We start from the raw sequence: 115343 nt of genomic DNA, 5'->3' as shown, positions 1-115343 counted from the left end.
AAGATGATGATACTGTAAAGTCATATACTAAAATTTCTGATGCTGTAAGAAGGATAGTCTCTGACATGCGAGAACACTTTGTTGAAGGAAAAAACCATGTATTAGTGACTCACTTTGCTGTTAGTAAAAAAGGTGAAGAATCAGATGATGAGTTAAAACAATTAATGCTTTCAGAGACAACTTCAACAGTTGGAGGCCTTGCCACTTTGACACATGATATTTTCAAAGACTTCGATTATGTTGCATTAGGTCATATTCACACTCATAAGGCTAGTCCATCTGAAAGAGTAGTTTATAGTGGAAGCCCTGTTATTTTCAACAGTAAGGAAGCCAAACTATCAACACAAAAAGGAATTTATATTGTTGATGATTTTGATGGAAAAATTAATACGAAGTTCATTAATTTGAAAGTTAAAAAGCCATTTTATGTTCTTAATGAAGATTTTGAAACCTTAACTTCAAAAGATTTTTATAAGAAATACTCTGGACAAATTGCATGGTACAGTATTCAATTGAAGGATTATGACCGAAAAGCCATGGAAGGCATAAATATCAGAGCAAGACTGGAAGATATTTATGGTACGGATATTGTAGAATTAAGTTTTGAAGAAAGCTCACAAGATAATAAGAATCAAAGTCAAAATAAGTCTACCTATGTAGGACAAAATGCACCGGAAGTTACTATCAATAATTTTTATGAGGAAATGACTGGACAGAAACCATCTGACTTTCAGGAGAAGGTGATTGAAGACATTCTCATTGATATTAGAAAGGAGCGTTAAATAATGAAGCCAGTACAATTAGAATTAACGAATTTTGGCCCTTATCGTAAGGAAATAATAAACTTTGAAGACTTGGACCAAGCTCCCGTATTTCTTATCAGTGGAGATACAGGTGCAGGAAAGAGTACTATTTTTGATGCGATGACTATGGCACTCTTTAACGTAACAACAGGAGAACGCAAACCTGAAGAAACAAGGTCAACATTCGCAACACTCGAAGATGAACTGACAAAAATTGTCTTTTATTTCAGGCACGGTAGCCAACTATATAAGATAGAGCGAGTACCAGGTCAAGAGCGTAAGGCTGCGCGTGGCAAAGGGTCAACATCACAAAAAGCCGAAGCTCATTTTGCTATTGTTGATCAAATCGGTGGAGTTGAACTCGAGGTTTTAGCTTCTAAGCCAGTTGATGTAGCAACTGAAGTAAATTCGCTCTTACAGTTGAATGCTGAACAATTTAAACAGATAATTCTTTTACCTCAAAATGAATTTAGGAAATTTTTGATTTCTAATACAGCTGATAAATTACCGATTTTGAAAAATATTTTTGGAACTCGCCTATTTGAAGACTTTGCAAACAGGGTTGAAGATAAATATAGACAATCAAGAGTAGAAAATGAAAAATACTCTAATCAATTATCTGGTCATTATGACAGTCAAATATGGTCAGAAGAAGAAAGACTAGAGTTTGGGCAGACAGATGAGAGCTATAAAATAGAGCTTGCAGGAAAATTTGTATCAAACTATAAAGAGAAAGCTGATATTAGTGATAAGTCAAGGATACAAGCCAAGGATGATTTGAAATCAGCACAAATGGAATTAGATAAAGCAAAACAATTATCTGAGAACTTTCAAGAGTTGAATACTGTAAATATAAACTTTGAAAATGAAATTATTAATCAAAAAGATAAATATAAATACTATATAGATAAAAAGAATCAGCAGGACTTTTTAGATGACATTAGAGATACAATTAGGGATCTAGACCATAGTCAAAATGAAATTGATAAATATGGAAAATTACTTGAATCTAATAAAGACAAGTTGAGCGAAACAGAGAAAAATACTCATCTTTTAGAGATTGAACTTAAGGAACATTTATCGCATGAATCAGAAATTAAACTTTTTGAAGAAAATCTTGATGAGTGGAAAGAACTTAGAAACACTGCAAATCAAGTCATAGCTTATGAGAGTGAGATTATATCTTATTCAGATGAATTAAAAAAATATGAAGTTCAAAAAAATTCTAAATCAGAGCTATTAGAAACAAAGATAAAAGATAAAAAGAAACTTGAAATAGGAGCTATTTCACAAGAAGAGGTTACAAAAAATGTAGCTGCTTATGATAAAGCTAAATTTATAATTGATAAAAATATAGCTCCGCTTTTAAAAGAAGTTTCTACCTTAGAAAAAAGAATTATATCTTTATGTGGCGAACAAGCTGAATCTAAAAAAAAGCTTGAATCAGATAGATATAGATATAAGGATTATTTAAGTGAACTTGAAAGTGTTAAAGAAAATCGTCGTGAGTTGATGGTGGCACAACTTAGGGAAGAGTTGGTTGACGGACAAGAATGTCTTGTCTGTGGCTCACTTGAACATCCTGTTACTCATAATCATGATGGAATTCAGGCAAATGAGTCAGAACTTAAAGATTCAATGGAAAAAGTCGAAGCCTTGCAACAGCAGGTTGGAAGTTTGGAACAAGATTTAAAAAATCAGGAAGAATCTCTATCTCAAAATGAGACAAGAAAAAATGAAATTCAATTAGAAATTGATAATAAAAAAACTGATATTAATAATAATTATGATGAAATAAAAAATCTTTTTGATGGGTTTCCAAGTATTTATGATGAAAGTCTGGTTAATCAATCTTTAATTGAATTTAAAAATTCAATAGATGAGTTAAAATCGATTTTTGAAAAACAAAGTCTAGCTTTGGCTGAATTAACTGATGAAATAACGAATGAAGAGCATATTCTTTTAAATTTACAAAATGAGATAGATACAAAGGTGGCATTGAAAGATTCAGCAGTAGGAAAGTTATCTATCATCAATACCGAATACCCAGAATTAAAGGATGTATCTTACTATACGGATAAAATTGAGATTACAAGCAAGAAAATTAGGGATTATTCAAGTAAGAAGGAAGAGTTACAAGGGAAATTTGCTAATTTACAGAGTGAGGTTAGATCTTTAAAAGTTATTGTTGAATCTAATGAATCACATCTAAAGGAAAATCAAGATATAAATGATTTGGCTTCTGCTAAGGTTAAGGGAAAATTAACTGCTCCTAGTGCTCTAACTAGTGATGAAAATATTTTGAGAGAATGGATTTCTGAGACAGAGGTCTATGGGCAAGCTATTGCCTTTATAAACACTTACAAGGAGCGTGAACGTACTTTAACTGAGAGGAGAGAGAAGCTTTTAGAATCTCTATCTGATAAGGAAATTCCCGATTTAGATTCCTTTGTTGAAAAATATGAACGGAGCCAAGCTAAGTACGATAATGCTAGCCAAGAATTCACTAAGGCTGAAACTAATTACAATAATGCTAAGGCAACACTTGAAGAAATTAAGAAAATTTCTGAAAAACAAGGTATCCATTTAAAAACTTTCCAGGAGTTGAGTGACTTAAATAGTGTGGTTAAAGGTAAGACTGGTGATAAACTCAAGCTTGAGACATATGTAGTTCAAGAATATTTAAATCAGGTTCTGGACCAAGCCAACAAGCGTTATATTGGAAAGCTGACTAATGGTCGTTATCAATTTGTTCTTAGCAATGCTCAACGTGACGGTAAGCGCTCAGATTCGGGACTTGATATAGATGTATTTGATTTTACAACCGGAACTACTCGCTCAACTAAAACCTTATCTGGTGGTGAAACCTTTATAGCAGCTCTTTCAATTGCCTTATCTCTATCAGAAATAGTTCAAAATACAACTAATGGAATTGTCATTGATGCCTTGTTTGTTGACGAAGGTTTTGGTTCGCTTGATAAAGAGACGCTTGAAAAGGCAATGACGGCTCTCGAACAAATTGGTGAAAATCGGATGGTTGGAGTAATCAGTCATGTTGAAGACATGAAAGAACGGATAGCACAACAACTTATCATTTCCAAAAGCGGAGATGGTAGTAGTACAATTTCGATGATTGATAGGAATTAGGAGCCATTATGACAAAATTTGTTCTAGCACCAGATTCCTTCAAAGAATCAATGACAGCACGTGTTGCTTGTCAAAGTATGACTGAAGGGATCAGAAAAATTTATCCTGAAGCTGAGATTGTTCAAATTCCTATGGCAGATGGTGGAGAAGGGACTCTTGATTGCCTAATGAATTCCCAAAATGACCAGAAAATAGATGAGCAAGTTATGGGTCCATTGTCAAAAACATTAATAAATTGTCACTATGGACTAATTGAACAAGGTAAAACGGCAGTAATTGAGATGGCGCTGGCAAATGGTCTTGAGTTACTTCCTATTGAAAAAAGAAATCCACTAATAACAAGTACATATGGAACTGGTCAGTTAATTAAGTCTGCCCTTGATAAGGGAGTAGAAAAAATCATTATTTGTATTGGAGGGAGTGCTACTAATGATGGTGGTGCAGGTATGGCGCAAGCTCTTGGATATAGATTATTAGATAAAAATGGAAATGAAATTCCTTTTGGTGGTGGGAATCTTAATCTACTAGAAAGAATTGATTGTGAGAACTCACATCCAAGATTAAGAGAAGTCGAGATTGTTGTTGCATCAGATGTGACAAATCCACTAACCGGTTTAAATGGTGCGAGTAATGTTTTTGGTCGACAAAAAGGTGCGACTGAAGAAATGGTGGTTGAATTAGATTCTAACCTTCATCATTTTGCAAAAGTTATTGCGCGTGATTTAAAGGTTAATATTGAAAATACGCCAGGTTCAGGAGCAGCAGGCGGACTAGGTGCAGGCTTATTAGCATTTACAAAAGCAAAAATTATTTCAGGCTTTCAGATAGTTAGTGAGCAAAATGAACTTGAAAAACATATTGCACAAGCAGACTATGTTTTCACAGGTGAAGGAGGAATTGATTCTCAAACAGCATTTGGCAAAGTTCCTTCAGGTGTGGCAAAAATTGCAAAAAAATATAATAAACCGGTCATCGCTTTTGCTGGTTATATTGGGGAAGATTTAGAAGTTCTTTATCAAGAAGGAATAACTGCAATCTTTGGTATTCTACCCAAAGTAGAATCACTTGAAAATGCTCTTTTAAAGGGAAAAGAAGATTTAAGAAGAGAAAGTGAGAACGTAAGTAGATTAATTAAAAATACTAGTCATAAATAAGATAAGGTTACTAGGTTAATAATCTGGTAACTTTTTTTAAAACACTATTGTAATTCGCATTAATCCGTACTATAATAATTTTAGTTTTGAAAGCGTTTTTTTATAAAATTAATATGGGAGATTTTATGATTACAGTAAGTCATTTAGAGAAGGATTTTAAGAAAGTAAAAAAAGGAGATGGTCTTTCAGGTTCATTTAAGGCACTATTTAAACCTGAGTATGAAACTTTTGAAGCTGTTAAGGATTTATCTTTTGAGATTCCTGAAGGGGAAATTTTTGGTTTTATTGGTGCAAATGGAGCTGGTAAGTCAACTACTATAAAAATGTTGACGGGAATACTAACACCGACATCGGGCTTTATTGAAATTAATGGTAAAAATCCACAAAAAGATAGGCAGTCCTATGTAAAGGATATTGGTGTTGTATTTGGTCAAAGAACTCAACTATGGTGGGACCTACCTCTTGAGGATACCTATAAGGTTTTGAAGGAAATTTATGAGGTGCCTGAAGAAGATTTTGTTAAGAGAATGAATTTTTTGAATGATGTTCTGGACTTAAATGAATTTATTAAGGATCCTGTGCGTACACTGTCTCTCGGCCAACGAATGAGAGCAGATATTGCAGCCAGTCTTCTGCATAATCCTAAAGTTTTATTTCTTGATGAACCAACCATTGGTTTGGACGTGGATGTAAAAGATAGGATTCGTAATGCTATCAAAAAAATTAATCAAGAAGAGAAGACAACCATAATTTTAACTACCCACGATTTAAACGATATCGAGCAATTATGTAGTAGAATATTTATGATTGATAAGGGAAAAGAAATTTTTGATGGAAGTGCTGAAGAGTTAAAAGAAAAATTTGGGAATATCCATGAAATTACCTTCAAGATTAATCAATTAGAAGATTTAGAAAAGCTTCGGTATGAGGAAGATTTTTCTGACGTCTTACTTGAACAAGAGGATAAAAATATAAAAGTTCGCTTTGATGCTTCAAAGAACTCAGCTTCTGAAATTTTACAATATACCTTAAATAATGTTTCAGTATCAGATGTATCAATAAAAGAGGCTGATATTGAAGATATAATCCGTCGTTTTTATAGGAAGGAGCTGAAAGATGACTAATATTCTAGAAAATTTTTCTAAATATCGTCTTTTTATAAATGCTGGTATTCAAAGAAGTGTTGCTTATCGGATGAATTTTCTTATCTATAGGATGGCTGATATCTGTGGGGCATTAGTTTCTTATTACTTGTGGCAGGCAATATATCGTTCTTCTACTGAAACAAAATTAGGTAATTTCTCTGTTCAAGAGATGAGTCTCTATGTCTTCTTAAGTGCATTTGCAAGTGTATTTATCAGTACCTATGTTAGTAGTAATATAGGTGAAGAAATAAAAGAAGGGTCAATTGCTGTTAGACTTCTTAAGCCCATTTCATTTATTGGTACTTACTTATTTGATGAAATAGGTTCTAAACTCATTCAAGTTTCAGTTTCTGCCCTTCCAATTCTAGGAGGACTTTGTCTTTTTCAAATTATAGATCCAAATACATTGCCTTTTAACTTTATGAATTTAATTCTCTTTCTAGTGAGTTTGCTTTTATCATACTTGTTGAATTTTTTCTTCAATGTATGTTTTGGATACACAGCATTTGTTCTTCAAAGTTTATGGGGAGCAAATTTATTAAAATCTTCAATAATCAATTTCATGTCAGGGGTCTTAATACCTTTATCATTTTTCCCAATAGCTATAAGAAATTTATTTACAATACTTCCCTTCTCATCATTAATCTATACTCCAGTAATGATTTATCTTGGTAAATACAATACGGAACAATTAATTAAAGCTTTTTCAGTCCAGGTTGCTTGGATTATTTTCTTTTATATTTTGTCTAAAATCATATGGAAATTTGTTATCAACCGTTTGGTTGTACAAGGAGGATAGGATGAAGAGAATATTAAGATTAGAAAAAATATTTATTAAGCAATATCTCAAACAACTGATGGAATATCGTGTTGACTTTATAGTAGGTGTTCTAGGAGTAGTTTTAACTCAAGCTTTAAATATTTTATTTTTAAAAGTTATTTTCAGCAAAATTCCAACTCTAGAAGGTTGGACTTTACAACAAATTGTTTTCATATATGGATTCTCCCTGATACCCAAAGGTCTTGACCATTTATTTTCTGATAATTTATGGGCAGTAGGTCAAAGACTAGTATGGAAAGGTGATTTTGATAAATATATGACGAGACCAATCAATCCACTCATCCATGTAATTATCGAGACCTTTCAAATAGATGCCTTGGGCGAATTGATAGTCGGTATAGGTCTCCTCGCAAGTACAGTCGGTACTATAACATGGACACCAACAAAAGTTATTCTCTTTGTTATAGCCATTCCATTTGCAACAATGATTTATACCAGCCTAAAAATAATTGCTTCAAGTATGGCATTTTGGAGCAAACAGGCAGGCAGCATCATGTATTTCTTTTATCTTTTCAATGATTTTGCAAAATACCCAGTTAGTATTTATAACACCTTTATTCGTACGATAATTAGCTTTATAATACCTTTTGCATTCACTGCCTTTTATCCGGCGAGTTTCTTTCTTACAGGGCAAAATGTCATGTTTAATATTGGAGGCTTGATTATTGTTTCCATAATTTTATTTATCATTTCACTTTTAATATGGAATAAGGGACTTTCAATTTATGAAAGTGCAGGTTCATAGTTAAATATACTTTAAATTACTAGGTTAATTCTTAGTAATTTTTTACTAGTTTTTTATGGGAAATAATATTATAATATCAATATAGTAAACGCTTTCAAAAAAGGAGAGAAATGAAAAAAAGTATTATATTACTTTCGCACAGTAGAAAAATTACAGATGGGCTGAAAGAGATGATAGATGACATGCAACAAAATGAAGATGTAGAAGTTGTATCTCTTGGAGGAACATCAGATGGTGGACTAGGTTCCGAACCATTATTGGTTGTCGATCATGTTAATCAGTCAGCTGAAGATGTGGAATTCTTTGTATTTTCAGATATAGGAAGTGCAGTATTAAGCGCAGATATGGCAATGGATTTTTTAGATGAAAGTCAACAATTAAGATATCATAATATTGATGCACCATTGATAGAGGGAGCTTTTGTAGGAGCGATTACTGCTGGAGTAACTGATGATATTAATCAAATTATTGATGAAGCAAGAAAGGCGAAATAGAGAATGAAAAAAATTATTAATGATCCATCAAATGTTGTTGAAGAAATGCTTTCAGGGATTGTCAGGAGTTATGGAAATCTTGTTGAAAGAGTTGATGATTCTAGAGTTATAAAAGAAAATAAACTGTTCAATCAAGTGTCATTAGTTTCAGGAGGAGGCAGTGGTCATGAGCCAGCACATGCTGGATTTGTCGGTGACGGCATGCTTTCGGCAGCAGTTTTAGGTGATGTCTTTACATCTCCAACACCAGATCAAATTTTAACTGCGATTCAAAGTACAAATAATGGTCAAGGAGTATTATTAATAGTCAAAAATTATACTGGAGATATTTTAAATTTTGAGATGGCTAAAGATATGGCAGAGATGGAAGATATCAGAGCTGAAATTTTGGTTGTTGATGACGATATTGCTGTTGAAAATAGTTTGTATACAGCAGGTAAACGTGGTGTTGCTGGTACGATTTTAGTTCATAAGATTTTAGGTGACTATGCTCGACAAGGAAAAAATCTTGATCAATTATTAGAAATCGGAAATGATGTGGTATCATCACTAAGAAGTATAGGTATAGCTTTACGAGGAGCTACCGTTCCTGAAGTTGGCAAAGAAGGGTTTGACCTTGCTGATGATGAAATTGAATATGGTGTAGGTATTCATGGAGAACCTGGGTATCGTAAAGAAAAACTTCAACCATCGAAAGTTCTTGCCTCAGAGTTAGTTGATAAAATTCTTGCTAGTTATGGATCAGAAACAAAAGAGGTTGGAGTTCTTGTAAATGGAATGGGTGGAACACCATTAATGGAACAGTTTATCTTCATGAATGATGTTTTAGATTTACTTGATCAAAAGGGAATTAAGGTCATTTTTACAAAAGTAGGGAATTTGATGACTTCTATAGAAATGCAAGGATTAAGTCTTACAACTATTGATTTAACAGATAAATCTGAATGGCTTGAAAACCTAGAGAGTCAAGTTACTACTATTTCTTGGTAGATTGGAGAAAAATGAATATTACTGTATTAGAAGTCCAGGCATGGCTTGATGACTTTGCAAAAAAAATTGAAGAAAATAAAGATTACTTAAGTCTACTTGATACCCCGATTGGTGATGGTGACCATGGAAATAATATGTCTCGAGGAATGGCTGAGTATAAAAAATCTTTAGAGGATAAGCAACCTAATACAATTAGTGATACTTTTAAAATTTTGGCAATGGCTTTAATTTCAAAAGTAGGTGGAGCAAGTGGTCCTTTATATGGAACAGCATTTATGAATATGACTAAAGCGACTGTTGGAATTGACGTTATTTCAAGCTATGAAGAATTATCAAAAGTTATCGAACAAGGACAGATAGGCATATCTACTAGAGGAAAAGCAGACTTTGGTGATAAGACAATGCTTGACGTATGGATTCCAGTTGTATCATCAATTAAAGATGAAAATTTTAATGATGAAATTATTGAAAATGCAAAAAATGCTACTAAAGATTTAGTTGCAAAAAAAGGACGTGCATCATATGTTGGTGAAAGAGCTATTGGACATATTGATCCAGGAGCGACCTCAAGTTCATATTTATTTGAGACTTTGTTAAATTACATCTAATTTAAACATATAACAATTCACAAACTAAATCATTAGGATTAATATCTTAATGGTTTTTTTAGTTATTATTTTTATATTTCAAGGCTCATACTCATAATTTAGACATGAAAGTAAAAAATGTTTTACATTTATATTGTCAAACACTTTTTACAATGTTATACTAAATTTGTCTTCAAGTGATAAAAAAATTCACAAGCTTATAAATATGTTACTTAATAGCTTATGAATGTTTTATTTATGAAGGAATATTTCTTGGATTCAAGAACATATGGAAGACAAATCAACGATTTTAAAAGGAGTCGAAGTGAGAAAATATCTACCACTTATGACCTTGCTATTAGTAAGTCTACTGTCACTCTTTATCGGAGTACATAATATTACAATTGATGGTATTTTGCATGGAGATTCACAACAATTAATGATGTTAAATAAGGTTAGACTTCCTAGAACTATTAGTTTAATTTTAGCTGGTGGTATGGTGAGTATATCAGGAAAAGTCATGCAGCATATGATGCAAAATAAGTTTGTATCAGCAGGTACTATCGGAATGATGGATAGTGCAAGACTTGGAATACTTGTTGCCATGTTGTTTTTTCCTGCTTCAACAATTCTTTTGAAATCGACATTTGCATTTATCTTTGCTTTCATTTCTTCGCTAACTTTTCTGGCTTTAAGTCGACTATTGCCTAAAGGAGATGAAATGATTCTACCCTTAGCCGGTATAATGTATGGAAATATTATCGGTTCAGTGGCGATTTTTTTTGCCTATCAGTTTCAAATAATCCAAAATCTTTCTTCTTGGCTTCAAGGAAATTTCTCTACAATCATGAAAGGACAATATGAGCTAATCTACTTAACAGTTCCTGTTTTCATAGCACTTTACTTAATGGCCTATAAGATAACAGTGCTTGGATTAGGTGATGAAGTAGCTGCGAGTCTTGGTATGAACTACAAATTAATCCAATTAATTGTTTTAGTTCTTGTTTCCCTTGGTAGTAGCTCTGTATTGATAATGGTTGGAAGTATTCCATTTCTTGGAATAATCATTCCAAATCTTGTATCAATATTGTATGGAGATCACTTGAAAAACACTCTTAATCTAATATGGATATTTGGTAGTATCTTCTTAGTTGTTTGTGATATTTTATCAAGAACTCTCATAGCCCCTTATGAGATTCCAGTTAGTGTTATTGTTGGAAGTTTAGGAGGAGCAATGTTTATCTTCTTCCTATTAAGGAGGATGAGAAAATGATTAAGGACAAAAAAATATGGATTAAGGCAAGCTCATTATTTTTTGTAGCAGTATTGATGGTGATTGTTTATCTTACCTACAATACTTATGGAAATTTAGATTTTGCCCTATCTCTTAGAGGCAAAAAAGTTATTGGTTTTGTTCTTGTTGCAATTGCAAGCTCAGTCGCAACGATTTCTTTTCAGACCTTGACCAATAATAGATTGTTAAGTCCTGGTATTCTTGGCTTAGATAATTTGTATGTACTGATTCAAACATCACTTTTCTTCTTTATAGGAGGAGTAAGGATGTTATCACAAGAATCAATTTACTTGTTTCTTGGAACAATCTTGATAATGACAATTTTATCTACTCTAATAATTGTCATGTTTGCAAGGAAAGAAAAAAATGACCTCTATGAAGTCCTAATGATAGGGATAGTATCGGGAACCTTTTTTTCAAGTATAAGTACTTTCTTACAAGTGATAATGAATCCAAACGAGTATGATATGCTTCAAGGTAAGCTGTTTGCGTCATTTAATAATGTGAATACTAACCATATGATTGCAGCAATAATTATCATCTTGGTTGCCTGCATTTACTTTTTATCTATATCAAGTCAGTTGGACGTATTAACCTTGGGGCGAGATGCGGCAGTTAATCTAGGAATAAATGTGCATCGAATTCAAATTTTGAGTCTAGTATTTATTTCTATGCTGACGGCGACATCTACGGCTCTTGTTGGGCCGACAGTCTTTCTGGGCTTCATTATTTCAACTATTAGCTACATTTTCTTTGGGTCATTTAACCATCGAAACTTGTTTATCTGCAGCTCTTTGTTGGGTATAATCCTACTTGTCGGAGGACAATTTATTGTAGAGCAAGTCTTCGGATTTTCAACAACTATTAGCGTAATAATCCAGTTTCTTGGTGGAGTAATCTTCATAGGAAAAATATTAAGGGAGAGAAAAGTATGATTAACATTAATAATCTAGCAAAATCAATTGGAAAAAAAGAGATTCTATCAAATATTGATTTAGAAATCCCTGCTGGAAAATTTATTGCCTTTATTGGACCTAATGGTGCTGGTAAATCAACTTTACTTTCATTGATAAGTAGATTGCAAACATTTAATGCTGGTGAAATATACATTGATGAAAATGAGCTTAAATCCTGGTCGTCAAAGGAGCTTGCTAAGAAATTGTCAATTCTTAAACAAACAAATGCTTATAACTTAAAAATAAGTGTTAGAGATTTGGTATCTTTCGGTCGCTATCCATATAGTAAAGGAAGACTGACTAGTGATGATAATGCAATAATAGATAAGGTTTTGAGTCAAATGAATTTAAATCATTTGTCGCAAAATAACATTAATGAGTTATCTGGTGGGCAGCTACAACGGGTGTATATTGCCATGATTTTAGCTCAAGATAGTGATTATATCTTATTGGATGAACCCCTAAACAATTTAGATATGAATCATGCACAACAGATAATGACACTTCTGAAAGAATTAGTAGCAGAAGAAAAGAAAACAATTTTTATCGTCCTACATGATATAAACTTTGCTTCAGCATATGCTGATTACATTGTTGCCATGAAAAATGGTCAAATTTTTCAAGTAGGGCAAACAGAAAAAATAATTCAAGAAAGTGTACTAAGTGATTTGTATGATATGCAAATCAAAGTTCACCAGATTGAAGGTAAGGCATTTTGTCAATATTTTAATTAATTATTTTATGGAGGATAACGTATAATGAAAAAATTTTTATCAACTTTTTTGCTTGCTGTCAGTGTGATTACACTAGCTGCCTGTGGGAACTCAAAGGAATCATCAAGTAAAGAAAGTTCAACATCAACTAGTCAAGTATCAAGTTCAAGTTCAAGTTCAAGTGAAACTAGTAAAGCAGAAGATAAAAAAGTTGTAGAAATCAAGGATAAAAATGGAAAGAAAACTGTTCCTTACAATCCAAAGAAAGTTGTAGTGTTTAATTACAGTTCTCTTGATACTCTAGATTCACTAGGATTAAAGGATAGAGTTGTTGGGCTTCCAAAAGATGTTCTTCCTACATATTTAAAACAATATGGTAACGTTGAATCTGTTGGTGGTGTTCTAGAGCCAGATTTAGAGAAGGTTAATAAAATTAAACCTGATTTAATTATCATTTCTGGACGTCAAAAAAATTATCAAGAGAAGCTTGAAAAAATTGCTCCTACAGTATTCTTTTCAGTAGAAGAGTCAGCACCTTGGAAATCAACACAAGAAGGAATCCAAGAGTTAGCTAAGATTTTTGGGAAAGAAGAAGAAGCTGATAAAAAACTTGCTTCAATTCAATCTTCAATGGATAAATTAAAAGAAGAAAATTCTAAATCAGATAAGAAATCTTTGATTATCATGGCAAGTGAAGGAAGTCTATCAACATTTGGTAAAGAGTCTCGTTTTGGAATCATCTTTGATGCTTATGGTTTTAAACCTGCAGATGATAATATCAAATCTGAAGGTCATGGACAAAGCGTTTCTTATGAATATATTGCAGAAAAGAATCCTGATATCATCTTTACGATTGACCGTACAAAAGCAATTGGAGGAGATGATTCAAAAAATAATTTAGCTGACAATGATTTGGTTAAAGAAACAAACGCAGGAAAAAATGGTAAAGTAATTTCATTAGATCCTCAAGTTTGGTATCTAGCAGGATCAGGAATTGAGTCTTTAGAAATAATGACAAGTGATCTTCAAAAAGCCGAGTAATAAATAAAAAGTATTGAAAGTTAACTTTCAATACTTTTTTCAAATTATATTCTGAACCAACCATTGCCAGCTTTTTTTACTGGTGGGAGTCTATCACCACGGTCAATAGAAATGATGTGCTCTTTTTCAAGTTTTTCACCATTTGGTCCAACTTCAATATATTTACCAGCAGGTAAATTATCTGTTCCAGATTTGTGTGGAGTCATATGAAGCCACCCATCACCAGCTTTTTTTGTTGGTGGAAGTCTATCACCCTCATCGATAGTAACAATGCGTTCATTAGGAATTCTACCGCCACGAGGCCCAACTTCTCTGTACTTGCCAGGAGGCACATTATCAGTTCCTGGTTTTAAAGGTTTTACCATAAAATTCTCCTTTTTATATATATAATTTTTAATACTCAACAAAAAATGAAAACGTTTTCTATGATTATTATACTCAAGTAAATATAAAAAAGCAAGATAAAAGTTTGATAATTCTTGACAATTCATTTTTTAATTATATAACCCAACCCTAAAAATTATCAATAACATTATGTATCCTTGATTGGAAAATCAATAAATGTTACTCTTGTAATAGAAAACACTTACGAGGTATATGATGAAAGAAAAAATAGACATATTAGTTACAATAGATGAAAACTATCTTAATCCACTTCAAGTAATGCTAACATCAATATATCTTAATAACCAAAACGATATATTTAAAATTTGGCTAATACATCAAAGTATTCCGCAAGAAAAATTAGATTCATTAAATAAACAGGCTACTAGATTTAATTGGGAATTTGAAGCAGTAGTGGTTGATGAAAGCTTATTTGATAACGCGAAAACTGTTGATAGATATCCAAAAGAAATGTATTTTAGATTACTAGCAGGTCAAATATTACCCGAAAAGCTTAAAAAAGTTCTTTATTTAGATCCAGACATACTTATTATTAATCCACTAAGGCCATTATGGGAAGTGGATTTAAAAGGAAACATGCTAACTGCCTCAACGCATGCTGGTGTAACAAGTCTTATTAATGGTGTTAATAATATACGTTTAGGGACAGATCATGATTACTATAATTCAGGAATAATGATTATGGATCTTGATATGCTGAGAGCAGTCGTAAAAATTGAAGATATTAATGATGTAATTGAAAATTATAATGCTGTTTTGATTTTGCCAGATCAAGATATTCTTAATTTCTTATATGGAAATTTTATTTTGAGTGTACCAGAAGAAATTTGGAATTATGATGCACGTAAATATACAAGTTATCTAACAAGAAGTCTTGGAAAAGAAGACATTCATTGGGTTGCAAAAAATACAGCGATTTTACATTTTTGCGGTCAACCAAAACCTTGGGATGAAAAAAATGACACGAAGTTTACTGCACTTTATGAAAATTATCGTATGTTGACGAATAATTATATTTAAAATAAGCTCATATGTGCTTATTTTTTTATTTGGAATGAATTTCCGTACATTAAAAAGAATTTTAATAAATAATAGTACTTTAAAGTAAAATAATTACGACATTTATGGTAAAATAATAGATGGTTAAGCGTTATCTTTCATTTCTTTAGCTTTGAATGTTGGCACATTTTTGGCACAAAATACTTTGGGCAGAAGTATTCCAGATGAAGAATTAAGTTATAGGTACGTTTACCAAGTCTTCAGGGCGGGGGTTGTTTCCCCACTGGTGGTATAGTCCATGAACCGTTAATTCGGCCGAACTGGTGAAATTCCAGTACCAACTGTCAAAGTCAGGATGAAGAGAAGACAGAGATTTTTAAATTTTTTAATAATTTCAAGTCTTCTAAATAAAAATTTAGGAGGTGCCCCATGAAAGATACTAAACGAATGGCACATATTGCCATATTAAGTGCTATTTCATTTGTTTTAATGCTCTTTCCGCAATTTCCACTTATTCCGGGTGCGGATTTCTTAAAGGTTGAGTTCTCAATTCTTCCTATTCTTGTAGGTTATTTAATGTTTGATTTAAAGGCCGCCTACATGATTCTATTTATCAGGTCTTTACTGAAATTCTTTCTAAATAATGAGGGTGTGAATACATGGATTGGACTACCGATGAATATTTTAGCAATCGGTATGTTTGTAACAATATTTGCTTTCATAAGTAAAAGAGATTTCACTAGGCAAAGGTATATTGTAGCCAGTATATGTGCAACAGTTGCCATGACCTTAACAATGCTTGCAATGAATTATTTCTATGCGATTCCATTGTATGCTAAGTTTGCTGGTTTTGATATTAAACAATTCATTGGAGTTGGAAAATATTTGCTAGCGATGGTAACTCCATTTAACTTACTACAAGGAGCATTATATTCTGTTAGTTTCTATATACTTGTAACAGCAAGTAAACATCTGCCTATGTTAGAAAAAAATCATAAATAATAATTATATAGCTCAATTTCTCATTTGGAGAAGTTGAGTTTTTATTACTTTGATATTAAACATTCGGAAATTAGTTACATGAATAACAATATTAGGCATTAAAAAGTAAAAAAATTCACTTTTTAAGCATTTTTTTTTGAAAAGTTATACAGAATTACAAAAGTTAGTGCTATAATTAATAGTGAAATAATTATTAAATTTTTAAAAAAGTAGATAGAAAAGCGGAGGAAATTCCATGCTAGAAGTTATCGATATCAATAAGACATTCGATAATGGATTTGAAGCCTTAAAAGCAATTAATTTTACGATTGAAAAAGGCGATTTAGTTTGTTTACTTGGCCCAAGTGGATGTGGTAAATCAACTATTTTGAATATTATTGCTGGCTTATTAAGTCCCACAAAAGGTGATATCAAATTTGATGGTCGCTCAGTTGTTGAAGTAGAACCAAAGGATCGAAATATCGGTTTTGTATTCCAAAATTATGCACTTTATCCTCATATGACTGTCTTGGAAAACATCATGTTCCCATTAACAGTGGGTCCTAAGAAAAAAGATAAGGCAGAAGCTCAAAAAATTGCTGAGGAATATATGAAACTCACAAATATTGAGGAACTAGCAGATAAGAAACCTGGAACATTATCAGGTGGTCAGCAACAACGTGTTGCAATTACACGTGCTTTGGTACAAAATCCAGAAGTTCTTTTATTGGATGAACCACTAAGTAACTTAGATGCTCGTCTTCGACTAAAAATCCGTGAAGAAATTCGTCGCCTAGTTAAAGAAGTTGGAATCACTACAGTCTTTGTAACCCACGACCAAGAAGAAGCTCTATCAATTTCTGATAAAATTATTCTTCTTAATGAAGGAGTTGTTCAACAAGATGATGATCCACAAAACCTTTATTTAGAACCTAATAATCTTTTTGTAGCAAAATTTATTGGTAATCCAATAATCAATACTTTTGAAGCAGAAGTAAAAGGTGATAAATTATACTTTGATGATTACTCTGTACCTCTATCAAACTTCAAAGAAGATAGATTCAAGGAAAAATTGATTGATGGAAAATATATCTTAGGCATTAGACCAGAAGATGTTCATCCTACAACCGATGGAATCTTTAAAGCTGTCATTAGCCAAGTTGAGTTGATTGGTCGTGAACGTATTCTTAATTTTTATTTGAATGAAGATAGATTCAAATCAATTGTAAGCGTGGAAGAACAAATCGATGCTGGTATGGAGCTTGCTTTTGATTTTGCTTATAATAAAGCCTTTATCTTCAAAGAAAGTGGGGAGAGGGTTTACTAATGTTTAAAAAATATAACCCAGAAAATCAGCCAAAGGCTTGGTTATTTCTATTACCCTCTCTGGCTGTTATCTTAGTATTTAACATTTATTCACTTTTCCGCTCATTTACTTTAAGCTTTCAAAAGGGAACTTTATTAAATCATAGTTTTGCTGGTACTGAAAATTATACTAGGGTTATAAAAGACCCAGTATTTCATAAAGCACTTAAGAACACAGCAATTTATGCCTTTTCTACAGTGCCAATTGGATTGATTCTATCGCTTATTATTGCATGGATAATATTTGAAAAGGTTAAATTTAAAAACTTTTTTGAGACAATCTTCTTTATGCCTTATGTGACTTCAACAATTGCTATTGGTATTGTATTTAGATATTTTTTCAATGAAAACTATGGAATTATTAACTATTTTCTAAGTTTCTTTGGAATCAAACCTATTAACTGGCTAAACAGTGTTAATATGAGTATTCCAACATTGATTATTTTTGGTATATGGTCAAGTCTTGCCTTCAATATAATTATCCTTCTTGCCGGTCTTCGGAATATTGATGAAGAGCATTACAAGATTGCAAAGCTTTTTGGGGCAGACGATTGGGAAATTTTTACAAGAATTACCTTCCCTCAACTTATTCCAACTCTTACTTTCTTACTGACTGTAAATCTGATAAGTGCCTTCAAAGTATATACGCAGGTATTTGCATTATTTAATGGTCAAGCAGGAGTAGCAAACAGTGCAACAACAGCTGTTTACTACATTTATGATAAATTCCATATTGCTAATCGTCCTGGTATTGCAATGGCTGCAACTGTGATTCTCTTTGGAATTATCTTAATTGTTACCTTCCTTCAAAATAAATTATTAGAAAAGGTGAATGATTAAAATGAAAAAAGTTTCTACAGTATTGTCATATATCTTCATTATAGTATTAGCGATTATTACAGTTTTTCCATTCATCTATATGATCCTTGCGGGACTGATGACTTATAGTGAAGCGACTAGTATGCCACCAACATTTTTACCGAAAAACTTCCAGTTTAACAACTATATACAAGTTTTTCAAAAAGCACCGTTCATTCGTTACTTCTTTAATACAGTATTTGTTTCCCTTGCAGTGACAATTGCTACATTGATTACATCAGTTTTAGCATCATTTGCACTAACAAGTCTACAATTCAAAGGTAAAAAAATTGTACTATTTGTAATGGTTGCCCTTTTAATGGTTCCTTATGAATCAATCATCTTCACAAATTACAACACAATTGCCAGAATGGGACTTCTAAACACTTATACTGCATTGATTATCCCATTCATTACAAGTATATTCTACATTTACTACCTAAATGGATACTTAAAGGGAATTCCAGCAACCTTTTATAAGGCAGCGAAAATTGATGGAGCTAGTGACCTTGAATATATCAGACGAATTCTTATTCCTCTGACAAAACCAGCCTTAGTAACAGTCGGAATTTTGACCTTTATCTCAAGCTGGAACTCATTCTTGTGGCCATTACTTGTAACCAACGACAAAAAATATCGCCTCTTGAACAACGGTCTATCGGCCTTCACAACAGAGAGTGGTAACGACGTTCACCTACAAATGGCAGCCGCAACACTTACAGTTATACCGATTCTAATCATTTACTTCATCTTTAGAAAACAAATCATCAGAGGGGTTGCTAAAAATGGAATTAAAGGATAAAAATAAAACAATTGTAACCTTCCATAGTGGAATCATGACTATTGGGGGAACAGTGATTGAAGTTTCATATAACGACTCACATATCTTTTTTGATTTCGGTACAGAATTCCGTCCGGAGTTGAATTTAAAAGACGAGAGCTTGGAAACACTTATAAATAACAGATTAATACCAGCAATCCCAGCGGTTTATGATAAAAATCTTTCAACTGATTTGGAACTTCCAACCATCGGAGAATTTAATCATACAGCAGTATTTCTGTCACATGTACATTTAGACCATTCTAAAATGGTTAATTATTTAGATGAAGATATCCCTTTATATGCTTTTGGAAAGACAGAACAATTACTAAAATCTTTAAATAGGGCAGGAACTTTCTTGATTCCTTCACCTGATAAAGAGCTATCATATGTTCGTCCTATTACAAAGGTTGAACAGGGTGAAATAGTTACTGTTGGCGAGATTACAGTTGAGATGATGCCAGTTGATCATGATGCCTATGGAGCTACTGGATTTCTAATCAGGACACCTGACAAGTTTCTAGTCTACACTGGGGATCTTAGATTGCATGGTTATGATGCACAAGATACAATTGATTTTTGTAATAATGCTCAAGATTGTGACATGCTTATGATGGAAGGAGTAAGTGTCAGTTTCTCTGATAATCCAAGAGAACTTGAGATTGATACCTTTACTGAAGAAGATTTAGTCGAAAGTCTTGTTGAATTAGAGCTTGAAAGTCCTGATCGTCAGATAACATTTAATGGCTATCCAGCAAATCTTAAACGATTTGCTAAAATAGTTGAACGTTCTCCAAGAACAGTTGTGTTAGAAGCTCAAATGGCAGCATTGCTTGCCGAGATATTTAATATAGAAGTTGCTTACTATTATTCATCTAAGAATCCTGAAAAAGTGGAATTCCTTGATGAGAGTTTAGAAATACCTTATGAAAATTTACTTACTGACAAAGGAGAATATCTTTGGCAAGTAGTTGATAATTTTGAAAATCTACAAGATGGTTCACTTTATATTCATAGTGATGCTGAGCCACTCGGAGATTTTGATCCAGCTTATGCTAAATTCCTTAAAATGCTTGCAAGTAAGAATATTGAATTTACTCGTTTATCATGCTCAGGTCATGCAAGGCCAAGAGATTTAGATAAAATTATTGCAATGATTCACCCTAAATTATTGGTTCCAATCCATACTTTGAAGCCGGAAAATCTGGAAAATCCGTATGGCGAAAGAATATTGCCTCGAAGAGGACAAAAAATTATTTTACAAGGAGAGTAGAATGAAACTCAAAAAATTGGCAACAATCGCAATGACTGTTGTAAGTGTAACTGCACTTGCTGCTTGTGGTAGTAAAAGTGATTCTAAGAAAGAGGATACAAAAAAAGATACAAATATTGTAACCGAAATCAAAGATGATACTACAATCACATTCTGGCATGCAATGAACGGTGCGCAAGAAAAAGCTTTAACTAAGATTACTGAGGATTTCCAAAAAGCAAATCCAAAGATTAAAGTTACATTGCAAAACCAACAAGATTACGGTTCACTACAAGCTAAAGTTAATTCAACTTTACAATCACCAAAAGATTTGCCAACGATTTCTCAAGCTTACCCAGGTTGGTTATATGATGCTTCTGAAAACAAACAACTTGTTGACTTAACTCCATACATGGAAGATAAAACAATTGGTTGGGGAGATCAAGAGAAGATTAAAGAATCATTATTAGATGGTGCAAAAATCAATGATGTCCAATATGGTATTCCATTTAATAAATCTACAGAGGCTTTATTCTACAACGAAACTATTCTTAATCAATATGGAGTAAAAGTTCCAACTACAATGGAGGAACTTAAAGAAGCTTCAAAAACTATATATGAAAAATCAGAAGGAAAAGTTGTCGGTGCTGGATTTGATGCCCTTTCTAACTACTACCTACTTGGTATGAAAAATGAAGGTGTTGATGTAACTAAAGACACTAAATTTGATAGCAAAGAATCAAAAGATGTAGTCAACTTCTATGCTGATGGAGTTGAGGCTGGTTACTTCCGCACTCCAGGTTCAGATAAATATATGTCAGTACCATTTGCAAGTCAAAAAGTTGCAATGTTTGTTGGATCAATTGCTGGTGAAACATATGTAGCAAAAGATGCTAAAAGTGCTGGATTTGAATATGGAGTAGCAGTTCGTCCTGCTAAATACAATATTCAACAAGGTACAGACGTTTATATGTTCTCAAGTGCAACTGAAGAACAAAAAACAGCAGCTTACCTATTCATGAAATATCTAGCAACTCCAGACGTTCAATTATACTGGGCACAAAACACTGGATATATGCCAATTCTTGATTCTGTAATTAAAGGTAAAGAATATCAATCTTCTCCAAATACTAAGATTCCTTCAATCTTAGAAAAAGATACAGAAAACTTGATTTCATTCCCAGTATCACAAAACTCTAATGCAGCTCTTAACAACACTGTACGTACAATCATGGAAAACATCTTAGCTAACCCTAAAGGTGACAGAGATAAAATGTATAAAGAAGGAACTAAACAATTAGAAGACGCTTGGAATCAATAAAACCATTGAAGTTGCGATTAAAACTCGCAGCTTTTTTGTTGTGTTAGTTTTATCGACATCGAAGCGTAAGCGGAGTAGCAAGGAATAATTCGTAAGAATTATGAACGCTTGCCACTGAAACTCAGAACTATAGTTCTGTAAGCTTTCATGGACAACGGAATGAAATGAAGTACGAAAAAAAGGTTCTTCGACGCCCTGCCACTAGAACTAACGACTTTAGTCGTTTAAGTTCTATGGACAACGTAATCCAGTGGAGTAGGTGATTTTACGACTGATTAAGGAGTAAAGAGCCAAAGAAAGTCGAAACCATTGAACTTGCGATTAAAACTCGTAATCTTATTTTACAAGAGATTAAATTCTCTTGTTTTTTCTTACAGAAAATTTCTTAGATGCTAATATATATATTATTGATATCTTGCCTTTCCAATTAAAATCAGTATAAAAAGAAGCTCAGTTATGAACTTCTTTTTTACAACCAATTTTTTATTAATGTTTCAAATACATCTTTTTGCTCAATTTGAAGATTATGGCCTGCTTTGTTTAATAGAATGAAAGAAGCTTGCGGAAAGAGTGGTACTAGACCCTCAAATAAGTCAACATATCCAACAGCAGTATCTTGCTTACCAGCAAATATTAAAATAGGTTTGTCAAATTTCAATTCTGCTAGTCTCGCATATAAATCAAAGGAAAAGCTGTAATTCTTTCTAAGCATATAGATGAAATTTTTATCAAAACACTTAATCCCAGGAATGATATCACTAGCATATCTATCGTATGTCTCTTTATTTGCAATGACAGCAAAATTTGAAAAGTATTTTCTATTCTGCTCTGAAAGAGTAGCCATAAATTCCTCATCAAAATCTGTAAAGTTTTTTGATGTTTTTCGACGTTCATCGTGATTTTCTACAACCATTGGACATATTTCAATTGCCTTAATCACGCGCTCTGGCATGATAGAAATAATTCCATTAACCAGATAACCACCATACGATTCTCCAGCAAGAATAAAGTCACCTTTAATATTATCCTCAATAAAAGCAAGAAGTGCTTCAAGAATTTTATCGCAAGAGGCAAAGCTTAAAGGAGCATTTGATAATCCCATACCTGGTAGATCAATGTATATCCGTTGAAATCCATCGATATCCTTAAAAATTGGTTTCATGCAGCCCACCAACAGACGCATATCGCATGATAATCCATGAATCATTAGAATTGGTGTACCGTGACCATATATTTTGTAGTGCATTTCAAGTTCTTGGTATCTGTAAAACATAATATTCTCCTAACATCTTTCAATTATAGTTGATTAAAATAGAAGTAAGACGAGACGACGAATTGATGATAGAACTGGAGTTCATCGAGATAAGTCAACGATGTATTAGTCTATTTTTAAGTGACTATATTATAACATATCATGGTATAATCAATTAAACACAGGAGGTACTTATGGCGCGGGCAGAAAAAGCAATTTTGACAAATATGTGTATGATTGAAGATGATGACTTTATCTTGGTTCAGGACAGGATGAATCCAGATTGGCCAGGACTAACATTTCCAGGAGGACATATTGAGCATGAAGAATCTTTCCATAATGCAGTAATAAGGGAGGTGTGGGAAGAAACAGGACTCACTATTCAAAATCCCTATCTATGTGGATACAAGCAATTTCAGACTAATGATGATGAAAGATATGTGGTATTTTTCTATAAAACTGATGAGTTTTCTGGTGAATTGAAATCATCAGATGAAGGAAAAGTATTTTGGATTAAAAAAGAAGAACTTGCAAATTATGAATTGGCAAATGATTTTCTTGAAATGTATAAAATATTTGTAGACGATAAACTCAGTGAATTTTATTATCGTCAAAATGGTGATGATTGGCAGATAGAGATATATTAATGACAAAGGAGTTATAATTTATGAGAAGAAATAGAAAAACATTTTTATATTTTCTTTTACTTTGTCTTATCTCTGTAAATTTGTCAGCATGCAAGAAAAATAATAAGGAAGAAAGTGTTAATAATTCTATGGAAATAACAGATAGCTCTTCAAAAAATAAAGATTTTAAAGTTAACAACAATGAAGAAAAAAATATTTCAAGAAGTGTTAAGGCTATCCTAGACTGTATTTATGGTGGAAATGAGAATGATGTAAATAGATACTTTACTCAATCATATTTGAAGATGAAAAATGATTTTTTAAGTTCGATTGTTAATAAAGAAAAACATATGATTAGTATGAAGGGAGACTTTCAAACATTAAAATTAGTTTCAGGTCGTGATACATATAGTGCAGAGGATATAGTGAATGAGTACGCTAAAACATATTTAGAAAATGTATCTAAGATTCATGACTACAGTATCGATAATTTAGACCAAGATGGAGAATATGCTCTTGTTTCTATAAAAATCAGACCAATAGCAGGTGCTTCTGAAATTAAAGATAGTCAAGGTGCTAGAATACAAGTTTTTGGTGATGAAGGGGATGATACCATAATTAGAGAATCAGATAATACAAGTCCTCAAGAAACAAATTCACTACTTGAGTTGAAGCTGTTTTCTACTTATTATGGGCAAATGAATCAAGTTCCATCTTTTTCAGATCAAGAAAAAACAATCAATTTTAAGCTTAAAAAAAATGATAATGAATATAAATTAGACCCAGTTGAATACAAAAAATTGATTGAGCAAGCTAGAGATGATACATATTCTAAAGACAAAAAGGAAAGTGGAGACTCAAATCCAGAGTCGAAAGAATATGAAATAGCAAGTAAAGAATCTGGTCAAAAAAGTGAGAGATAGTAGGTTATTAATCCTGTTTTTAATTTTTCACATATGATTAGTACAGATGAAAAATCTCGATTTCTTATAATATTTATAACCTATGATATAATTTTGTTATGAGTTATTTTTATTAAGGAATGAGAATTTTATTTATGGAAAAAAACAGAATCGAAGAAATAGAGAACCTAAGTCTTGCTTTTCAGCCTATTGTCGACCTTTCTTCAGAAACAGAATACTTGGAATTTGAAATATTACTTAGAAATAAGGAAGATAATTCATTTCCGGCAGCATTATTTAATGATTTAATAAAGGATGAATATGTATATAGTGAATTTATAAAGTGGTTTAAAAGTGAATTGATAAAACAAATCAATAATCATCCGAATTATAGATTTTCAATTAATTTTTTCCCTGTGCAATTAAATTTTGAAAGTACATGGTCTTTCCTTAAAGATATGAGTTCCTATTCTAGCAATATTATTATTGAGATTACTGAGCATCCAGAACCTTTTAGAGATCATTTTGATATAGAAGATAATCAAGCTGAATTCGTGATAAATATTGAAAAAATCGCAGGATTTGGCTATGACATTTCACTGGATGATATTTCATGCGGTCAATATAGTCTAGAATTCGTTCTAAAAAATATTAAAAATATTAGAAATTTAAAATTTACTTTACTACCATTTAGAAACCATGAATTTGATGACATTGCTATTTTCATTGTGGCTTGGTATAATCTTGCTCAGAGACATAATAAGAGATTTATTATTGAAGGAATTGAAGATAAGGAATTAAGTCAAAGCATGTTGGATATAGGATTAACCTATCAACAAGGTTATAATTGGCCAATGTTTAGGGACTTAAAACAGGTAGAATTATGTGGCAACTCTCAGTAATCTTTTGCTTAATGCCAACAGTTATAACTAGTCTGCTCATATCATATGATGCAATCATTAAAAACTTTAGAATATCAAATGTTAGAATGTTTCAAAGGTATTTTATATTGTTGATTATCTATGCAATATATTTATACTTCACTCTATCATTCACCACAGTATCTTTGGGGTTCTATTGTTATGAATATACGCTCGCCATATTTATAAGTCATTATATTTCTAAGCAAAAAGGTAAGTTACTTTTTATTGCAACACCTTCATTAGTCTTTGCATATTTTTTAATCAATAATGATGTAGTAATAAAGCTTGATATAAAACTGTATATAATAGGAGTTGTATTATTATTTGCTTCAACTTTCATAGAAAATTCAAAAATTCCAAACAGAGATGTAAAAATACTTCTAATCCTTACTGTCGAGATGATTATTACGATCATATGTGATTTCTTTGTATATAATTTAGATGATTTTAAAACAGCATTTAATGTTGAAATTCTTGTATTCCTTGGCTCTATAATAATTATTTACTTTTTCGAAAGATTTTTTAGATTACAAGAAAGACAAAGAGATGAAATCAATACAGCTTTAAAGAATGGTCAAATTGATAAGTTAACTGGAACATATAATTTTACAGCGTTTGAAGAATATAGTGAGTTTGTGTCTAAAGAGTATGATGACTATTCAGTTTCAATCCTCGACTTAGATAACTTTAAAAAGTTTAACGATAGCTACGGACATCTAGAGGGAAATAGGGTATTAGCAACTTTTTCACAAATAATGCAAGATACAATGAAAATGTTTATGCAGGAATCAGAATATAAAATATTTAGATTCGGTGGTGAAGAATTTGTAATTGTCTTTTTAAATAAAAGATCACAAGAAGTTAAAAACTTTCTTATAGCATTAGAGGTTGATTTAAAGACATATTACGAGGAAGAAGAGACACCTGATTATAAGGTGACTTTTTCTGCAGGAATAAAGAGAATAAGAGAAAAAACATTTAACGGTGTTAATTTAGCAGTTGAACTTGCCGATAAGACACTTTATAAAGCAAAAGAAGATGGACGAGATAGAATATATACATATGAGGAAGTCTTCGGCACGCTTAATCAATTTGAATTTTGAAACAAAGTAAAATCTTAAGATAATTCTTAGGATTTTTTTGTTAAAAAAATGATATACTTATAATAAATTTATAATATAAATATATTATAAGTATATAAATATATAAATTAAATATATAGAGTAAATGATACTTAATAGAATATTTTTCACTACGATGTTTCATTCATATGTATCATAAGGAGTAGGAAAATTTATGAATCATATTTTAGAAAAACAGTTTTTAACTGACTTTGGTATTGATAAAGTAGATAACAAGAATATATTTATCTGTAAAGAAAAACAACAGGGTGGAAGATTCTTTACTCAAGATGTTGGTAATATTGTTGTCCATTCTGGGAAATTAATTTGTAGAGCTGATAATCAAAATTAATGACTTCAAAGAATGTTTTTGCTTTGATGAAGAATATCCTGAATTACTAGGAGCAGCGATTCTATCAAACAATGAAATAGTAGCTATGGCAGGTATAAATCAAAGTGGAAAATATACCCTTGAAATTGGAATAAGTGTCTTACCAGAGTATCAAGGAAAAGGATATGCAACTAAATTAGTGAAATCAATTACAGCTAGAGCTCATCTTGAGTTTCCTGAAATGATTGTTACTTATGACTCTCAATTCACTCACAATCAATCTATTAATGTTGCAATAAGAAGTGGATTTGAACAAGCTTGGTCTGAAATATTTTTTAGTAAAAATAAATAATATTTGATTTAAGAATATGCATTTATAGGTAAATATTTATCAACCATAATTATAAAGGAGTAAATAAATATATGGAAATTAGAAGTTATTCAGATACAGATGAAAAAGAATGGGTCTACACAAAGGCGTTAAGCTATCTCTTTTCTCCGTTTTTTGATGATATGGAAACTAGTAAAACAAGGTTTAATCCAGAAATATATAAAGATAGTATTGAGCTTGTGGCAATCATGGAAGGTCAAATTGTGGGTATTCTAGATATTGGAATTTATAATGAGGATGCAAGTAGAAATTATATGTATTATCAAGGAGACTCCGTGGCATATTTTACCAATTTAGCAGTACATCCAGATTTTCAAAAAAAAGGTGTTGCTAAAAAATTATTTGAAGTCGCCCGAAATAAATTGATTGAAAAAAATGTCGAAGCACTATCAATTTTTACAAGAAAATCTGACGCAACTCTTGAATTATATAAAAAATGGGGTGCCAAGTTAATTTGCAAGGACTATTTAGTTGTTGGAAGACCAAAAAATCAATCATCAGTGAGATTTCAATTTGATAAAGAAAATAAGAAATTAAATTTATTTAATATTCAAGGCGAGCAAAAAGCATCACTTTTAAATGAGGGACATTATCTTGTTACTGATGAAGAAGAACTTGAAAATTTTGATATAGATGAACTAATTGAAGAATATACTTATTTATTAGTTATTTAGTCTGATTAATTAATAAATAAAATTTTTTAATATTAAGATAACTTCTCATATGTTTTGATATATAATTAATCTTAGAGTATTATATAATTGAAATAAAATTTAAGGAGAAAAAACATGGGTAAGTATCAAACTTTAGTTGATGAACAACGGAAATTCTTTCTTTCAAATCAAACTAAGTCTTATAATTATAGAGTTGAACAACTTAATAAACTAGAAAAAGCAATAAAAAAATTTAGTTCTTTGATTGATGATGCGATGATGAAAGATTTAAATAAACCAAAGTCAGAGGTTGAAATTTTTGAAACTGGATTTGCATTAAACTATTTATCTTATGTTCGTGAAAATCTGAAAGATTGGATGACTGTAAACGTTATGGATAGTAGTAATATTTTTCCTAATTCAACTAGTACCATATATTCTGATCCATACGGTGTGATGCTTATAATTGCACCTTATAACTATCCTATAATGCTAACCATGCTTCCTTTAATTGATGCAATAATGACTGGAAACACTGCAATTGTAAAGCCTTCAGAATTAGCTCCAGAGACTTCTAAAGTTATTGATAATTTGATTTCTGAAACTTTCGAAAAAAAATATATTGCTCTTGTTGAAGGTGGGCAAGAGGAAACTACTGAATTATTAAGTGAAAGATTAGATTATATCTTCTTCACAGGTAGTCCTAGAGTGGCAAAAATTATCATGGGTGAAGCAAGTAAAAATTTAACGCCAATCACTTTAGAACTAGGAGGTAAAAGTCCTGCAATAGTAATTAAAGATACAAATATAAATGAAGCAGCAAAAAAAATATTATGGTCAAAACTTATTAATTCAGGACAGACATGTGTTGCAACTGACTATATTTTGGTTGATACTGAAATAAAAAAAGAGCTTATCAAAGAGTTGGAAAAAGAAATAATTAATTTCTACGGAAAAGATCCGATAACTTCAACAGATTATTGTAAGACAGTTAATAAAAAGTCTTTTGATAGACTTAAAGACTTATTAGATAAGTCTAACGGTAATGTTATTTTCGGTGGTGAATTTAATGAAAAAGAATTAAAAATATCTCCAACAATAGTTGAAAATGTTGATTGGAGCGATTCGCTAATGTCACAAGAATTATTTGGTCCAATAATTCCTATTATTGACTTTAATGGTAATATGCTTGATGAGCAGGTAATTAAACCTTTGAATGATAATGAAAATCCATTAGCCTTATATTTATATACTAATGATGAAGAAGTTCAAAAAAAAGTAATATCTCAAGTATCTTTTGGTGGAGGAGTAATCAATGGAGCGATTGCACACGCCTTAAATTTAGAGATGCCGTTTGCAGGTGTTGGAAATTCTGGATTAGGTCAATATCATGGTAAGTTTAGTTTTGATGAGTTTACTCATAAGAAATCAGTCTTGAATCTACCATCTGATACATCTTTTGAACCATTTTATCCTCCTTATAAATAAAAATAATTATGTAAAAATCCTTACAAAACTTCGAAGTTCTGTAAGGATTTTTTGATTATTTTTTATTACCTTGTGCTTTATGTTCACGTTCTTCTTTTGAAGATAAATCAAATTTAGATTGTTTTTCTAAACGTTCTTCTTTACGTTTTTTTGTTTCAACTTCGCGAGCATTTGGAGCTTCGAATTCATGTTTCTTTTCCATGTTAATCACCTCATTTATATTTATTAATTAGTATATAAATAATTTTATTCTTATATGTGACCATAGTCAAATATTAAGGATGTTCTTTTATAGTGCTATATATAAAGAAAGAAAAAAATTTATTTTATTTTTCACATTCAATTTAAAATATTTATAAGAGTACCAGATATTTGACAAAATTAGTGAATGAGAATAGTATATTTAGGTGAGTTTTTTACAATTAACAAATATTAACTGTTATTTTATTTTGAAAAGGAGTATCCGAAATGACTTTTGCTCTTGAGATAAGAGATTTAAAAAAGACCTATTCAACTGGTAAAGTTGCCTTAAAGGGACTTGATTTGACTGTTGATGAGGGTGATTTTTACGCTTTATTAGGACCGAATGGTGCTGGTAAATCAACAACTATTGGTATTGTAACATCATTAGTGAATAAGTCGTCTGGGACTGTTAAGGTTTTTGGCTATGATATTGACAAAGACTTGGTTAAAGCGAAACAGCAGATTGGACTTGTTCCACAAGAATTTAACTTCAATCCTTTTGAAACTGTTCAGCAGATTGTAGTTAACCAAGCTGGCTACTACGGTGTTCCTCGTAAGGAAGCCGTTAAACGTAGTGAGAAGTATTTGAAACAGTCAAACCTTTGGGATAAACGAAATGAGAAGGCTGGTATGCTTTCTGGTGGTATGAAGAGAAGGCTAATGATTGCGCGTGCTTTGATGCATGAGCCACGTTTATTAATTCTTGACGAACCAACTGCTGGAGTTGATATCGAGCTTAGACGTGAGATGTGGGACTTCCTGAGAGAGTTGAATGCTAACGGTACAACAATCATTCTCACAACTCACTATCTAGAAGAAGCAGAGATGCTGTGCCGTAATATTGGTATAATTCAAAATGGTCAGCTGATTGAAAATACAAGCATGAAATCATTGCTTTCAAAACTTCAGTTTGAAACATTTATTTTAGACCTAGCAATTGGCTCTCCTAAGGCTGAAATCAAAGGCTATAATGTATCTTTTGAAGATGACTTAACACTTGAAGTAGAGGTTGAGCGAAATCAAGGTCTAAATAATGTATTTGAGCAACTAAATCAACAAGGAATTGAAGTAGTGTCAATGCGTAATAAATCAAATCGTTTAGAAGAACTCTTCCTTAAAATTACTGAAGAAAATGAAGAAATGGAGGAAGAAAATGTTTAATCTATATTTCACTGCCTTAAAAAGTTTAGCAATTAAAGAAACTAATCGTTATATGCGAATCTGGGTACAAACACTTGTACCATCAGTAATTACAACATCTCTTTACTTCATCATTTTCGGTAAGATGATTGGCGGACGTATCGGCGACATGGGTGGCTTCTCATATATGGAGTTCATAGTACCTGGTCTTATCATGATGTCCGCAATAACTAGTTCATATGCCAATGTATCATCATCATTCTTTTCGCAAAAATTCCAAAAGAATATTGAAGAATTGCTAGTTGCACCAGTGCCAACAAACGTAATTATTTTAGGATTCATAGCAGGTGGAGTAGGACGTGGAATCATTGTTGGATCTCTTGTAACAATCGTTTCACTGTTATTCGTTCCATTACACGTCCATTCATGGTTTATCGTTGTTATCACAATCCTGATGACAACAGTCCTCTTCTCCCTTGCAGGGCTGTTAAACGGAGTATTCGCCAAATCATACGACGATGTGTCAATCGTTCCGACGTTTGTCTTACAACCTCTAACATACCTTGGTGGAGTCTTCTATGCCATTTCAATGCTTCCTCCATTTTGGCAAGCAGTATCAAAAATCAATCCAATTGTCTATATGATTTCAGGTTTTAGATATGGGTTCTTAGGAAAAACAGATGTTCCAATACTCATGTCAATGTCAATACTAGTGGTATTTATTATCGTCCTATATTCAATTGTCTGGTATTTAATCAACAAAGGCAAAGGATTGAGAAGTTAAGAGAAACTGTGCCAATATTACCTTATAATTAACAATTTCTTAAAAAAATAGTAGAATAATGCTATTAAGCAAAGGAGTACAGATATATGGGACAAACTGGAAAATTAGTAAGAGATAATTTACAAGAAAAAATTAAATCAAGCAATCCTGAAGCTGAGTTTGATCAACTGCAAGGAGTTGATTTACAATTTGCTCTTAGGGAAAAAGTAATTGAAGAGTTCTCAGAATTTATGAGTGCTGAAACACCTGCTGCTAAAACAGAAGAAGCAGCTGACTTAATTGAAGTATTAGAAAGTCTTTTGAAAACATATAATGTTTCAAAAGAAGAACTATATGATGTAAAAGATGCAAAAAGAATACTAAAAGGTTCATTTGAAGATGGAATATTCTGGAAAACTGAAAAAAATATAATTAAAAAAGTCGAAGATATTGTAGATCAATTAAAAGAAAAAAATATTTTTGAAAGCATTGAGACATATACAAGTCGTGATGAACTTATAAACGCCCTAGGAAAAATTGATCCTGAAAATACTACTAAAATATTTGAAAGAAACAAGGGTATTTATGTATTCGCCGTATTAAATTCAAAAGAATCTCGCTCACTTGTTATGACTGAAGATGATATATATACGCTATTAGGATACTTATCAGGTGAGATAGAGGTAGAAGAATAAATAAATTTTCAATTTAGCTCTAACATATTATGTGTTGGAGTTTTTTTGCTATTTTAAATGATTTATTAATTTGTTAGAATATACATAGTTCATTTTAAAAGGAGAAAAAATGTTATCTTTAATAATTGCATCTAAAAAAGTTATCGATTCCTTTATCGTTATTTGGAAAAAAGAAGAAACACGAGCACTGCTTTTTATGATCTCAATAACCTTACTCAGTGGTACAATTTTCTATTCAACTGTTGAAAAATTCTCAGTAATTGATTCATTGTATTTTTCATTCATGACACTGACTACGATCGGCTATGGCAACTATGCACCAGCAACAACCCTTGGTAAAATATTTACAATGGTTTATGTAATGGTAGGTCTTGGACTTATGTCGATGTTCATTACAACAGTCGCAAAATCATACATATATAATAAAAAGCATCATAACCATCATCACCACAAAAAACATGATGATGAAGAAAATGATGTAGCTAACGTAGAAGCAGATGATAAAAGAAATCAAATAAACGTTACTCAATAATTTAGTTTTTTATAAATAAGTAAATATTAGAATAAAAAATTTTACTGTGCTACAATTGGATAAAATGATAGTATTCAAGAAAGGAGTATATATGTCAACGATTATTACAGGTATTTTATCATTCATTGCCACAAATTTGGATGATTTATTTCTAGTTATGATTTTATTTTCAGTAGGGAAATCATTGAAAAAAAGAGATATTGTAATTGGCCAGTATGTTGGGTTAATATCATTACTCCTAGTGAGTTTATTAATCGCTAATGGTTTAAAATCTTTTCCTGAAAAATACATCGGTATCCTAGGTCTTGTTCCTATATTCCTAGGCGTGAGATCGATATGGGATAGCTATAAAGAAGACGAAGAGAAGAAAGAAAATAAAGGAAACAGTAAGAGTAATAAAAGTAAGAATTCACTTTCAAAAATGGGAAAATTTCCAATAATATCAATCGCTTTGATTACCATTGCAAGTGGAGCAGACAATATTGGGGTGTATGTTCCCATATTTAGCCAAGAATCATCAAGTCAGATTATCTTAAGCATAATCGTATTTGTCATTATGATAGGTATCTGGTGCTTCTTAGGTGATAAATTTGCTAATATTCCGGCCGTTAAAAATGTCTTAAACAAATATGGACATATCTTTATACCATTAACATTAATCGGACTTGGAATTTATATTATTGTAAGTAGTGGATTATTATAGAAATTCAAAAAGTCGTTCAACTTAGGACGACTTTTTTTGATATAATATAATTATAATAAAAAATAATGGTGATAATATGAAAAAGTTAATTTTTATAGGTGGACCAATGGGCATAGGCAAGACCACAGTTTCCACAGAATTAATGAAAAAACTAGACAAATCCGTCTTTCTAGATGGTGATTGGTGTTGGATGATGAATCCAGCAAACTATAATAAAGCTAATAAGAAAATGGTTGTAAAAAATATCCAATTTCTATTGAATTCCTTCCTTGAAAATCCTCAGTTTGAATATGTAATCTTTTCTTGGGTCATGGATAGACAGGAAATTATAAACGATGTACTATCTGAACTCCACATCTCAAAAACTCAATTCTATTCATTTTCTTTAATATCTGATGAAAATAAATTAAGAGAAAATATCTTAAAGGATGTATCCCTTGGCTTAAGAGAAGAAAATTCAATTGAAGAATCAATAGATCGTATAAAAAACTATAATCGAGTTTCATCAGAAAAAATTGATGTAACAGATAATTCAGTAAATCAAGTAATGGAAAAAATATTAACCAAGATTATTTAATTAAAATTTAAAATACAGTAAGGAGGTTTATCATGGTAAGACCCCAAAAGAAAATACGCAAGAAGATGAAGCAATTCAAGAAGGGTATTATTGGATATGCTGATGGACCAACAAATATGTATGTTATAGTACCTCTAAAGAAAATTGGGAAAAAAGAGAAAAGAAGAATGAAGTTCAAGAAATTAAGAGAATCTAGATTGAGTGAAAATCATGCTGAAAGAAATGATACAAGCATTGAATAGAAAGGTATAAGATAATTTAATGAAATTTCTTTTATTAGATATTGACGACACCATTTCACCATGGCTCTATAAGAGAAATGATGCCATTTTTATTGATAGTATGGGCATAGAATTAGGAATACCAAATTACATTGCTGACTGGCTCAGAAATTCTTCAAAGAATGATATCAAAATTGTCTGGTGTACAAGTCGACCACCAGTAGTTTGTGGTCTAATTGAAAAAGTAATAGGTTTTAAAGCTGAAGGAAGACTATCTTTTATAAATCCTAAAGCATATGAATGGAATAAGCTCTATGCAATAATTAAATTTTGCAATGAAAATGTTGACTATATCGTAATACTTGCTGATAATGATATCAAAGAAGGTATAAAAGGAATAAATAAATTACCTACTAATTTAAAATTGATAGATCCTTCAGATAGTGTACGAGGTTGCCTATCAATAGAAGATTTAAGAATTATTGATAGTCTTTAGGTAGTTATAGTAGACAAAAAAAGATTCAAAAACTGATATAAAAAATTATCTTTTTGAAAACAAAAGAAATAATGCAAATAAAATACAAAAAATTATTAACAAAATAGCTAAATTCATTATATACCTCCATGGATTTTTTGTAATTTATAATATATTGTTATTATAAATTATTATATATTAATTATCAAATTATATATAAATAGTATCTAAAGATAAATAATAGAATTAGGAAAATCATGCTTACATTAAATGAAATTACAGAAGAAAATTTTAAAGATGTTATAAACTTAGAAGTAGAAGATAGTCAGAAACTATTTGTCGCTCCAAACGTACGAAGTATAGCTGAGTGTTATTTATATCGTAATGATGGTGATGTATTTCCATATGCAATTTGTTTTAACGGAAAACCAGTTGGCTTTTTGCTAGTTTATACAGATGATGAAGAAAACTCAATGACCATCTGGAGAATTATGATTGATAAAAATCAACAAAAGAAAGGTTATGGAAAGCAGGCAATGATACTAGCAGAAGACTTAGTCCAAAGTTATGGAAAATATGAAAAACTCTATACAAGCTATTGCCTTGATAATATAAACGCAAAAAAATTATATCTGAGTTTAGGGTATATTGAAGACCGAATAAATGAAAACTGTGAAAATGAAATGATTGTGGTTAAAGAGATAGATAAGTAGAGAGCATAGTAAACTTGAATAATCTAAAGAATCTATAATTGGTGTTGAAATAAAAATTAATATATTAAATAAGTTTTATTATTTATATAAAGTAAGGGATAGGTATGAAGAAAGAAATATTAATAGAATTTATAGAAGATTTGCTATCATATTATGATAAAGGATATTTAGGTGGATTTATTATGCCTGAGGACAATAATCCAAAATTACAAAAGAATGATACAAAGAATACTTTATATTTTACATTGCCTATGGCTTTAAATTATCAAAGAAATTCTTTTAAACTTTGGGAGGCAGCCAACAAAACATATCACGACCCTGAAACAATTGATGTATTTTCACCGGAAGAAGTAATATCAATGTCTATAGATGATTTAAGATCTAAACTAACTAAGTACAAGGTAGCACTACAACCCAATAAACAAATAGATATTTGGAAAAGACTATGTGAAACTATACAAGAAGAATTTGATGGTAAAATAGAAAATATGTTTAGTGATAATGATTATAATATCTTACTTATAAAGGAACATATTAATCAAAATAAAAAAAAGTACCCATATTTATCAGGTCCAAAAATAATGAATTACTGGCTCTTTGTTTTATCTAAATATACAGATTTAAGATTTAAAAAATTGGAAAATATTTCTATTATACCTGATACACATATAATACAATCTAGTATAAAATTAGGAATTATTGAAGACTCTGAGTTAAATAAAAATCATATTAGATATATAGTAGCTGAAAGATGGGAACAATTATTGAATGGTACACAGCATATTCCATCTGATCTTCATACACCACTATGGTTATGGAGTAGAGCAAATTTTATTGATATAAAAAATAAGGAAGGAATTACATACGAATTTTGATTAGACAAAATTTTGACATTTAAAAACACCTGAAGCTAAAAGTTCAGGTGTTTTTAAGTATCATTTTTTCTTTTATTGCTACTCTATTCATTAAAGCTAAAAAGTAAGCGAGTATTGGCATAAATCCGTATCATAATTTTATGGTCACACTTAGGATTGGATTAGCAACTATATCTAACTTGTATCTCGGCTCAAGATTTTTTCTTTTGTTTGCTTGAAACGGGTAGTTGAGAATTTACAAACAAAAGCTCGGTTATATTGTGGTTTACTTAATTTTTAGTCTTCTAAATCATGTTTATAACGTTCTTTTTGAATTGTTTTTTCTTTCAGATCAAGAGTTACAATATAAGGTTCTTTGTTGATATAATCCCATCTTTGAATTTTTAACGGTTCAAGCTCAATTACACGATTTGATTTCATATGTGAGTAGTTATCAAAAGAACTTTTATGTTTGTTTTTGAATAAATCTATAAAAGTTTTTTCTTTCAAGGGGTGATCTTTAATAGTTGCAATACATTGAATTGAAATATTATCCACTGAAAGTGCGACAAGAGGATTCTTTTTTATTTGTTGGTACTTTAAAAGTTTGGTACTTGTTTGAAATGCAATCTTTCCATCATATAATACAACACTAACGGTACGAATGCTAATATCATCCTTGTATGAAGTAGCAATAACAGCTATTCCTTTTTTGGAAATCCTTAAAAAAGTTTTTTCAAGTTCATCAGAATAATTCATAAATATAATCTCCCTTTTTTTAGTATTATATAAGAACGTATGTTCTTATACAAGGAGATTATTAAGAAAACAATTAAATAAAAATAAAAAAGCAATATTACTTGAAATAAGTAACTATTGCTTTTTTTATAAAATTTTATTCCCACTCTGTTTTAAACGTATGGGATATAACTAAAAATACAGTAAAATAAAGGGATTTGAAAGACTATTAAGTCTTATAAACTATATCAAATAAAATAAAAAGTGCAATCACAGTGCAATTTGCACCTAATCAGTAATCTTGTTATTTACTTGATTCTTGATTCCAATTTCAATATTCAAAATAGAAATCAAACTAAATATTATTGCATTAAGACGTTCTTATCTGAACGTCTTTTATTATACCAAAAATTAAATCGAAAGGAAACGTTATGAAAATTAAATCGAAAAATCTATTAAGAAAAATGACAACATATATCATGGTCTTAGTAACCATCTGTGGTACATTTTTAACCAACTCTACTTCTGTATCAGCTAGTGAGTTAGTTCTGAATGAACCTACAGGATATTACTATACTGGTGTTCCAGTTCATTTAGGGTATCCCTTAACACAAAATATTTACGTCTTAAAATAGATGGTAAAAAGGTCTTCTGTGTTGAATCGGGAGTCTCTGCCAATAGTGGTGAGGAATATACGCCAGAAAATTTTATTAATGCCAAAAAAGATTTGCTATCTAAAATTGCTTACTATGGCTATACGAAAACAAGTCAAAGCCACTATGACTATGCAGTTACCCAGCTTATGATTTGGGAAGAACTTGGAGATGTTTACCACTCCTCAACTGTTCCCAATTATCAACAACGAAAAGCTGAAATCATGGCAATGGTAAACCACCATGACACTTTACCCTCATGGCATAATCAAGAAGTAAAAGTGACTGTTGGAGAAAGTATTACTTTAACTGATTCAAACGGTGTCCTTAGTGGAATGAGTTTAGAATCAAACAACACTAACGCTACATTAAAACAGGATGGAAATAACATCACAATCACACCGAACGCCAACTCTAATGATGGTTCTATCACTTATCGCAAAGTACCACAAAATGAGGTTGGAACTTCTATTGTATATAGAAAGCCTAACGAACAATCTATGGTAGAGTTTAATTTAGAAAGCGCAAAGCAAGCAACAGTGAAAGTTGATGTTATCAAGTTAGGGAATGTTCAAATTACTAAAGTTGATGAACAAACTGGCAGACCTTTACCAGACACTACAATGAAGTTTGAATATAATGGCACTTCTACAGAGTTAGTGACGGATTCAAACGGTATGGCTCTAATTAAAGATATTCCAGAGGGAACCAAAATTACTATTACAGAAGTGAAAGCTCCGAATGGTTATGTCAATAAAGGAGTGTCGCAAGTTGTAACAATTGAACCAAACAAAACAATCGAGCTTACTTTTGACAACAAAGAACAGCTAGGAGTTGCTACCCTTACTAAAGCTGGAGAAGAAGCCAAAGAAGTAGAAGTTACAGAATCCGAATATGGAAATGTTCATACATTCAAGTACAACGAAAATGTAGTAGCTGGCGTTACCTATCGTATTGAAGCAACACAGGATATCCATTCAGTTGACGGAACATTAAAGGCTAAAAAAGGCGATACTGTTGCTACCTTAACAACCGATGAAAAAGGACAATGGAAATCACCAGAGTTATATATGGGAGAATATCAAACAGTTGAGGTATCAGCATCAGCAGGATATATTTTAGACCCTACACCTATTTCATTCTCTTTAACATATGCAGGTCAAGAAGTTGAATTGGCTTCTACAGCAATCAGAGCGACAAACGAGTTTCAAACATTAGATTTACGACTATTTAAAGATGAAGAATCTATTCTTTCATGGAATAATAATCAACCAGAAATTGAAGTTATTCAAGGACAAGAAAAAGTATTCGGTGTGTTCACTCGTGAAGCACAATTTTTATCAGATGAAGTACAAGTACCAGCAAACGCACTGCTAGGGTATCAAACTGTAAGTGATGGTGTCGCTTCTTTTGAATTGAAATTACCACAGGGAAAATATTATCTAAAAGAACTAGAAGCAGGTACTTCTCACGTTTTAAACGATACTGAATACGACTTTGAGTTTACAGCAGAAAACAACAAAGCCACCTACCCTATCTATATCTTTCAAGATACAGTAGCTGTTGGCAACGAAACCATGCTAAAAATTGCACGTACTCCTATTCTAAATAAATTGCATTTTAATGAGTTTACTATCAAGAAATTGAATGAACAGGCTATCTTCGATAAAGAATCTGGTGTTGAGTTTGATTATGATGGACTTGGTACAGGTGCTATTTTCACATTAGAAAATGAAGATAACGAAGTCATTCAAGAGGTAACGATTGATAAAGACGGACAAGGTAGTTTCAAATATATTCCAGTTGGAACATTCTATTTAAAAGAAAAGTCCGCTTCTTCTACTCACTATCTTATGTCCAAAAAAGTCATTCGTATTGAATCTACAAAAGATGGAATCAAAGCCTTCGATGAAGAGAATAAACTGCTAGGAGAAACCAGTTCTACAGAGGAAGAACCTACAATTCTATTAGAAATAAAAAATGACCTAAAGAAAGGTACAGCAGAATTAACAAAGAAAGATATATCTACAGGCGAATTGTTGCCAAACACAGGCATTAGAATCTTAAATGAAGAAAAAAATACTATTGCTGAGGGACGCACAGATGACAAAGGTATCTATACTTTTGAAAAGCTACCAGCAGGAACATACTATTTTCAAGAATATGATGCTCCAACTGGCTACCAGCTTGATGATACCCCTATGCAATTTGAAATTACTGAAAACGGAGAGGTTGTGAAATGCGAAATGACAAACAAAAAGATTAACAAAAATGAATCAATGCCACAAACTGGAGATACCACAAATAATGCTATCTTTGCATTAGGTCTTGTGTTATCGGTAAGTGCATTAGGAGTTCTGTACTTCCGTCGTAAAAAAGCTAAAGCTGAATAATAGAAAGCTAGACGCAAGGATCACGACAAGACATTGACGTACCTTGCGTTTTTCTATGGAAAGGAGTAGCTCATGCACTCGATACGTTTCCAAATATAAACAGCTTTAACAACAAAACTGATTACATTTAATTTTAAACAAACATTTTTCACAATTCAAAATTGTTATATAAAAGTTGATTTACTTTTTCATATCCATCTCGATATTCTTTACGGTTGAATAATTTTCTATAAAACGTGATACAATATAATTGTTCAAGTGCTTAAACAAACCGGTACTTAAACAGATTGGAGAAGCAAAATGAAACATAAATGTGAAGGAATTGATGAATTAAGCGATGGATTCAAGAAAACTCAAAAAACATTAATCGCTATTGGACATGAAACAAGACAATATTTATTAATGATGATGTTAGAAGGCCCGTGTGATGGAAGCAGAGTTTCCGATATTGCAGAAAAAACTCATCTTTCTAGACCTGCAATATCACATCATATGCAAATTTTAAAAAATGCTAACATTGTGAAAGCTAGAAAAGAGGGAACCATGATTTATTATTATGTTGACCCAGACACAAAAGGCATACAAGATATTATCACGTTATTCACAAATATCAAAAATTTGATGGAAAATTTACCAGATAGAAATGGTGAAGATTGGTAACTATGAAAAGGAGAATTTAAATGAAAATTTTTATAACAGGTGGAACTGGATTTTTAGGAAAGTATGTTATCGAACGTCTTTTAAAGGATAATCATGAGCTATATGTATTAGCAAGAAAACCAGAAAAAATTACACAACAAACAGATAATGTGCATGTAATCAAGGGAGCACTTGAAGATATGCATACATGGACTGACAACTTGAAAGGAATGGATGTTGTTATTCATATGGCAGCACCTGTTGTTTTTTGGGGCGAATGGAAAATGTATGAAGATTCTATTGTAAATGCAAGTGTCGATTTATTAAGGGAAGCTGAAAAAAATAACGTTAAACGATTTATTTATATTAGTTCGGAATCCGTACTGCAAGATAAGAAGCCTTTGATTAATGTTGATGAAACAACACCCTATCCTAAAAAGCCAAATTCATACTATGGTTTATCAAAAATGATGAGTGAAAAAAAGGTGTTAGAACCTGACTATAAAATAGAAAGGATTATACTACGCCCTACATTTTTATGGGGTAAAGGAATGCCACAGATAAGTATGTTGGTTGATAAAGTTAACAAAGGACAATTTATGTGGATAGATAAAGGAAACCACCCAATTGAAATGGTTCATGCGAAAAATGTTGCAGAGGCGATTGCATTAGCTTGTAATAAAGGAAAAGATAAAGATATTTTTTATGTTACAGATGATGAGCCAAAATTAGCGAAGAAGTTCTTTTATGACCTTTTGTTAACACAAGGTGTTACGATTCCAGACAAAAGTATGCCTGGAGTGATACTACGTCCAATTGCTTCTTTTGTTGAATTTATATGGAGAACTTTTAAGATAAAGAGTTATCCTCCATTAGATAGATTTGACCTTTCTTTTCTTGCAATGCCAAGGTCTTATAGGATTGATAAAATTAAAAAAGTATTGGGATATAAACCAATTATATCGTTTGAAGATGGTTTGAAAGAAATGAAAGAAAAATCCTAAATTCTCTTATATAAGTTAACACTTAAAACAGAAAATAGAATGGTAGCATTTTTATTGCTATTGTCTTATTTTCTGTTTTCATTTTATATGTGATTTAAAAAACTTTTTTTATTACAACGCAATTTCATAGCTACTTATACAATACTTCTATCTTTAAACTTAGGGTAGTTTTACACATTCGTAGCAAGAAAATTAAATCAGAAAATAAAGGAATCGCACGGATCGCATCGAACAATGATGTGCCTTGCGATTTTTTATTGGAAAGGAAATTTATGAACTCCATTCGCTCCCCCACTATTTAGCCATATTTATCAAATTACAATTCAATTAAAATCATTTTGAAAGAAAGAGGAAAATAAAACATGGAATTAAAACACATAATACCCAACACGGAAAAAACATTTGGACAATTAGAATTTGCTGGAGAGGGTAAAGTTGAACAACGAAGAATCAATGGTAAACCTACCATTCTCTCTCGTAGCTATAACCTTTATTCAAATATTCAAAGAGCAGATGATATTGTTGCCATTCTCCCTGCCGAAGCTGGAGAAAAGCACTTTGAAATCGAGCAAAAAGTAAAATTAGTAAACCCACGTATCACAGCAGAGGGCTACAAGATTGGTACTCGTGGATTTACAAATTATATTATGTATGCGGACGATATCGTCAAAGCATAAGAAAGGATAGGTAAAAATATATGAGATTAGCCGAAGGAATTGTAATTGAAAAAGAAAAAACATTTGGAGTGTTGAAGTTCTCTGCTCTGCGTAGAGAGGTCAAGATTGTTGATGATGAGGGTAATGTAACCGAACAGGTCAGAGAACGTACCTTTGACCTAAAATGTAAAGAACAAGGACGCATGATACAAGTTAGTATCCCTGCTTCTGCTGGAGTAAAAAACTTTGACTACAACGCCGAAGTTGAAATCATCAATCCTATTGCTGATACAGTGGCTACAGCTACTTACATGGGAGCTGATGTAGATTGGTATATCAAGGAAGAAGATATCGTCTTGAAAAGACCAGAACAAAACCAGCCAACTGAACAAAAGCAAAACCACAGTAAAAAATAATTCATCTAGATTCTCTTGTTATGGCTTAATTATATAAAGTATAATTAAGTTAACTACAGGAGGTGGAAATGAATGCAGGAAACTGATTATATTAACTGGTGGGAAGCTACAAAAGAAACAGGATTAGAAGAAGTAAAAGAAACTTTTGTTGACCTATTTTCAAAAGCTGATTTTATACCATCAATTTATCATCCCATTTTATATAAATATCTTAGAAATTCTCAAATGAAACATTGGGATAAAGAACTTTTCTCTTTCTCACAAGAGAAAATACAGGAAATAGAAAACTCAATTGGCACAGAAAAGATGACCATAACATTGCTATCAAATTTCCATTTATTATCTAACGCTTATCAAAATTTATTAGATTTAGAAGAAAGAATCATGTTGATGAATAGATTCAAAGGGAGTGAAGAGCTCAAAGCAAAGATTTTTAGTATTAATATCTATAATGATTTATTAAATACTGTATTTGGTGAGTTGTTGAAATTATTTATAGAGTTTGAAAGTGAAAAAGATGGGAAAAATCTATTTCAAAAAACTTTAACACCTCAAATTGATTTCTTATCTTCCCCAAAAAGAGGATATCAAAAAATAACTGATTTAGCTGATTCAAATATTCGTAATGCGATATCTCATGGTGGGGTTAAGGCTAGCGGTTCAAAAATGTCATTCTCATACAGAAAAGGAAGTCAGCATTTACAACATGAATCAACAGTATTTGATTTTAAAGATTCCCTGCTACAACTATTTGATGGAGTAAGCGCAATTATACTTTCTTGGTTTGGCTATTTGTGCGAGGAAAATATATCTTACAATGAAGTGTATGGAAATGATTCAGTCCATGATGATACGTCTCATTTTTTTGAAAAATTGTCTATGTCTACTCTTTTTACTACTTGCGATAAAGTCTATCAATTGGATATAGATAATGAAACTGGGAAAAGACAACACATAAATGTTGAATTTATTGGTACAGATTTAGATATTAATTCTAGAATATTTTTAGGTATATATACAGCAGAAAGAGTTTTTCAATTACGACAACTAGCCTTAGAAGATACTATAATGGTTTCTTTTAAATCGCCAAAAGTTGCTAACTCTTTCTTTACAGTTGACTGTTCTGTAATTAACGATTTATCCAATGGAAAAATTGATACTGAAGAAGCAAGTCAAATTATCTGGAAGAGTAAAAATATTTTAATGTTTCCTATCAATGATGAAGATAGAAATGAGTTTGAAGATAATTTTAGATACTATCCAGATATAGAAAATGATGATTTCTATATTACTGAAATTGAAGATATTAGTTTTGATGACCAAAAAAGATTTAAAGCTGTTGCATATCTTAAAAGAGCAAAGAGACCTAATCACGTTAAAAATGCTGTTAGTGAGATTATTAATCTGATTAAACCCTTAGAAAATTATGGATTTTCTTCAAATAAAGTTAAACATGGAAAGATGGATGCGGATATAATCTATCTAGTGCTCTATAAAAAAGAAGTACGTAGAGGTAAAGATAGAGCATTGCTTCCAAATAATGATAACTTTATTGCACAAATTCAGTATGATATTGATATGAAGTTTCCCATCAATAATAGTTTTGTAGACAAATACTTGAAAAAACGTCATGAGAAAACAATACAATATAATTGGAATCCCAATTTCTAAAAATTAAGTAGAAATAAAATATTAAAGGAGGAATTGATATATCCAAATACAAAGGAAAACGAATCAAAGCAAGTGATAAACAATTAGTCTATCACTTCTTTACTGTTTCAATGGTTACCCTATTCTCCTGTGCCATGATATCTTTTCATTTAAGGTCTATCATGGCGGTGGAGTGGGAAACGGTCACACTTGATGATGTTATCAGCCAACTAAAAACACCGTACTTCTTGGGTAGTGTAATCACTGCCCTTTTTATATGCCTTATTGTTGGTTTTCTCTATTACTACTACAAGATAGATAACATCAAACAGCTAGAACACAGACAAAAATTGGCGAAGATGGTACTACAAAATGGCTGGTATGAAGCCGAACAGGTACAATCAGAGGGATTCTTTAAAGACCTACCCGGCTCAAAGACAAAAGAGCGAATCAGTCACTTTCCTAAGATGTACTATTATCTCAAAGATGGTCTAATACACATCAATGTTGAAATCACTATGGGAAAGTATCAAGACCAGCTCCTACAGCTCGAAAACAAGCTTGAAACAGGTTTGTATTGTGAGCTTGTGGATAAGGAATTAAAGGATTCCTATATTGAGTACACTATGCTTTATGATACTATCGCTAGTCGTATCCAGATTGATGAAGCAACAGCTCATGATGGACGCCTAAAACTTATGGATTCCGTCTATTGGGAATATGACAAGCTCCCTCATATGTTGATTGCTGGTGGTACTGGTGGCGGTAAGAGTTATTTCATTCTTACCATTATTGAAGCTCTACTTCACACGAATGCAAACCTCTATATTCTTGACCCTAAGAACTCGGATTTAGCCGATTTAGATACGGTCATGAATAATGTCTACTATCGTAAAGATGATATGCTTCACTGTATCAACCAGTTTTATGAGGATATGATTACAAGAAGCGAAGCTATGAAGCAACACCCAAACTACAAAACTGGAGAAAACTACGCCTATCTTGGCTTACCTGCAAACTTCCTTATCTTTGATGAATATGTGGCATTTATGGATATGTTAAGTCGTGATAGTACCGAAGTCATAAGCAAGCTGAAACAGATTGTTATGCTAGGTCGTCAAGCTGGATTCTTTTTAATCTTAGCTTGCCAGCGTCCAGATGCAAAATATCTTGGAGACGGAATCCGTGACCAATTTAATTTCCGTGTGGCTCTAGGTCGCATGAGTGAATTAGGTTATGGCATGATGTTTGGAAGTGATACGCAAAAGCAGTTTTTCTTAAAGCCCATCAAAGGGCGTGGCTATGTAGATACTGGTACAAGTGTCATTAGTGAATTTTACACTCCACTTGTTCCCAATGGATATGACTTCCTAAAACAAATAGGTAAACTTGCCAATAAAACGCTGGCTGATCCAGTGGCGGACGAAGTGAAAGCCACAGGTTCAGACTAGCGTATTGGTGTGGCGTCAGCCACGCCAAACGACTAGCCCCCTATACCTAACAGGGGGGCACAAAAACACTAGGAAACAACAAAAAAGAATAAGAGACTGCCGTAACTGTGCGGTGTTTCGCAATTTTAAGCAGATGTAAACTCGACCTTAAAAGTTGACAACATCTGCTTTTTTGATTGGAGGAATGTGATTGAACAATAAAACCTCTTGGATTGATGAACTAAAAGAAAAGCGTATGGCATATGGACTTTCACAAAATAAGCTTGCAGTTGCTTCCGGCATTACCAGACAGTACCTATCAGACATTGAGAATGAAAAAGCCATTCCAACAGAGCAAGTCAAAACGGCTTTGCTTGATTCACTTGAACGCTTCAATCCAGACAATCCGCTGGAAATGCTATTTGACTATGTGCGGATTCGATTTCCAGCGGATAACGTAGAAATAATCATAGAGGAAATATTGCACCTCAATATAGACTATATGATTCATGAAGATTTTGGCTACTATTCTTATCCAGAGCATTACCGTTTTGGCGACATTATGATAATGGCTTCTTATGACATGACAAAGGGTGTCTTGCTGGAGCTGAAAGGTAAAGGTTGTCGGCAATATGAAAACTTCTTACTGGCTCAACACCGAAGTTGGTATGACTTCTTTACGGACTGTTTGGAAGTCAACGGCGTATTCAAACGCTTGGATTTAGCTATCAACGATAAGGTCGGTATTTTAGATATTCCAGAGCTGGCTCGTAAGTCTGAGCAGGAAGAATGTATTTCTGTCTTTCGTACCTTTAAGAACTATCGAAGTGGCGAACTCGTCCATAGAGATGAAAAATCTGATATGGGAAATACCCTATATATCGGTTCTTTAAAAAGCGAAGTGTACTTCTGTGTTTATGAAAAGGATTACGAGCAATTCATAAAGAATGATATTCCCTTAGAAGACGCAGAGGTCAAGAATCGCTTTGAAATTCGCTTAAAAAATGACCGAGCTACTCACGCCATTCAAGACTTGTTGGCTCATAGGAATGCTGAAAAGACTGCCTTTGAAATCATTAACCGCTATATTCGTTTTGCAGATAAGGATATTACAAAACGGCGTAGCCAATGGCAAACAAGTGAATGCTGGGAATGGTTTATTGGTAAGAATCGTGGCGAACTACGATTGACGACCAAACCAGAACCATACAGTTATGAGCGAACACTCAACTGGTTACGCCATCAAGTAGCCCCTACCTTAAAGGTAGCCAGTATCTTAGATGTACTAAACGAAACAGACATCATACCATCTATGATACGTGACGCAAACCTTACAGAGAAACACGAAAAGCTGATTGAACAACAGAATCTAGCTGTTGAAAATGTGATTGTATGAGTGGCTTAACTGCTGAACTTTATGAGCTTGGTTTCAACTGTGGCATTGAATTAGAAATCTACATTCAAGATACAGGCACCTACACCTCTTTAATTATTGAGGGGTTTCGGAAAGGAGTTGATGAACCCTACACATACGACTTTTACAAGCAAACATTTTATCCCCATTATCCTAACAAGATAACGATTTATGGGGAACAACTTTACCCTCTCAACTGATAGAACGTGTTGAGAGGTATTTTATTAACCGCAAGAAATACATGAGTGAAAGGAGAAACAACACATGAATTTTGGACAAAATTTATACACTCTGTTTTTGAGTAATTCACAGTCACTTGTACTGGTAGCAATTGTAGTCATTGGACTATATCTGGGGTTCAAGCGAGAGTTTTCAAAACTAATCGGATTCTTGATTATCGCGATTATCGCAGTAGGATTGGTGTTCAATGCAGGGGGCGTGAAAGACGTTCTCTTACGTCTGTTCAACCAGATTATCGGTGCTTAGGAGGTAACTGTATGGAAGAAATGAGAATCTATGTTGCCAACCTCGGAAAGTACAACGAGGGTGAACTTGTCGGTGCATGGTTTACCCCGCCTATCGACTATGAAGAAATGGAAGAAAAAATCGGTTTGAATGATGAATATGAAGAATATGCTATCCACGATTATGAACTTCCATTCGATATTGACGAATATACACCGATTAGTGAGATTAATCGTCTATGTGAAATGATTATGGAGCTGGACGGTTCGCCCATCTATGATGAACTAAAAGAAATACAAAATATGTGGTTCAGTAGTTTAGAAGAACTACTAGAATATAAAGATGATATTATATGCCACACAGATTGTAGTTCTATGGAAGATATCGCTTATTATTGTGTAGAAGAAGGCTTGATGGGAGAAATTCCAGAACGGCTACAGACGTATCTTGATTATCAGTCCATTGGTAGAGATTTAGAAATTGATGGTAATTTTCTTGTAACCTCACATGGCGTATTTGAATACTTGAATTAATATAAAGCAGAATCTATACAGGTTCTGCTTTTTTCATAAAGAAAGGAAGTGAAAGTATGAAAAAAATAAAAAGCTACACCAGTATATGGAATGTAGAAAAAGTAATCTATGCAATCAATGATTTACAATTACCTTTTCCTGTTACCTTTACACAAATGACGTGGTTTGTTGCATCTTTAATGGTTATTATCTTATTCAGAAGTATACCGCCTTTATCACTTATTGATGGGGCGTTATTAAAATATGTAGGAATACCAGTTGGTTTGACTTGGTTCATGAGCCAAAAGACCTTTGATGGTAAGAAACCTTATGGATTTTTGAAGTCTATCCTCATGTATTTTATACGGTCAAAAATTACCTATGCAGGAAAAGCCGTGAAACTTCAAAAGCAACAAGTCAATGAAGCAATAACAACTGTAAGGAGTGAACTGTATTATGGCATATCCAATTAAATATATTGAAAATAATCTGGTCTTTAATCATGACGGCGAATGTTTCGCTTACTATGAGCTGATACCTTATAACTACAGCTTTCTAATTCCAGATGAAAAATATCAAGTGCATGATAACTTTCGTCAACTTGTAGCACAAAATCGTGACGGAAAGATTCATGCATTACGTCATTCTCATGCTTCTTTATTAATTAGTATGGGTGAAAATCCTCTAATTATTAAAGAACGTCTAGGACATGAAGATATCGAAACTACACTTGGCACTTATGGACACTTGTATCCAAATAGTAATTTTGAAGTTGCTAGTAAATTGAATGGAATTATTTCCTTTCAACCAGCAGAACAAAATCTTGATTCGTCACCAAAAAATCAGTTCACAGTGAACTATCGACAAAACAAGCAACCAAATAGTGCAATAAAAGTGCAATGAAAATCAAAAAAGAGCTGAAAACCCTTATTACTAAAGGCTTTCTAGCTCTCCGTTTACTATTCCCACTCAACAGTTGCTGGTGGTTTACTTGTAATATCGTAGACTATGCGGTTAACGTGGTCAACTTCATTTACGATACGTACTGAGATTTTTTGTAGTATATCCCAAGGAATTTGTGCAAAGTCAGCTGTCATTCCATCGATAGAAGTGATAGCACGGATTGCTACTGTGTAGTCGTATGTACGGCCATCTCCCATAACACCAACTGATTTAACACCTGTGTTAACTGTGAAATATTGCCAGATATCACGATCAAGACCTGCTTTTACGATTTCTTCACGTAAGATAGCATCTGATTCGCGTACGATTTCAAGTTTGTCTTCAGTGATTGCTCCCATAACACGGATAGCAAGACCTGGTCCTGGGAATGGTTGACGCCAAACGATTTCTTCTGGCATACCAAGTTGGATTCCAAGCTCACGCACTTCATCTTTAAATAAAGTATTAAGTGGTTCAATTAATTGGAATTGCATATCCTCAGGAAGTCCACCTACGTTATGGTGACTCTTGATTGTTTGTGCTGTTTCAGTTCCTGATTCGATTACGTCAGTGTAAAGAGTACCTTGTGCAAGGAAGTCAACACCTTTAAGCTTAGTAGCTTCATCATCGAATACATAAACGAATTCATTACCAATGATTTTACGTTTTTTCTCAGGATCATCAACACCGTCAAGTTTGCTCATGAAACGTTCTTTAGCATCAACTTTAATAATGTTAAGTCCGAATTTGCCACCAAGTGTTTCCATAACTTGCTCAGCTTCACCTTTACGAAGTAAACCGTGGTCTACAAAGATTGAAGTAAGTTGGTCACCGATAGCACGTTGAAGAAGTACACCAACAACTGATGAATCTACACCACCTGAAAGACCAAGTAATACTTTTTTATCTCCAACTTGTTCACGAATTTTAGCAACTTCCATATCAATGAAGTTATCCATTGACCAGTCACCACGCGCGTGACATACTTCTAATGCGAAATGCTTAAGAAGGTCGTTACCGTAAATTGAGTTAGTAACTTCTGGGTGGAATTGGACTCCGTAGAAGTTAGTATCAAGATTTTGGATAGCAGCGATAGGGCAATCATCACTAGTTCCCACAACTTCAAAACCTTCAGGAGCTTGTGTAACCAAGTCACCATGGCTCATCCATACTTGTTGTTCAGTAGGAGTTCCAGCGAAAAGAACAGCATCATCAGTGTGAGTAAGAATAGCCTTACCGTATTCACTGTTATCTGCAGATTCAACTTTACCACCTAAAAGATGAGTAATTAGTTGCATACCATAACAAATTCCAAGAACTGGAATTCCAAGTTTAAATATTTCTTCATCAATTCCGAAAGCACCATCATCGTATACAGAGTTTGGTCCACCAGAAAGAATGATTCCGATTGGATTTATTTCACGAATTTCATCAGCTGATACTTTATGACTCATTAATTCAGAGAAAACTCCAAATTCACGAATACGTCTAGTAATCAATTGATTGTACTGGCTACCGTAGTCTAGTACGATAATCTTTTGCATGCTTTGAGCGTCGTCAAAGGTTGTAGTCAAGGTTGTTCCTCCTAAATATCTATTAACTCTTTATATATTAACACAAATGATTCGATTTTTCAGTAGCATTCAAAAGAAATATTGGTACAATTTTGTTATTATAGAGATGATTTATTTCACAAAAACATATTAAGGAAAAAAATATAATGAAGAAGTTCTTAAACTTTGTGTTGCTAGTGCTTTTTGCAGTTGGATCAGCTTTTATCTTTTATAACCGAAAAGGTAATCCAAATCATTATAAAAAGGATACGACCCCTACATTTTACTTTCATGGATGGAGTGGTACAGCTAATTCAACTAACAATATGATTGCCTACGCAGAGAAGCATTCAGGTGCCAAAAAAGTTTTCAAGGCAACAGTAGACCCAAGCGGAAATGTTAAACTTGATGGTTCTTGGGATGGAGAGATTGACAAACCAATCATACAAGTTGTACTTGAAGATAATAAAAATGGAGATTTTGAGACTTTAGGTGCATGGTACGCAAATGTAATACAAGAAGTAAATAAAGTACATCCTTTCAAAGAATACAACACAGTTAGTCACTCGATGTCCAATTCGGTCCTTCAATATATGCTTTTAGATAATACAGGAGAATCTAATTTTCCTAAAATGAAAAAAGAAGTATTTATCGCTGCCCCTATAAATGGAGTTATAGGTATGAATGACGAACCAAATCAAAACAAATTAGATGAAAGTGGTAAACCTGAAATAATTACTCCAAATTATCAATATTTCATGGATAATGTTAATAGATTCCCTAAGAACCAAATTGAAATTTTAAACATCTATGGAGATCTTGAAGATGGAAGCAATTCTGATGGAAGTGTAACTGTTGAGGCGCCAAAATCCCTTAGATACTTAGCAGATCAATATGCTCTTTCATATAAGGAAGAGGAGTTTAAAGGTGGTATGGCGCAGCATAGCTTACTTCACCATAATTCAAAGGTGGATAAAGTGGTAAATAGCTTTTTATGGCAAAATAGTGAGAACGGAGCACAATAATGAGAAAATTTTTTACAAGTATAATTAGCTTAATTGCTATCTTTCTTTTGGTAGCTTGTACAGGCAAAAAGGAAACTTCAACTAAGATTAACGAGGAAGATGTGATACCTACTTTTTATTTTCACGGCTGGAGTGGTACTGCGAATTCAACAAACGGTATGATTGATTACGCAGAAAAAAATTCTGCTGCCAAGAAAGTAATCACAGCTAAAGTTACTCCTGATGGTACGGTTAAGCTATCAGGGAAATGGAAAGATGGCGTAGAAAAACCAATCATCCAAGTTGTAATCGAAGATAACCGTAATGCTGATTTTTCATTGGTGGCAAAATGGTATAGCTCTGTTATTGAAGCAGTAAGAAAAGAACATGATTTTGCTAAATTTAATTCAGTTGCACATTCAATGGGAAATAATGTACTTTCTTATTATTTGATTGAAGATGCAAATGAATCAAGCCCTACTTTAGTAAAAGAAGTTGCAATCGCAGCGCCATTAAATGGAAGTAAGGGATACGATTATGATAACGAAGGTAGAGGAGTTACTGCCGATGGAAAGCCTATCTTCAAAGAAAATGAATCATATCAATATATGTTTGAAAATAGAAAAAAATTAGTCAATCCTGAACTTAAAATTTTGAATATATATGGTGATTTAGATGATGGAAGTAAGTCAGATGGTAGTGTTGATATAGATTCTTCCCAGTCCTTTAAATACCTTGTAAGCGGAAATGTTAAATCTTATCAAGAAAAAGAATTTAAGGGTGAGAATGCTCAACATAGTAAGTTACATGAAAATAAAGATGTAGATAAAATTGTCACAGAATTTTTATGGTAAAAAATTAAGCCTCTAGAAAAATCTAGAAGCTTTTTATTTTCCGATTAATAGCACATTGGGGTAACTTATATCAAAATCTTTAAAGGAATATGATTTCTCTTTCATATCTTTACCACTTACTTCAAGAATTGAGTCCGACATCAAGAAGTAGTAGAACCCATCTTTTTGAGTAAAGAAAGGCGCTGAAAGTTCTTCGTCTGCTAATCTATATTTACCAAGTTCAATTTGATGTTGACTACCATCTTTTAATGAATATACAGTCCATACATCTTCAGGTACATAAAGTTCATAATGTTGGATTATCAAATTATCGTTTACTTCATCAGCATATATTTGCATGGGGTATGGATAATCTAGCTCAATTATATTTTCTTCCTTAGTTTCTATATCATAAACTATAATTGTATTTGATTCCTCATATTGTCCATTAGAACTTTTTCCTTTAAGATTCTGAGATATATATAGTTTGCCTTTTGAATATGCCATATTTGTATATGATGCAGCTTTATCAAAAGAAGAGGGATGTATTTCTTCAATAAAGTCTAAAGCTTTTGAATACTTATATATTATATGGTTATCAAGGATGTATAAAGAATCGTTTGAAGCGACCATTTGATTTGAATAAAGATTATTTTTATAATCACTACTTTTAATTTCCTTTAGATTATCATCAAGTTTTACAATTTTGTCATGAGTAGTATAGTAAAAATATTTATTATCACTTGTATATGTATTAATACTGAAATCTTTTGGTTTAGTAATATTTACTGCAAGTGAATTTTCAACTTTTGCAAGTTCAGCGCCTTCCTTTGCTCTATCAGAAGTTTTTGTGTAATAAGAATCTTTTATTTTAAGGAATGGATTTTTTTGTAAGGTATAATTTTTACTAAAAGGTTTAGTTTCTTTATCTTTTTCTAATTTATCACCAGAAATTTTGAATGAAATGCGTTTATCATAAGCAATAATACCAAAATCATATTCAGTATTTTTCAGCCCCATATCCTTGCTCTTTGGTAAAATTAATACAAGAATACTGAGAAAAATAATTATGATCAGAAAAGGTAGGAAACATTTTTTTATAATTTTCATTGTTTATTCTCCTATTTTTGTTAATTATATTATATGTTAAAAAATAGGCTATGTATATAAAAATAAAAACAAAAAAATCCTTGAATTAAGAAAGGATTTTTAATTTACCTGATATATGATTTTACTTTTTTACCTAATGGGCTCATAGCTATAAGAGCACCAATTATATATCCTAAGACATTTGTGATTATATCTCCAGTATCAAATATACCTAGGCTAAATACGTATTGGCAAATCTCAACAGCAGTTATAGAAAGTGTTACCAACAATAGATTCTTCCAGTTAAGTTTTACTATAAATCCAAGAGGAACGAGCATAAAGATATTAAGAATTGATACGATTTCTCCATACTCTATGTAAGTTAAAGTGTTAAATGGATCTAAATCAAAACCACGTACACCTATATTTTTCAAAAATAATGCGTAGAAGAGAAACATAAAATAGAAGATATAGAGAATTACAACAGTCCATTTTGGTATGTATTTTAGCAGGATGATTTGGATTATTGTATATAAAAGAAAGGCAAAGGCAATGATTATTAAAAGGTTTATCCATAAATCATTATCGGTTACAAATCTTGGTATTATGCGCATACTTAACTCGTAAATGTAGATGCGAAAAGCAACTAGACTAACTATTATACAAGCTAAAAAAATCAGTATATTTTTTAAAACTTTATTCATTTATTTTCCCATAATTATTTAATATTTTTGCCCATTATAACTTAATAATTAAAATTTATAAAAAAAGAACTCGAAGGGAGTCCTAATTTTTATAGTCTTTACGCATAATTCTTAGTGTATTCATGACAGCTAAGAAAGTAACACCAACGTCAGCAAAGACCGCTTGCCACATGCTTGCAATTCCAAAAGTTGAAAGAATCATAAATAATGTTTTTACACTCAGTGCAAAAATAATGTTTTGCATGATGATTTTTCTTGTATATCTTGAAATTTCAATCGAAGTAGGTATTTTTGAAGGTTGGTCTTGCATTATTACTATATCAGACGCTTCCACAGCTGCATCTGATCCAAGTCCACCCATTGATATACCGATATCAGCAAGTGTTAGTGCTGGAGTATCATTTATACCATCACCAGTAAAGGCAATTTTTTTCTTCTTAGAATGAGATTCAGCTTTTAGTTTTTCAAGAATTGCTACCTTATCTTCTGGAAGAAGATTTGCATATACTTGTGTAATTCCCAATTCCTTAGCGACTATGTCGGCAACAGCCTTATTATCCCCAGTAAGCATTACAAGATTTTGAATTCCCAAATCCTGAAGTCTTTGAATGGCTTTTTTAGCATCGGGTTTAATCTTATCAGATACTGTGATCATTCCTTGATATGTACCATCAATAGCTACATAAACTAAAGTTCCACTTGACGCTTTTTCATCAATCTCAAGACCTAAAGCCTTCATAGCTTTCATGTTCCCAACAGTTACATCACGACCGTCGACTTTAGCTTTTAGACCATGTCCTGCGACTTCCTCTACTGAAGAAAGAGTAAATTCAGTCAGGTCAGCTCTATTATATGAAAGTATTGATTTGGCAATTGGATGATTCGAATTTTGTTCAACAGCAGCAACTAGTGCTATGAAATCATCATCTGACATTTGAGATTGATTATCGATATTTGTTACTTCAAAAACCCCTTCTGTCAAAGTACCAGTCTTATCAAAAACAACTGTATCTAAGTCATTTAGTGCTTCAAGAAAATTACTTCCTTTGATAAGTACACCATTTTTAGATGCTGAACCAATTCCTGCAAAGAATCCAAGAGGTACTGATATAACTAATGCACATGGACAAGAGATAACAAGGAATGTTAATGCTCTACCAATCCATACTGAGCAAGATTGTCCAAAGAATAATGGAGGAATTACTGCAAGTAGAAGAGCTGCAAGAACTACAACTGGAGTATAGTAGTTAGCAAATTTACTAATGAATTTTTCAGTTGGTGCTTTAGAGTCGCTTGCATTTTGAACTAATTCAAGAATTTTTGCGACTGCAGAATCTTCGAAAACTTTTGTTGCTTTAACTTCAATAACACCTTCTTGGTTAACTGAACCACCAAGAACTTGATCACCATTCGTAACAGTTACAGGAACTGACTCGCCAGTAAGAGCAGCAGTATTAACGCTTGATGAACCAGAAATAACCACGCCATCTAGTGGGATTTTTTCCCCAGGTTTAACCATGATAATGTCATCAATTTTTACAACGCTAGGATCAACTGTTTGCCAATCATTGTTAACTTTTAAATGTGCAAACTCAGGTTTGGCTTCTAAAAGATTTGATATTGAGCGTTTTGAACGGTCAACAGCCATATCTTCAATAATATCTCCGATTTCATAAAGAACCATTACAGCAATCGCCTCAGGATATTCACCGATTAATAGTGCACCAATAGTAGCAATTGACATAAGAATATTTTCACTGAAGAAATTACCAGATTTAATGTTTTTCCAAGCCTTACGAAGCACTCTTTGAGCAGATACAAGATAGGCAATTAGGAAAATGATTGTACTAATTAGCGGTTGACTTCCTCTGAGGAACATGGCAATAATAGTTAATACCACACTGATAACGATTAAAGTGATTTTCTCCCTTGCTTCCTGGTCGAAATGTAAGTTAATTTTTTTCATTTATATATTCTCCATACATGATATTTATTTCATATGTAAATAATATCATATGTGTCATTTTTGTCAAGACAAAACTTATTCTTTTTAAGAAAAATAACATTCTTTAAGTTCTGTTCAACAAAATATTTTTCTTCTAACCCATAATTATGGTAGAATATATGGAAAACAAAAATTAATAATAGTCTAGATTAAGTTAAATTTAGCTAAAATAATAGACAAGGTGGTAGAACATGTCTGAAATAAAAAAAATCAATCAAGATGTTCTTGATGATGCTAATAAAATTTTTAAATTATTAGGTAATCCTGTAAGACTTCAAATTCTTTATATCCTTTCGCAGGAAAAATTAAATGTAGGAAATATTGCTGAAATTTTAGAACTTGAACAATCAGCAACCTCACATCAACTTTCGCTTTTGAAAGAAGCGCAATTAGTTACATCAGAGCGTGATGGAAAATCAATCTATTATCAATTAGATGATAACCATGTATCTCACATTATTGAAGATACCCTTAAACACGTGGAACATAGTCAAAAACATAAAGAATAAGACAGCCATGAGGTTGTCTTTTAATATTTCTTCAAATATATTTTATCAATGAAATGATTGTCACCTTTATGAATGATTACATCAGCACGATTTCTTGTTGGTTTTATATATTCCTCAAGGTTAACTAAATTAACATCACGCCAAGTATTTTTAGCAAGTGCAATCACATCTTCAAACTTCCACTTAGTAAATTGATAGTAGTAGTTTGACGGATCATCTTTTGCAAGAGCAAGTAAACTGTCAAAACGTTCAAGATACCATTTTTCAATATTTTCTTCGTCCGCATCTACGTAGATAGAAAAATCAAAGTAGTCACCAATATATAGCTGGTCGTTTTGAGGACTTTGGAAGACATTGATACCTTCAACGATTAAAATATCAGTATTATCAATAACAATTTTTTCGTCAGGAACAATATCATAAGATTCATGTGAATAAACAGGAGCTTCAGCAGTCTTTCCGCTTTTCACTTCATATAAAAAGTTTGTAAGTTTCTCCATATCATAAGATTCTGGAAACCCTTTGCGATGCATAATACCTTTTTCTTTCAATACATCATTAGGATATAAGAATCCATCAGTCGTAATAAGGTCTACCTTAGTATGCTTAAAAACACGACTAAGTAATGTTTGCATCAGTCGTGCAGTAGTGCTTTTCCCAACGGCCACGCTACCTGCAATACCAATGATGAGAGTTGGAGCTTTAGAAATTTTTTGCAGAAAAAGTCCCTTAGAAAAGCGCATGTCTTCAATATTCTTCTTATAGATACGAAAGAAATGAACAAGAGGCAGATAAACATCTGTTACATCTTGCATATTAATTTGGTCATTTAAAGAACGAATATTTTCAAGCTCTTCCTCAGTAAGGGGCGGAATGTTATTTCTATATAATTCTTGCCATTTTTCACGGCTAATTTCATCAAAATTTATTAGTTCATTCATAATACAAATATAATAACATAAAAAAGCGTTTGCAATCAAAAAATTGTGTTAGAATGTAATAGAATGCGTGTTTTATTTTTGTTTTTTGGAGGCAAGATGAAGAAGATATCAATATTTGGAGATTCAATTTCGACAGAACCTATCCTTAAGGCACTGGTGGAAAAGAAACTCAGTGATAGAAGTATAGATGCAAAAGTAGATATTTTCGCAGTTCCTGGTGAATCAAGTAAAGACGGTCTGGAAAGATTATACCAAGTTGTTCAAGGTGCTTATGATCTTAATATTGTATTCTTTGGAGCAAATGACGCAGCTCTCCATTATAATGTGAGCCCATCTGAATTTGTCGAAAATCTGCAAAGAATTGCTTCAACTCTAGGACAAGATAAAACATCGATAATTACTGTACCTTACTTAAATGAAAAACTAACAAGCAAGTACAGAAGTAATGAACAAGTCGCTAAATATGTAGAGGCAGAAATCAATGCCTTTAAGGATAGCCCAGTTAATATTATTAATTTAAATAAGGCTATGTGGGAAACAATAAATCCTGATAAATTTATAATTGATGATGGTCTACATTTCACTGAAGCAGGCTATCAATTATTAAGCGACTTAATTACTGAAAATATAAGAAAGAAGGTTGAGTAATTGGCTAAAATGTACTATGATGAAAATCCTGATGCGAAGCATGATATTCATCAACTTAATATCAAATTATTAGATATTCCTATGACATTTCTAACGGATAGTGGAGTATTCTCAAAAAAACAAATTGACTTTGGAAGCCGAGTTTTACTTGAAAACATTGAAATCGAAGCAGGACAAAGTATTTTGGATGTAGGTTGTGGATATGGACCAATCGGTCTTACTTTAGCTAAGAAATTTTCTGCTATTCCTACATTGATAGATGTTAATAATCGTGCTCTGGAACTTGCTCAAAAGAATGCCCTTCAAAACCAAGTCGATGCTAAGATTTATCAGTCAGATGTATATGACGGTTTACAAGATGATAAATTTGACCACGTGATTAGTAACCCACCGATTCGTGCAGGAAAATCTGTGGTTCACTCTATTATCACTGGAGCCTATGACCATCTTAATGATGGAGGTGACCTTACTATTGTTATCCAGAAGAAGCAGGGTGCACCGAGTGCTAAATCACGCATGGAAGAAACTTTCGGAAATGTTGAGATTGTGACTAAGGATAAGGGATATTATATTTTAAGGAGTGTAAAAGATGACTTATAGAATGGTTGACCTAATTCAAAAAAAACGTGATGGGTTAGAGTTAGATAAAGAGGAAATTTACTGGATTGTGAATGGCTACGCAGCTGGAACAGTTCCAGATTATCAAATGTCAGCTTTTGCTATGGCTTTGTATTTCCAAGGAATGACTACTGATGAAACAACAAACTTAACAATGGCTATGGTTGGCACTGGTAAGCAAGTTGATTTATCTTCTATTAAAGGTATCAAGGTAGATAAACATTCAACAGGCGGTGTAGGAGACAAGGTTTCTATTATTTTGGCACCTTTAGTTGCATCATTTGATGTACCAGTTGCAAAAATGAGTGGTCGTGGTTTAGGACACACAGGTGGTACAATTGATAAGCTTGAGTCTGTCACAAACTTCAATACTGAACTGACCGAAGAAAAGTTTATCCAACAAGTACAAGATCTTGATTTAGCAATAATCTCTCAAACTGATGACCTTGTTAAAGCAGATAAACTTCTTTATGCCTTACGCGATGTGACGGCAACCGTTGATATTATCCCTCTAATTGCAAGTTCAATTATGAGCAAGAAAATAGCTGCGGGGGCTGATGCGATTCTTTTAGATGTTACAGTTGGCGAAGGTGCGTTTATGAAGACGATTGAAGATGCGCGTGTGTTAGCATCTACTATGGTTGAGCTTGGAAAAGCTGTTGGGCGTGATACAATAGCAGTATTGACCGACATGCAACAACCACTAGGTATGACAATCGGAAATAAACTCGAAATCATTGAATCAATTCAAGTTATGCAGGGTAAAGGTTCGGAAGAATTAACTGAATTTATCTGCCATTTAGCTAAAATTATGCTAAGCCTAGCTGGTCTTGAAAAAACTGAGGCAGAAATTCGAGAAAATCTTGTATCAGGAGCTGCGCTTAAAAAGTTTGAAGAGCTAGTGGCTGCGCAAGGTGGTGTTGTTGAAAATATTTATGAAATAAATCCAACTAAACACTCATACGAATTTAAGGCTGATTTATCTGGCTATATTGAAACATTACCAGCAGATAAGTTGGGAATCCTTGCAATGAAAGCAGGAGCAGGTCGAGCTACAAAATCAGACAAGATTGATTTTGATGCAGGTATTGTTCTTAATAAAAAAATTGGTGACCAAGTAGAAGAAGGAGAAACAATCTTCACTATCTACTATAATAACGATCTTGCGGCTTCTGAAATTGAAGAATTGAAAAATCATATAAATATAGGAAATCAAAAGAAAGAAATAAAAGAAATTTTGGAGATAATTAAATAAAATGACTAAATTAAATAAATATATCGATCATACAATCCTTAAAGCTGATGCTACTAAAGAAAAAGTTGACCAAATCATTGATGAAGCAAAAAAATATGATTTTATGAGTGTATGTATCAATCCAACTTGGGTTGAGTATGCTGCACAAGAATTAAAAGATTCTGATGTAAAAGTTTGTACAGTTATCGGTTTTCCTTTAGGTGCAAATACTCCTGAATTAAAAGGATTTGAAGTGAAAGATGCAGTAGCAAACGGTGCTGACGAAGTAGATATGGTTATTAACATTGGTGCCTTAAAATCTGGTAATTTAGATTTAGTTGAGCGTGATATTAAAGCTGTTGTGGATGCAAGTGGGGAAGCCTTAACAAAAGTAATCATTGAAACTTGTCTATTAACTGATGAAGAAAAAGTTACAGTATGCGAAATCGCTAAAAAAGTTGGAGCAGATTTTGTAAAAACATCAACTGGATTCTCAACAGGTGGAGCTACAGTAGAAGATATAGCTTTAATGCGTAAAACTGTTGGTCCAGATATGGGAGTAAAAGCAAGTGGTGGAATATATTCAGAAGCTGATGCACAAGCAATGATTGAAGCGGGTGCAACTCGTATCGGAACAAGTGCTGGAGTAGCGATAATGGAAGGTGAAAAAGCTAAAGATGGATATTAAAAAGCTTCAAGATGCTGCTGTTAATGCAAGTAAAACAGCATATGTTCCTTATTCAGATTTTCAAGTGGGAGCAGCATTACTTACAATTGATGGAAAAATATTTGAAGGTTGTAATATTGAAAATGCATCTTTTGGATTGACAAATTGTGCTGAAAGAACAGCAATCTTTAAGGCAATTAGTGATGGCGAAGAAAAAGGTGATTTTGTTGCTCTTGCAGTATACGGTGAAAAAGCCGTAAAACCTATTTCACCATGCGGAGCATGTCGACAAGTCATGGCAGAATTCTTTGATAAGGATTTACCGGTTTACTTGATTTCTAAACATTTAGAAGTAAAGAAAACAACTGTCGAGGAACTTCTTCCTTATCAATTTGATGAACTGAATTGATATTTTTCACTCCGTAATTGTTTAAAATGTAAAAAAATTCCAATAAAAAATTCTACCTGGCAGCTTACTTGGTAGGATTTTTTATATTTTAAATAATCTTTTAAATATTAATTGTAATTTCCCTACTAGCTGCAACAATTGTATTTTAATGTGGTACAATTAATAATAGAAGATAATTGTAGAGGAGTTTTTTTATGGGAAGTGAAAGATATTCTAGAGATTTAAAACCTAATAAATATGCTATTGAAAGAACTTACCAGGACTTTCCAGACTTAGAAAAATTACTTAATGATTCAGAAAAAAAAGAAGGTGGATATTATATATTAAACAAAGGTAAATGGTTTGAAGGTATCAAGTTACCATCTTTTCTTAATGATTCAGAAAAAAAAGAAGGTAGATATTATATATTAAACGAAGGTAAATGGTTTGAAGTTACCAAGTTACCATCTTTTCTTAATAATTCAGAAAAAAAAGAAGGTGGATATTATATATTAAACGAAGGTAAATGGTTTGAAGTTACCAAATTACCATCTTTTTTTGATTTTGAAATAGAAAATGATTCAAATAACAGTCTATATTTAAAAAGAAACAAAGTTTTAAAGCAAATAAATGTTAAATTACAAAAAAGCATATTTAGAATAAAAATTAAAAGAGACGCGGATAACATAGTGATAGATGATAAAAGTAATATAAATTGGAGAAAAAATCCTAAGTCTGTTTATGGTCTTAATAATATTCCGAACGATGAAAAAAATTTTTTTCATAAAGGACACATCATCGGCGACTTGCTTATTAGCTATACTGACAATTTTGATTATTATAAATGGGAAAACTATGTAATGATAACAGAATGGTGTAATTGCGCTGAAACATTTAATGAAAATAAAAAAGCTTGTGGAATGAAATTTTTTGAAAAAATAATAAAAGATTCTTTAGATGATGGAGCTAGAATAGACTATAGAGTAACACCAGTATTCAATAAAAAGGGTAGTGGATATGAGGTACTTCCAAGGGGCATTATTTTAGAAGCCAAAATTATCAATAACAAAACTTTCTTTGCTCCTGTAGAAAGCGAGTTAAATAATAAAAAGACATTTAACGTTTTTATTCCAAATGCTCAATCTAATTTGAAAATCAACTACTCTAATGGAATAATTTATCAATCAATTAATTAAATTATGAACTTTCGTATAAATAATGGAATGAAATTAACAATTTTCATCAAATACTCTTATTTGTTATTGTCATTTAACAACATCTATAATATAATGGACGATTGTAAGCATAATTATGCGTATAGAATCAAATAAAGGTGGTTTATTATTAAATGAACAAAAAAGTTTTAGGTTTCGGACTTTCAGCAGTTGCTGTATTATCACTTGCAGCTTGTGGTTCTCGCGACAGGTCTTCTAATGAGAAAAAAGGTGATACAGATCTTAAAGTAGCAATGGTTTCAGATACTGGCGGTATTGATGACCGTTCATTCAACCAATCTGCATGGGAAGGCTTACAAGCTTGGGGTAAAGAACATGGATTATCGAAAGATAATGGTTATACTTACTTCCAATCAAATACTGAGTCTGAGTTTGCTAATAATTTTGAGCAAGCAGTTTCAAGTGGCTATAATTTAGTTTTTGGTATTGGATATAAACTTACAGATGCTTTAACTGAAGCAGCTAATAATAATAAAGATACAAAATTTGTTATTATTGATAATGTGGTTGATGGAAAAGATAATGTTGCAAGTGCAACTTTTGCTGACCAAGAAGGAGCATATCTTGCGGGTGTTGCTGCAGCAATATCTACTAAAACAAATAAAATCGGATTTATAGGTGGAGTTGAGAACGTTGTAATTAAACGTTTTGAGGCTGGATATGTAGCCGGAGCTAAATCAGTAAATAAAGATATTGAAGTGAAAGTTGACTATGCTGCAAGCTTCTCTGATGCTGCCAAAGGGAAAACAATTGCAAGTGCACAGTATGCAACAGGGACAGACGTAATCTTCCAAGCCGCAGGTGGTGTAGGTAACGGTGTTTTCTCTGCTGCCAAAGCTGAAAATGAAAACAAAAATGAAGCTGATAAAGTTTGGGTTATCGGTGTAGACCGCGACCAAAAAGACGAAGGAAATTACAAGTCTAAAGATGGAAAAGATTCTAACTTTGTACTTGGTTCTACAATTAAAAAAGTTGGACAAGTTCTTCAAATTGTAAGTGATGAAACTGTAGATGGTAAATTCCCAGGTGGTAAACATACTGCTTATGGAATTAAAGATGGTTCAGTTGATTTTGCTGAAACTAGCCTAAGCGATGATGCTAAAGCTGCAGTAGCTGATGCACGCACTCAAATAAAAGATGAAAAAATAACAGTTCCAGAAAAATAAGATTATAAATAAACCCTTGATGTTACAGTATTTAAGGGTTTTATTGTACAAAAAAATCAAATTAATAAATTTTTAATGTTCGGTTTTTGGAGATATGCAAGCACTTACAGTGTTTTTAAGTTTAAGATTATATTGAAAATATGACCTAAATATATTATAATTTGTATGAAAAGTGATTACATAAGTAATTATCTCAACCAAAAAATAGAAAAAATGGAGGCTTCATTTTATTATGAACAAACGTGTTTTAAGTACTGGACTTGCAACAGTTGCTGTATTGTCACTTGCGGCTTGTGGTTCTCGTGATACTAAAGATTCAGGTAGCAAATCTGAAGGGAAAACTGATCTTAAAGTTGCAATGGTAACTGATACTGGTGGTGTAGATGACCGTTCATTTAACCAATCAGCTTGGGAAGGTATGCAAGCTTGGGGTAAAGAACATGATTTGAGCAAAGACAAAGGCTATACTTACTTCCAATCAACAACAGAAGCGGATTTCTCAAATAACTTTAATGAAGCTGTTTCAAATGGATATGGTTTAATCTTTGGTGTTGGATACAAGCTTACTAAAGCTGTTTCAGATGCTGCAGATGATAATAAAGACACTAAATTTGTATTAATTGATGATGTTATCGAAGGTAAGGATAATGTTACAAGTGCGACTTTTGCAGATAATGAAGGTGCATATCTAGCAGGTGTTGCTGCTGCTAAGACAACAAAAACTAATAAAGTTGGATTTATTGGTGGTGTTGAAGGAACTGTAATCACACGTTTTGAAAAAGGTTTCGTAGCCGGCGTTAAATCAGTAAATAAAGATATAGATATTAAAATTGATTATGCTGCAAGCTTCTCAGATGCAGCTAAAGGTAAAACAATTGCAGCTGCTCAATACGCAAGTGGAATCGATGTAATTTATCAAGCTGCTGGTGGTGTAGGTAACGGAGTATTCTCTGCAGCAAAAGCTGAAAATGAAAGCAAAAATGAAGCAGATAAAGTTTGGGTTATTGGTGTAGACCGTGACCAAAAGGATGAAGGAAACTACAAATCAAAAGACGGCAAAGACTCTAACTTTGTACTTGGTTCAACAATTAAAGGTGTTGGTACTGTAGTTAAAAACATAAGTGATGAAACTCTTAAAGGTAACTTCCCTGGTGGAAAACACGAAGTATTTGGTATCAAAGATGGTTCAGTTGATTTTGCTGAAACTAACTTAAATGATGATGCTAAAAAAGCTGTTGATTCTGCTCGTACAGAAATCAAAGATGGAAAAGTAGAAGTACCTGAAAAATAATTATATTAATTAAAATGAATTCAAAAACGAGAGCTCTTCTCTCGTTTTTTTAAATTTATAGTGATTACAAACATAAGGATTTTTGATATAATCAATGGTATATATGTTATTCAATATGAACTTATTTTATTTATTTAGGAAAAATTATGAGGACAAAAATTAATGACTGAAAATGTTATTGAAATGCGAAATGTCACTAAGGTATTTGGCAACTTTGTTGCAAATGATAATATCAATTTGACACTTCGTAAAGGAGAAATTCATGCCCTTCTAGGTGAAAATGGTGCTGGTAAATCAACATTAATGAATATATTAGCTGGACTTTTGGAACCTACAAGTGGTGAAATATTAATAAATGGTAAAGTCGAGAAGATTGACTCTCCTTCAAAGGCTACGAAACTTGGAATTGGTATGGTTCACCAACATTTTATGTTAATCGATGCTTTCACGGTTACTGAAAATATCATACTTGGTGATGAGATTACTAAAGGATTAGTTTTAGACACAAAAGATGCTGCAAAAGAAATAGAAGCGCTTTCTAAACGCTACGGTTTACAAGTGACTCCTAGTGCCTATATTAAAGATATAGGAGTTGGACAACAACAGAGAGTTGAAATTATCAAAACTTTGTATCGTAAAGCTGATATAATCATCTTTGATGAACCAACTGCTGTACTTACTCCTGCAGAAATCTCTGAATTAATGCAAATTATGAAAGAGCTTGCTAAAGAAGGCAAATCAATTATTTTAATTACTCATAAGCTTGATGAAATTCGTGAAGTTGCTGATCGTGTAACTGTAATTCGTCGTGGTAAAGTGATTGATACTGTTAGCGTTGAAGGTAGAAGTAATAAAGAACTCGCTGAAATGATGGTAGGGCACAGTGTTTCATTCAAAACTGAGAAAAAACCTGCTAATCCTAAAGAAGTTGTTCTTGAAATTGACTCATTGGTTGTTAATGAAAGTCGTGGTGTACCAGCAGTCAATGATTTAAGCTTACAAGTAAGAGATGGTGAAATTGTTGGTATAGCAGGTATTGATGGTAATGGTCAAAGTGAACTGATTCAAGCAATTACTGGATTACGTAAGGTTGAAAGTGGAGTTGTTAAAATTAAAGGTCAAGATGCAACAAATCTTAGTCCACGAAAAATTACTGAAATGGCAGTTGGTCACGTTCCAGAAGATAGACATCGTGATGGACTAGTACTAGACATGACATTGGCCGAAAATATAGCCCTTCAAACTTATTATAAAGAACCACTTAGTAAAAATGGTATTTTAAATTATAGTAATATAAATTCACATGCAAGAAAACTTATTGAAGAATTTGATGTCCGTACTGCAAGTGAAGTTGTACCAGCTAAAGCATTATCTGGTGGTAATCAGCAAAAAGCAATCATTGCACGTGAAATAGATTTAAATCCAGATTTATTAATTGTAAGTCAACCAACACGTGGACTCGATGTTGGAGCAATTGAATATATCCATAAGCGTTTAATTCAAGCTCGTGACGAAGGAAAAGCAGTACTTGTCGTTAGCTACGAACTGGATGAAATACTAAATGTTTCTGATAGAATTGCTGTAATTCATAGTGGTAAAATTCAAGGAATTGTAACCCCAGAGGATACTGATAAACAAGAACTTGGTATTCTAATGGTAGGTGGGAAAGGAGGAGAGGCTAAGTAATATCTCTTCCGAGATTTAGCCTAAATAATTATGAAATCATTAGATTTAAAGAAAATCTTAGTACCTGTTTTAGCTGTATTGTTTGGTTTTGCATTTGGAGCAATCATCATGCTAATATTTGGATACAATCCTATATGGGGATATGAAGATTTATTAAACTCAGCATTTGGATCAACACGAAGTATAGGTGAAGTGTTTAGAACCATGGGGCCTTTAATTTTGACTGCACTTAGTTTTGCAGTAGCAAGTCAAGCAGGACTCTTTAATATTGGTATGAGTGGACAAGCTTTATGTGGATGGGTAGCAAGTATTTGGTTCGCTCTATCATTCCCTGATATTCCAAGACTCTTTATGATTCCTTTACTAGTAATAGTTGGTATGATTGCTGGAGCCCTTTCAGCAGCTATTCCAGGTATTCTTAAAGCTTACTTAGGAACAAGTGAAGTTATCGTAACCATCATGCTAAACTATGTTTATCTATTTATTTCAACATACCTTATTCATTATATTTTTAAACCAAAAATACTTGCTGAAAAAGATTCAACTATTCAAGTTAGTAAAAATGCAACATTTAGAACTAGTTGGTTATCATCTTTAACAAATAACTCTCGTTTAAATATAGGTATCTTTATTGCAATTATTGCTATAATAGTTATTTACATTTTAATTACTAAGACAACACTTGGGTTTGAGATTCGTTCAGTTGGTTTGAACCCATATGCAAGTGAATATGCTGGTATGTCAAGCAAACGAATCGTAGTTAGTTCTATGCTTATTGCAGGGGCACTATCTGGTTTAGGTGGAGCTGTTGAAGGTTTAGGAACTTTCCAAAACTTCTTCGTCCAACCAACTAGCCTATCAATTGGTTTTGATGGAATGGCTGTAGCCCTCTTGGGTCAAAATAGTCCACTTGGGATCCTCTTCTCTTCATTCTTATTCTCAATACTTAAGGTAGGAGCACCAGGAATGAACAAGACAGGTATTCCTCCTGAAATCGTAAGTGTAGTAATTGCAAGTATCATCTTTTTCGTTGGAATTAAGTATGTTATTGAAAAAATTGTACCAGACTTCAAGAAAAAAGGAGGTAAAGCATAATGAATTTAATTACAATGTTACAATTATTAGCATCTTCAATGCTCATATATGCAACTCCTTTAATTTTTACAAGTTTAGGCGGTACATTTTCTGAACGTGGTGGTGTAGTAAACGTTGGGCTTGAAGGAATAATGGTAATGGGAGCTTTTTCTTCAATTGTTTTCAATTTGACTTATGCATCTCAATTTGGTAAAGCTACACCTTGGATAGCATGTATTGTAGGTGGAGTAGTAGGTCTGCTATTTTCATTAATACATGCTGTAGCGTGTATTTCACTTCGTGCTAATCAAATCATTTCTGGAACAGTAATCAATTTAATGGCTCCAGCACTATCTGTTTTCCTTACAAAAATACTTTATGGAAAAGGACAGACAGATAATATTACTCAAAGTTTTGGATATTTTGATTTTCCAATATTATCTAAAATTCCTGTTATTGGTCCAATATTTTTCCAAAAAACATCTTTAATAGGTTATGTATCAATCTTAGTTTCATTTATAGCATGGTTTATACTATTCAAAACCCGCTTTGGGCTACGTTTACGTAGTGTAGGTGAAAATCCACAAGCGGCTGATACGTTAGGAATTAATGTTTATAAAATGCGATATGCTGGCGTTTTAATATCAGGTCTTCTTGGTGGAATAGGTGGAGCAGTATTTGCCCAATCAATATCTGTAAACTTTAGTGGTACAACTATTGCTGGACAAGGATTCATAGCTATGGCGGCAATGATCTTCGGTAAGTGGAATCCAATAGGAGCTATGCTTGCAAGTCTATTCTTCGGATTATCTCAAAGTTTATCAGTAATCGGAAGTCAACTTCCATTGTTCTCAAATATTCCAATTGTTTACTTACAAATCGCACCTTATGTACTAACGATAGTAGTGTTAGCATTATTCTTAGGTCGTTCTACGGGGCCAAAAGCAAATGGTATCAATTATATTAAATCAAAATAAAAAAGTTTTTGATAAATATGTTAGCAGTGCAAAATTGCACTGCTTTTTTCTATCTAAATGTTATAATGATAAAAAAAACTAAGGGAAATTATATGAATTTAGATATAAATACTAACAATTTACTAGAAAATATCGTTATTTCATCGAAAAAAATATTAAAAGAAAATCTTCTTGGTATATATTTACATGGTTCTACAGTACTTGGTTCTTTCAATCCGTTAATCAGTGATCTTGATTATATAATTGTAGTTAATAAAAAATTATCAATTTCTGATAAAGAGAAAATAATGCAAGATGTAATTGAAAAGCTTTTGCCTCTTGCACCTAAAAAAGGTCTGGAATTTCATATTTTACTTGCTGAAGATTGTAGAAAAATAATTGAAGAAGGGATGGAATTTGACTTTCATTTTTCTGATTACCATTTAGAGAATTATTTAAATAATCCTTTGAAATATATTGAAGAAATGCATGGAGTGGATGAGGATTTACCTGTTCATATTGCAGTAATTAATCAAAGTGGAAAAGCATTATATGGTCCGAATCCCAAAGAAATTTTTTCAATAGTGTCTAAAGACATTTACTGGAATTCAGTTTTGAATGATATATCTGATGCTACGGTTTCGATTATTTCTACACCAACATATACAATTTTAAACCTTTGTCGGAGTCTGGCATTTAGGAAAACTGGCACAATATTATCTAAAGTAGATGGCGGTAACTGGGTTTTAAAGAATATTACTAGCATCAATTACGAGTTTAAATCATTAATTTTATCAGCTATCAATGAATATGAAGGTCAAGAAATAGACTATAGTGACGAAAGGCTTGTGCTATTTGCGAGTTATATGCAAGATCAATTAAATTTACAATAAAAAAACTTCCCCAATGGAGAAGTTTTTATTTTAAAAAATTAGTTTTTAACTGCAGAAGCAAATTCTTCTTTGCTAAATGCTTCATCAATAATTGCTTGAAGTTGTTTAGCAGAAGCTTCCATTTTTTGTCTTTCGCTATCGTTAAGTGGGATATTAACTGGACGAACTACACCATGAGCACCAACTACAGCTGGTTGGCCAAGATAAATTCCTTCAACACCGTATTGACCATCTTGGAATACAGAAAGTGGAAGTACAGAATTTTGGTCCTCAAGGATTGCTTGAGTAATACGAGCTAGGGCAACAGCGATACCGTAGAAAGTAGCACCTTTCTTTTCGATGATTGAATAAGCTGCATCACGAACTGAGATGAATAAATCAACTAAACCTTGTTCGTCGATTCCTTTGTTATCTTGTAACCATTGTTCTAATTTAACACCAGCAACGTTTGCATGAGACCAAACTGCAAATTCTGAATCTCCGTGTTCACCCATGATGTATGCGTGTACGCTACGTGCATCAACACCAACTTTTTCAGCAAGTGCTTGACGGAAACGTGCTGAGTCAAGTGAAGTACCTGAACCGATAACTTTTTCTTTAGGGAATCCTGAGAATTTCCAAGTAGAGTAAGTTAAGATATCAACTGGATTAGCAGCTACTAAGAAAATACCATCGAATCCACTTTCAACGATTTTTGTAACAACATCTTTGTTGATACGTAGATTTTTTTCAACTAGGTCAAGACGAGTTTCACCTGGTTTTTGAGGAGCACCAGCAGTAAGAACTACTAAGTCAGCATCATGTGCATCAGAATAATCAGCTGAGTAGATTTTTTTAGGTGAAGTGAAAGCTAATGCGTGGCTTAAGTCTTCAGCATCTCCTTCAGTTCTTTCTTTGAAAATATCAACAATACCAAGTTCTTGAGCAATTCCTTGATTTACAAGAGCAAATGCGTATGATGAACCTACAGCTCCATCACCAACAAGAATTACTTTTTTGTGTTGTTTACCATCAGTCATTTTATAATCTCCTCTATAAATTAATATGTATGGTCAAATGACCATCAAACATGTTAATTATAACACTTCCGACTTTTTTTGTCATTTAAAATTTGGCATATTCTGTGAATATTTTCAGTAACTTTCAGTGAAAGTTTCACTATTTGTGCTTTTCTGTACTAATCAAATTTAGAAGTATTGCAACAAAAAATCCGGTAGTAATTACCAGATCTTTTGATATATTTTTTTACAAATTAATCGTTTTATTTTGAAGCTTTCATTTCTTTAATCTTATCCCCATCAGGAGTTACACGTATAGTTTTTTGTCCGGTATAAGTAACAAACCCAGGCGGAGTCCCAGTAGGTTTATTTAGTTTTTTTGTTTCAATCATATCAACTTGGACTAAATTAGACATTCGTGCTTTCGAAAAATAAGCTGCAAGCATTGCCGCTTCGGTTACAACTTCATCACTTGGATTATGATTATCCTTTAAGACAACATGGCTACCAGGAATATCTTTTGCATGAAACCATAGGTCATCCTTACGAGCAATTTTAAAGGTCAACTGTTCATTTTGTAGATTATTTTTCCCAACTAAAATAACACTGCCATCACTTGCAATATATTTTTCAGGTTCTTTTAATTTTTGACGTTTATTATCACGGCGTTTAATTTTAATATAACCAGTTTGGATTAATTCTTCTTTGATCTCTGCTATTTCAGATAAATCTGCTTGTGCAAGAGAATTTTCAACTGATTCTAAATATTGAATAGTTTGCTTAGTCTGTTCAATCAATCCATTTAAATGTTTGACAGCTTGTTTTAATTTTTGGTAGCGATGAAAGTAGCGTTGAGCATTTTGATTCGGTGTCAAAGCCTTATTAAGAGGAATGGTTATTTTTTCGTTTGTATAATAATTATCAAGTTCCACACTATCTTGATTATTAGGAACATCATGTAAAAATGTAGTTAACAATTCACCTTTTTGCCTAAAGTCCTCAGCATTGTCAGTAGCAGCTAATTCCTTCTCTTGTTTTTTAAGTTTTTGACGGTTTTTTTTAAGCTCATTATCTACTTTTCGAATTACTTCACTTGCAACTTGTCTAACACGATCACGCTCGGCTTTATCGAAATAATAACTATCCAAAAGTTCCGAAAGACTATTAAATTCAATATAGTCGTCAGCTAATTTAACAGCAGAGAAAGTATCAATTTCTGTATATAACGATGGAATTTCAGTACCTAAAAAATTTCTGAAGGATTTAATTTTATTGTTTGGTTCAATATTTTCCTCTAAAGCTTTAGAGGTATCTCTAGACAATCCTTGAAAAACTTTTTGTAGATTACTCTCAGTATGAAGAATATCAAATAATTTTTCATCACTTACAGTGAATGGATTAATTTTATTGTCACTTGGTGGTGCAATATAAGTACTACCAGGTAAAATTGTGCGATAAGCATTTTGAGAAAAACCGACATGCTTTATTGATTCTAAAATCTTATTTGAAGTTCTATCTACTAATAAAATATTAGAATGTTTCCCCATAACTTCACAAATCAATGCAATCTGCATAGCATCCCCAATTTCATTTTTACTAGCAATTTCAAAAATAACTTGTCGATCATTTTCAACTTGCTTAATATCATTAATTAATGCACCACTAAGATATTTACGCAGAATCATTACAAATGTTGTTGGAGTCTGAGGATTTTCAAATATAGTATTTGTTAACTGAACACGTCCAAAAGTTGGATGTGCTGAAAGTAAAAGTTTGTGAGATTTCCCGTTATTTCTAACAGATAGTACAAGTTCCTTATCAAAGGGTTGATTTATTTTTTGAATTCGTCCACCAACAAGATTATCTACAAGTTCAGTAGTCATGTAGTGAAGAAATACTCCATCAAAAGCCATTTTATTTATTCCTAAAATCTTTTATTTCAAAACTAAGATCAATATTCTCATAATCAGATTTGAGAACAGCCTTACCATTTTCGAGTGATAGTTTCATTTTATCAGAAAGATAGGTTCTTGAGTAGTCTTTGAAGGGTAAGTGACCAATATTACTGTCCATGATTCCATTATATATGTCAGATTCAAAACCTGGATCAACAATTAGAAGTCTAAAATGTGTACCTAAGCTACAAGTCCCTTCAATGGAAAATGGACCAGCACCATCATCCGTATCAAAGATTATCTTTCCGTCTTTGTTACCTTTTAAATTATTTATTTTATTTTGTACATTTTCATCAATTTCTAAATACATAATCTGCCTCCATTACTATATATTTTAACACTTTCTGACCAATTCTTCTTGTGAAAGAGCTTATTTTTAGGTATAATTAAGAAATCAAAATACTTTCTGAAAATTTTTACAGCTAGGAGAAAAGGAATTTGGATTTTGTAGAAAAAATTAAGGAAATTTCCAGAGAAACATGGATTGCTCTGGTAGCATTGGTTATTATTTTCGCATCTGTTGCGCCTATTATTCATAGAAATGTTCGAGCTGAACAGACAGAATTAGTTAAATATGTTGCAACAAATGATAAAATTAAAGATATTTCTGATAAGGATGTAGGTAAATATCTGTCGGATAATTTAGCAACGACAATTATTTTTATTGATCCAAGAAATAGTGACCTAAATAAGGATTTATTTAAATACATATTAGAAAGTAATGGCAATACAAAGTTAAATCGTGAAATTTTCATTTATGAAGAGATATATCCGACTAAATTTCTAAATAATTTAAAACTGGATATGAATGATAAAATACCAGTTGTCTTCTTTGAAGGAAATAAGAAAACAAAAGTAGTTAATCTTGATAAGAAAACAAATCTAAAAAAAGATTTTGCTAATATCATTAACAAAATTTCAATGGGAGAATAATTTATGAAAAATAAAAAATTACTTATTACCCTCGTCGCACTTGTAATTATTGTAGTAGGTGCGATAGTTGTGCCTAAGCTTTCTAGTGACAAAAAAGATAAGTCAGTTGATTCTAAAAACTTACAAGTTGGTGTTCTTCAGTTTGTAACTCATCCAGCACTTGATGAAATTTATAAAGGTGTGCAAGACGGTCTTTCTGATGAGGGCTTTAAAGATGTTAAAATTAACTTTTTAAATGGTGAAGCGGATCAAAGTAAACTTCAAACTATGAGTAAAGAACTAGTTTCTCAAAAAAATGATGTCTTAGTTGGTATTGCTACACCATCTGCACAAAGTTTAGCAAATGCGACTGATACAATTCCAATTGTTATGGGAGCTGTAAGTGATCCTGTTGGAGCAAAATTAGTTTCTAATCTTAAAAAACCTGATAAAAACGTTACTGGTGTATCCGATAAGTTTCCAATTGATAAACAATTAGATTTAATGCGCCAAATTTTACCAGAGCTTAAAACTGTAGGTGTTCTTTACTCAAGTAGTGAAGATAATTCCAAATCGCAAGTTGCTGAATTCAAAAAAGCAGCAGAGGCGACTGGAATTCAAGTTGTCGAATACGCTGTACCTTCAACTAATGAAATCTCATCGACAGTTGAAGTAGCAGTTGGTAAAGTTGATGCAATATATACACCGATGGACAACACAATTGCAAGTGCATTTCCTACTGTAATCAGTGTTGCCAACAAAGCTAAAAAACCTGTTTTTCCAAGTGTTGATACAATGGTTGAACAAGGTGGACTTGCTGCTGTTGCAATTAATCAACACGACTTAGGAGTTGCTACTGGGAAAATGGCAGCGAAGATTCTCAATGGTGAGAAAGTTGCTGATATTCCAGTTGAAGAGTTCAGTAAAGTAAAACCAATCATCAATGAAAATGCAGCGAAAGAATTAGGAATCAATATTCCTGATAGCGTTGCTAAGGATGCTGACAAGGTTAAATAATAAACTTACGACTCGTGACTTTAAATCACGAGTTTTTCAAAACAATAATTTATATAAAGGAAAATATTTTTATGATTCTATCTACTATCAATCAGGGACTCTTATGGGCTATATTAGGTCTAGGTGTCTATCTGACCTTCCGAGTACTTAACTTTCCTGATATGACGACTGAAGGCTCGTTTCCACTTGGTGGAGCAGTAGCTGTAACTTTAATTACTCACGGTTTTAGTCCTATACTTGCAACTATAGCTGCATTTGGTGCTGGTTGCCTTGCTGGATTAGTTACAGGACTTCTATATACCAAAGGTAAAATTCCTACTTTACTTGCTGGTATCCTTGTCATGACAAGTTGTAATTCTATTATGTTAATGATAATGGGGCGAGCAAATATGGGACTTCTTAATAATAAACGACTACAAGATTATTTTTCTTTTTTACCAAGTGATATTGCTCCAATTGCATTAGGTGTCCTCGCAGTTGCCATTGTAATTGCAGCAATGATGTACTTTCTCAATACAAACTTAGGACAAGCATTTGTGGCTACTGGTGATAATGACGATATGGCACGCTCATTTGGGATTAATACAGATAATATGGAGCTTCTAGGGCTTATTATTTCAAATGGAATTATTGGACTTGCTGGCGGACTGATTAGTCAGAGTGATGGCTATGCTGATGTTAATAAAGGTGTAGGAGTGATAGTAATTGGTTTGGCAAGTATTATCATCGGCGAAGTTTTCTTTGCTAATGTAACTTTCTTAGAGCGTTTAATTGCAATAGTCATTGGTAGTATTTTTTATCAAGGATTAATCATGTTAATCATCCGTCTTGGATTTAATACTAATTATTTAAAACTTTTCAGTGCAATTATTTTAGCAATCTGCTTAATGATCCCAACACTGAAAGAGAAGTTCTTCAAGGGGGTGAAATTAAATGCAAGCAATCGTTGAATTAAAAGATGCAGTTAAAATCGTTGATAATGGTAGTGATGAACAAAAAATTATTCTAAATAATGTAAGTCTTGATATATATAAAGGTGATTTTGTCACAGTTCTTGGAGGAAATGGAGCTGGAAAATCAACATTGTTTAATGCAATTGCTGGCAACCTAGTCCTAACAAGTGGACAGGTCTTCATAATGGGTGAAAATGTTACAAAGAAAACTCCAGAAGAAAGAGCTAAATATATCTCTCGCGTTTTTCAAGATCCAAAAATGGGAACGGCGCCTAGAATGACAGTGGCCGAAAATTTAGCAGTTGCTAGACTTCGTGGAGAAAAACGTGGCTTACAACTTAGAAATCTTTCTAGATATAAAGATGAATTTTTAAAATTGACTTCACGAATAGGTAATGGTCTTGAAAATCATCTTGATACACCAACAGGGAATCTTTCAGGTGGTCAAAGACAAGCTTTAAGCTTATTGATGGCAACAATTAAACGTCCCGATTTACTCCTCTTAGATGAGCATACTGCAGCTTTAGATCCAAAGACTAGTAACTCTTTAATGCAACTGACAGATGAAATAATCATTAATGATAAATTAACGTCCTTAATGATTACACATCATATGGATGATGCCCTAAAATATGGAAACAGACTTCTAGTAATGAAAGATGGTCAAATAATACAAGATTTGGACAGTAATCAAAAATCGAAATTGAATATTCAAGATTTTTATGAGATATTCGAGTGATTTTTTTAAAATTATATTTATGTTAAAAATAATTTAAAAAAAATCATATCTAAGTTTATACTTTACATAAAAAAAGTTATGTAAACCATAAGTGAAGTGAAGGACTTATGTTAAGATACTTCAAAAAAATTAAAAAAACTACAATAGAAAGCTTTATCTTTTATGCTATTTATTCTTTAACACTTTCTCTATTTCCATTAGTTTATCAAAAATTTTTGGATAACTATAATAAAGGTTATTCATATCTAATAAATTTATTTTTTCTAATAATTGTATTGCTCAATCTTATTTCCGAGTATTTCAATAGAGTGTGGGAATGGAAATTAGCAAAAGAAATACAGTTAATTATTAAAGGTAAGCTTTTTGACTCCTTTATTTCACAAGATAAAAAAACTTTGATGATCAGAAATCTATTGATTATGTCTCAATTATTAATAATAATGTAGCGGTAGCAATTATTGGTAGTAGTGGATCAGGAAAGACAACTTTTATTGAAATTATTTCTGGAAATCTAAATATAGAAAATGGTGATTTTTTCAATTCTAGTAAATTATTAAATAGTGAAGATTTAAAAAAATTAACATTTACTTTGCACCAAAGAGAGCATTTATTTGATACAGATTTTATTAATAATGCGACTATCTTTAATCAATTTCCTATGACTCAAATATCTCTTAATTTAATGGAATTATTGCCTAAAGAGATGACAAACAGACTATTAAATTATCAAAAGGTTGATGATCTAAGCGGTGGTGAAAAGCAAGTCGTCAGCATAATAAGGCTATTAAATATGGACTTTCCAATATTACTGATGGACGAACCCTTTGCTAGTATCGATAAAAACACTAAAGAAATTATACTTGATTATATATTATCAACTAATAACAAAATCATTTTTGAAGTTACTCATGATCAAAGAAAAGAAACTCTAAATAAATATGACAAGATATTAAAAATTGAAAATGGGAATATACAAAATATAAAATAAGTCACAGAATTGTGGCTTTTTATAATTCAGAAGACAAGCACGTTGTCATAAATTTTGGTATAATTGTAAAGCTTAGTATATTTGAATACAGTAATTAATTAAAATATTTATAGGAGGACAATAATATGGCAACAATTCAATGGTTCCCGGGTCATATGTCTAAGGCTAGACGTCAGGTACAAGAAAATTTAAAATATGTTGATATTGTTTTTGAACTTGTTGATGCAAGGTTACCCATTTCATCAAGAAATCCAATGTTAGGTAAGATAATCGGCGACAAACCACGTTTAATGATATTAAATAAGAAAGATTTAGCTGATGAAAAACTATCAATTGAATGGCAAAATTATTTCCGTCAAGAAGGACTTAATAGTCTTTTGATCGATTCTAAAGAACAAGCCACTGTTAAGAAAGTTACCGCGGCAGCCAAAAATGTTCTAGCTGATAAAATTGCTCGCGATAAAGAACGTGGTATTCAGGAAAGAGCTATTCGAGTTATGGTTATCGGAATTCCAAACGTTGGAAAATCTACCCTTTTAAACCGTTTGGCAGGGAAAAAGGCAGCGCAAGTTGGAAACCGACCAGGTGTAACAAAAGGACAACAATGGATCAGATCAAACAAGGATCTTGAAATCTTAGATACACCCGGTATTCTTTGGCCAAAATTTGAAGATCAATTAGTTGGTCTTAAGCTTGCACTTACAGGTGCGATAAAAGATGATTTGATTCCAAAAGATGAAATTACAATCTATGGTTTGGAATATTTTATGACGAATTATCCTAATGAAGTTATTAAACGATATAAATTGACAGATGCTGATATGGAACTTAGTGCTGTTGACTTAATCATCTACCTAACTAAAAAACTTGGCTTTAAGGATGATTATGACCGTTTCTATGATCTCTTTATTAAGGATGTAAGAGACGGAAAACTTGGAAAGTTCACTTTAGATCGCGTTATTGATTTTGAAAGTGAAGATGAAGAAGTAGAGTAAATGACTAAGAAGAAAACAATTAAGGAAATTAGTCAAGAATTAGCTTTAATCGATACATTAGATGATTTATCATTTGATCAATATACCTTAGATGAACGCGCTGGTGTAAAGAAAGCTATTTTAAAGCGAAAAAAAGAAATTCAAGCAGTGATTGATGAAGATACACGCCTTGAAAAAATGCTTGAATTTGAAAAAAATCTTTATAATCAAGGAATTCAACTAGTTGCAGGTATTGATGAGGTAGGACGTGGCCCGCTTGCTGGACCAGTAGTTGCAGCAGCAGTAGTATTGCCAAGTGGTGTAAAGATTACAGGCCTTAACGATAGTAAGCAAATACCTAAATCAAAGCATGAGCAAGTCTATCAAAATGTTCAAGATGTGGCTCTAGCTATCGGAGTTGGAGTAGTAGATAACAACATGATAGACAAGGTAAACATCTACGAAGCAACAAAGATTGCCATGCTAGAAGCAATTAAAAATTTGAATATGATACCTGAACATCTACTAATTGATGCAATGAAGCTAGATATTCCTATCAAACAGACAAGTATTATCAAAGGTGATACCCGTTCAATGTCGATAGCAGCAGCAAGTATTATTGCAAAGGTAACTCGCGACAAAATGATGAAGGAATACGACTTAGAATATCCTGGATATGATTTCGGACACAATGCTGGGTATGGTACAAAAAATCATTTAAATGGTCTTGACAATATTGGTATCACTCCAATTCACAGAAAATCCTTTGAACCAATCAAAAGTATGATAGAAAATAATTGAGCTTTTAGCTTGCCATAGGTGGCTAGTGTGCTAAAATACTAATTAGGTTAAACCTCCTGACGAGAAACACCGTACCAGGTTATGCACGACGGTGAAAATTGAAAAGAGGTTTTTTATTATGTTTATTCAAATTTTTGGTTCTATGTTAGTACTTGTAAGTTTCCTTTTAGTACAAGCTAAAAAACTTACACCTGATTCTCAAATTTATCTTTTATTAAATTCTATCGGTTCAGGACTGCTTGCCTTTGACGCTTTAAGAGATGCGCAGTGGGGCTTTCTACTATTAGAAGGCTGTTGGGCTGTTGTATCCATAATAGGTCTAATAAGAAGCTTGAAAAAATCTTAATCAAAAAATAGAAGCAATGATCTCTGATTAAATCAGGGATTTTTTTCGTATATAAAATAAAAGGGGAAAATATGCGTATTTCCAATGGTTTTGATATATATAAATTAAAAAGAGCTGGCATGACAAATTTATCTATTTTAAGGGTTCTTGAAAATAATGAAAATCAGTCATTAAGTCAAATTGCTCAATTAGGAAGAATTAAAAACAAAGAAATTTTTATTGAGAAATATAAATCTTTAGATGTAAAGAAGGAAAAGAAAAATTATAGGCAATTTTCTTCTATTTCGATACTTGATTCTGAATACCCAACACGTTTAAAAGAAATTTATAATCCACCTGTACTTTTATTTTACTCAGGAAATATTGATTTACTTCAAAAACCCACCTTATCATTTGTTGGGAGTAGGAATGCTAGCAAAATTGGTATTAAAACAGTACATAAATTAATTACTGAATTAGGTAATAAATTTGTCATCGCCTCTGGTCTTGCGACTGGTATAGATACAGCGAGCCATATTTCTACCATGAAAAATAAAGGAAAAACAATCGCAGTTATCGGAACAGGACTTGATAGATATTATCCAAAGGAAAATAGAGAAATTCAGAATTTTATAGGTAGAAATCATCTCCTTTTAACTGAATATTTGCCTGGAGAAAGTCCGAAACGATTTCACTTCCCAGAAAGAAATAGAATTCTAGCTGGTATTGCTATAGGTGTTGTGGTTATAGAGGCTAGGATTAAGAGTGGTAGTTTGATTACATGTCAAAGAGCTTTAGATGAAGGGAGAGATATTTTTGCAGTTCCAGGTAATATAATAGAAGGAAATTCTTCCGGTTGTAACTTTTTGATTCAAGACGGTGCAAAGCTTATAAATAGTGGTTTAGACATCATACTTGAGTATGATTTTTAATCAAGTTTTCCTATAAGAAAACGATTATTGTTGACAAGCACTAAAAAAGCTATTATTATTAGTTGAGTTTTTAGAAAATATATTTTTACTAAAGAAAGAAGCATAATGGTTACAAAAACAACTGATAATACAAAAAAGAAAACAACTAGAAAAAGAAGTAAAGTTAAAAAAAATCTTGTAATCGTGGAATCACCTGCCAAGGCTAAGACAATTGAAAAATATCTTGGTAGAAACTATAAAGTAGTGGCTAGTGTCGGACATATTAGAGATTTAAAAAAATCATCAATGTCTGTAGATATCGAGAATGACTATACTCCTGAATATATTAATATTCGTGGAAAAGGTCCTCTAATTAAAGATCTTAAAAAAGAAGCAAAAAACGCTAAAAAAGTTTATCTCGCAAGTGACCCGGATAGAGAGGGAGAAGCTATAGCTTGGCATTTAGCACATATTCTTGATTTAGATCTTAATGATGAGAATCGAGTAGTCTTTAATGAGATTACTAAGGATGCTGTCAAAGATGCCTTTAATCAACCACGAAAAATAAATATCGATTTAGTAGATGCACAGCAAGCTCGTAGAATTTTAGATAGACTTGTTGGTTACTCAATCAGTCCTATCCTTTGGAAAAAGGTTAAAAAGGGATTATCTGCTGGACGTGTGCAATCAATAGCATTAAAATTGATTATTGATCGCGAAAATGAAATTAATGCCTTTGTACCTGAAGAATATTGGACGATTGATGGTAACTTCAAAAAAGGTGCCAAAAAATTCCAAGCTGCTTTCTATGGTATAGATGGTAAAAAGAAAAAGTTAGACAACAATGAAGATGTTATGGAAGTTATGGCACGCATAAAAGATAAAGACTTCAATGTTGATAAAGTAGAGAAAAAAGAGCGTAGAAGAAATGCTCCTCTCCCATATACAACTAGTAGTCTGCAACAAGATGCAGCTAATAAAATCAATTTCCGTACACGTAAGACAATGATGGTTGCTCAACAACTTTATGAAGGTATTACATTAGGTACACAAGGTCAACAAGGTTTAATTACCTATATGCGTACTGACTCAACTCGTATAAGTCCGGTCGCTCAGGCTGCTGCTGATAAATATATCACTGATACTTTTGGTAAAGAGTATAGCAAGCATGGAAGCAAGGTAAAAAATGCATCTGGTGCTCAGGATGCCCATGAAGCAATACGTCCATCAAGTGTATTCAATACACCTGAATCAATTGCTAAATATCTTAATAAAGATCAACTGAAGCTTTATACTTTGATTTGGAATAGATTTGTTGCTAGCCAAATGTCAGCAGCAATATTTGATACTGTTAAAGTTAATATTTCGCAGAATGGTGTAATGTTCACCGCCAATGGTAGCCAAGTTAAATTCAATGGCTATATGGCAGTATATAACGATTCAGATAAAAACAAGATGTTACCTGATATGACTGAAGGCGATACTGTTGTTAAAGATACATTGAAACCTGAACAACATTTTACACAACCACCTGCAAGATATAGTGAAGCAACACTTATTAAAACATTGGAAGAAAATGGAATTGGGCGTCCATCAACCTACGCACCAACACTCGAAACAATTCAGAGACGTTACTACGTAAAATTAAATGCCAAACGTTTTGAACCAACTGAATTAGGTGAAATAGTTAATACTTTAATTGTTGAATTTTTCCCTAACATTGTGAATACGAAATTCACAGCTGAAATGGAAAATCAATTAGACCAAGTGGAAGCTGGAAGACGTGAATGGGTTCATGTGGTTGATCAATTTTATAAACCATTCTCTCTAGAGCTTGATAATGCTGAAGAAAAAATGGAAAAAATCCAAATTAAAGATGAACCTGCTGGTTTTGACTGTGATGTCTGTGGTCATCCAATGGTTATTAAACTTGGTAAATTTGGTAAATTTTATGCATGTAGTAATTTCCCAGATTGTCATAATACCAAAGCAATTGTAAAAGAAATCGGAGTTACGTGTCCTATATGTAAAGAAGGACATGTAATTGAGAGAAAAACGAAGAAAAATCGTATTTTCTATGGGTGTGATCGTTATCCAGAATGTGAATTCACTAGTTGGGATAAACCAGTAGGACGTGACTGTCCTAAATGTGGTAAATATCTAGTAGAGAAAAAAGTTCGTGGTGGAGGCAAACAAGTAGTTTGTAGTGAAGGCGATTACCAAGAAAATGTGGTAAAATAGACTTTAGTTAAAAACATGATTATTCATGTTTTTTCTATGAAAAAATATATAGAAAAGGAATTAAATTTATATTTACATATATTAAATTATGTAAATATTTATATAAATAACAAATGAAAGATTATATTAATGTTATCGGTGCGGGACTTGCCGGATCAGAGGCAGCCTATCAAATCGCAAAAAGAGGAATACCTGTAAAATTATATGAAATGCGTGGTGTAAAACCAACACCTCAACATAAAACGGATAATTTTGCCGAATTAGTATGTTCCAACTCACTACGAGGTGATGCTATTACAAATGCTGTTGGTTTACTTAAAGAAGAAATGCGTCAAATGGATAGTATTATTATTAATTCAGCTGAAGAAACTCGTGTACCAGCTGGTGGAGCTCTCGCAGTTGATCGTGAAGGCTTTTCTCAATTAGTAACTGATAAAATTTATAATAATCCACTTATAGAAGTTATAAGAGAAGAAATTACTGAAATACCTGATGATGTAATAACTATTATCGCAACTGGTCCCTTAACTAGTGATACATTAGCTGACAAAATTCATGAACTTAATGATGGCGATGGATTCTATTTTTACGATGCTGCTGCACCTATTGTAGACATATCCACAGTTGATATGGATAAAGTTTATCTTAAAAGTCGTTACGATAAAGGTGAGGCAGCATACCTTAATTGTCCAATGACAAAGGAAGAATTTACTAATTTCCAGCAAGCTTTAATAGATGCTGAAGTTGCTAAGCTTAGTGAATTTGAAAAAGAAAAATATTTTGAAGCATGTATGCCGATCGAAGTTATGGCAGCACGTGGTTATAAAACAATGCTTTATGGTCCTATGAAACCTGTTGGTCTAGAATATCCTGATGATTATATTGGTCCACGTGATGGTGAATTTAAAACACCATATGCAGTCGTTCAACTTAGACAGGATGATGCTGCAGCAAGCTTATACAATATTGTTGGTTTCCAAACTCATCTTAAGTGGGGCGAGCAAAAACGCGTATTCCAAATGATTCCAGGACTTGAAAATGCTGAATTTGTTAGATATGGTGTAATGCACAGAAACTCATACATGGACTCTCCAAATCTTCTTACTCAAACATACCGTTCAAAGAAAAAGGATAATATATTCTTTGCTGGACAAATGACTGGAGTTGAAGGTTATGTCGAGTCAGCAGCAAGTGGACTAGTAGCTGGTATTAATGCAGTAAAACTATTCAATTCAGAAGAAGAAGTAGTATTCCCAAGGACTACTGCCCTAGGAGCACTTCCTTACTACATTACCCATGCTAACTCTAAAAACTTCCAACCAATGAATGTTAACTTTGGTATTATAGAAGAATGGCCTGAAAGAATTCGTGATAAAAAAGAACGTTATACAAATGTTGCAAATAGAGCATTAGAAGACTTAAAAGAATATACAAATATTTAAAATAAAAAAATAGAACCTCGAATTGAGGTTCTATTTCTATATATATCCTATTTACATAAATATATTTATGTAAACTATAATTTATCTAATGCATTCTTTTGTTCTTCATCGACTATATGAGTATATAAGTCAGTAACTTGGGTACTTGAATGTCCTAGTTGGTGACTTACTAATACCTGTGAGTTTGTTTCAGCATACAATCTTGTTGCAAGTGTATGTCTTAGTTTATGGGGAGTAACGCGTACTTTAAATGCTTCAGAATATTTAGCAACCATTTTTTCAATAGAAGAAGCATCCATACGATTTGCTACACCTTTATAAAGAGTAAGGAAGAAGGCAATATCCTTTTTCTCAGCCTTATATCTCTTATCCCTTATAGTTAGATATTCCTCAATGTAAGGTCGTGCGAAGCTTGCAATATTTACTGAATCACGTTTACCACCTTTTCGAGTGACTTCAACAATCATCGTTTTTAGATTCAAGTCACGTAAGTCTATATTTACAACTTCAGATAAACGGATACCACTTGCTAGTATAAGGGCGATTATTGCAATATCTCGTTCCATATTTTTCTTGAAAGACGCAAGTGCCCTTGGACTTAACAATGCTTCGTAATCATTATTGATAAAATCAATGAAATCTTGACTTTCATCGCCCAAAAATAACTTACTTTTGATATTTTCAGCACGTGCAGCGAGTGTTTCTCTTTTCTTCTTAGTAGCTACTTTCTTCATAACATTCCGGTAGAAGTAGGGCTCACCATCAGCATTCTCAACTTCTTCAGTAAGATATTTATATAAAGAAGATAAAGCTGATAGCGTACGGTTAATGGTCGTCTGAGAAACACCATTTTGCTTAGAATATGTATTTAGTCGAGGACGTTCACGTAAATAGTTAATATAGGCTTCCAAATCTTTTTTTGCCAAATGTTCCAAGTCATTAAGCGAAATTTCCGAAAGTTTATTAGCATTTGAAATTCCAGCATCAATTAACCAGTTAAAAAATCGATTATATTCTTTAAGATATTCATATAAAGTCGTTAAAGAATAAGGCACAGTAAGTTTTGATTGATAATATTCTAGGACGAAAGGAGGCATTTCCTTTTTTAATTGTTCAATATTTTTTATAAGACGTTCACGTTTCATGTATTTTTTCCTTTGCAATTAGAGACTTATCTATGATAGTAGTCTATCACACACCTAGACTTTTTTCAAGAAAATTATAGTTTTTCGGAAAGATGTTATAGGAGAAAATGATAATCCTTTTAAATACCCTCATTTAACTAATTAAAGACTTTTTACACTTTCTAATAATTATAGAAAGTTTTTTTTCTTACAGCCACTGGACATCGAATTTCATCTGCAACTTCCCATCCTTTCTATTAAACCTTTAACAATAATAAACCATTCAAATCTTTTTCTGATTACGTTGATTAACTTAATTCAAAATACGTCTTAATCTTTCTTGCCCAATTTTACATAAATTTAACTAACTTTATCTTATTCATTTTTCTTTATCTTAATCAACTCTCATTTATCCTATTTTATCCATTTTCACTACAAATATTGTACTTTTATATTTTAAGTACTTTTTATTGACTATTAGTTATATTAGCACTACTATTAAAGTCATAAATAAAGAAATGGAGAAAAACATGGCTACATATGATGAAAATAACTTTCTAATAAGTGCTGAGGGGACTCCAATTGGTGATAATCAGCATTCATTAACAGCAGGTGAAAATGGTCCAGTATTACTGCAAGACTACCATCTGTTGGAAAAACTAGCTCATTTTTCTCGTGAAAGGATTCCTGAGAGGGTTGTACATGCTAAAGGTGCAGGTGCCTAAGGTAAAGAAACTGAGATCTTTGCTCGCTTCTCAACTGTTGCTGGGGAATCAGGTTCATAAGATACAGCTCGTGATCCACGAGGATTTGCCTTGAAATTTTATACTAATGAAGGTAATTACGATATTGTTGGTTTAAGCTTCCCAGTATTCTTTATCAGAGATGCTAAAAAATTTCCAGACTTCATTCACACACAAAAACGAAATCCTCAAACACATCTTCATTCAGACAGAGCAAAATGGGATTTTTGGTCACTATCACCCGAATCTCTTCATATGATTACTATGCTTTTTGGAGACCGTGGAATACCTGCAACATACCGCAATATGAACGGTTTTGGGACACATACCTTCATGTGGGTTAACGCTGAGGGCAAACGTTCATGGAAAAGTATCACTTTAAACCTAAAGATGGCGTTAAAAGCTTGATGTCAGACCTTGCTCAAAAATTAGATGGTGAAAATCCTGATTCAGCGACACAAGATTTGTTTAATTCAATCGAATCTGGTAATTATCCTGAATGGACAATGTATGTTCAAATAATTCCTTTTGAGGAAGGTTGGAACTACAAACAAAATATCTTTGATGTAACCCGTACAGTTTCGCATAAAGATTATCCTCTTATTGAGGTTGGTAAGTTCACTTTGAATCAAAATCCGAGAAATTATTTTGCTGACGTTGAGGAAGCAACTTTTTCTCCAGCAAATCTAGTGCCAGGAATTGAGGCTTCACCCGATAAAATGCTACAAGGACGATTATTCTCATATGCTGATGCACATAGATACCGTGTAGGAGCAAACTCAGCTCATATTCCAGTCAATGCACCTAAAACACCAGTTCATAACTACCAAGTAGATGGTGTGATGGGAGTTAATGAACATCAAAGTCAGATAAACTATGAACCAAATAGTTTTGATGGTCAAAAAGAAAATCCCGCAGCAAAGGAAAGAGGATACGAAGTTGAAGGAGAAATTGGCCATTACGTAACTTATGACAATGACTTCTACTCTCAACCAAGAGCTTTGTATAATTTGATTTCAGATGATGAAAGAGAAAGATTGATTCAAAACATTGCTGACAGTCTTGGGAATGTTGAAGAAGATGAAATAAAACGTAGACAAGTAATAAATTTCTATAAAGTTGACCCAGATTACGGACAACGAGTAGCAAATTCTATAGGACTAGAAATTGATTTTGATAAGATTTAATAGTTGGACAAATAAAAAGACAGATATCTTTCTGTCTTTTTATTTGGTCTATAAAGATTTATCTTTAAAATTATTTTCCAAAAACCGTTAAGATACTCAGATAAAAATGATACAACTATAAATAATGCTGCTAAACACATGTAAATTTCATTTTTTATTTAATATATCTATCTGCATAATCCTTATAGCTTGGATAATCGTTCTTGTTCATGGCAAATATTAATGTGCCATATAAATAATTATCACTCGATTCAGGTTTCATCATATAAGCGATATTTTTATCTTTCTCTGGAAAGACAATTACATATTGGATATCATCAACCATTATTCCTTTATATTTTAATCCATTCTTATTTCCAACTGCATTTTGTTTATACTCAAGCTTATTACCATCAACAGTTATATCTGTATCGCTTATTTGAATCGTAACATTCTTTCCATCATTATTTTGTGCTTTCCAATTTCCTTGGATATCTTTTGATCCTTTACATCCTGTTAGGATGATAACAAAAATAATCAATAATAAACATTGGGTGCTTTTTTTTATAATTTTCATATGTTTCTCACTTTCTTTAATTGAACTTATTTGCGCTTTTTTCTTGTAATATCTTCCTATTTGACTTATATAGCTTTAAAGATTAATTTTATACACATCATTTATTTCACGACTGTTCATATCCCTCTTCATCAATATTTTCTTCGTTAAAATTTCGAATTTAATTTCAATCATAACTTTTCTATTAATAAGATTCATATTTAGTGTTAACATGAAAAATGAATTTTTTGAATGGTATTACCACTCAAATCCCCATCCTTTTTTTCGAGGAATAGAATTGTTAAATTCTTCAACATTTCCTTTTTCAATTTTTTTGTTTTTATTATTTTTCCAATTTGTAAATAATTCAATAAGGCGTTTCCCGTCGTCATCTAGGTAGCCATCAAAAATAACCTCATCAATGTCTTCATTATTAAAATAATATACTTGCTCTGGATTAACTCCTTCTGGATATATACAACCTGTATAATCAAAATAGTATTCTTTACCATCTTTTTCTACAACTGGTCCAACATTTATAATCATGATTTTTTGATTTCCGTCTGCTAAGTAAACAATACTTCCGATTGATTTCATTTTTATTTCTCCTTTTTTTCTATGTGATATTTAGTATTATTTATATCTACAAAATTTAAAAATCTTGAAAAAGGTATAGGGAAAACTGGAATTATTCCAAAAAATAATAACTGACTATAGCTGGAACTTCCTATGCCTATAAACAATAATAATATTAAAAAAATTATCATTACTATATATAACAACAAACGTTTAAATTTAGATAATTTTTTAGGTATATTTGTAGATGGAACAAGTAAATATTCTTTATTCCCTTCCAAATCTATGTATGTTTTTTTAAAGTATAAGTAGACAATTATAAATAATGAGCCAATACCCATTAACAATATTATTGTTTTCCAACTTTCTACTATTCTTGGATCATATGTTAAAATGGCTAAATTCAACTTAGCGGGAAAAACAACTATATTTACAAGATATGTGACTGCTATAAGATAGATTAATTTTTCATTTCCAGATTTTTCATACCACTTTAATGGTTTTGCATTGTATTCCTTCTCATGACCTGTAACATCATAAATTGTCGTATAATCTTGTAACTCTTGAAACATTCCAGCGATGTATTGTCTTAAATCCTTAGGATTAGAATAATCAGCTATATAGTATCTTCCGTGCAATTCAAATAGATAATATCGAATATTTATTCGTTTCACACTTTGAATTACAAATTTATCTACTTCATTTCCCACTACTTATGATTTCCTTTCAAATATAAATTTCCATTTATTTATTATTTAATTTATTTTTTATACTTTTAATAACCCAGATTACAAACATAACCAACCATGATATTAAAATTGCTAACATAGTTAAGATAATTAATAAATTGAGTTGTTTACTAACATTATTAATGTAATCACTAAGTATTATAAAGATAATTAGTGACAATGATAGATAAATTATTTTTATCCAGTGTATCTTTCTAGATTTTTTTTCCTCTGGACTGATATGTTCTTTATAATCAAAATCATAATCTTCCCAATACTTTTTACTCTGGAATCGTAGATAAGCTATATAGCTGGCTTCAATTGTAAGTCTAGAAAAAACTATTGTTAAGAATATACTCATAGAGAGCATAATAATTTTTTCAAAGTCACCAGTAATAAATGAACCAATAGCTATACTCGCAAATGAAATTCCCCCAATTATGGAAAGTGACTTAGAAGAATATACACTAGATTTTGCCAAATAGTTTCCTAGTGTTCTACTTTCAGAAAAACCTTCTTTCAATTGATTTTTTAACCAATAATAATTGTATACTAGTGATAAAATATATACTATCGGAATACATATTAGAAATAACCAAGATAACATATTTGTAGGGTATAAGCTATCTATGGTATTATCGCTTCCCTTCAATATAAGAATATAAAAAGTTAGCAGTACAGAAATTAGCAATATCATAGTAAAAACTGCATACATTATAGCAGAGAATCTCTGGTATTTATACAAAATATTAGGGAAATAAGAAATCACCACACATAAGAACATAAATATAAAAATAATTAGTATGGAAATTAAGCATGCATCTGTAAATGGATTTTTATTTTTTTCCATTACTAAGGACCATAAAATCCAAGATTCAATTCCAGAAAAAAACATGCCAGCCCAAGCTACTCGAAGCATCCCTAACGAACCACGAGTACTAGCAAAAGACATCAAATACTCATCGTTTAACTGATGGGCGGTTTTTTCAATATTACTATTCTTTTTCTTACCCATTATTAATTCCTTATTTTTATAATTACTAAATAAAGTATATCACAATGTAAAATATCTAACATAAAAAGTTAAAATAAGACAAAAAAGAACCCTTATCAAGAGTTCTGAATTCATAATCGATCACTATTTATCCCTAAGTGCTTTTAAGGCATATAGAATTGATACTGTATCAACAACTTCTTGTAGAAGTGCTCCTACGATAGCTGGGATGACTCCTGTACTTGCAATTAACATAAGTATTACACAGATGAAGATACCAATCCAAACGCTCTCACGGGCTGTTTTAAGTGTATCACGACTTATCTTGATTGATGTAACTAAGCTAGATAAATCATTTTTCAGAATAACAACATCAGCACTTTCGCTTGCTACTGTCGAAACTCCTTCACTACCTATTGAAACTCCTACATCAGCATATGCTAAAGCTAGAGCATCGTTTATACCATCTCCAACCATTAGAGTAGGTTTATCATCTTTAGGAACTGATTTGATCTTATCAAGTTTTTCTTCTGGTAATAAGTTGCTATAATATTGCTTAATTCCTAGTTCGTTTGCTACATTGCTTGCTACTGATTTATCATCACCTGTAAGCATGATAACGTTTTTAATTTGAAGGTCATTTTCAAGTTCACTAATAACTTCCTTAGCATCAGGTCTTAATTGATCTGAGAGAGTAATCTTACCAATATATTTACCGTCTTCAGAAATATAAACATTTGTAGTTCCTATTTGATTGTCTTCAGTATGAGCAAATGTATCTCGGCCTAAATTATATGACTTACCATTTACCTGAGCAACTATACCTTGACCAGGTACTTCTTTGATTTCTTGAACTTGCCCAAAAGAAATTTTTTCTTCTTTTGCCTTTGTGACAATTGCTTTGGCAAGAATATGATTACTTGACTGTTCAATACTTGCTGCTAGGCTTAGAAGCTCATTTTGATTGTAGTTTGAATCGCTAGCTGGGATAATTTCTTCCACACGCATATTTCCTTGAGTAAGGGTTCCGGTCTTGTCAAAGAATGCTGTTTTAACATCCGCCAGCTTTTCAATGATAGAACCATTTTTTACCAGGATATTGTTCTTTGATAGACGGCTCATCCCTGCAACAAAGGCAATTGGGGCAGCTAATATCAAAGGACATGGACTTGCTACTACAAGAACTTCCGCAAATCGATGAGCATCTTTTGAAATAAACCAGGCAGTACCTGCTATCAGATAGGCAATAATTGTAAAGGGAACTGCATATCTATCAGCCAAACGCACGAATTGAGCAGGTGTACTTTTTATTTCTTCAACTAAAGATACTATTTGTTGGAATTTTGAGTCCTTAGCTAAACGTATTGCTTCAATTGTAATCGGAAAATCTCCGTTTATTGAACCAGATAAAATTTCAGTACCTTCAGCCATTTCAACTGGCTTACTTTCCCCCGTAAGAGAGGATTGGTCGATGGTTGCAGTCTGAGAAACAAGTTTAGCATCGACTGGCACTACTTCTAGTGGGCGAACTACCAACTTATCACCAATCTGTACATCTATTACTTTAATATCTTTAAGGCTACCATCCTTTGTTTCAATGTGAGCTTCAACTGGTGTTTTAGAGATTAGTAGGTCAAGTTCCTTACTTGCTCTATTTGCTGCGAAGTCTTCTAGTGATTCACCACCGACTAGCATCAAAATGATGATTAGACTTGCCCAATACTCGCCGATTACAAGTGTTGAGATAATAGCTGTGATTGCCAAAATATCGACTCCGTATGATCCAGAACGAAGTGTTTTAATCATTTCTATAAACATTGATAAGGCCAAAAGTGAACCAGCGACTGTGACTATTAGTCGTGCAAGGTTATCATTATTTAAAACAAATCTACAAAATAAAGCACTTATGGCGATAATAAATACTAATACAAGTTTTTGCCAATTTTTCATATTTCTTCCTCCTATACATATGATATATACTTCATATATTCATATTAACATTATGAAAAACATTGTCAAACCCTTATATATCAAGGTGTCAAAGCTTTTAGACAAGACATGTCCAACCCTTTTTACAAAGACAAAAAAAGAACACATAAATACAAATGTGTTCTTTAAATTCTAATATTTATGCTGCATCTTTATCATTTTTAGCACTATTTGCTGCTTCAGTTATTGCATCTTCGATTGCTTTATTAACTTCTTTTGAAGCTTCATCAGATGTTAATATATTACTTGAAGAAGGTTTTTCTACTTTTTTATCAGATTTTTTGCTATCTTGATCTACAGTAGCATCTATCGAAACCTTATCCTCATTTAATTTTCCATCAATAGAAATTTTATTGCTTGTCTTACTTGGCTCTTTAGTATTCATCGTAGTTTCAAGATCAAATTTTGTAATATTTTTTTCATTTTGATTCCAGAATTTTTTAAAATCCTCAAAGGCTTTTTTATCATCGTCAGAAGCCTTTTTATCATCTTTAATATCTTTATCTATATCACTAACTATTTTTGATACATCATCTTTATTTAATTTTAAAGTTATTTTATCACCATCTTTTGTAAATTTTTCTTTATCAAAATAATCTTTTGCTTTTGAAAAATCAAAAGAAGTCGGTGTTTCGAATAGTGAAGCAAAGTCTTCTGTGCTTATATCTTCTCCACCATCAATAGAAATATATTTTCCATTAAGTTTATCCTTAATTTTTTTCTCTAGGTTAGCCATCAGCTTATCAGTATCTATAAGACCATTTAAGCTTTCAATCTGACTTCTTCCTTGCATAATAATAAATGGCGCTACTGTTTCTCCATTTATATAAATTTCCTTATTTGCTATCACTGCATTTGCATCTATTCCATTATATTTTAGATTTAAAGACATTGCTTGATCTTTTCTATCAATAATCCCATCAATTTTAATTGGATCATTGGTATTTAGCATTTCGCTAAAGTTTGAACCTGCAGCATCAATTTTATTGAGTTTAATGTTCATACTAATCTCATTATTATCAGCATTCTTTGACATTAAATCAAAGTACTCATCTTTCGCACTTTTTGTACAACCGGAAAGTAACATTGGAACTGCAAGGGTTGCTACCAGTAAACTTCTTTTAAATAACTTTTTCATTTATACGCTCCTTAATTTATTATATCATAAAAGTATTATTGATAACATATATTGTAAATAATACTTTAAATATGCAACAAAAATCCATTATATTAATAAAAGAAAAATCGTTTTCAAATAGTCATAATTAGAAAACAAACATATCAAAATTTTTTATTAAGTAACCATTTAATTAATATGGATAAGTATACAACAATTACAACTAATACATTTAATAAAAATAAAATGATAGATATTTTATATAATTTAGAATCAGTTCCGTATTTTTCACTAAGAACGCCTCCAATAACAAATATAATTGGTATAAGTAATAACAATAAAATTATTATAAATTTCTTAAAAATATATTTATTATGTTCTTTCTTTTTTTCTTTTGTCCAAATATAGTTATCATCTTTTAAATACACTATGGAATTTTCATCAATTAAATAACTTACTATACCTGTTATAGCAATCCAAGATCCGATTAAAAATATATCATATTCACTGTAAGAATAAAATGTAGAAGCCAATAAAATCATAGCCATGAAAAATAAAATAAATTTCGAAGCTGTCTGTATAGGTTTTTTAATTTTTACTTCTACATTTTTTTTTTCATATTTATAATTTTCAAAGAAAGAACCTCTCTTTTTCCCAACACCACCTATAAGATATAAGATATACTTTAAAAATACAGAAAAAAGGATAGAAAGTAAGAATGGACCGACAGATGTCTCTGACATAATTTGTTTTGAAACATCGTTAGTAAAGTTTGATATATTATCTAATCCTGAGTATATAAAACTAACTCCGAAAGTAACAGCCAAAGTAGAAAATATATAAATTAGATAGCTGGATTGTTTATCTACTTCTTTATATACCATGCCATTTATATCTGCATTTTTAGGTACAATGTACGAGTTAAATTTAAAATTTTTAAAAATCCTAATTGTCGGTAGAAAAAAATACCACAGAGAACCTAACTCCACAATAATTCTTTCACCATTAGTACGAGTGAGTAGAAGATATCTTATTCCTCGTATTTTTTTACAATCAACTAGTTCCCAATTTTCTGACATAAAAATACCTCAATTACTTTCTATGTGTTCAATAAACTTGCTATCTTTTAGTTTATGATTCTTCAAGAGATGTTCCTTTAATATGTTTATCAAAGTATTTCTCTCCGTACCACTCAAGTTGAGTTTTACCTTCATATAATCTGTACTCTTCAGAATATTTTTCTTTATAATAACCATACAATAAATATGGAAATAATAAATAAGCTTCTCCTATGACTACTATAATATTCATAACAATCACAGAAACCGTCGCTATTGTTATTCCCATGAAATCCGTCTTTATCTCTCCTTTAGAGGATGAAAATATTTTACATAGCAAGTAAATTAATACAATCACTCCTCCAAATTTTATACAATTTTCAACTAATTTTTTAAAAAAACTGTCCATTTTATTATTTACAAATGTATAGCCGAAGAGTAGGCTTTGTAAGGATTTATTTTTGCTACTAAAGGTTACATAAATCATCATCAATGTTAATATAAAAATTGACAAAATTCCCCACACTGATAATACATTCATTAAAGCTGTTGCAAAAAATAAATTTACTTCAATTATAAATATAATAGCAAAATTATTAACATTAAATACTCTACTATAAGGTATATTTTCATCATACACAATTTTTTTAGAATATATCCATGCACCCAACCATAGGACAAATAAAATATTAACCAATCCTACTGGAAAAAGATTAGTTGTTATGGGTGGTAAAGAGCTTTCCCAATTATCTCTTTTTGCCATTTTTATAATCATAGGTAAGACAAAAAATATTCCAAATGAAAACAATGATGCTACGACGAAAGAGATACTGTTTCTTTTAGTATAAACTTTTCTAGATTTTGTATCTTTGTCCATATATTCAACCAAAGTATCATTTTGTAAATTTAAACTTTATTCAAAACTAGCTTGAAATATTTTAGGCATCTTCATAAATTACCATCCTTGGCTAACTTTTGAAGTCCTTCTTCAAGTAACACACCGTTCCAAGCGGTAATAATTTTTTCATTTTTGTTATTCATTTTCTTTCTCCTCTTTTTTTGTTCCTTTTATATATTTATTAAAATACTTTTCTCCATACCATTCCAATTGCGTTACTTTTTTCAACTTTCTATATTCTTCAGAATACTTATTCAAGTATTTTTGCTGAATAATAAATGGAAAAGTAATGTAATCTAAAAATAATATAATCACGAAATTGATTACTATTAACAATGTTAAGTACATTATTGCAGAACTATATAATCCAATTGAAATATCATTGGGTATTATAAGTGTAATAAAAAAGCTGACTACTAAAATAACGGAAAAAATTTTTGGTAAAGAAATAATAAGTTTTTCAAAAAAATTCTTCACATCGTTATGATTTTCAGAATGAAGTATTTCTACTGTATATCTAATCCTACTTCTTGTAAGGAAAATTAAAAATAATATACTCGATAAAATTATAAATACAATAAAATATATACTAACATACTTAGAAAAAGCACTAAATATAAATAAGTTAAGTGAAATATCATATATTATTAATATCATAGCTAAGCTAAACTGACCGTTGTAAAATACATTATAATTCCCTCCATACATTAGTCCCCTTCCATATGTTATTATTAAAAAAATAACAATAATTAAGACGCATAGCCATAACGGATAATACGAAGGATTTCCTTCAGAAGAGATATGATTAGCTATTAATGATATAAAAAACAATGGAGATAGTATTATAATAAAAAATATAATAGTTCCTACAAGTCCCACTTCTCTTGACTTTTCATTATCTTGCCATTCTCTATATGATTTAGTTAATGAATTGCTAAAAATTTTTTGACTATCTTCAAAACTAGCATTAAAAATATTTCTTTTCATTTTATTCCTTTTTCTCTATGATATACTCACTTTCTTTTGTATTAGGAACTATTTTTCCACTACAAAATGTCGTTACAAATACAATTAAAACAATTAATATATATAATCTAGCTGTAGAAATAAATGGTACTAATACTAAAGAAATAATTCCTGCTATATACATTAATATCGTGATAATAAATAAAAAAATTTTCTTCATAAGCTCACCATACCTTCATAATATTTTTAACATTTCTTATTGGGGTGGAAGATCTTGCTTTTCCATAGAAATGCAATTCTCCATTTCTATTATTGATTATTTTTTTTAATTTTGTTTTTCTAAAATAAAAAACTATACTTAATATTAAAACAATAATTCCCCAGAAATAAATCAAGTTAGCTAAACCTTTCATAATTGAAAAATGAGAATCCTTTGGAGAAAAGATTAGATACTGTGGAATAAACTTAGATAATATAAGACCCATCATCAATCCTAAATAACCTTTATTATTTTTTTTCAATTCTTTATAACTTTTATTATTCGCTAAGAAATTTAAAGGTATAGTAGATTTATATACTTTACGCTTAATTGGTAACGAACAAAAGGAAAGATAATACCAATTTTGTTGAATTAAAAATTCTTCATTGTTCTTTGTCCTGAACATCAACCATCCTTGTATTTTCTCATCATTTTTTGAATATAATACATGCAAAGTCCCATTAGATATTTGTAATTCCATTTTATCATTTACCAAGTCAAACACCCTTCTTGTTAATTATTTTTTATTATTCTAAGATTAATCTTCTTTCAAATAGTAATATGTTCTTATTTTTCCAGCAATTATTAATAATAAAGATAATGTTAAACCAAATATTAATACGTCTGGTTTAATGAATAAAAAGAAACTCATAATTATTAATCCATTAATATACCAAATCATGCTTTCTATTTTTGATGGTAACATATCATTAGTCAACATTTGTCTGAATTCTTTCGGTAAATATTTACGCATGTTTATTGAATAAGTAGCTGACCATTCAAGTTTAAAACTTCCAGCATCATAAATCTCAGATGATGATATATAACTAAGCATAAAGATTAAAAGGGAAGATTCAATATCATCTTCAGAAATTTCCTCGGTACAACAAAGTGTCAGTTTAAAATTATTATTCTTTTTGAAAGGCTTGACTATAGCAACTGATAAAGGTGTATAATCTTTTTTTATCAAATATGCATAACCTTTTGTGCCAAGTCCAACAGAATCATATGAAAAAAAATTATCAGAACGATAAAGAATTGAATCATAAGACTTTGACATAAATGTATCGAATTTTTCAAATTTCTTTATAAATTTATTACTTGAATTTTGAGTATCCTGTGCTATAAGCTCTTCGAATTTATTTAGTATTTGTTTTTTTCGGTAAACAATATATTCTGAGTTTTGACTTACTAATTTATACCCTTCCTCAGTGTGAAAAACAGTAAAATAAGTTTGCCAACTACCGGTCTGATCTTCCTTTTCAATTACAAAACCTTCGCTATTACCCCTTTGTCTTAAGTTTATTATTTTTGCAGACATAAAATTTTTTTATACTCCTTAAATTAAAGTAACAACAAATAAAAACGGAGTTTATGTCCGTTTTTATTATATAAGTTGAGGAAAATTAAATATTTTTATTGTCTTTTGAGCTTGCTTCAGTACTGCTTGATTGATTATTAGAATCATCGCCTTCTGTTTTACCATATACTTCAGCTCTTGAGTTCTTAACTAATCCTTTATATGTTTCATAATCAGCAACATAGTGATTTCCAGATTTTTTAAGACGGAAATTAATTTCTGTTTCTTCATCAGCGTATGGTGGTTTTTTACCCATGTCTCCATAATAAACACCGTATAGTTTCAAAGTAATCAAACGATTAATTTGCTTAACATCTTTATTTTGTGATTGTCTAACAATTGTGTCATTATCTAGACCACCGAATATTTTTGTTCTTGCACCACCGATTGGATTTGCTTCTGAAAGTCCTGCAATCGGACGAATTTTAGCAGTAACAGTAGCTTCATCACCATTCATCTCTACTTTTTCGACAGCAACGTCAGGCAATGTAGCTGTAATTTTCATATATGCTTTAGCATAATCATTAATAACTTCCTTAGCCGTATATTCAGAACCATCTACAATAAGTGTATAATCATCTAACTTTCCATTTTCTTCAAAATATTTAACTTGTTTGTCTGCAACTCCATCTTGCAATTTTTGTATTATTGAATCAAAAGATTCACTTGATACATCATTAGCCATAGTTGTATCATTTTGATAGATTGCTTTCAGTACCGTTTGAGCATCAGTTTTAGCAATTTCTTCATCCGTTAATTTCTTTGTTTCACTCGTTTTACTTTCTTTACTTTCTTTACTTTCTCCTGCTTTTGAACTATTTCCACAAGCGACAAGTGGACCAGTAGCCAATAAAAGTAAAAATGATGTGGCGATAAGCTTGTTGTTAAGTTTCATATTTTCTCCCTTATAAAAATATAATATTAAAAACCATTTGATTTATTAATAAATTTATATTTTCAAATTATTTATATCTAAATTATAGCATAAATAGGTGAAACTATACTAAATTTATTATGTTAGACAAAAAATATTTCATAATATTTTTGAGTATGATTGTTTACGATTAGTAATTTATTTAATTAAGTAATAAATATTTAAAAATCTATACAAAAAGCTAAAGCAGATTATTCTACTTTAGCTTTTTTAGTTCCATTTTGACATGAGGTATACCATCTTCAAGAAATTCTTCTGACACCACTTCAAATCCAAACTTCTTATAAAAGTCTATAGCATAAACTTGAGCTTCAATATAAATCTTCTCAGCATCTAATTCATCAAAAGCTACCTTTATAGCTTGATCAAAAATCTTATATCCTAAATTTTCTCTACGTACGGTAGTTAAAACACGTCCAATTTGGCTTATCTTTTTGTCAAAAAGACTATTAAAAACTCTAGAGTATGCTACTACTTCTCCTGATTCATTTTTCATGAATACATGTAGGCAAGTTTTATCAATTTCATCTATATCTTGGTAGGGACAATTCTGTTCAACGATAAAAACCTGAGTTCTGATACGAAAGATCTCAAAAATTTCTAAGTTTGAGAGTTCAGAAAATGATTTAACGTAAATTTTCATTTTATACTCCTTAAGTTTGTATTTTAGATATTATATCACTAAATGAATTCTAATAAATACATAAACAAAAAAAGAACTCTCATTGAGAGTTCCTTCTAATAATCTAAAGTGATTATTTAACTTCAACTGATCCGCCAGCTGCTTCGATTTTTTCTTTGATTTCTTCAGCTTCGTCTTTAGAAACACCTGATTTAAGAACTGCAGGAGCTCCGTCAACAAGTTCTTTAGCTTCTTTAAGTCCAAGACCAGTGATTTCACGTGCAGCTTTGATAACTGCAACTTTCTTGTCTCCAGCAGAAACAAGTTCAACGTCAAATTCAGTTTTTTCTTCAGCAGCAGGTCCAGCAGCTCCAGCAGCAGCTACAGGCGCAGCAGCAGATACACCAAATTCTTCTTCGATTGCTTTTACAAGATCGTTAAGTTCTAAAATAGTTGCGTCTTTGATTTCAGCAACAATGTTTTCAATGTTTAATGCCATTGTTTTTCTCCTATGATTTTTTTATTTTTTATTATGCGTAGTTTATCTTAAACGTATTGTTTAAAATTATGCCACGTCTTCTTTTGATTCTGCCACAGCGTTGATAGCGTATGCCACGTTGCGAACAGGTGCTTGAAGTACTGAAAGTAGCATAGATAGTAATCCTTCGCGTCCTGGTAGAGATGCGATTGCTGCGATTTCTTCTTTAGAAGAAACAACACCGTCGATTACACCAGCTTTAACTTCTAGTGCGTCAGCAGTTTTTGCAAATTCGCTAAGAATTTTAGCAGGTGCGATTACATCTTCGTTAGAAAATGCTACTGCACTTGGTCCTACAAAAGATTCAGCAAGATCGTTAAGACCTGCTTTTTCAGCTGCACGACGTAAGATTGAGTTTTTAACAACTTTAAACTCAACACCAGCTTCACGTAATTGTTTACGTAAAACAGTATCTTGTTCAACAGTTAAACCACGAGAATCTGCTACTACAACACTTGCAGCGTCAGCAAATTTTTGTGCATAAACGTCAACCAATTCAGCTTTTTTAGCAATTGATGCTTCACTCATTTATTTTTACCTCCATATTTATTCTTTCGGGCAAAAAGAAAACTCTTTGCCCAAGACATAGAGAGTACAAAAATATCATATTTAATCGATAATCTTCGTCCTCGGTAGGAATTACGGATTGCTCCACCTACTGTCTTTGGTACGGTTATTTTTAAACCTTAATTATATTAACATTAATCAAATAATAATGCAAGTGCTTTTTCCGAAAAAAATAAAAAGATTATAAGAAATATAAATACCTTATAATCTTTTTATGCTAAATTTTACTTTTAGTAACTTTTGAGCTTTCTTCCATTCTGTCTGCTACTTCTTGTGCTTGGAGCATATTCAATACTTTTCGGTATTCAAAATAATCATCTTTACTAAATGAGTCTGCTATAGATTCATATTGTTCAGGGAAAATAACTTCCATTATCCTCTTATAAGCGTCTACAAATCCATTATTATAAGAATCAGTAATGACTGAATCTTGAATTTCTATCCTTGGAATATTATCATAAATTCCCTCAACTCTTTTATTACCTTCGTCTATTGTTTGCCATACTTCATTAATATTTTTAAATTTACCATTTGTTTTAGCATTAACTTCTCTTACAACTTTTTGATAGTAATCTTGTTCAATAATCATTTGATTTAAATAATTATGAATATCATCTCCATAGACATATAGAATTTTTGTAAGTTTAACTTTATCGCTTGCGCTTAATTCTGGATAAATTTTCTTGTTAAAATATGCGATTGTATCAAGCGGTGTAGCTGTATCATTTACTACCATACCGTCAACAAAGGTATCATAGTATTTATTTAAGTCGGAAATTACAGAAGCAATTTCTCCATCTTCAGTAAATGAGTGATTTATCACACTTTTATTCTTTTGTTTATTTGAGAAATAGTAGTAAAGCATAATTCCTAATAAAATTACTACCACTATAATAATTAGTTTCATCATTTGATTTCTACTTCCTTATTTACAAATTTAATATCATCTCCAACATTAATTTTATCATATTGTTCCTTAGTTAGTAAGATTGAATAATCTTTTTGGCTTTTATTATCTTTTATTGTAACCCAGTATGTGGCTTCTTTTGGATTTATAATTTTTTCTGGATCAATTCCGACAGCTTCCATTGCCTTTTTATCATTTTCATTTGGATTAAGGTACCTTGGACTTACGTAATAATTATAAAATCTTAAATTACCTCTTCGATATGGACTATAAAGGTAATCACTTGGTCGATAATTATTTCCTCCTTTAAATCCATTATACATTTTCCCAGCGCTATAAGTATTATTTGAATTTATTTGACTTCTACTTGATGGATTTGATCCACCTATCCTATGTGAACTGCTACCTCTACTACGAGTTGATGGATTTGAACTTCCAATCCTATGATTAGAGCCACCATTTCTTGTTGCAGGGTTAGAGTGACCAGCTCTATTTCCAGTATTAGAACGACTTCTTACTGACGGATTAGAGTGATGTGATTTTGATCCGCCTGATTTGCTACTACCATGATGGCTTCCATGACCTCCACCGTGATGCCCACCTCCATGGCCTCCATGAGCACCTTTAGCATATACAATATTACTATTCGGACCATCCGTACTTATAAAAAAATCAGTAATAGGTAAAGTAATTGATAAAGCAATTATTAAAAATAGAAATATTTTGTTTTTTTTCATCTATGTACCTCAATTACTTACTAGATTCTGGTGTAATTTCTTTTTTATCTTGGACTACTCCCTCAATAGGCTGTTGATTATAAACTTGATATGGTTGGCGATATACATTTAGAATAATTTTACCATCAGAATCCTTTTTTATTTCAACATAAGGATCTATGGTAGGATCTTCAAGAATATTTTCATTGTATGTACTTACAGGAGATGATGATTGCAATGCATATGCATCAGAACTTGCTGTTGATGTTGTAGGTAATTTGAGTACCTTCTGTGTATCTCCATCTTGATAGCTTATAATCAGCCAAGTAATGCTATCATTCTTTGAAATAGATGTTTGACTATCCATATAATTTAAAGGGTATTTTTGAGTTTCTCCAGCTGATAATTGGTTACTCATATCACTTGTTGCAGTTTTTGTTGCGTCATCTATTGAAACTTTAGTTTGATCATCACAGGCAGTTAAGAATATTAAAGATAGAATGGCTAAACTAGTATAGATTATTTTTTTCTTTCCCATTTGTTTTGTTTCCTCCATTATGGAATATATAATACACCCACGGTATTAAAAAAACAATAGCAACAAAAGAATTTTACACATAGTTGTTAAATATAAATTTTATAAATCTTTTATAATTCGCTATATACTTAAATAAAAAGCACTTCAATTCCTTGAAGCACTCTTTATATCCTCTTCTTATCAAACGCAAGTATTGAAATTACTATATTGAAAATTAAAAGTACACCGATTATCCAAAGTGAATTTTTATAATCGGAAGTACCGCTATTAGTTTTAATCAACTCAGAAGCTGACAGTAAGTAAGTTGGTACATATATTTTTAATTTACTAATCATACCCAGTAAGTATGAAGCTACAAATATGATAAAAATAAGCATGAGACTACCGTAGTTACTAGAGGTAAGTACCGAAGTAAGAATGATAAGTGAAATTATCCAAAGTCCAAACATATATACGAGAAAGACTGAAAACATCAGATTATGAACTATGCTGTTATCCCAGTAATAAGCATTATATAGGTAAGTAATGGCAAAACAAAGCCAATATACTATAGTCCAAATAATAGACAAAATAGAAAACTTAGCTAGTATCACTTTTCTTCTCTTAAGCCCTTTGGTCAATATTATTAGTAGGCTTCCCTTTTGCAGTTCCTGAGTCAAAATACCTGAAAATATAATCACAAAAACCAAAATTAACATAGGAGCATTTTTGAAAAATTGAGCCCAAGACATAAGTGCATCTATCTTTATATCAGATAAGGTAACTCCCATATTATCAAAATCGTCCGAAACCAATTTCATAAGTTGAGGTGTAAGCATGGTAATCAAAGGGTTCATGATACCAAAGATAATCGCAATTAAGGTAACTATCAATAGCTTCCCAGTTCGAAATGCCTCTACTCCTTCTTTCCTTAGGAAAGCATTAAATTGCACCATCATCAATAACCTCCATAAACAAAGAATCGAGACTTGGCTCAAGCATTTCGATTCTTTCAACCATTATCTTCTTCTCTGCTAGATTTCCCATAGCAAATAGCATGTCCTCTTGGCTTCCATTCTTAAGAACAAGAGTCTTATCACCACGCGCCTCGAACTCCATGTAATCTTGATTAAATTTCACACAGTCTTCATGATTAACAAATACTATTTCAAAGCCATCAGCCTCTCGAATCTTCTTAAGGTCTACAAGCTTCTCATTGAGTACTATCTTCCCACCGTTGAGAAAAGCAACATGGTCACAAATAGATTCCACATCTGACAAAATATGAGTTGAAAAGATAACAGTTGTTTCATCTTTAATTTTCTTAAGAATCTCAAGCACATCATTTCGACCAAGCGGGTCAAGTGCACTAGTAGGTTCATCACATAATAAAAGTTTTGGTTTATTTAGAAGCGCCTGTGCTATCCCTAATCTCTGCTTCATACCACGGGAATACGACTTTATTTTCTTCTTATCGTCATCAAGACCAACTAAGTTTAGTAGCTCATCCGAACGCTTTTTAATCTGAATTTTAGACATCCCAGTAATCTTTCCACATAGCATAAGATACTCTTTTGCTGTCATATACCCATAAAACTCAGGAACATCAGGTAAATATCCAATATACTTATTTGTTGCACTTTGGCCAAACTTAACTTTTTCTCCATTGACTAAAACTTCCCCCTCATCTGCTTGAAGAAGTCCTAAAATTATTTTCATAGTGGTTGTTTTCCCAGCACCATTCTTCCCGATAAATCCATAGATTGCGCCACTAGGTATTTGCAGATTAATTCCGTCTAAAATCTTGTTTGAACCAAAACTTTTGGTCAGATTGTTAATCTCAAGTATATTAGTCATTAGCTTTCTTCCCTTCCGAGTAGAAAGTAAAGAATTGGACCGACGAAATTCATACCAACGATTGTAACTATAAACCACATAGCGCGTGTGCCGTGTTTATAGTGGTCATGTTTGAAAATGTCAACCAGTGTATATATAAGTAGTGCGAACTCCACGATAACTAGTGGTATTAAAAATGGTAGCAAATCATGAATTTGTTGCATTGTCATAGCTATTTTCCTTTCTTGAAATCCTGTCCTGAATTTCTATAAAGCTTGGATCATCACTCATTGAAGTAAAAACCGGTTGTGTGAGAGTTGCGGCCATACTTTTAACTATCGTTTTCTTTCCCCTAACAAGCTTAGAACCCATATCCTGCTCCTCAATTATAGAATCCATTAAATCAAAATATTCATCCCCATGAAGGTATTTATCACCCAAATCAAGAAGCTCAAAAGAAAGGTCCAGATAGAGATTAAGTCGCTCTATCGCTTCGTTTCGCTTACCAAGACTCGCATAGGCTAGCGCACAAAAGTAATTGTAAGAAGCTACCGAGTTTTGATTCAGTCTATCCAATTTATATGTCTCAATTAATGAATCAGTCCTTTTAATTGTTTCTTCCACTACTTGTATATTATCTAGATTCATTGATAAATACTGTGCAGAATTGCTTACGATATTAGACAAATCCTTAAATAAACTAAACTGATTAAAGGATTTTGCCTTATTAATTTCACCTAGCATCAGATATGCTCTAATTAAGAGAATATCTGATTGATTTGATAAATTACTTGGATCTAAAATGTCTTCAAGAATATTTTTTGTTTCCTCAGCATGACCAGTCATTAGATCACAAGATGATTTGAGCATTATTGCGTTATTGACCAAAGAATTATCATCTGAATTCTCAATAATTCTTTTGCAAAGCTCAGATGAGCGAGATAAAATCTTATTAACACCCTCTATACTAGAAGCAAGTTCAGCATGGTTCATATAAAGCAGAGCCATATGGAATAAGAATGGGTAGCAAGAATAATACCTGAATATTTCTCTCTCAACATTCTCTTTTACTTCTTCAAAAGAAAGATTTACAAAATCATCAGTAAACTTCTCATAGTATTCTCTTATTTCTTCCTTAGTTAGATTTGGCTCATAGCCAAGCAAATCATCAATTGTCACGTCAAAATATGATGCAAGACGGGGTAAAAGAGTAATATCTGGATATGATTGCCTATTCTCCCATTTAGACACTGAAGCTTTAGTTATACCCATTGCATTTGCTAAATCTTCCTGAGTTAACTTTTTATCAGTACGTAGTTTAATTATCTTTTTTGAAAAATGTATATCTTTACTCATCCTTTTATCTCCAAATTATTTCATAAATAAATTATAACCCATAAATATATTTAAACAATGGACTTGTGAGATATTTAGGTAAATTAAATCAACTAATACGATACTTTTAATTTGTTAGCGTTTTCAAAACAAATAAGATATACTGTTCTTATAATATACAAAGGAGAAAGTTATGCCATACTTATTTAACTAAATGACGCCTGCACTTTTTAATAATAGAAAGTTTAAGATGAAAAAAGAATTAAAAAATCATTTAGAAAAATTACACCAGTTAGAAGAAAAATACGATTTCAATGGGGCAATATCAATCATAGACGACAAAAATATTTTAGATGTTTTCTCGCTTGGTTACTCAGATATTGAAAATCAAATACCATTCGCAAGCAACACAAAATCATGTATTGGTTCCCTCACTAAACAATTCACTGCTCTTGCCATTATGCTTTTAGTAGAGGAAGATAAAATAAAGTTGGACCAACTGATAAGTGACTTCTTCCCCAGCTATCCATATTCGAATCAGATAACAATCAGAATGCTTCTTAATATGACATCTGGTATTCCTGATTACGTTATAATTTGCATGGAAGAAAGAAAATTAGAAGCTAATACAAAAAATTTTTCAGAAGAAGAACAATACTTTTTTGACTTAGAAAATGATGAAAAAGATTATCAATATGATGTAATGCGTGTGTTAGATATTATTAGTAAGCATCAATTAAATTTCTCGCCAGATAGTAAGTTTGAATATTCAAATAGCAACTACTTTCTACTTGGGGATATTATCGAGCAAGTAAGTAATACTACTTATTCAGATTATATTTCTGAAAATATTTTGAATAAACTTGCTATGAAAGATTCTTCTTGTCACGCTTTGGATGCTGAAGCTGAAAGCTATCTATTTGTAGATAATGAGTTGAGAAAATTTAGTAGACAAAATCATTCAGGTGCTGATGGTTCTATTGTCTCAACAATTGCAGACTTATCAATATGGGTACAAGCTATATTAAATCATGAGATACTATCAGAAGAGTCTTGGAAGGAAATATTCAATCTAAAATTTGATGCATATGGTTTTGGATGGTTTAAACTTGGTGATTGGTTTTACCATGGTGGTCTGATAAAAGGTTACCAAGCAGAAATATTCATATCATTTGAAGCTAGAATTGCCATGCTCATGCTCTATAATCTAGAAAGAAAACCTGAAATTGGACAAGTAGCAATGGATAAAGAGGGTACCTGGAGAAGCCAATTACTTGAAATACTTAAAATTAGGTAAAAAAATAGAGGAAATTATCCTCTATTTTTCTTATTTTTGAAATTTAACTTCTTGTGTAAAGTTCTCAAAATGGTTAATATCTATAATCTGTCTGTTACAATTTTGACTATCAGTACAAATATAGTTTCCTTTTTTAGTGTATGTTCCTTCACTACCTGTTTTAGTTGTTGCAAGGAACAAGGCTACTTGAGAAGTTTTATGGCAGATAGAGCATACATTTTTTATTGAATCATTAGATTGGTTTCCATAAATTCCTTCAAGTTTTCCATCTGCATAGTAAATAATGAATTTCTTTTGATTTCCGGGATCATTCCATCCAATAAATGAAGATTCTTTCAAATCAAAACTCTCAAAATTTGGGACTTTAAGTTTCTTAACTTTTTTAAATGTTTTTTCTAACTGTTTGTTTGTTGGAATTTTAAAAGGGATTACCACCTCTTTTATATTTAAAAGTAGTCGATCAGCCTTTTCATTTGTCAATGAACGATCTAAAATGACTTCTTTAAATTCAGCAAAAATTTGTTCCTCAGATAAATCGTCAAGAATTTGATTGATTTCTTCTACTGCTTGTGCCTGAACGGCTTCAATTGTTTTAGGGTCGTTTACAGATTGATATGATGATATCAGAAATTTCACTTGGTTTTGAATAGCAAAATACTGATATGGATAAATTATCTCTTCCATTTTCTCTTCTTTCTTTGATACAAAGAGTTATATTACATTTGTATAGAAAATAATTTTAATTTAGAAATGGGACAATGTCAAATATCTTAAATTTCAAGCAAAGATAGTAAACTAAAACAATCCAAGAGTGATTCTTAGATTGTTTCTATATGTATTAGCCTTTTATAGCACGTACTTTGATAATATTTTCATTTTCAGTCAGAACATCAATAATACGATTGATTTTTTCATCTGATGTTTCATTGACGTCAACAATTGTATATGCAAAGTCACCTCGTCCACGATTAATCATGTTATCAATATTGATATCTTCTGCAGCAATCAGTGATGAGATAACTCCCAACATATTTGGTACGTTTTTATTTATGACTGTAAGACGATATGGAGATGAAAAGCGCATTTCTACAGTTGGGAAATTGACAGAATTCTTAATATTTCCATTTTCTAGGAAATCTTTAAGGGTTGCGGCTGCCATCTTAGCACAATTGACTTCTGCTTCTTCTGTTGAAGCGCCTAAATGAGGAAGGACAAGAATTTTATCACTATGAAGTAATCTTGAATCAGCAAAATCACTGATATACCCTGCAATATTTCCATCATTAACAGCTGAAACTACCGCATCTACATCAACGATTTCTCCACGTGAAAAATTAAGAAGGGTAGCGTCTTCTTTCATCATTGCAAGTTCTTTACTGCTAATTAGTCCTTTAGTAGAGTCTAGCAAGGGAACATGTATTGTGATGAAGTCACATTCTTTTAGGACTTCAGACATATCCTTAGCACGCTTAACACGACGTGAAATTGACCAAGCAGTATCAACAGACACGTGAGGGTCATAGCCCATAACATCCATTCCAAGACGATATGCGTCATTAGCTACCATAGCACCAATTGAACCAAGCCCAATAACACCCAATTTCTTGCCAAATAGCTCATGACCTGCAAATTGCTTCTTATTAGCTTCAACTTGCTTTTCTGTATCATCACCTTCAAGCGTTTGAACCCAGTTTGACCCTTGAATCATAGGGCGTACACTTAGCAAAAGACTTGCTATTACAAGCTCTTTAACTGCATTAGCATTTGCTCCTGGTGTGTTAAAGACAACAATTCCATTTTCAGCACACTTTGTAACTGGAACGTTATTAGTACCAGCTCCAGCACGCGCAACTGCTAAAACTGATTTTGGAAAATCATAGTCATTTAGATTCTGACTTCTTAAAATGATACCGTCAGGATTATCACTTTCATTAATAGAATAATTTGCCTTATCAAAGCGTTCAAGACCTTCTGAAGCAATAGCATTGAATGTTTTTAAATGGTACATCTATTTCTCCTTATTTTCTTCTTCAAAATTCTTCATGAATTTAACCAACTCTTCAACACCTTCTTTTGGAAAGGCATTATATAAACTTGCTCTCATTCCACCTACTGAACGGTGTCCTTTTAAATTTTCGAAGCCATAAGCTTTTGCTTCAGAGTTGAATTTTTTATCTAGTTCATCATCGCCTGTGATGAAAGGTACATTAGTTATTGATCTATCTTCCTTAGCAACTGGGCTGATATAAAAATCAGTTGAATCGATATAGTCATAAAGTAATTGTGCTTTTTCTTGATCTTGTTTAAGAATCTCATCAAGCCCACCGAGGTCCTTCAACCATTCAAAGACAAGTCCCGCAATATAAATAGCATATGTTGGTGGTGTATTGTACATTGAATCATTAGCTGCAAGAACTGAATAATCAAGCATTGGAGGAATATTTTGTCCTTCTTTAATCAAATCTTCTCGTATTATAACAACTGTAAGACCAGCAGGGCCGATATTCTTTTGAGCACCAGCATAGATCAGACCGAAATCACTCACCTTATAATCATTTGCTAGAATATTTGAAGACATATCAGCGATTAAAGGAACATCCCCAGTATCAGGTATATCTGTATAGCGAATACCACCAATTGTTTCGTTTGTTGTAATGTGAAGATAGGCAGCATCTTGATCCACCATGTCTTTAGTAATTTTAGGGATGTAAGTGAAGTTTTTGTCTTCACTTAACGCAATAACTTCTACTTCTACGTCTTCAATTTGCTTAGCAGCAGATATTGCTTTTTTAGCCCAAGCACCCGTATTAACATAAAGTGCTTTCTTACCTTGTGCCAAGTTTAATGGAATCATGGTAAACTGCAAACTTGCTCCACCTTGTAAGAATAAAACCTTGTAATTTTCTGGAATATCCATTAATTCTCTAAGTAACTTTTCAGCATTTTTAATAATTTCATCAAAAAGTACGGAGCGATGACTCAATTCCATTACGGACATTTGGCTAGATTTGTAGTTAACAAGCTCTTCTTGGGCTTTTTCCAAGACAGGCTTTGGCAAAACAGCTGGGCCAGCAGAAAAATTGTAAATAGTCATAATCTCTTCCTCTTCTTGTTTTTTTGCTTGAATAAATTATCCAAACCTATAATATGAAAATATTTTTTAGTAAATACTGTCAAGTCTTTACTGTGTGATTAGTATAACATATTTTTTGAATTGTGCAACAAAATTTATATTTTCTGAAAATAATAAAAAAGGAGTTGAAAGCTCCTTTTTTATTATTTGAAATCTTTTATTACATCAAATATCTTTGTAAAAACAATATTTAATTTATTTTTTGTTTCATTAAAAGTATCTTTATCAATTATTGAAGAATCAAGTTCTTCCTCACCAAATTCTCTATCACCTATATAAGTTGAGTAACGAATTTCCATCTGTAAACTTTCAATATTCTTCTCTAAGCCATAGTGTTTTGTAATATAGCCACCAGAAAATGGGAAATTATTTGAAACTGAAAAACTTGAATCTTCAAGCATACTTGTTATCATCAGACGAAAATCTTTACTGCTAGTTTTATCTGAATCATTACCTAGAACAAAATCACAGGTATCTAATTCTTCATACTTTGGATACAAGGCAAAACTATGTAAATCAATTAGAAAGACCTTACCAAATTTATCAATTTTATCTTTCAGTAGTTTTTCTAGTGCTTGGTGATATGGATAGTAGTAGCTACTGATTCTGTTACCAATATCATCTTTTGATAATTTTTCTTTATATAATGGTTTACCAAAAGTATTTTCTTTATAGATAACATTGTCCATATATGAATTTCCGTTTCCAATTGCTTGCGGAGATCGATTTGGATCAGCTAAGTACCTATTCAGGTTATTTTCAATCAGCGTTTGGTTCATATCATCATGAAGAAAGCTATAAAGTTCTCGTAAAAACCAATCAGTATTGGAAAGAATTGCATCTTCCCGAAGTTTTTTTCGCATGTTTTCTGAAATATCAACTCCACTATGAGGGAGACTAAAAACTATAGGATAATCATGATTTTCAGCATTATATATTCTATAATTCATTAAATTAAGCAGTATAAACTGATACTCTTTCATGAATATGATTTGCTTTTTCAGCAAGATCATTCATGGCAATTGCATAGTCTGCATAACTGATATAACTTTTACCTTCACTGTTAAATTCCCTAACTTCTCCAGCAAGTACATAACTTCCTGTACGAGGTCCTTCAGCATCAAAATCTTCTGCAGGGCTTAAGTATGTCCATTTAACATCTGTACGTTTGCGTAATAAGTCAAGTGCGTCAGACATTGCTTGAGCAAGTGGTCTAAATACATCTGGGAACGTTGCCTCATCTTTTACTTGCAATTCTTCCGACTTATCAGTATAAAGGCTTCCAGCACCGCCTACGACTAAAAGTCTTGCTTGCTCGTGAGAAAGTTGGTCTGCTAAATGCATAAGAGAAGTTGAATGTTGGTCTAGCTGATCCATATTGAAATTACCAAATGCATCAACAACAACATCGAAACCTTTAAGATCATCACTAGTTATTTCATATAAATCTTTAACAACTGCATTTTGTGCCTTAGATTTGTTTTCACTTCTAACAAAAGCTGTAACTTCGTGTCCACGATTAACTGCTTCTTCTACTATATGTTGACCAGCGGCACCATTTGCTGCTACGACTGCAATTTTCATATTCTTACCTACTTTCCTTTTAATACTTATAGATTAGCACAAAAAAGATAAAAATACTGGTAATATGTTTTATATATTTATAGTAAAAAAACTCATTTTCCTACTATAAATTTTATAAATTATTTATCAAAAAAAACAACAGAATCATAAAGATCCGCTGTTTTTTTCAATATACTTTTCCTGTTATAAAATATTTATTTTCCTTGGTCTGGTTTATCATTTGATACACCAAGTTTTGCCCATAAATCAGTAGCATCATAGGCTTGTGTCCAACCAACAACACGTTTATTAACTGGCGTCCAATCAATTGAAAAATCAAGTGGAGTTACAAAGGCTGTATCTTGAATATATGCTTGATATTTTTGGAATGCTTTTGCTCTGTATTCTTTATCAAGCGACTTTTGTGAATCAATATCATCAAGCAGTGATGTTAATTCTGGTGATGTAAAGTGACCTAAGTTAAATGGTGCTTTTGCTGAGAATAAATCTTGCTGACTAGGTTCAGATGACAGGCTCCATCCACCTATTGAAATATCCCAGGTTTGATTATCTTCAGTTTTTCCTGATGATTTAACAAGATCAGCCCATGTGTTAAAATCAGTAAGTTTATTTTTGAATAGACTCACATCTACACCGACTGCTTTCCAGTGGTTAATATAATCCATAGCAACTGTTTCAGAGTAAGATTGACCAGAGCGAGCTAGAAATACTAGAGAAAGGGTTTTACCATTTTTGTCTACTAAGTAACATTTTTCGCTTACCTCGTTTGTCTTGCCATCTTTACCTTTGGCATCTTTTTTATAAGTATATCCAGCCTCTTCAAATAATTTCTCTGATTTTTCTGGTTCATAAGGAAAACCTTTATTATCTTTATTCACATAATCTGAAAAGACTGGCGGAATGTACCATTGGCTCTATATTTAAGATTATGGTAGATTTCTTTAGCAATTGAATCTTCATCCAAGGCATAAGATAAAGCCTGACGAACTTTAACATCTTAAACAGGAGTTTCACGATCAGAGATATTTAATGATTTTTGAGCATCATAATAACCAACATTATAATACATAACCGACACTGCAAGTTCATCTTGACCGGTAATTGCGTATCCTTTATATTTAAGTTTTTCCACTTCTGGATATAGATCCTGTGTAGTACCTCTTACAATATCAAATTCTGCATTTTTAAGTGAAGAAACAACTTTTGAAGGATTGATAGCCTTAACAACTACCGAATCAAGTTTTGGTTTCTCACCATAATAGTATTCATTTACTTCGTAGCTGATTGATTCACCAGGAACAATCTTTTTTGGTTTAAATGGACCAACTACAAGTGGTTTAGTAGTTTTTTTCATCTGATTGAAGTTTGTCAAAAGGAACATCTTTTAGATAATGATATGGTATATATTGTTCAAGATAGTTCAAGATAGTATCCATTCCCAGACTGAGTAAATCCTGGCTTAACTTCCTTAAATTGAATCAAAAGTTTTTCCCATCTTCGAATACGTTTTGCTAATGTACTCAAATTTTTTCCCCCTAAATAAATATTCTCTAGATTTTTAATTTCATTTATTATAGTTGATTAAAATAGAAATGCCTTCGTTTTACTACGCTGTCGATTACACTTAAATAAGCAGGCTTATTAGTGTAAGTCGCAAGACAAGGCACTTCGCTTCGCAACGCCTTGCTCCGATGTCGATTATACTTTAATAAGCAAGCATATTAGTATAAATCGCAACGATGTATTAATCTATTTTTAAGTGACTATACAAATGTTTTACTAGACGAGATACAGTATAACAAATTAATTGGGTAATCGGAGAGTACTTCTTACATATACTCATTTTTTCTTAGTTTTGTATTTTTAATTTCTTCAATATTATGAGTACCCGCTAGTTGCATAACCATTTTAAGCTCATTCTTAAAGTAATCAAATACTTCTTTTACTCCTTCTGAACCACCAAGTGCTAGACCATAGATTACTGGACGGCCAATTGCAACAACGTCTGCACCTGATGCAAGTGCTTTAAATACATGTTGTGCACGTCTAATTCCACTATCAAATACAATCGGTACACGTTTGTTGACCGCTTCTGCAACTTCTTCTAAAGAATCAAACGAAGCACGTCCTCCGTCTAGTTGACGTCCACCATGGTTACTTACCCATATACCATCTGCACCTGCTTCAATAACTGCTTCAGCATCTTCCGCAGTTTGAACACCCTTAACAAACACGGGTAAATTAGTATGTTTTTGAATAAATTCAATGTCCTTATAGCTTAAGTTTTGTCTTGAAGATTTATAAACTGCATCCATTGTTTGTCCAACACCAGACTGATATGAAGCAACAATTGGCATTGCAATTGGGAAGGTAAAGCCATTTCTCAAGTCAATCTCACGATTACCTCCAACAGTAGCATCAGCAGTAAGAACAATTGCTTTAGCACCATTTTTTACAGCAAGATCTAAAATCTTAATATTATCATCATCATTTTTACTCATATAGAATTGGAACCATTGTGGAGCATCGCCACTTGCTGCACGCATTTTCTCATAAGTTTGCCCAGCATATGATGAAACAGTATAAATAGTATCTGATTCAGCGACGCCTTTACATGTAGCTGCTTCGCCTTGAACATTAGCAAGTGCATGAGCAGCAACTGGTGCCATAATAATCGGTGTGCTAATTTTTTGCCCGAGAATAGTAGTTGATTGATCTGGATTTTCGATATTTCTAAGTACACCTGGTGCAATTACTTTATGATTGAAAGACTTAGTATTTTGTTCTAAAGTCCACATATCACCAGCTCCACTAGAAATATAACCAAAAGCTCCAGTAGGTATTACGAGTGATGCTGCTTTTTCTAAATCATAAACATTTACAAAGTTAACTTTTCCTTCGGCAGTACTTGTTCTAAAATCTGTTGTCATTTTTAAATCTCCAATTTCCTTTTACTAATAGTTATCAACAAAATGTCTTTGAAACTTCATAAATTTATCTTTGCGAAACTTCAAAGTTGAGCTGATAGTAATAAAATCACAAATTAATAATTTGTAAGTTTACCACTTAGGAACTCTTTTCTTCTACTCCTCCTTGACTTCAAATAAAGTATAGCACTTTCTGAAAGCGTTTACTATGTATTGTTGTGTATTTTTCACAAAAGATTACAAAAAAAATGAAGCATCTCTGCTTCAAATTTAAATCCAATTTTTGGTGATTTTAACTAACAAATACTTTATTTATATCCTCCACCAGGAAAATTGTAGTACTCTTCAAGTGTTTTACCAGAGTTATAAATATTTGTAGCTTTATTTCCAACATATCTCAAATGCCAAAACTCATATTGATAACCAGTTATTAATTCTTTACCTGCAGGATATCGAACAATAAATCCATATCTATGTGCATTTCTAGCAATCCAATTGATTTCAAACTGTCCACCTAGTTGAATATCGAATGCCAAACCTGTTTGGTGTTCTGAGTGACCTGGACGAGCTGCAATTCTATCCGCACCCACTTTACCATAAATACCAATATATTCATTATATAATTGAGCTTGATGGCCATAACTTCTATAACCAAAATATGAATTTTTAACACTCATACCCTTATTTTGCATATCAGAAATCATTCTTCGTATAGCTCTT

The 115343-nt window shown here is 32.0% G+C and carries 123 protein-coding genes, 3 pseudogenes, 1 riboswitch and 1 other annotated feature (1 of these 128 running past the window's edge); of the genes and pseudogenes, 80 read left to right on the top strand and 46 right to left on the bottom strand.

The genetic code is table 11. From position 1 onward, the window contains the following. The 13 genes from BG262_RS09005 to BG262_RS08945 form a co-directional block, all read left to right on the top strand. On the top strand, positions 1–782 hold the 3' portion of the coding sequence (locus BG262_RS09005) for a metallophosphoesterase family protein (RefSeq protein ID WP_070788561.1). It extends 430 nt beyond the left edge of the window; the window shows 782 of its 1212 coding nt (coding positions 431–1212); its start codon lies beyond the left edge, outside the window; the stop codon is at positions 780–782. A gap of 3 nt (positions 783–785) precedes the next feature. Then, positions 786–3950: an AAA family ATPase gene (locus BG262_RS09000; protein WP_070788560.1), complete on the top strand. Its 3165-nt coding sequence runs from the start codon at positions 786–788 to the stop codon at positions 3948–3950. Positions 3951–3955: 5 nt separating this feature from the next. Further along, positions 3956–5104 carry a glycerate kinase gene (locus BG262_RS08995; protein ID WP_099098742.1) on the top strand — a complete coding sequence of 383 codons (1149 nt, stop codon included), beginning with the start codon at positions 3956–3958 and terminating at the stop codon, positions 5102–5104. Positions 5105–5229: 125 nt separating this feature from the next. Further along, positions 5230–6228 carry an ABC transporter ATP-binding protein gene (locus tag BG262_RS08990; protein WP_070788558.1) on the top strand — a complete coding sequence of 333 codons (999 nt, stop codon included), beginning with the start codon at positions 5230–5232 and terminating at the stop codon, positions 6226–6228. After that, positions 6221–7048: an ABC transporter permease gene (locus tag BG262_RS08985; RefSeq protein WP_233278845.1), complete on the top strand. Its 828-nt coding sequence runs from the start codon at positions 6221–6223 to the stop codon at positions 7046–7048. The genes BG262_RS08990 and BG262_RS08985 overlap by 8 nt, the downstream gene beginning before the upstream one ends. Before the next feature lies 1 nt (position 7049). After that, positions 7050–7835 carry an ABC transporter permease gene (locus BG262_RS08980; RefSeq protein WP_070788557.1) on the top strand — a complete coding sequence of 262 codons (786 nt, stop codon included), beginning with the start codon at positions 7050–7052 and terminating at the stop codon, positions 7833–7835. Positions 7836–7945: 110 nt separating this feature from the next. Next, on the top strand, positions 7946–8329 hold the full coding sequence (gene dhaM / locus BG262_RS10615) for a dihydroxyacetone kinase phosphoryl donor subunit DhaM (RefSeq protein WP_070788556.1): 384 nt from the start codon (positions 7946–7948) through the stop codon (positions 8327–8329). Between the two features lie 3 nt (positions 8330–8332). Then, on the top strand, positions 8333–9319 hold the full coding sequence (gene dhaK / locus BG262_RS08970; protein ID WP_070788555.1) for a dihydroxyacetone kinase subunit DhaK: 987 nt from the start codon (positions 8333–8335) through the stop codon (positions 9317–9319). A gap of 11 nt (positions 9320–9330) precedes the next feature. Then, entirely contained in the window at positions 9331–9927 is a 597-nt protein-coding gene (dhaL, locus tag BG262_RS08965) for a dihydroxyacetone kinase subunit DhaL (RefSeq protein WP_070788554.1), read from the top strand. 268 nt (positions 9928–10195) lie between these two features. After that, positions 10196–11179, top strand: a complete 984-nt coding sequence (locus BG262_RS08960; protein ID WP_173861966.1) for an ABC transporter permease — start codon at positions 10196–10198, stop codon at positions 11177–11179. Beyond that, complete coding sequence (locus BG262_RS08955; protein WP_070788552.1) at positions 11176–12135, top strand: iron chelate uptake ABC transporter family permease subunit; 960 nt, start codon at positions 11176–11178, stop codon at positions 12133–12135. The genes BG262_RS08960 and BG262_RS08955 overlap by 4 nt, the downstream gene beginning before the upstream one ends. Then, the gene (locus BG262_RS08950; protein WP_070788551.1) at positions 12132–12890 is read left to right on the top strand and encodes an iron ABC transporter ATP-binding protein; all 759 of its coding nucleotides are present in this window, start codon (positions 12132–12134) and stop codon (positions 12888–12890) included. Before BG262_RS08955 ends, BG262_RS08950 begins: the two co-directional genes overlap by 4 nt. A 24-nt stretch (positions 12891–12914) precedes the next feature. Further along, positions 12915–13910, top strand: a complete 996-nt coding sequence (locus tag BG262_RS08945; RefSeq protein WP_070788550.1) for a siderophore ABC transporter substrate-binding protein — start codon at positions 12915–12917, stop codon at positions 13908–13910. Positions 13911–13954: 44 nt separating this feature from the next. On the opposite strand, the pseudogene BG262_RS10840 reads toward BG262_RS08945, so the two are convergent. Together BG262_RS10840 and BG262_RS10835 are read right to left on the bottom strand one after the other, a co-directional pair. Further along, a pseudogene (locus BG262_RS10840) lies at positions 13955–14092 on the bottom strand (YjzC family protein); the annotation flags it as partial. A 30-nt stretch (positions 14093–14122) separates the two neighbouring features. Beyond that, positions 14123–14275 (bottom strand): annotated as a pseudogene (locus BG262_RS10835) (YjzC family protein); the annotation flags it as partial. Positions 14276–14510: 235 nt separating this feature from the next. Between BG262_RS10835 and BG262_RS08935 the strand changes: the two are divergent. The 7 genes from BG262_RS08935 to BG262_RS08905 all read left to right on the top strand — a co-directional run bounded on the left by BG262_RS08935 (position 14511) and on the right by BG262_RS08905 (position 21911). After that, positions 14511–15335: a glycosyltransferase family 8 protein gene (locus BG262_RS08935; protein ID WP_070788549.1), complete on the top strand. Its 825-nt coding sequence runs from the start codon at positions 14511–14513 to the stop codon at positions 15333–15335. 231 nt (positions 15336–15566) lie between these two features. Next, positions 15567–15686: riboswitch (FMN riboswitch) on the top strand. 57 nt (positions 15687–15743) lie between these two features. Further along, complete coding sequence (locus BG262_RS08930; protein WP_070788548.1) at positions 15744–16316, top strand: ECF transporter S component; 573 nt, start codon at positions 15744–15746, stop codon at positions 16314–16316. A gap of 235 nt (positions 16317–16551) precedes the next feature. Further along, the gene (locus BG262_RS08925) at positions 16552–17622 is read left to right on the top strand and encodes an ABC transporter ATP-binding protein (RefSeq protein ID WP_070788547.1); all 1071 of its coding nucleotides are present in this window, start codon (positions 16552–16554) and stop codon (positions 17620–17622) included. Continuing rightward, a complete protein-coding gene (locus BG262_RS08920) occupies positions 17622–18500 on the top strand; it encodes a carbohydrate ABC transporter permease (RefSeq protein ID WP_070788546.1) in 879 nt (292 codons plus the stop codon). The genes BG262_RS08925 and BG262_RS08920 overlap by 1 nt, the downstream gene beginning before the upstream one ends. Position 18501: 1 nt before the next feature. Beyond that, positions 18502–19320 carry a carbohydrate ABC transporter permease gene (locus BG262_RS08915; protein WP_070788545.1) on the top strand — a complete coding sequence of 273 codons (819 nt, stop codon included), beginning with the start codon at positions 18502–18504 and terminating at the stop codon, positions 19318–19320. Continuing rightward, positions 19304–20611: an MBL fold metallo-hydrolase gene (locus BG262_RS08910; RefSeq protein WP_070788544.1), complete on the top strand. Its 1308-nt coding sequence runs from the start codon at positions 19304–19306 to the stop codon at positions 20609–20611. The genes BG262_RS08915 and BG262_RS08910 overlap by 17 nt, the downstream gene beginning before the upstream one ends. A 1-nt stretch (position 20612) precedes the next feature. Further along, positions 20613–21911, top strand: a complete 1299-nt coding sequence (locus tag BG262_RS08905) for an extracellular solute-binding protein (RefSeq protein ID WP_070788543.1) — start codon at positions 20613–20615, stop codon at positions 21909–21911. A gap of 469 nt (positions 21912–22380) precedes the next feature. Here the strand turns inward: BG262_RS08905 and BG262_RS08900 are convergent, their stop codons facing one another. Then, a complete protein-coding gene (locus tag BG262_RS08900; protein WP_070788542.1) occupies positions 22381–23184 on the bottom strand; it encodes an alpha/beta fold hydrolase in 804 nt (267 codons plus the stop codon). A 173-nt stretch (positions 23185–23357) separates the two neighbouring features. On the opposite strand from BG262_RS08900, the gene BG262_RS08895 reads away from it, so the two are divergent. From BG262_RS08895 to BG262_RS08865, 8 genes are all read left to right on the top strand, one after another. Next, on the top strand, positions 23358–23810 hold the full coding sequence (locus BG262_RS08895; RefSeq protein WP_070788541.1) for an 8-oxo-dGTP diphosphatase: 453 nt from the start codon (positions 23358–23360) through the stop codon (positions 23808–23810). A 20-nt stretch (positions 23811–23830) separates the two neighbouring features. Continuing rightward, on the top strand, positions 23831–24712 hold the full coding sequence (locus tag BG262_RS08890; RefSeq protein WP_070788540.1) for a hypothetical protein: 882 nt from the start codon (positions 23831–23833) through the stop codon (positions 24710–24712). A gap of 134 nt (positions 24713–24846) precedes the next feature. Further along, positions 24847–25593: an EAL domain-containing protein gene (locus BG262_RS08885; RefSeq protein ID WP_070788539.1), complete on the top strand. Its 747-nt coding sequence runs from the start codon at positions 24847–24849 to the stop codon at positions 25591–25593. After that, positions 25575–26717, top strand: coding sequence for a GGDEF domain-containing protein (locus BG262_RS08880; RefSeq protein WP_070788538.1), 1143 nt, complete (start codon positions 25575–25577; stop codon positions 26715–26717). The genes BG262_RS08885 and BG262_RS08880 overlap by 19 nt, the downstream gene beginning before the upstream one ends. A gap of 193 nt (positions 26718–26910) precedes the next feature. Continuing rightward, positions 26911–27087: a hypothetical protein gene (locus tag BG262_RS10790; RefSeq protein WP_158006666.1), complete on the top strand. Its 177-nt coding sequence runs from the start codon at positions 26911–26913 to the stop codon at positions 27085–27087. Continuing rightward, entirely contained in the window at positions 27071–27418 is a 348-nt protein-coding gene (locus BG262_RS08875) for a GNAT family N-acetyltransferase (protein WP_083312961.1), read from the top strand. Before BG262_RS10790 ends, BG262_RS08875 begins: the two co-directional genes overlap by 17 nt. 71 nt (positions 27419–27489) lie before the next feature. Then, the gene (locus BG262_RS08870; protein WP_070788536.1) at positions 27490–28131 is read left to right on the top strand and encodes a GNAT family N-acetyltransferase; all 642 of its coding nucleotides are present in this window, start codon (positions 27490–27492) and stop codon (positions 28129–28131) included. Positions 28132–28245: 114 nt separating this feature from the next. Continuing rightward, complete coding sequence (locus BG262_RS08865) at positions 28246–29598, top strand: aldehyde dehydrogenase family protein (RefSeq protein ID WP_070788535.1); 1353 nt, start codon at positions 28246–28248, stop codon at positions 29596–29598. Positions 29599–29653: 55 nt separating this feature from the next. Here BG262_RS08865 and BG262_RS10785 read toward each other — a convergent pair whose 3' ends face one another. Then, positions 29654–29800, bottom strand: a complete 147-nt coding sequence (locus BG262_RS10785) for a hypothetical protein (protein WP_158006665.1) — start codon at positions 29798–29800, stop codon at positions 29654–29656. 266 nt (positions 29801–30066) lie between these two features. Between BG262_RS10785 and BG262_RS08860 the strand changes: the two genes are divergently transcribed. From BG262_RS08860 to BG262_RS08815, 10 genes are all read left to right on the top strand, one after another. Beyond that, on the top strand, positions 30067–31002 hold the full coding sequence (locus tag BG262_RS08860) for an ABC transporter ATP-binding protein (protein WP_070788534.1): 936 nt from the start codon (positions 30067–30069) through the stop codon (positions 31000–31002). Next, positions 30995–31765, top strand: coding sequence for an ABC transporter permease (locus BG262_RS08855; RefSeq protein WP_070788533.1), 771 nt, complete (start codon positions 30995–30997; stop codon positions 31763–31765). Before BG262_RS08860 ends, BG262_RS08855 begins: the two co-directional genes overlap by 8 nt. Positions 31766–31851: 86 nt before the next feature. Beyond that, on the top strand, positions 31852–32439 hold the full coding sequence (locus BG262_RS08850; protein WP_070788532.1) for a nucleoside triphosphate pyrophosphohydrolase: 588 nt from the start codon (positions 31852–31854) through the stop codon (positions 32437–32439). A 109-nt stretch (positions 32440–32548) separates the two neighbouring features. Further along, complete coding sequence (locus BG262_RS08845) at positions 32549–32971, top strand: potassium channel family protein (protein ID WP_070788531.1); 423 nt, start codon at positions 32549–32551, stop codon at positions 32969–32971. Between the two features lie 91 nt (positions 32972–33062). Further along, positions 33063–33674, top strand: a complete 612-nt coding sequence (locus BG262_RS08840) for a cadmium resistance transporter (RefSeq protein WP_070788530.1) — start codon at positions 33063–33065, stop codon at positions 33672–33674. Between the two features lie 76 nt (positions 33675–33750). Then, positions 33751–34251: an AAA family ATPase gene (locus BG262_RS08835; RefSeq protein WP_070788529.1), complete on the top strand. Its 501-nt coding sequence runs from the start codon at positions 33751–33753 to the stop codon at positions 34249–34251. Positions 34252–34283: 32 nt separating this feature from the next. Beyond that, complete coding sequence (locus BG262_RS08830; protein ID WP_070788528.1) at positions 34284–34493, top strand: hypothetical protein; 210 nt, start codon at positions 34284–34286, stop codon at positions 34491–34493. 19 nt (positions 34494–34512) lie between these two features. After that, positions 34513–34968, top strand: a complete 456-nt coding sequence (locus tag BG262_RS08825) for a hypothetical protein (RefSeq protein ID WP_070788527.1) — start codon at positions 34513–34515, stop codon at positions 34966–34968. A gap of 236 nt (positions 34969–35204) precedes the next feature. After that, complete coding sequence (locus tag BG262_RS08820; RefSeq protein ID WP_070788526.1) at positions 35205–35660, top strand: GNAT family N-acetyltransferase; 456 nt, start codon at positions 35205–35207, stop codon at positions 35658–35660. Between the two features lie 104 nt (positions 35661–35764). Next, on the top strand, positions 35765–36535 hold the full coding sequence (locus BG262_RS08815; RefSeq protein WP_070788525.1) for a hypothetical protein: 771 nt from the start codon (positions 35765–35767) through the stop codon (positions 36533–36535). 276 nt (positions 36536–36811) lie between these two features. Here BG262_RS08815 and BG262_RS08810 read toward each other — a convergent pair whose 3' ends face one another. Then, on the bottom strand, positions 36812–37273 hold the full coding sequence (locus BG262_RS08810; protein WP_070788524.1) for a pyridoxamine 5'-phosphate oxidase family protein: 462 nt from the start codon (positions 37271–37273) through the stop codon (positions 36812–36814). A 410-nt stretch (positions 37274–37683) separates the two neighbouring features. On the opposite strand from BG262_RS08810, the gene BG262_RS10885 reads away from it, so the two are divergent. The 13 genes from BG262_RS10885 (at position 37684) to BG262_RS08740 (ending at position 49387) form a co-directional block, all read left to right on the top strand. Further along, a complete protein-coding gene (locus BG262_RS10885) occupies positions 37684–37887 on the top strand; it encodes a hypothetical protein (RefSeq protein ID WP_070788523.1) in 204 nt (67 codons plus the stop codon). Beyond that, positions 37818–40298, top strand: a complete 2481-nt coding sequence (locus tag BG262_RS08800) for a SpaA isopeptide-forming pilin-related protein (protein ID WP_338061288.1) — start codon at positions 37818–37820, stop codon at positions 40296–40298. The genes BG262_RS10885 and BG262_RS08800 overlap by 70 nt, the downstream gene beginning before the upstream one ends. 300 nt (positions 40299–40598) lie before the next feature. Then, positions 40599–40958: an ArsR/SmtB family transcription factor gene (locus BG262_RS08795; protein ID WP_070788521.1), complete on the top strand. Its 360-nt coding sequence runs from the start codon at positions 40599–40601 to the stop codon at positions 40956–40958. Between the two features lie 20 nt (positions 40959–40978). Next, a complete protein-coding gene (locus BG262_RS08790; RefSeq protein ID WP_070788520.1) occupies positions 40979–41941 on the top strand; it encodes an NAD-dependent epimerase/dehydratase family protein in 963 nt (320 codons plus the stop codon). Positions 41942–42303: 362 nt separating this feature from the next. Beyond that, on the top strand, positions 42304–42618 hold the full coding sequence (locus BG262_RS08785; protein ID WP_070788519.1) for a YdcP family protein: 315 nt from the start codon (positions 42304–42306) through the stop codon (positions 42616–42618). A 20-nt stretch (positions 42619–42638) separates the two neighbouring features. After that, positions 42639–43013 carry a YdcP family protein gene (locus tag BG262_RS08780; protein WP_070788518.1) on the top strand — a complete coding sequence of 125 codons (375 nt, stop codon included), beginning with the start codon at positions 42639–42641 and terminating at the stop codon, positions 43011–43013. A 72-nt stretch (positions 43014–43085) separates the two neighbouring features. Then, the gene (locus BG262_RS08775) at positions 43086–44684 is read left to right on the top strand and encodes a hypothetical protein (RefSeq protein ID WP_070788517.1); all 1599 of its coding nucleotides are present in this window, start codon (positions 43086–43088) and stop codon (positions 44682–44684) included. Positions 44685–44716: 32 nt separating this feature from the next. Further along, entirely contained in the window at positions 44717–46114 is a 1398-nt protein-coding gene (locus BG262_RS08770; RefSeq protein ID WP_099098740.1) for an FtsK/SpoIIIE domain-containing protein, read from the top strand. Between the two features lie 190 nt (positions 46115–46304). Further along, positions 46305–47489 (top strand): MobT family relaxase, encoded by a 1185-nt coding sequence (gene mobT, locus BG262_RS08765; protein ID WP_070788515.1) that lies wholly within the window; start codon positions 46305–46307, stop codon positions 47487–47489. 282 nt (positions 47490–47771) lie between these two features. Beyond that, a complete protein-coding gene (locus BG262_RS08755) occupies positions 47772–47993 on the top strand; it encodes a hypothetical protein (protein ID WP_070788514.1) in 222 nt (73 codons plus the stop codon). A gap of 11 nt (positions 47994–48004) precedes the next feature. Continuing rightward, the gene (locus BG262_RS08750; protein ID WP_070788513.1) at positions 48005–48505 is read left to right on the top strand and encodes an antirestriction protein ArdA; all 501 of its coding nucleotides are present in this window, start codon (positions 48005–48007) and stop codon (positions 48503–48505) included. Positions 48506–48561: 56 nt separating this feature from the next. Continuing rightward, on the top strand, positions 48562–48957 hold the full coding sequence (locus BG262_RS08745) for a conjugal transfer protein (RefSeq protein WP_070788512.1): 396 nt from the start codon (positions 48562–48564) through the stop codon (positions 48955–48957). Then, the gene (locus BG262_RS08740; RefSeq protein ID WP_070788511.1) at positions 48941–49387 is read left to right on the top strand and encodes a tyrosine-type recombinase/integrase; all 447 of its coding nucleotides are present in this window, start codon (positions 48941–48943) and stop codon (positions 49385–49387) included. The genes BG262_RS08745 and BG262_RS08740 overlap by 17 nt, the downstream gene beginning before the upstream one ends. Before the next feature lie 56 nt (positions 49388–49443). Here the strand turns inward: BG262_RS08740 and guaA are convergent, their stop codons facing one another. After that, on the bottom strand, positions 49444–50970 hold the full coding sequence (guaA, locus tag BG262_RS08735; protein ID WP_070788588.1) for a glutamine-hydrolyzing GMP synthase: 1527 nt from the start codon (positions 50968–50970) through the stop codon (positions 49444–49446). 176 nt (positions 50971–51146) lie between these two features. On the opposite strand from guaA, the gene BG262_RS08730 reads away from it, so the two are divergent. Further along, complete coding sequence (locus tag BG262_RS08730) at positions 51147–52004, top strand: alpha/beta hydrolase (RefSeq protein WP_070788510.1); 858 nt, start codon at positions 51147–51149, stop codon at positions 52002–52004. Beyond that, positions 52004–52837, top strand: a complete 834-nt coding sequence (locus BG262_RS08725) for an alpha/beta hydrolase (RefSeq protein WP_070788509.1) — start codon at positions 52004–52006, stop codon at positions 52835–52837. The genes BG262_RS08730 and BG262_RS08725 overlap by 1 nt, the downstream gene beginning before the upstream one ends. A 33-nt stretch (positions 52838–52870) precedes the next feature. Here the strand turns inward: BG262_RS08725 and BG262_RS08720 are convergent, their stop codons facing one another. The 3 genes from BG262_RS08720 to BG262_RS08710 form a co-directional block, all read right to left on the bottom strand. Then, entirely contained in the window at positions 52871–53836 is a 966-nt protein-coding gene (locus BG262_RS08720; protein ID WP_143602677.1) for a hypothetical protein, read from the bottom strand. 194 nt (positions 53837–54030) lie between these two features. Beyond that, positions 54031–54609, bottom strand: a complete 579-nt coding sequence (locus tag BG262_RS08715; protein WP_070788507.1) for a VanZ family protein — start codon at positions 54607–54609, stop codon at positions 54031–54033. Positions 54610–54691: 82 nt separating this feature from the next. Next, a complete protein-coding gene (locus BG262_RS08710; protein WP_070788506.1) occupies positions 54692–56575 on the bottom strand; it encodes a heavy metal translocating P-type ATPase in 1884 nt (627 codons plus the stop codon). Positions 56576–56805: 230 nt separating this feature from the next. Here BG262_RS08710 and BG262_RS08705 point away from each other — a divergent pair, with 230 nt between their 5' ends. Further along, positions 56806–57123 (top strand): ArsR/SmtB family transcription factor, encoded by a 318-nt coding sequence (locus BG262_RS08705; protein ID WP_070788505.1) that lies wholly within the window; start codon positions 56806–56808, stop codon positions 57121–57123. A 20-nt stretch (positions 57124–57143) separates the two neighbouring features. Here the strand turns inward: BG262_RS08705 and coaA are convergent, their stop codons facing one another. Continuing rightward, on the bottom strand, positions 57144–58064 hold the full coding sequence (gene coaA, locus BG262_RS08700) for a type I pantothenate kinase (protein WP_070788504.1): 921 nt from the start codon (positions 58062–58064) through the stop codon (positions 57144–57146). Between the two features lie 96 nt (positions 58065–58160). Between coaA and BG262_RS08695 the strand changes: the two genes are divergently transcribed. From BG262_RS08695 to BG262_RS08640, 12 genes are all read left to right on the top strand, one after another. Beyond that, on the top strand, positions 58161–58712 hold the full coding sequence (locus tag BG262_RS08695; protein ID WP_070788503.1) for a GDSL-type esterase/lipase family protein: 552 nt from the start codon (positions 58161–58163) through the stop codon (positions 58710–58712). After that, a complete protein-coding gene (locus tag BG262_RS08690; protein ID WP_070788502.1) occupies positions 58713–59312 on the top strand; it encodes a class I SAM-dependent methyltransferase in 600 nt (199 codons plus the stop codon). Further along, on the top strand, positions 59302–60585 hold the full coding sequence (locus BG262_RS08685) for a pyrimidine-nucleoside phosphorylase (protein WP_070788501.1): 1284 nt from the start codon (positions 59302–59304) through the stop codon (positions 60583–60585). Before BG262_RS08690 ends, BG262_RS08685 begins: the two co-directional genes overlap by 11 nt. Position 60586: 1 nt before the next feature. Then, a complete protein-coding gene (deoC, locus tag BG262_RS08680; protein ID WP_070788500.1) occupies positions 60587–61252 on the top strand; it encodes a deoxyribose-phosphate aldolase in 666 nt (221 codons plus the stop codon). Next, a complete protein-coding gene (locus BG262_RS08675) occupies positions 61242–61640 on the top strand; it encodes a cytidine deaminase (protein ID WP_070788499.1) in 399 nt (132 codons plus the stop codon). The genes deoC and BG262_RS08675 overlap by 11 nt, the downstream gene beginning before the upstream one ends. A gap of 194 nt (positions 61641–61834) precedes the next feature. Beyond that, complete coding sequence (locus BG262_RS08670) at positions 61835–62815, top strand: DNA/RNA non-specific endonuclease (RefSeq protein WP_070788498.1); 981 nt, start codon at positions 61835–61837, stop codon at positions 62813–62815. 152 nt (positions 62816–62967) lie between these two features. Further along, positions 62968–64020 carry a BMP family lipoprotein gene (locus BG262_RS08665; RefSeq protein ID WP_070788497.1) on the top strand — a complete coding sequence of 351 codons (1053 nt, stop codon included), beginning with the start codon at positions 62968–62970 and terminating at the stop codon, positions 64018–64020. 232 nt (positions 64021–64252) lie between these two features. Further along, positions 64253–65311, top strand: a complete 1059-nt coding sequence (locus tag BG262_RS08660) for a BMP family lipoprotein (RefSeq protein WP_070788496.1) — start codon at positions 64253–64255, stop codon at positions 65309–65311. Between the two features lie 162 nt (positions 65312–65473). After that, the gene (locus BG262_RS08655; protein ID WP_070788495.1) at positions 65474–66997 is read left to right on the top strand and encodes an ABC transporter ATP-binding protein; all 1524 of its coding nucleotides are present in this window, start codon (positions 65474–65476) and stop codon (positions 66995–66997) included. Between the two features lie 30 nt (positions 66998–67027). Then, positions 67028–68092 carry an ABC transporter permease gene (locus tag BG262_RS08650; RefSeq protein ID WP_070788494.1) on the top strand — a complete coding sequence of 355 codons (1065 nt, stop codon included), beginning with the start codon at positions 67028–67030 and terminating at the stop codon, positions 68090–68092. Then, a complete protein-coding gene (locus tag BG262_RS08645) occupies positions 68092–69048 on the top strand; it encodes an ABC transporter permease (RefSeq protein WP_070788493.1) in 957 nt (318 codons plus the stop codon). Before BG262_RS08650 ends, BG262_RS08645 begins: the two co-directional genes overlap by 1 nt. Positions 69049–69140: 92 nt before the next feature. Then, positions 69141–69920: an aminoglycoside adenylyltransferase domain-containing protein gene (locus tag BG262_RS08640; protein ID WP_070788492.1), complete on the top strand. Its 780-nt coding sequence runs from the start codon at positions 69141–69143 to the stop codon at positions 69918–69920. A 38-nt stretch (positions 69921–69958) separates the two neighbouring features. On the opposite strand, the gene BG262_RS08635 is transcribed toward BG262_RS08640, so the two are convergent. The 3 genes from BG262_RS08635 to BG262_RS08625 form a co-directional block, all read right to left on the bottom strand. Then, positions 69959–70939 (bottom strand): L-lactate dehydrogenase, encoded by a 981-nt coding sequence (locus tag BG262_RS08635; RefSeq protein ID WP_070788491.1) that lies wholly within the window; start codon positions 70937–70939, stop codon positions 69959–69961. Between the two features lie 242 nt (positions 70940–71181). Next, positions 71182–72831, bottom strand: coding sequence for an Rqc2 family fibronectin-binding protein (locus BG262_RS08630; RefSeq protein WP_070788490.1), 1650 nt, complete (start codon positions 72829–72831; stop codon positions 71182–71184). 1 nt (position 72832) lies between these two features. Next, positions 72833–73183: an iron-sulfur cluster biosynthesis family protein gene (locus BG262_RS08625; protein WP_070788489.1), complete on the bottom strand. Its 351-nt coding sequence runs from the start codon at positions 73181–73183 to the stop codon at positions 72833–72835. Positions 73184–73311: 128 nt separating this feature from the next. Here BG262_RS08625 and BG262_RS08620 point away from each other — a divergent pair, with 128 nt between their 5' ends. From BG262_RS08620 to trmFO, 11 genes are all read left to right on the top strand, one after another. After that, positions 73312–73806, top strand: a complete 495-nt coding sequence (locus BG262_RS08620) for a hypothetical protein (protein WP_070788488.1) — start codon at positions 73312–73314, stop codon at positions 73804–73806. Between the two features lie 3 nt (positions 73807–73809). Further along, entirely contained in the window at positions 73810–74802 is a 993-nt protein-coding gene (trpX, locus tag BG262_RS08615) for a tryptophan ABC transporter substrate-binding protein (protein ID WP_070788487.1), read from the top strand. 71 nt (positions 74803–74873) lie between these two features. Then, positions 74874–75752, top strand: a complete 879-nt coding sequence (locus tag BG262_RS08610) for an ABC transporter permease (protein ID WP_070788486.1) — start codon at positions 74874–74876, stop codon at positions 75750–75752. Continuing rightward, positions 75736–76494, top strand: a complete 759-nt coding sequence (locus tag BG262_RS08605; RefSeq protein ID WP_070788485.1) for an ABC transporter ATP-binding protein — start codon at positions 75736–75738, stop codon at positions 76492–76494. Before BG262_RS08610 ends, BG262_RS08605 begins: the two co-directional genes overlap by 17 nt. 412 nt (positions 76495–76906) lie before the next feature. After that, complete coding sequence (locus BG262_RS08595) at positions 76907–77482, top strand: ATP-binding cassette domain-containing protein (protein WP_083312957.1); 576 nt, start codon at positions 76907–76909, stop codon at positions 77480–77482. A gap of 125 nt (positions 77483–77607) precedes the next feature. Beyond that, on the top strand, positions 77608–78477 hold the full coding sequence (ylqF, locus tag BG262_RS08590; protein ID WP_070788482.1) for a ribosome biogenesis GTPase YlqF: 870 nt from the start codon (positions 77608–77610) through the stop codon (positions 78475–78477). Continuing rightward, positions 78478–79257 (top strand): ribonuclease HII, encoded by a 780-nt coding sequence (gene rnhB / locus BG262_RS08585; RefSeq protein ID WP_070788481.1) that lies wholly within the window; start codon positions 78478–78480, stop codon positions 79255–79257. A gap of 118 nt (positions 79258–79375) precedes the next feature. Next, entirely contained in the window at positions 79376–79603 is a 228-nt protein-coding gene (locus BG262_RS08580) for a CBU_0592 family membrane protein (RefSeq protein ID WP_070788480.1), read from the top strand. Between the two features lie 71 nt (positions 79604–79674). Next, entirely contained in the window at positions 79675–80514 is an 840-nt protein-coding gene (gene dprA, locus BG262_RS08575) for a DNA-processing protein DprA (protein WP_070788479.1), read from the top strand. A gap of 105 nt (positions 80515–80619) precedes the next feature. Next, positions 80620–82734, top strand: coding sequence for a type I DNA topoisomerase (topA, locus tag BG262_RS08570; RefSeq protein WP_070788478.1), 2115 nt, complete (start codon positions 80620–80622; stop codon positions 82732–82734). A 113-nt stretch (positions 82735–82847) separates the two neighbouring features. Further along, positions 82848–84176: a methylenetetrahydrofolate--tRNA-(uracil(54)-C(5))-methyltransferase (FADH(2)-oxidizing) TrmFO gene (gene trmFO / locus BG262_RS08565; RefSeq protein ID WP_070788477.1), complete on the top strand. Its 1329-nt coding sequence runs from the start codon at positions 82848–82850 to the stop codon at positions 84174–84176. A 74-nt stretch (positions 84177–84250) separates the two neighbouring features. Here trmFO and xerS read toward each other — a convergent pair whose 3' ends face one another. Continuing rightward, positions 84251–85321: a tyrosine recombinase XerS gene (gene xerS / locus BG262_RS08560; protein ID WP_070788476.1), complete on the bottom strand. Its 1071-nt coding sequence runs from the start codon at positions 85319–85321 to the stop codon at positions 84251–84253. 497 nt (positions 85322–85818) lie between these two features. Here xerS and BG262_RS08555 point away from each other — a divergent pair. After that, positions 85819–86879, top strand: a pseudogene (locus tag BG262_RS08555) (catalase); the annotation flags it as partial. A 6-nt stretch (positions 86880–86885) separates the two neighbouring features. Next, positions 86886–87230, top strand: a complete 345-nt coding sequence (locus BG262_RS11055; protein WP_353511602.1) for a catalase-related domain-containing protein — start codon at positions 86886–86888, stop codon at positions 87228–87230. Between the two features lie 154 nt (positions 87231–87384). Here the strand turns inward: BG262_RS11055 and BG262_RS08550 are convergent, their stop codons facing one another. From BG262_RS08550 to BG262_RS08440, 23 genes are all read right to left on the bottom strand, one after another. Continuing rightward, the gene (locus BG262_RS08550; protein ID WP_233278844.1) at positions 87385–87750 is read right to left on the bottom strand and encodes a glycosyltransferase; all 366 of its coding nucleotides are present in this window, start codon (positions 87748–87750) and stop codon (positions 87385–87387) included. A gap of 273 nt (positions 87751–88023) precedes the next feature. Beyond that, the gene (locus tag BG262_RS08545; protein ID WP_070788474.1) at positions 88024–88362 is read right to left on the bottom strand and encodes a DUF4176 domain-containing protein; all 339 of its coding nucleotides are present in this window, start codon (positions 88360–88362) and stop codon (positions 88024–88026) included. 2 nt (positions 88363–88364) lie between these two features. Continuing rightward, entirely contained in the window at positions 88365–89051 is a 687-nt protein-coding gene (locus BG262_RS08540) for a hypothetical protein (protein ID WP_070788473.1), read from the bottom strand. Between the two features lie 34 nt (positions 89052–89085). Next, positions 89086–90084, bottom strand: coding sequence for a hypothetical protein (locus BG262_RS08535; protein ID WP_070788472.1), 999 nt, complete (start codon positions 90082–90084; stop codon positions 89086–89088). Positions 90085–90207: 123 nt separating this feature from the next. Next, on the bottom strand, positions 90208–92013 hold the full coding sequence (locus tag BG262_RS08530) for a heavy metal translocating P-type ATPase (RefSeq protein ID WP_070788471.1): 1806 nt from the start codon (positions 92011–92013) through the stop codon (positions 90208–90210). 178 nt (positions 92014–92191) lie between these two features. After that, positions 92192–93190, bottom strand: coding sequence for a hypothetical protein (locus tag BG262_RS08525; protein WP_070788470.1), 999 nt, complete (start codon positions 93188–93190; stop codon positions 92192–92194). 143 nt (positions 93191–93333) lie between these two features. Next, positions 93334–94248: a hypothetical protein gene (locus tag BG262_RS08520; RefSeq protein WP_070788469.1), complete on the bottom strand. Its 915-nt coding sequence runs from the start codon at positions 94246–94248 to the stop codon at positions 93334–93336. 52 nt (positions 94249–94300) lie between these two features. Continuing rightward, positions 94301–95104, bottom strand: a complete 804-nt coding sequence (locus tag BG262_RS08515; RefSeq protein WP_070788468.1) for a hypothetical protein — start codon at positions 95102–95104, stop codon at positions 94301–94303. Between the two features lie 156 nt (positions 95105–95260). Continuing rightward, positions 95261–96112, bottom strand: a complete 852-nt coding sequence (locus tag BG262_RS08510) for a hypothetical protein (RefSeq protein WP_070788467.1) — start codon at positions 96110–96112, stop codon at positions 95261–95263. 1 nt (position 96113) lies between these two features. Further along, positions 96114–96311: a hypothetical protein gene (locus BG262_RS08505; protein ID WP_070788466.1), complete on the bottom strand. Its 198-nt coding sequence runs from the start codon at positions 96309–96311 to the stop codon at positions 96114–96116. 4 nt (positions 96312–96315) lie between these two features. Next, entirely contained in the window at positions 96316–96831 is a 516-nt protein-coding gene (locus BG262_RS08500) for a hypothetical protein (RefSeq protein WP_158006664.1), read from the bottom strand. A gap of 57 nt (positions 96832–96888) precedes the next feature. After that, positions 96889–97671, bottom strand: a complete 783-nt coding sequence (locus tag BG262_RS08495; protein WP_070788464.1) for a hypothetical protein — start codon at positions 97669–97671, stop codon at positions 96889–96891. 85 nt (positions 97672–97756) lie between these two features. Then, on the bottom strand, positions 97757–98605 hold the full coding sequence (locus BG262_RS08490; protein WP_070788463.1) for a hypothetical protein: 849 nt from the start codon (positions 98603–98605) through the stop codon (positions 97757–97759). Positions 98606–98840: 235 nt separating this feature from the next. Further along, positions 98841–99287 (bottom strand): GNAT family N-acetyltransferase, encoded by a 447-nt coding sequence (locus BG262_RS08485; protein WP_070788462.1) that lies wholly within the window; start codon positions 99285–99287, stop codon positions 98841–98843. Between the two features lie 112 nt (positions 99288–99399). Beyond that, positions 99400–99765 carry a 50S ribosomal protein L7/L12 gene (gene rplL / locus BG262_RS08480; protein ID WP_070788461.1) on the bottom strand — a complete coding sequence of 122 codons (366 nt, stop codon included), beginning with the start codon at positions 99763–99765 and terminating at the stop codon, positions 99400–99402. 66 nt (positions 99766–99831) lie between these two features. Continuing rightward, positions 99832–100332: a 50S ribosomal protein L10 gene (gene rplJ, locus BG262_RS08475; RefSeq protein WP_070788460.1), complete on the bottom strand. Its 501-nt coding sequence runs from the start codon at positions 100330–100332 to the stop codon at positions 99832–99834. Between the two features lie 26 nt (positions 100333–100358). After that, positions 100359–100490, bottom strand: a sequence feature (ribosomal protein L10 leader region). Positions 100491–100588: 98 nt separating this feature from the next. After that, positions 100589–101281, bottom strand: coding sequence for a hypothetical protein (locus BG262_RS08470; RefSeq protein ID WP_070788459.1), 693 nt, complete (start codon positions 101279–101281; stop codon positions 100589–100591). Continuing rightward, positions 101278–102015: a hypothetical protein gene (locus tag BG262_RS08465; protein ID WP_070788458.1), complete on the bottom strand. Its 738-nt coding sequence runs from the start codon at positions 102013–102015 to the stop codon at positions 101278–101280. The genes BG262_RS08470 and BG262_RS08465 overlap by 4 nt, the downstream gene beginning before the upstream one ends. Before the next feature lie 13 nt (positions 102016–102028). Then, complete coding sequence (locus tag BG262_RS08460) at positions 102029–102532, bottom strand: hypothetical protein (RefSeq protein WP_070788457.1); 504 nt, start codon at positions 102530–102532, stop codon at positions 102029–102031. Between the two features lie 164 nt (positions 102533–102696). Further along, entirely contained in the window at positions 102697–103467 is a 771-nt protein-coding gene (locus BG262_RS08455; protein ID WP_070788587.1) for an ABC transporter permease subunit, read from the bottom strand. Then, positions 103454–104368: an ABC transporter ATP-binding protein gene (locus BG262_RS08450; RefSeq protein ID WP_070788456.1), complete on the bottom strand. Its 915-nt coding sequence runs from the start codon at positions 104366–104368 to the stop codon at positions 103454–103456. The genes BG262_RS08455 and BG262_RS08450 overlap by 14 nt, the downstream gene beginning before the upstream one ends. Next, complete coding sequence (locus BG262_RS08445; protein ID WP_371827967.1) at positions 104368–104577, bottom strand: PLD nuclease N-terminal domain-containing protein; 210 nt, start codon at positions 104575–104577, stop codon at positions 104368–104370. The genes BG262_RS08450 and BG262_RS08445 overlap by 1 nt, the downstream gene beginning before the upstream one ends. Then, positions 104555–105703 carry a helix-turn-helix domain-containing protein gene (locus BG262_RS08440; protein ID WP_070788455.1) on the bottom strand — a complete coding sequence of 383 codons (1149 nt, stop codon included), beginning with the start codon at positions 105701–105703 and terminating at the stop codon, positions 104555–104557. Before BG262_RS08440 ends, BG262_RS08445 begins: the two co-directional genes overlap by 23 nt. A 229-nt stretch (positions 105704–105932) precedes the next feature. Between BG262_RS08440 and BG262_RS08435 the strand changes: the two genes are divergently transcribed. Next, a complete protein-coding gene (locus tag BG262_RS08435; RefSeq protein WP_070788585.1) occupies positions 105933–106979 on the top strand; it encodes a serine hydrolase domain-containing protein in 1047 nt (348 codons plus the stop codon). A gap of 30 nt (positions 106980–107009) precedes the next feature. Here the strand turns inward: BG262_RS08435 and BG262_RS08430 are convergent, their stop codons facing one another. The 9 genes from BG262_RS08430 to BG262_RS08390 all read right to left on the bottom strand — a co-directional run. After that, positions 107010–107663: a FusB/FusC family EF-G-binding protein gene (locus tag BG262_RS08430; RefSeq protein WP_070788454.1), complete on the bottom strand. Its 654-nt coding sequence runs from the start codon at positions 107661–107663 to the stop codon at positions 107010–107012. Between the two features lie 154 nt (positions 107664–107817). Beyond that, positions 107818–108987 (bottom strand): 3-phosphoglycerate dehydrogenase family protein, encoded by a 1170-nt coding sequence (locus BG262_RS08425; protein WP_070788453.1) that lies wholly within the window; start codon positions 108985–108987, stop codon positions 107818–107820. Further along, positions 108988–110073: a 3-phosphoserine/phosphohydroxythreonine transaminase gene (gene serC, locus BG262_RS08420; RefSeq protein ID WP_070788452.1), complete on the bottom strand. Its 1086-nt coding sequence runs from the start codon at positions 110071–110073 to the stop codon at positions 108988–108990. 182 nt (positions 110074–110255) lie between these two features. Continuing rightward, positions 110256–111062: an N-formylglutamate amidohydrolase gene (locus BG262_RS08415; RefSeq protein WP_083312954.1), complete on the bottom strand. Its 807-nt coding sequence runs from the start codon at positions 111060–111062 to the stop codon at positions 110256–110258. 4 nt (positions 111063–111066) lie between these two features. Further along, positions 111067–111696 (bottom strand): NAD(P)-dependent oxidoreductase, encoded by a 630-nt coding sequence (locus tag BG262_RS08410; protein WP_070788450.1) that lies wholly within the window; start codon positions 111694–111696, stop codon positions 111067–111069. Positions 111697–111890: 194 nt separating this feature from the next. Beyond that, the gene (locus BG262_RS08405; protein ID WP_083312953.1) at positions 111891–112598 is read right to left on the bottom strand and encodes an ABC transporter substrate-binding protein; all 708 of its coding nucleotides are present in this window, start codon (positions 112596–112598) and stop codon (positions 111891–111893) included. A gap of 95 nt (positions 112599–112693) precedes the next feature. Beyond that, positions 112694–113050 (bottom strand): ABC transporter substrate-binding protein, encoded by a 357-nt coding sequence (locus BG262_RS08400; protein ID WP_158006663.1) that lies wholly within the window; start codon positions 113048–113050, stop codon positions 112694–112696. Positions 113051–113525: 475 nt separating this feature from the next. Then, entirely contained in the window at positions 113526–114626 is a 1101-nt protein-coding gene (locus BG262_RS08395) for an alpha-hydroxy-acid oxidizing protein (RefSeq protein ID WP_070788447.1), read from the bottom strand. Between the two features lie 305 nt (positions 114627–114931). After that, a partial coding sequence (locus tag BG262_RS08390) for a M15 family metallopeptidase (protein ID WP_143602672.1) occupies positions 114932–115343 on the bottom strand: 412 nt, incomplete at its 5' end.

The sequence above is a fragment of the Floricoccus penangensis genome (assembly GCF_001832885.1).
Lineage (GTDB): Bacteria > Bacillota > Bacilli > Lactobacillales > Streptococcaceae > Floricoccus > Floricoccus penangensis.
Note: the sequence above shows the minus strand (reverse complement) of the source record. Positions and strands in the feature narration are given on the sequence as shown.

Bases quoted from the DNA above. Each gene is read 5' to 3' on its own strand.
- BG262_RS08660 (WP_070788496.1), top strand. From the start codon at position 64,253: ATGAACAAACGTGTTTTAAGTACTGGACTTGCAACAGTTGCTGTATTG.
- BG262_RS08705 (WP_070788505.1), top strand. From the start codon at position 56,806: ATGTCTGAAATAAAAAAAATCAATCAAGATGTTCTTGATGATGCTAAT.
- rnhB (WP_070788481.1), top strand. From the start codon at position 78,478: ATGACTAAGAAGAAAACAATTAAGGAAATTAGTCAAGAATTAGCTTTA.
- BG262_RS08780 (WP_070788518.1), top strand. From the start codon at position 42,639: ATGAGATTAGCCGAAGGAATTGTAATTGAAAAAGAAAAAACATTTGGA.
- BG262_RS08465 (WP_070788458.1), bottom strand. From the start codon at position 102,015: ATGAAAAAAAACAAAATATTTCTATTTTTAATAATTGCTTTATCAATT.
- BG262_RS08755 (WP_070788514.1), top strand. From the start codon at position 47,772: ATGAATTTTGGACAAAATTTATACACTCTGTTTTTGAGTAATTCACAG.
- BG262_RS08810 (WP_070788524.1), bottom strand. From the start codon at position 37,273: ATGAATTATTCTGATGAACTTGAAAAAACTTTTTTAAGGATTTCCAAA.
- BG262_RS08795 (WP_070788521.1), top strand. From the start codon at position 40,599: ATGAAACATAAATGTGAAGGAATTGATGAATTAAGCGATGGATTCAAG.
- rplJ (WP_070788460.1), bottom strand. From the start codon at position 100,332: ATGAGTGAAGCATCAATTGCTAAAAAAGCTGAATTGGTTGACGTTTAT.
- BG262_RS08920 (WP_070788546.1), top strand. From the start codon at position 17,622: ATGTTTAAAAAATATAACCCAGAAAATCAGCCAAAGGCTTGGTTATTT.
- BG262_RS08460 (WP_070788457.1), bottom strand. From the start codon at position 102,532: ATGGGAAAGAAAAAAATAATCTATACTAGTTTAGCCATTCTATCTTTA.
- BG262_RS08545 (WP_070788474.1), bottom strand. From the start codon at position 88,362: ATGAAATCAATCGGAAGTATTGTTTACTTAGCAGACGGAAATCAAAAA.
- BG262_RS08830 (WP_070788528.1), top strand. From the start codon at position 34,284: ATGGTAAGACCCCAAAAGAAAATACGCAAGAAGATGAAGCAATTCAAG.
- BG262_RS08630 (WP_070788490.1), bottom strand. From the start codon at position 72,831: ATGGCTTTTGATGGAGTATTTCTTCACTACATGACTACTGAACTTGTA.
- BG262_RS08925 (WP_070788547.1), top strand. From the start codon at position 16,552: ATGCTAGAAGTTATCGATATCAATAAGACATTCGATAATGGATTTGAA.
- BG262_RS08730 (WP_070788510.1), top strand. From the start codon at position 51,147: ATGAAGAAGTTCTTAAACTTTGTGTTGCTAGTGCTTTTTGCAGTTGGA.
- BG262_RS08820 (WP_070788526.1), top strand. From the start codon at position 35,205: ATGCTTACATTAAATGAAATTACAGAAGAAAATTTTAAAGATGTTATA.
- BG262_RS08470 (WP_070788459.1), bottom strand. From the start codon at position 101,281: ATGATGAAACTAATTATTATAGTGGTAGTAATTTTATTAGGAATTATG.
- trmFO (WP_070788477.1), top strand. From the start codon at position 82,848: ATGAAAGATTATATTAATGTTATCGGTGCGGGACTTGCCGGATCAGAG.
- BG262_RS08400 (WP_158006663.1), bottom strand. From the start codon at position 113,050: ATGAAAAAAACTACTAAACCACTTGTAGTTGGTCCATTTAAACCAAAA.
- BG262_RS08945 (WP_070788550.1), top strand. From the start codon at position 12,915: ATGAAAAAATTTTTATCAACTTTTTTGCTTGCTGTCAGTGTGATTACA.
- BG262_RS08710 (WP_070788506.1), bottom strand. From the start codon at position 56,575: ATGAAAAAAATTAACTTACATTTCGACCAGGAAGCAAGGGAGAAAATC.
- BG262_RS08670 (WP_070788498.1), top strand. From the start codon at position 61,835: ATGGGAAGTGAAAGATATTCTAGAGATTTAAAACCTAATAAATATGCT.
- BG262_RS08640 (WP_070788492.1), top strand. From the start codon at position 69,141: ATGAATTTAGATATAAATACTAACAATTTACTAGAAAATATCGTTATT.
- BG262_RS08675 (WP_070788499.1), top strand. From the start codon at position 61,242: ATGGATATTAAAAAGCTTCAAGATGCTGCTGTTAATGCAAGTAAAACA.
- BG262_RS08580 (WP_070788480.1), top strand. From the start codon at position 79,376: ATGTTTATTCAAATTTTTGGTTCTATGTTAGTACTTGTAAGTTTCCTT.
- BG262_RS08905 (WP_070788543.1), top strand. From the start codon at position 20,613: ATGAAACTCAAAAAATTGGCAACAATCGCAATGACTGTTGTAAGTGTA.
- BG262_RS08980 (WP_070788557.1), top strand. From the start codon at position 7,050: ATGAAGAGAATATTAAGATTAGAAAAAATATTTATTAAGCAATATCTC.
- BG262_RS08955 (WP_070788552.1), top strand. From the start codon at position 11,176: ATGATTAAGGACAAAAAAATATGGATTAAGGCAAGCTCATTATTTTTT.
- rplL (WP_070788461.1), bottom strand. From the start codon at position 99,765: ATGGCATTAAACATTGAAAACATTGTTGCTGAAATCAAAGACGCAACT.
- BG262_RS08635 (WP_070788491.1), bottom strand. From the start codon at position 70,939: ATGACTGATGGTAAACAACACAAAAAAGTAATTCTTGTTGGTGATGGA.
- BG262_RS08740 (WP_070788511.1), top strand. From the start codon at position 48,941: ATGGCATATCCAATTAAATATATTGAAAATAATCTGGTCTTTAATCAT.
- topA (WP_070788478.1), top strand. From the start codon at position 80,620: ATGGTTACAAAAACAACTGATAATACAAAAAAGAAAACAACTAGAAAA.
- BG262_RS08910 (WP_070788544.1), top strand. From the start codon at position 19,304: ATGGAATTAAAGGATAAAAATAAAACAATTGTAACCTTCCATAGTGGA.
- BG262_RS08530 (WP_070788471.1), bottom strand. From the start codon at position 92,013: ATGAAAAATTGGCAAAAACTTGTATTAGTATTTATTATCGCCATAAGT.
- BG262_RS08885 (WP_070788539.1), top strand. From the start codon at position 24,847: ATGGAAAAAAACAGAATCGAAGAAATAGAGAACCTAAGTCTTGCTTTT.
- dhaK (WP_070788555.1), top strand. From the start codon at position 8,333: ATGAAAAAAATTATTAATGATCCATCAAATGTTGTTGAAGAAATGCTT.
- BG262_RS08645 (WP_070788493.1), top strand. From the start codon at position 68,092: ATGAATTTAATTACAATGTTACAATTATTAGCATCTTCAATGCTCATA.
- BG262_RS08880 (WP_070788538.1), top strand. From the start codon at position 25,575: ATGTGGCAACTCTCAGTAATCTTTTGCTTAATGCCAACAGTTATAACT.
- BG262_RS08825 (WP_070788527.1), top strand. From the start codon at position 34,513: ATGAAATTTCTTTTATTAGATATTGACGACACCATTTCACCATGGCTC.
- BG262_RS08930 (WP_070788548.1), top strand. From the start codon at position 15,744: ATGAAAGATACTAAACGAATGGCACATATTGCCATATTAAGTGCTATT.
- BG262_RS08450 (WP_070788456.1), bottom strand. From the start codon at position 104,368: ATGACTAATATACTTGAGATTAACAATCTGACCAAAAGTTTTGGTTCA.
- BG262_RS08485 (WP_070788462.1), bottom strand. From the start codon at position 99,287: ATGAAAATTTACGTTAAATCATTTTCTGAACTCTCAAACTTAGAAATT.
- BG262_RS10790 (WP_158006666.1), top strand. From the start codon at position 26,911: ATGAATCATATTTTAGAAAAACAGTTTTTAACTGACTTTGGTATTGAT.
- dprA (WP_070788479.1), top strand. From the start codon at position 79,675: ATGCGTATTTCCAATGGTTTTGATATATATAAATTAAAAAGAGCTGGC.
- BG262_RS08960 (WP_173861966.1), top strand. From the start codon at position 10,196: ATGGAAGACAAATCAACGATTTTAAAAGGAGTCGAAGTGAGAAAATAT.
- BG262_RS08650 (WP_070788494.1), top strand. From the start codon at position 67,028: ATGAAATCATTAGATTTAAAGAAAATCTTAGTACCTGTTTTAGCTGTA.
- BG262_RS08715 (WP_070788507.1), bottom strand. From the start codon at position 54,609: ATGAATAAAGTTTTAAAAAATATACTGATTTTTTTAGCTTGTATAATA.
- deoC (WP_070788500.1), top strand. From the start codon at position 60,587: ATGACTAAATTAAATAAATATATCGATCATACAATCCTTAAAGCTGAT.
- BG262_RS08500 (WP_158006664.1), bottom strand. From the start codon at position 96,831: ATGGAATTACAAATATCTAATGGGACTTTGCATGTATTATATTCAAAA.
- BG262_RS08835 (WP_070788529.1), top strand. From the start codon at position 33,751: ATGAAAAAGTTAATTTTTATAGGTGGACCAATGGGCATAGGCAAGACC.
- xerS (WP_070788476.1), bottom strand. From the start codon at position 85,321: ATGAAACGTGAACGTCTTATAAAAAATATTGAACAATTAAAAAAGGAA.
- BG262_RS08685 (WP_070788501.1), top strand. From the start codon at position 59,302: ATGACTTATAGAATGGTTGACCTAATTCAAAAAAAACGTGATGGGTTA.
- dhaL (WP_070788554.1), top strand. From the start codon at position 9,331: ATGAATATTACTGTATTAGAAGTCCAGGCATGGCTTGATGACTTTGCA.
- BG262_RS08870 (WP_070788536.1), top strand. From the start codon at position 27,490: ATGGAAATTAGAAGTTATTCAGATACAGATGAAAAAGAATGGGTCTAC.
- BG262_RS08785 (WP_070788519.1), top strand. From the start codon at position 42,304: ATGGAATTAAAACACATAATACCCAACACGGAAAAAACATTTGGACAA.
- BG262_RS09000 (WP_070788560.1), top strand. From the start codon at position 786: ATGAAGCCAGTACAATTAGAATTAACGAATTTTGGCCCTTATCGTAAG.
- BG262_RS08695 (WP_070788503.1), top strand. From the start codon at position 58,161: ATGAAGAAGATATCAATATTTGGAGATTCAATTTCGACAGAACCTATC.
- BG262_RS11055 (WP_353511602.1), top strand. From the start codon at position 86,886: ATGGGAGTTAATGAACATCAAAGTCAGATAAACTATGAACCAAATAGT.
- BG262_RS08790 (WP_070788520.1), top strand. From the start codon at position 40,979: ATGAAAATTTTTATAACAGGTGGAACTGGATTTTTAGGAAAGTATGTT.
- BG262_RS08410 (WP_070788450.1), bottom strand. From the start codon at position 111,696: ATGAAAATTGCAGTCGTAGCAGCAAATGGTGCCGCTGGTCAACATATA.
- ylqF (WP_070788482.1), top strand. From the start codon at position 77,608: ATGGCAACAATTCAATGGTTCCCGGGTCATATGTCTAAGGCTAGACGT.
- BG262_RS08655 (WP_070788495.1), top strand. From the start codon at position 65,474: ATGACTGAAAATGTTATTGAAATGCGAAATGTCACTAAGGTATTTGGC.
- BG262_RS08455 (WP_070788587.1), bottom strand. From the start codon at position 103,467: ATGGTGCAATTTAATGCTTTCCTAAGGAAAGAAGGAGTAGAGGCATTT.
- BG262_RS08520 (WP_070788469.1), bottom strand. From the start codon at position 94,248: ATGTCAGAAAATTGGGAACTAGTTGATTGTAAAAAAATACGAGGAATA.
- BG262_RS08415 (WP_083312954.1), bottom strand. From the start codon at position 111,062: ATGAATTATAGAATATATAATGCTGAAAATCATGATTATCCTATAGTT.
- BG262_RS08445 (WP_371827967.1), bottom strand. From the start codon at position 104,577: ATGACAATGCAACAAATTCATGATTTGCTACCATTTTTAATACCACTA.
- BG262_RS08990 (WP_070788558.1), top strand. From the start codon at position 5,230: ATGATTACAGTAAGTCATTTAGAGAAGGATTTTAAGAAAGTAAAAAAA.
- trpX (WP_070788487.1), top strand. From the start codon at position 73,810: ATGAAAAATAAAAAATTACTTATTACCCTCGTCGCACTTGTAATTATT.
- guaA (WP_070788588.1), bottom strand. From the start codon at position 50,970: ATGCAAAAGATTATCGTACTAGACTACGGTAGCCAGTACAATCAATTG.
- BG262_RS08515 (WP_070788468.1), bottom strand. From the start codon at position 95,104: ATGGACAAAGATACAAAATCTAGAAAAGTTTATACTAAAAGAAACAGT.
- serC (WP_070788452.1), bottom strand. From the start codon at position 110,073: ATGACTATTTACAATTTTTCTGCTGGCCCAGCTGTTTTGCCAAAGCCT.
- BG262_RS08510 (WP_070788467.1), bottom strand. From the start codon at position 96,112: ATGAAAAGAAATATTTTTAATGCTAGTTTTGAAGATAGTCAAAAAATT.
- BG262_RS08775 (WP_070788517.1), top strand. From the start codon at position 43,086: ATGCAGGAAACTGATTATATTAACTGGTGGGAAGCTACAAAAGAAACA.
- BG262_RS08985 (WP_233278845.1), top strand. From the start codon at position 6,221: ATGACTAATATTCTAGAAAATTTTTCTAAATATCGTCTTTTTATAAAT.
- BG262_RS08935 (WP_070788549.1), top strand. From the start codon at position 14,511: ATGAAAGAAAAAATAGACATATTAGTTACAATAGATGAAAACTATCTT.
- BG262_RS08750 (WP_070788513.1), top strand. From the start codon at position 48,005: ATGGAAGAAATGAGAATCTATGTTGCCAACCTCGGAAAGTACAACGAG.
- BG262_RS08495 (WP_070788464.1), bottom strand. From the start codon at position 97,671: ATGTCTGCAAAAATAATAAACTTAAGACAAAGGGGTAATAGCGAAGGT.
- BG262_RS08845 (WP_070788531.1), top strand. From the start codon at position 32,549: ATGTTATCTTTAATAATTGCATCTAAAAAAGTTATCGATTCCTTTATC.
- BG262_RS08720 (WP_143602677.1), bottom strand. From the start codon at position 53,836: ATGGGGCTGAAAAATACTGAATATGATTTTGGTATTATTGCTTATGAT.
- BG262_RS08840 (WP_070788530.1), top strand. From the start codon at position 33,063: ATGTCAACGATTATTACAGGTATTTTATCATTCATTGCCACAAATTTG.
- BG262_RS08915 (WP_070788545.1), top strand. From the start codon at position 18,502: ATGAAAAAAGTTTCTACAGTATTGTCATATATCTTCATTATAGTATTA.
- BG262_RS08435 (WP_070788585.1), top strand. From the start codon at position 105,933: ATGAAAAAAGAATTAAAAAATCATTTAGAAAAATTACACCAGTTAGAA.
- BG262_RS08895 (WP_070788541.1), top strand. From the start codon at position 23,358: ATGGCGCGGGCAGAAAAAGCAATTTTGACAAATATGTGTATGATTGAA.
- BG262_RS08430 (WP_070788454.1), bottom strand. From the start codon at position 107,663: ATGGAAGAGATAATTTATCCATATCAGTATTTTGCTATTCAAAACCAA.
- BG262_RS08425 (WP_070788453.1), bottom strand. From the start codon at position 108,987: ATGTACCATTTAAAAACATTCAATGCTATTGCTTCAGAAGGTCTTGAA.
- BG262_RS08850 (WP_070788532.1), top strand. From the start codon at position 31,852: ATGGGACAAACTGGAAAATTAGTAAGAGATAATTTACAAGAAAAAATT.
- BG262_RS08395 (WP_070788447.1), bottom strand. From the start codon at position 114,626: ATGACAACAGATTTTAGAACAAGTACTGCCGAAGGAAAAGTTAACTTT.
- BG262_RS08950 (WP_070788551.1), top strand. From the start codon at position 12,132: ATGATTAACATTAATAATCTAGCAAAATCAATTGGAAAAAAAGAGATT.
- BG262_RS08610 (WP_070788486.1), top strand. From the start codon at position 74,874: ATGATTCTATCTACTATCAATCAGGGACTCTTATGGGCTATATTAGGT.
- BG262_RS08505 (WP_070788466.1), bottom strand. From the start codon at position 96,311: ATGAAGAAAATTTTTTTATTTATTATCACGATATTAATGTATATAGCA.
- BG262_RS08625 (WP_070788489.1), bottom strand. From the start codon at position 73,183: ATGTATTTAGAAATTGATGAAAATGTACAAAATAAAATAAATAATTTA.
- dhaM (WP_070788556.1), top strand. From the start codon at position 7,946: ATGAAAAAAAGTATTATATTACTTTCGCACAGTAGAAAAATTACAGAT.
- BG262_RS08725 (WP_070788509.1), top strand. From the start codon at position 52,004: ATGAGAAAATTTTTTACAAGTATAATTAGCTTAATTGCTATCTTTCTT.
- BG262_RS08865 (WP_070788535.1), top strand. From the start codon at position 28,246: ATGGGTAAGTATCAAACTTTAGTTGATGAACAACGGAAATTCTTTCTT.
- BG262_RS08525 (WP_070788470.1), bottom strand. From the start codon at position 93,190: ATGAAAAAGTTATTTAAAAGAAGTTTACTGGTAGCAACCCTTGCAGTT.
- BG262_RS08900 (WP_070788542.1), bottom strand. From the start codon at position 23,184: ATGTTTTACAGATACCAAGAACTTGAAATGCACTACAAAATATATGGT.
- BG262_RS08860 (WP_070788534.1), top strand. From the start codon at position 30,067: ATGACTTTTGCTCTTGAGATAAGAGATTTAAAAAAGACCTATTCAACT.
- BG262_RS08605 (WP_070788485.1), top strand. From the start codon at position 75,736: ATGCAAGCAATCGTTGAATTAAAAGATGCAGTTAAAATCGTTGATAAT.
- BG262_RS08745 (WP_070788512.1), top strand. From the start codon at position 48,562: ATGAAAAAAATAAAAAGCTACACCAGTATATGGAATGTAGAAAAAGTA.
- BG262_RS08440 (WP_070788455.1), bottom strand. From the start codon at position 105,703: ATGAGTAAAGATATACATTTTTCAAAAAAGATAATTAAACTACGTACT.
- coaA (WP_070788504.1), bottom strand. From the start codon at position 58,064: ATGAATGAACTAATAAATTTTGATGAAATTAGCCGTGAAAAATGGCAA.
- BG262_RS08855 (WP_070788533.1), top strand. From the start codon at position 30,995: ATGTTTAATCTATATTTCACTGCCTTAAAAAGTTTAGCAATTAAAGAA.
- BG262_RS10885 (WP_070788523.1), top strand. From the start codon at position 37,684: ATGAAAATTAAATCGAAAAATCTATTAAGAAAAATGACAACATATATC.
- BG262_RS08890 (WP_070788540.1), top strand. From the start codon at position 23,831: ATGAGAAGAAATAGAAAAACATTTTTATATTTTCTTTTACTTTGTCTT.
- BG262_RS08490 (WP_070788463.1), bottom strand. From the start codon at position 98,605: ATGAAACTTAACAACAAGCTTATCGCCACATCATTTTTACTTTTATTG.
- BG262_RS08815 (WP_070788525.1), top strand. From the start codon at position 35,765: ATGAAGAAAGAAATATTAATAGAATTTATAGAAGATTTGCTATCATAT.
- BG262_RS08665 (WP_070788497.1), top strand. From the start codon at position 62,968: ATGAACAAAAAAGTTTTAGGTTTCGGACTTTCAGCAGTTGCTGTATTA.
- BG262_RS08535 (WP_070788472.1), bottom strand. From the start codon at position 90,084: ATGGGTAAGAAAAAGAATAGTAATATTGAAAAAACCGCCCATCAGTTA.
- BG262_RS10785 (WP_158006665.1), bottom strand. From the start codon at position 29,800: ATGGAAAAGAAACATGAATTCGAAGCTCCAAATGCTCGCGAAGTTGAA.